Origin of the sequence: Micromonospora sediminicola (assembly GCF_900089585.1) — a bacterium.
GTDB lineage: Bacteria > Actinomycetota > Actinomycetes > Mycobacteriales > Micromonosporaceae > Micromonospora > Micromonospora sediminicola.
Genome location: NZ_FLRH01000003.1, coordinates 3,011,988 through 3,124,392 on the forward strand (window position 1 = coordinate 3,011,988; position 112,405 = coordinate 3,124,392).

Annotated in this window: 109 protein-coding genes (2 of these 109 only partly in view); 68 read left to right on the forward strand and 41 right to left on the reverse strand. The window is 73.1% G+C overall.

Translation table 11 applies throughout. From position 1 onward, the window contains the following. From GA0070622_RS14450 to GA0070622_RS14490, 10 genes are all read left to right on the forward strand, one after another. On the forward strand, positions 1-102 hold the final stretch of the coding sequence (locus tag GA0070622_RS14450; RefSeq protein ID WP_091573765.1) for a CGNR zinc finger domain-containing protein. 519 nt of this gene lie to the left of the window's left edge; 102 of the gene's 621 nt are visible here — the last part of the coding sequence; its start codon lies off the left edge, out of view; it ends in the stop codon at positions 100-102. A 185-nt stretch (positions 103-287) separates the two neighbouring features. Then, entirely contained in the window at positions 288-2,297 is a 2,010-nt protein-coding gene (locus GA0070622_RS14455; protein WP_091573766.1) for a hypothetical protein, read from the forward strand. Positions 2,298-2,327: 30 nt separating this feature from the next. Next, positions 2,328-2,723, forward strand: coding sequence for a hypothetical protein (locus tag GA0070622_RS14460; protein ID WP_091573767.1), 396 nt, complete (start codon positions 2,328-2,330; stop codon positions 2,721-2,723). Between the two features lie 261 nt (positions 2,724-2,984). Further along, positions 2,985-3,149 carry a hypothetical protein gene (locus GA0070622_RS32575; RefSeq protein ID WP_176710486.1) on the forward strand — a complete coding sequence of 55 codons (165 nt, stop codon included), beginning with the start codon at positions 2,985-2,987 and terminating at the stop codon, positions 3,147-3,149. A gap of 91 nt (positions 3,150-3,240) precedes the next feature. Next, positions 3,241-3,543 (forward strand): urease subunit gamma, encoded by a 303-nt coding sequence (locus GA0070622_RS14465; RefSeq protein WP_091573768.1) that lies wholly within the window; start codon positions 3,241-3,243, stop codon positions 3,541-3,543. Then, complete coding sequence (locus GA0070622_RS14470; RefSeq protein WP_091573769.1) at positions 3,540-3,905, forward strand: urease subunit beta; 366 nt, start codon at positions 3,540-3,542, stop codon at positions 3,903-3,905. Before GA0070622_RS14465 ends, GA0070622_RS14470 begins: the two co-directional genes overlap by 4 nt. Further along, positions 3,902-5,605, forward strand: a complete 1,704-nt coding sequence (locus GA0070622_RS14475; RefSeq protein ID WP_091573770.1) for an urease subunit alpha — start codon at positions 3,902-3,904, stop codon at positions 5,603-5,605. The genes GA0070622_RS14470 and GA0070622_RS14475 overlap by 4 nt, the downstream gene beginning before the upstream one ends. After that, positions 5,605-6,297, forward strand: coding sequence for an urease accessory protein UreF (locus tag GA0070622_RS14480; protein ID WP_091573771.1), 693 nt, complete (start codon positions 5,605-5,607; stop codon positions 6,295-6,297). The genes GA0070622_RS14475 and GA0070622_RS14480 overlap by 1 nt, the downstream gene beginning before the upstream one ends. Then, complete coding sequence (ureG, locus tag GA0070622_RS14485) at positions 6,287-7,033, forward strand: urease accessory protein UreG (RefSeq protein ID WP_091573772.1); 747 nt, start codon at positions 6,287-6,289, stop codon at positions 7,031-7,033. Before GA0070622_RS14480 ends, ureG begins: the two co-directional genes overlap by 11 nt. Further along, on the forward strand, positions 7,033-7,773 hold the full coding sequence (locus GA0070622_RS14490) for an urease accessory protein UreD (RefSeq protein ID WP_091573773.1): 741 nt from the start codon (positions 7,033-7,035) through the stop codon (positions 7,771-7,773). Before ureG ends, GA0070622_RS14490 begins: the two co-directional genes overlap by 1 nt. Before the next feature lie 8 nt (positions 7,774-7,781). Here GA0070622_RS14490 and GA0070622_RS14495 read toward each other — a convergent pair whose 3' ends face one another. Next, entirely contained in the window at positions 7,782-8,246 is a 465-nt protein-coding gene (locus tag GA0070622_RS14495; protein WP_091573774.1) for a MarR family winged helix-turn-helix transcriptional regulator, read from the reverse strand. A 96-nt stretch (positions 8,247-8,342) separates the two neighbouring features. On the opposite strand from GA0070622_RS14495, the gene GA0070622_RS14500 reads away from it, so the two are divergent. From GA0070622_RS14500 to GA0070622_RS14545, 11 genes are all read left to right on the forward strand, one after another. Next, positions 8,343-9,425 carry a substrate-binding domain-containing protein gene (locus GA0070622_RS14500; RefSeq protein WP_091573775.1) on the forward strand — a complete coding sequence of 361 codons (1,083 nt, stop codon included), beginning with the start codon at positions 8,343-8,345 and terminating at the stop codon, positions 9,423-9,425. A 404-nt stretch (positions 9,426-9,829) separates the two neighbouring features. Next, positions 9,830-11,074 (forward strand): urea ABC transporter substrate-binding protein, encoded by a 1,245-nt coding sequence (gene urtA, locus GA0070622_RS14505; RefSeq protein WP_091573776.1) that lies wholly within the window; start codon positions 9,830-9,832, stop codon positions 11,072-11,074. A gap of 76 nt (positions 11,075-11,150) precedes the next feature. Beyond that, the gene (gene urtB / locus GA0070622_RS14510) at positions 11,151-12,038 is read left to right on the forward strand and encodes an urea ABC transporter permease subunit UrtB (RefSeq protein ID WP_091573777.1); all 888 of its coding nucleotides are present in this window, start codon (positions 11,151-11,153) and stop codon (positions 12,036-12,038) included. Further along, the gene (urtC, locus tag GA0070622_RS14515) at positions 12,035-13,165 is read left to right on the forward strand and encodes an urea ABC transporter permease subunit UrtC (RefSeq protein ID WP_091573778.1); all 1,131 of its coding nucleotides are present in this window, start codon (positions 12,035-12,037) and stop codon (positions 13,163-13,165) included. The genes urtB and urtC overlap by 4 nt, the downstream gene beginning before the upstream one ends. Beyond that, positions 13,162-13,938, forward strand: coding sequence for an urea ABC transporter ATP-binding protein UrtD (urtD, locus tag GA0070622_RS14520; RefSeq protein WP_091573779.1), 777 nt, complete (start codon positions 13,162-13,164; stop codon positions 13,936-13,938). Before urtC ends, urtD begins: the two co-directional genes overlap by 4 nt. After that, positions 13,938-14,630, forward strand: coding sequence for an urea ABC transporter ATP-binding subunit UrtE (urtE, locus tag GA0070622_RS14525; RefSeq protein ID WP_091573780.1), 693 nt, complete (start codon positions 13,938-13,940; stop codon positions 14,628-14,630). Before urtD ends, urtE begins: the two co-directional genes overlap by 1 nt. 325 nt (positions 14,631-14,955) lie before the next feature. After that, positions 14,956-15,126 (forward strand): hypothetical protein, encoded by a 171-nt coding sequence (locus GA0070622_RS32580; RefSeq protein ID WP_176710487.1) that lies wholly within the window; start codon positions 14,956-14,958, stop codon positions 15,124-15,126. Between the two features lie 256 nt (positions 15,127-15,382). Then, positions 15,383-16,339 carry an acyl-CoA dehydrogenase family protein gene (locus GA0070622_RS14530; protein WP_245666285.1) on the forward strand — a complete coding sequence of 319 codons (957 nt, stop codon included), beginning with the start codon at positions 15,383-15,385 and terminating at the stop codon, positions 16,337-16,339. Positions 16,340-16,428: 89 nt separating this feature from the next. Then, positions 16,429-17,076: a PIG-L deacetylase family protein gene (locus tag GA0070622_RS14535; protein WP_091577401.1), complete on the forward strand. Its 648-nt coding sequence runs from the start codon at positions 16,429-16,431 to the stop codon at positions 17,074-17,076. Then, positions 17,073-17,699 carry a class I SAM-dependent DNA methyltransferase gene (locus tag GA0070622_RS14540; protein WP_091573781.1) on the forward strand — a complete coding sequence of 209 codons (627 nt, stop codon included), beginning with the start codon at positions 17,073-17,075 and terminating at the stop codon, positions 17,697-17,699. Before GA0070622_RS14535 ends, GA0070622_RS14540 begins: the two co-directional genes overlap by 4 nt. Before the next feature lie 5 nt (positions 17,700-17,704). After that, positions 17,705-18,379, forward strand: coding sequence for a glycosyltransferase (locus GA0070622_RS14545; protein ID WP_218012402.1), 675 nt, complete (start codon positions 17,705-17,707; stop codon positions 18,377-18,379). A 298-nt stretch (positions 18,380-18,677) separates the two neighbouring features. Here GA0070622_RS14545 and GA0070622_RS14550 read toward each other — a convergent pair whose 3' ends face one another. The 4 genes from GA0070622_RS14550 to GA0070622_RS14565 all read right to left on the reverse strand — a co-directional run bounded on the left by GA0070622_RS14550 (position 18,678) and on the right by GA0070622_RS14565 (position 22,140). After that, positions 18,678-19,520 (reverse strand): alpha/beta fold hydrolase, encoded by an 843-nt coding sequence (locus GA0070622_RS14550; RefSeq protein ID WP_091573783.1) that lies wholly within the window; start codon positions 19,518-19,520, stop codon positions 18,678-18,680. Between the two features lie 246 nt (positions 19,521-19,766). Further along, positions 19,767-21,065: an ArsB/NhaD family transporter gene (locus GA0070622_RS14555; RefSeq protein ID WP_091573784.1), complete on the reverse strand. Its 1,299-nt coding sequence runs from the start codon at positions 21,063-21,065 to the stop codon at positions 19,767-19,769. Continuing rightward, complete coding sequence (locus GA0070622_RS14560) at positions 21,062-21,508, reverse strand: CBS domain-containing protein (protein WP_091573785.1); 447 nt, start codon at positions 21,506-21,508, stop codon at positions 21,062-21,064. Before GA0070622_RS14560 ends, GA0070622_RS14555 begins: the two co-directional genes overlap by 4 nt. Positions 21,509-21,630: 122 nt before the next feature. Then, entirely contained in the window at positions 21,631-22,140 is a 510-nt protein-coding gene (locus GA0070622_RS14565; protein ID WP_091573786.1) for a MarR family winged helix-turn-helix transcriptional regulator, read from the reverse strand. A 26-nt stretch (positions 22,141-22,166) separates the two neighbouring features. Here GA0070622_RS14565 and GA0070622_RS14570 point away from each other — a divergent pair, with 26 nt between their 5' ends. From GA0070622_RS14570 to GA0070622_RS14590, 5 genes are all read left to right on the forward strand, one after another. After that, positions 22,167-22,871 carry a potassium channel family protein gene (locus tag GA0070622_RS14570; protein ID WP_245666289.1) on the forward strand — a complete coding sequence of 235 codons (705 nt, stop codon included), beginning with the start codon at positions 22,167-22,169 and terminating at the stop codon, positions 22,869-22,871. Next, positions 22,864-23,955 (forward strand): PP2C family protein-serine/threonine phosphatase, encoded by a 1,092-nt coding sequence (locus GA0070622_RS14575; RefSeq protein ID WP_091573788.1) that lies wholly within the window; start codon positions 22,864-22,866, stop codon positions 23,953-23,955. The genes GA0070622_RS14570 and GA0070622_RS14575 overlap by 8 nt, the downstream gene beginning before the upstream one ends. A 246-nt stretch (positions 23,956-24,201) precedes the next feature. Beyond that, positions 24,202-24,471 (forward strand): BON domain-containing protein, encoded by a 270-nt coding sequence (locus tag GA0070622_RS14580; RefSeq protein WP_091573789.1) that lies wholly within the window; start codon positions 24,202-24,204, stop codon positions 24,469-24,471. Positions 24,472-24,505: 34 nt separating this feature from the next. Further along, positions 24,506-24,877, forward strand: a complete 372-nt coding sequence (locus GA0070622_RS14585) for a DUF1330 domain-containing protein (protein WP_091573790.1) — start codon at positions 24,506-24,508, stop codon at positions 24,875-24,877. Further along, on the forward strand, positions 24,874-25,305 hold the full coding sequence (locus GA0070622_RS14590) for a hypothetical protein (RefSeq protein ID WP_091573791.1): 432 nt from the start codon (positions 24,874-24,876) through the stop codon (positions 25,303-25,305). Before GA0070622_RS14585 ends, GA0070622_RS14590 begins: the two co-directional genes overlap by 4 nt. Positions 25,306-25,308: 3 nt before the next feature. Here the strand turns inward: GA0070622_RS14590 and GA0070622_RS14595 are convergent, their stop codons facing one another. Continuing rightward, on the reverse strand, positions 25,309-25,704 hold the full coding sequence (locus tag GA0070622_RS14595) for a DUF4190 domain-containing protein (RefSeq protein WP_091573792.1): 396 nt from the start codon (positions 25,702-25,704) through the stop codon (positions 25,309-25,311). 65 nt (positions 25,705-25,769) lie between these two features. Continuing rightward, entirely contained in the window at positions 25,770-26,978 is a 1,209-nt protein-coding gene (locus GA0070622_RS14600) for a DUF2254 domain-containing protein (protein ID WP_176710488.1), read from the reverse strand. A gap of 493 nt (positions 26,979-27,471) precedes the next feature. Here GA0070622_RS14600 and GA0070622_RS14610 point away from each other — a divergent pair, with 493 nt between their 5' ends. From GA0070622_RS14610 to GA0070622_RS14625, 4 genes are all read left to right on the forward strand, one after another. Next, on the forward strand, positions 27,472-28,539 hold the full coding sequence (locus GA0070622_RS14610) for a lytic polysaccharide monooxygenase auxiliary activity family 9 protein (protein WP_091573794.1): 1,068 nt from the start codon (positions 27,472-27,474) through the stop codon (positions 28,537-28,539). Between the two features lie 159 nt (positions 28,540-28,698). Beyond that, entirely contained in the window at positions 28,699-29,283 is a 585-nt protein-coding gene (locus GA0070622_RS14615; protein ID WP_091573795.1) for a hypothetical protein, read from the forward strand. A gap of 163 nt (positions 29,284-29,446) precedes the next feature. Further along, the gene (locus GA0070622_RS14620; protein ID WP_091573796.1) at positions 29,447-30,730 is read left to right on the forward strand and encodes a chitinase; all 1,284 of its coding nucleotides are present in this window, start codon (positions 29,447-29,449) and stop codon (positions 30,728-30,730) included. A 19-nt stretch (positions 30,731-30,749) separates the two neighbouring features. Next, complete coding sequence (locus GA0070622_RS14625; protein WP_091573797.1) at positions 30,750-31,928, forward strand: carbohydrate-binding protein; 1,179 nt, start codon at positions 30,750-30,752, stop codon at positions 31,926-31,928. Positions 31,929-32,308: 380 nt separating this feature from the next. On the opposite strand, the gene GA0070622_RS14630 is transcribed toward GA0070622_RS14625, so the two are convergent. Continuing rightward, on the reverse strand, positions 32,309-32,737 hold the full coding sequence (locus GA0070622_RS14630) for a DUF1801 domain-containing protein (protein WP_245666291.1): 429 nt from the start codon (positions 32,735-32,737) through the stop codon (positions 32,309-32,311). 498 nt (positions 32,738-33,235) lie between these two features. On the opposite strand from GA0070622_RS14630, the gene bla reads away from it, so the two are divergent. Together bla and GA0070622_RS14640 are read left to right on the forward strand one after the other, a co-directional pair. After that, on the forward strand, positions 33,236-34,150 hold the full coding sequence (bla, locus tag GA0070622_RS14635; protein WP_091577403.1) for a class A beta-lactamase: 915 nt from the start codon (positions 33,236-33,238) through the stop codon (positions 34,148-34,150). Between the two features lie 198 nt (positions 34,151-34,348). Next, positions 34,349-35,263 (forward strand): CPBP family intramembrane glutamic endopeptidase, encoded by a 915-nt coding sequence (locus GA0070622_RS14640; RefSeq protein WP_091573799.1) that lies wholly within the window; start codon positions 34,349-34,351, stop codon positions 35,261-35,263. Here GA0070622_RS14640 and GA0070622_RS14645 read toward each other — a convergent pair. The 4 genes from GA0070622_RS14645 to GA0070622_RS14660 form a co-directional block, all read right to left on the reverse strand. Then, positions 35,260-36,180, reverse strand: coding sequence for a serine hydrolase (locus tag GA0070622_RS14645; protein WP_091573800.1), 921 nt, complete (start codon positions 36,178-36,180; stop codon positions 35,260-35,262). The genes GA0070622_RS14640 and GA0070622_RS14645 overlap by 4 nt on opposite strands. Further along, positions 36,177-37,049 (reverse strand): LysR family transcriptional regulator, encoded by an 873-nt coding sequence (locus GA0070622_RS14650; protein ID WP_091573801.1) that lies wholly within the window; start codon positions 37,047-37,049, stop codon positions 36,177-36,179. The genes GA0070622_RS14645 and GA0070622_RS14650 overlap by 4 nt, the downstream gene beginning before the upstream one ends. A gap of 62 nt (positions 37,050-37,111) precedes the next feature. Beyond that, positions 37,112-37,714, reverse strand: coding sequence for a response regulator transcription factor (locus tag GA0070622_RS14655; RefSeq protein WP_091573802.1), 603 nt, complete (start codon positions 37,712-37,714; stop codon positions 37,112-37,114). Next, a complete protein-coding gene (locus GA0070622_RS14660) occupies positions 37,711-38,865 on the reverse strand; it encodes a sensor histidine kinase (RefSeq protein WP_091577406.1) in 1,155 nt (384 codons plus the stop codon). Before GA0070622_RS14660 ends, GA0070622_RS14655 begins: the two co-directional genes overlap by 4 nt. 107 nt (positions 38,866-38,972) lie before the next feature. Here GA0070622_RS14660 and GA0070622_RS14665 point away from each other — a divergent pair, with 107 nt between their 5' ends. From GA0070622_RS14665 to GA0070622_RS14675, 3 genes are read left to right on the forward strand one after another with little or no spacing between them, the layout of a single operon-like run. Then, positions 38,973-39,854 (forward strand): ABC transporter ATP-binding protein, encoded by an 882-nt coding sequence (locus tag GA0070622_RS14665; protein ID WP_091573803.1) that lies wholly within the window; start codon positions 38,973-38,975, stop codon positions 39,852-39,854. 29 nt (positions 39,855-39,883) lie between these two features. Further along, positions 39,884-40,600, forward strand: a complete 717-nt coding sequence (locus GA0070622_RS14670; RefSeq protein WP_218060591.1) for an ABC transporter permease — start codon at positions 39,884-39,886, stop codon at positions 40,598-40,600. Beyond that, on the forward strand, positions 40,597-41,277 hold the full coding sequence (locus GA0070622_RS14675; protein WP_091573805.1) for a GOLPH3/VPS74 family protein: 681 nt from the start codon (positions 40,597-40,599) through the stop codon (positions 41,275-41,277). The genes GA0070622_RS14670 and GA0070622_RS14675 overlap by 4 nt, the downstream gene beginning before the upstream one ends. A 92-nt stretch (positions 41,278-41,369) precedes the next feature. On the opposite strand, the gene GA0070622_RS14680 is transcribed toward GA0070622_RS14675, so the two are convergent. After that, positions 41,370-42,827 carry an SDR family oxidoreductase gene (locus GA0070622_RS14680; RefSeq protein WP_091573806.1) on the reverse strand — a complete coding sequence of 486 codons (1,458 nt, stop codon included), beginning with the start codon at positions 42,825-42,827 and terminating at the stop codon, positions 41,370-41,372. 255 nt (positions 42,828-43,082) lie between these two features. Between GA0070622_RS14680 and GA0070622_RS14685 the strand changes: the two genes are divergently transcribed. Both GA0070622_RS14685 and GA0070622_RS32585 read left to right on the forward strand, forming a co-directional pair. Beyond that, positions 43,083-43,943 (forward strand): glycosyltransferase family 8 protein, encoded by an 861-nt coding sequence (locus GA0070622_RS14685; protein ID WP_176558900.1) that lies wholly within the window; start codon positions 43,083-43,085, stop codon positions 43,941-43,943. A gap of 68 nt (positions 43,944-44,011) precedes the next feature. Then, entirely contained in the window at positions 44,012-44,149 is a 138-nt protein-coding gene (locus GA0070622_RS32585; protein WP_176710489.1) for a hypothetical protein, read from the forward strand. 52 nt (positions 44,150-44,201) lie between these two features. Here GA0070622_RS32585 and ppk2 read toward each other — a convergent pair whose 3' ends face one another. Continuing rightward, entirely contained in the window at positions 44,202-45,113 is a 912-nt protein-coding gene (ppk2, locus tag GA0070622_RS14690) for a polyphosphate kinase 2 (protein ID WP_218012400.1), read from the reverse strand. 180 nt (positions 45,114-45,293) lie between these two features. On the opposite strand from ppk2, the gene GA0070622_RS14695 reads away from it, so the two are divergent. Then, on the forward strand, positions 45,294-46,757 hold the full coding sequence (locus tag GA0070622_RS14695) for a multicopper oxidase family protein (protein WP_091573809.1): 1,464 nt from the start codon (positions 45,294-45,296) through the stop codon (positions 46,755-46,757). An 82-nt stretch (positions 46,758-46,839) separates the two neighbouring features. Here GA0070622_RS14695 and GA0070622_RS14700 read toward each other — a convergent pair whose 3' ends face one another. After that, the gene (locus GA0070622_RS14700; RefSeq protein WP_176710490.1) at positions 46,840-48,645 is read right to left on the reverse strand and encodes a VWD domain-containing protein; all 1,806 of its coding nucleotides are present in this window, start codon (positions 48,643-48,645) and stop codon (positions 46,840-46,842) included. Positions 48,646-48,996: 351 nt separating this feature from the next. Between GA0070622_RS14700 and GA0070622_RS14705 the strand changes: the two genes are divergently transcribed. Both GA0070622_RS14705 and GA0070622_RS14710 read left to right on the forward strand, forming a co-directional pair. Continuing rightward, positions 48,997-50,220: a multidrug effflux MFS transporter gene (locus GA0070622_RS14705; RefSeq protein WP_091573811.1), complete on the forward strand. Its 1,224-nt coding sequence runs from the start codon at positions 48,997-48,999 to the stop codon at positions 50,218-50,220. A gap of 105 nt (positions 50,221-50,325) precedes the next feature. Next, positions 50,326-50,700, forward strand: a complete 375-nt coding sequence (locus tag GA0070622_RS14710) for a cupin domain-containing protein (RefSeq protein ID WP_091573812.1) — start codon at positions 50,326-50,328, stop codon at positions 50,698-50,700. Here the strand turns inward: GA0070622_RS14710 and GA0070622_RS14715 are convergent. The 3 genes from GA0070622_RS14715 to GA0070622_RS14725 all read right to left on the reverse strand — a co-directional run bounded on the left by GA0070622_RS14715 (position 50,684) and on the right by GA0070622_RS14725 (position 54,555). After that, entirely contained in the window at positions 50,684-51,529 is an 846-nt protein-coding gene (locus tag GA0070622_RS14715) for a hypothetical protein (RefSeq protein WP_091573813.1), read from the reverse strand. The genes GA0070622_RS14710 and GA0070622_RS14715 overlap by 17 nt on opposite strands. A 115-nt stretch (positions 51,530-51,644) precedes the next feature. Next, a complete protein-coding gene (locus tag GA0070622_RS14720; protein ID WP_091573814.1) occupies positions 51,645-53,234 on the reverse strand; it encodes a glycoside hydrolase family 64 protein in 1,590 nt (529 codons plus the stop codon). Between the two features lie 106 nt (positions 53,235-53,340). Next, positions 53,341-54,555: a low temperature requirement protein A gene (locus GA0070622_RS14725; RefSeq protein ID WP_091573815.1), complete on the reverse strand. Its 1,215-nt coding sequence runs from the start codon at positions 54,553-54,555 to the stop codon at positions 53,341-53,343. A gap of 144 nt (positions 54,556-54,699) precedes the next feature. On the opposite strand from GA0070622_RS14725, the gene GA0070622_RS14730 reads away from it, so the two are divergent. Together GA0070622_RS14730 and GA0070622_RS14735 are read left to right on the forward strand one after the other, a co-directional pair. Continuing rightward, entirely contained in the window at positions 54,700-55,842 is a 1,143-nt protein-coding gene (locus GA0070622_RS14730; protein WP_091573816.1) for a glutathione-independent formaldehyde dehydrogenase, read from the forward strand. A 141-nt stretch (positions 55,843-55,983) separates the two neighbouring features. Beyond that, a complete protein-coding gene (locus GA0070622_RS14735) occupies positions 55,984-56,808 on the forward strand; it encodes an endonuclease/exonuclease/phosphatase family protein (protein ID WP_091573817.1) in 825 nt (274 codons plus the stop codon). Here the strand turns inward: GA0070622_RS14735 and GA0070622_RS14740 are convergent. The 3 genes from GA0070622_RS14740 to GA0070622_RS14750 form a co-directional block, all read right to left on the reverse strand. Beyond that, complete coding sequence (locus GA0070622_RS14740; protein ID WP_091573818.1) at positions 56,805-57,848, reverse strand: polyprenyl synthetase family protein; 1,044 nt, start codon at positions 57,846-57,848, stop codon at positions 56,805-56,807. The genes GA0070622_RS14735 and GA0070622_RS14740 overlap by 4 nt on opposite strands. A gap of 7 nt (positions 57,849-57,855) precedes the next feature. After that, the gene (locus tag GA0070622_RS14745) at positions 57,856-58,272 is read right to left on the reverse strand and encodes a hypothetical protein (RefSeq protein WP_091573819.1); all 417 of its coding nucleotides are present in this window, start codon (positions 58,270-58,272) and stop codon (positions 57,856-57,858) included. A 75-nt stretch (positions 58,273-58,347) separates the two neighbouring features. Further along, entirely contained in the window at positions 58,348-58,713 is a 366-nt protein-coding gene (locus GA0070622_RS14750; protein ID WP_091573820.1) for an MmcQ/YjbR family DNA-binding protein, read from the reverse strand. A gap of 81 nt (positions 58,714-58,794) precedes the next feature. Between GA0070622_RS14750 and GA0070622_RS14755 the strand changes: the two genes are divergently transcribed. After that, complete coding sequence (locus tag GA0070622_RS14755) at positions 58,795-59,469, forward strand: DUF6891 domain-containing protein (protein ID WP_141684577.1); 675 nt, start codon at positions 58,795-58,797, stop codon at positions 59,467-59,469. A gap of 12 nt (positions 59,470-59,481) precedes the next feature. On the opposite strand, the gene GA0070622_RS14760 is transcribed toward GA0070622_RS14755, so the two are convergent. Next, the gene (locus tag GA0070622_RS14760) at positions 59,482-61,716 is read right to left on the reverse strand and encodes a hypothetical protein (RefSeq protein ID WP_091573822.1); all 2,235 of its coding nucleotides are present in this window, start codon (positions 61,714-61,716) and stop codon (positions 59,482-59,484) included. 150 nt (positions 61,717-61,866) lie between these two features. Here GA0070622_RS14760 and GA0070622_RS14765 point away from each other — a divergent pair, with 150 nt between their 5' ends. Then, entirely contained in the window at positions 61,867-62,814 is a 948-nt protein-coding gene (locus tag GA0070622_RS14765) for an aldo/keto reductase (protein WP_216642318.1), read from the forward strand. A gap of 51 nt (positions 62,815-62,865) precedes the next feature. Here the strand turns inward: GA0070622_RS14765 and GA0070622_RS14770 are convergent, their stop codons facing one another. Continuing rightward, a complete protein-coding gene (locus GA0070622_RS14770; protein WP_091573823.1) occupies positions 62,866-64,218 on the reverse strand; it encodes an extracellular catalytic domain type 1 short-chain-length polyhydroxyalkanoate depolymerase in 1,353 nt (450 codons plus the stop codon). A gap of 251 nt (positions 64,219-64,469) precedes the next feature. Here GA0070622_RS14770 and GA0070622_RS14775 point away from each other — a divergent pair, with 251 nt between their 5' ends. Beyond that, the gene (locus GA0070622_RS14775; protein ID WP_091573824.1) at positions 64,470-65,435 is read left to right on the forward strand and encodes a PaaX family transcriptional regulator; all 966 of its coding nucleotides are present in this window, start codon (positions 64,470-64,472) and stop codon (positions 65,433-65,435) included. A gap of 28 nt (positions 65,436-65,463) precedes the next feature. Here the strand turns inward: GA0070622_RS14775 and GA0070622_RS14780 are convergent, their stop codons facing one another. The 3 genes from GA0070622_RS14780 to GA0070622_RS14790 are packed head-to-tail and all read right to left on the reverse strand — an operon-like array spanning position 65,464 to position 66,675. Next, positions 65,464-65,886: a DUF6069 family protein gene (locus tag GA0070622_RS14780; protein WP_091573825.1), complete on the reverse strand. Its 423-nt coding sequence runs from the start codon at positions 65,884-65,886 to the stop codon at positions 65,464-65,466. After that, entirely contained in the window at positions 65,879-66,334 is a 456-nt protein-coding gene (locus GA0070622_RS14785; protein WP_091573826.1) for an SRPBCC family protein, read from the reverse strand. Before GA0070622_RS14785 ends, GA0070622_RS14780 begins: the two co-directional genes overlap by 8 nt. Continuing rightward, positions 66,331-66,675, reverse strand: a complete 345-nt coding sequence (locus GA0070622_RS14790; protein WP_091577411.1) for an ArsR/SmtB family transcription factor — start codon at positions 66,673-66,675, stop codon at positions 66,331-66,333. The genes GA0070622_RS14785 and GA0070622_RS14790 overlap by 4 nt, the downstream gene beginning before the upstream one ends. A 90-nt stretch (positions 66,676-66,765) precedes the next feature. On the opposite strand from GA0070622_RS14790, the gene GA0070622_RS14795 reads away from it, so the two are divergent. The 3 genes from GA0070622_RS14795 to GA0070622_RS14805 all read left to right on the forward strand — a co-directional run bounded on the left by GA0070622_RS14795 (position 66,766) and on the right by GA0070622_RS14805 (position 72,039). Continuing rightward, positions 66,766-67,251 (forward strand): hypothetical protein, encoded by a 486-nt coding sequence (locus tag GA0070622_RS14795; protein WP_091573827.1) that lies wholly within the window; start codon positions 66,766-66,768, stop codon positions 67,249-67,251. A gap of 37 nt (positions 67,252-67,288) precedes the next feature. Beyond that, complete coding sequence (locus tag GA0070622_RS14800; protein WP_091573828.1) at positions 67,289-68,080, forward strand: aminoglycoside adenylyltransferase domain-containing protein; 792 nt, start codon at positions 67,289-67,291, stop codon at positions 68,078-68,080. Positions 68,081-68,154: 74 nt separating this feature from the next. Beyond that, positions 68,155-72,039, forward strand: a complete 3,885-nt coding sequence (locus GA0070622_RS14805; protein ID WP_091573829.1) for a CHAT domain-containing protein — start codon at positions 68,155-68,157, stop codon at positions 72,037-72,039. 5 nt (positions 72,040-72,044) lie between these two features. Here the strand turns inward: GA0070622_RS14805 and GA0070622_RS14810 are convergent, their stop codons facing one another. Further along, the gene (locus tag GA0070622_RS14810) at positions 72,045-72,530 is read right to left on the reverse strand and encodes a hypothetical protein (RefSeq protein ID WP_091573830.1); all 486 of its coding nucleotides are present in this window, start codon (positions 72,528-72,530) and stop codon (positions 72,045-72,047) included. Further along, a complete protein-coding gene (locus tag GA0070622_RS14815) occupies positions 72,527-72,832 on the reverse strand; it encodes a hypothetical protein (RefSeq protein WP_091573831.1) in 306 nt (101 codons plus the stop codon). The genes GA0070622_RS14810 and GA0070622_RS14815 overlap by 4 nt, the downstream gene beginning before the upstream one ends. 322 nt (positions 72,833-73,154) lie before the next feature. On the opposite strand from GA0070622_RS14815, the gene GA0070622_RS14820 reads away from it, so the two are divergent. The 3 genes from GA0070622_RS14820 to katG all read left to right on the forward strand — a co-directional run bounded on the left by GA0070622_RS14820 (position 73,155) and on the right by katG (position 77,008). Further along, on the forward strand, positions 73,155-74,156 hold the full coding sequence (locus GA0070622_RS14820; RefSeq protein ID WP_091573832.1) for a glycoside hydrolase family 11 protein: 1,002 nt from the start codon (positions 73,155-73,157) through the stop codon (positions 74,154-74,156). Positions 74,157-74,276: 120 nt separating this feature from the next. After that, positions 74,277-74,705, forward strand: a complete 429-nt coding sequence (locus GA0070622_RS14825) for a Fur family transcriptional regulator (RefSeq protein ID WP_091573833.1) — start codon at positions 74,277-74,279, stop codon at positions 74,703-74,705. A gap of 26 nt (positions 74,706-74,731) precedes the next feature. Next, the gene (katG, locus tag GA0070622_RS14830; RefSeq protein WP_091573834.1) at positions 74,732-77,008 is read left to right on the forward strand and encodes a catalase/peroxidase HPI; all 2,277 of its coding nucleotides are present in this window, start codon (positions 74,732-74,734) and stop codon (positions 77,006-77,008) included. Positions 77,009-77,087: 79 nt separating this feature from the next. Here katG and GA0070622_RS14835 read toward each other — a convergent pair whose 3' ends face one another. After that, the gene (locus tag GA0070622_RS14835; protein ID WP_091573835.1) at positions 77,088-77,717 is read right to left on the reverse strand and encodes a TetR family transcriptional regulator; all 630 of its coding nucleotides are present in this window, start codon (positions 77,715-77,717) and stop codon (positions 77,088-77,090) included. A gap of 96 nt (positions 77,718-77,813) precedes the next feature. Between GA0070622_RS14835 and GA0070622_RS32590 the strand changes: the two genes are divergently transcribed. Continuing rightward, positions 77,814-77,984, forward strand: a complete 171-nt coding sequence (locus tag GA0070622_RS32590; protein ID WP_218060593.1) for a hypothetical protein — start codon at positions 77,814-77,816, stop codon at positions 77,982-77,984. A gap of 47 nt (positions 77,985-78,031) precedes the next feature. Continuing rightward, positions 78,032-78,346 carry a hypothetical protein gene (locus tag GA0070622_RS14845; RefSeq protein ID WP_091573837.1) on the forward strand — a complete coding sequence of 105 codons (315 nt, stop codon included), beginning with the start codon at positions 78,032-78,034 and terminating at the stop codon, positions 78,344-78,346. A 3-nt stretch (positions 78,347-78,349) separates the two neighbouring features. Here the strand turns inward: GA0070622_RS14845 and GA0070622_RS14850 are convergent, their stop codons facing one another. Then, positions 78,350-79,318 carry an AraC family transcriptional regulator gene (locus GA0070622_RS14850; protein ID WP_091573838.1) on the reverse strand — a complete coding sequence of 323 codons (969 nt, stop codon included), beginning with the start codon at positions 79,316-79,318 and terminating at the stop codon, positions 78,350-78,352. Positions 79,319-79,626: 308 nt separating this feature from the next. On the opposite strand from GA0070622_RS14850, the gene GA0070622_RS33100 reads away from it, so the two are divergent. Next, positions 79,627-80,274: a hypothetical protein gene (locus tag GA0070622_RS33100; RefSeq protein WP_245666293.1), complete on the forward strand. Its 648-nt coding sequence runs from the start codon at positions 79,627-79,629 to the stop codon at positions 80,272-80,274. A 53-nt stretch (positions 80,275-80,327) separates the two neighbouring features. Here the strand turns inward: GA0070622_RS33100 and GA0070622_RS14860 are convergent, their stop codons facing one another. Continuing rightward, positions 80,328-81,029 carry a response regulator gene (locus GA0070622_RS14860; protein ID WP_425412765.1) on the reverse strand — a complete coding sequence of 234 codons (702 nt, stop codon included), beginning with the start codon at positions 81,027-81,029 and terminating at the stop codon, positions 80,328-80,330. Then, positions 81,017-82,180: a sensor histidine kinase gene (locus GA0070622_RS14865; protein WP_091573839.1), complete on the reverse strand. Its 1,164-nt coding sequence runs from the start codon at positions 82,178-82,180 to the stop codon at positions 81,017-81,019. Before GA0070622_RS14865 ends, GA0070622_RS14860 begins: the two co-directional genes overlap by 13 nt. Before the next feature lie 132 nt (positions 82,181-82,312). Here GA0070622_RS14865 and GA0070622_RS14870 point away from each other — a divergent pair, with 132 nt between their 5' ends. Together GA0070622_RS14870 and GA0070622_RS14875 are read left to right on the forward strand one after the other, a co-directional pair. Next, a complete protein-coding gene (locus GA0070622_RS14870) occupies positions 82,313-83,008 on the forward strand; it encodes a hypothetical protein (protein WP_141684578.1) in 696 nt (231 codons plus the stop codon). 307 nt (positions 83,009-83,315) lie between these two features. Next, positions 83,316-85,529 (forward strand): carbohydrate-binding module family 20 domain-containing protein, encoded by a 2,214-nt coding sequence (locus tag GA0070622_RS14875; RefSeq protein WP_091573841.1) that lies wholly within the window; start codon positions 83,316-83,318, stop codon positions 85,527-85,529. A gap of 51 nt (positions 85,530-85,580) precedes the next feature. Here the strand turns inward: GA0070622_RS14875 and GA0070622_RS14880 are convergent, their stop codons facing one another. Then, positions 85,581-86,105, reverse strand: coding sequence for an RICIN domain-containing protein (locus tag GA0070622_RS14880; RefSeq protein ID WP_091573842.1), 525 nt, complete (start codon positions 86,103-86,105; stop codon positions 85,581-85,583). Between the two features lie 221 nt (positions 86,106-86,326). On the opposite strand from GA0070622_RS14880, the gene GA0070622_RS14885 reads away from it, so the two are divergent. Beyond that, on the forward strand, positions 86,327-89,083 hold the full coding sequence (locus GA0070622_RS14885; protein ID WP_091573843.1) for an ATP-binding protein: 2,757 nt from the start codon (positions 86,327-86,329) through the stop codon (positions 89,081-89,083). On the opposite strand, the gene GA0070622_RS14890 is transcribed toward GA0070622_RS14885, so the two are convergent. From GA0070622_RS14890 to GA0070622_RS14900, 3 genes are all read right to left on the reverse strand, one after another. Next, complete coding sequence (locus GA0070622_RS14890) at positions 89,005-90,228, reverse strand: MFS transporter (RefSeq protein ID WP_091573844.1); 1,224 nt, start codon at positions 90,226-90,228, stop codon at positions 89,005-89,007. The two genes, GA0070622_RS14885 and GA0070622_RS14890, sit on opposite strands and share 79 nt — an antisense overlap. Before the next feature lie 77 nt (positions 90,229-90,305). Continuing rightward, positions 90,306-90,788 (reverse strand): hypothetical protein, encoded by a 483-nt coding sequence (locus GA0070622_RS14895; RefSeq protein WP_245666295.1) that lies wholly within the window; start codon positions 90,786-90,788, stop codon positions 90,306-90,308. A gap of 34 nt (positions 90,789-90,822) precedes the next feature. Next, the gene (locus GA0070622_RS14900; RefSeq protein WP_091573845.1) at positions 90,823-91,011 is read right to left on the reverse strand and encodes a ribonuclease; all 189 of its coding nucleotides are present in this window, start codon (positions 91,009-91,011) and stop codon (positions 90,823-90,825) included. 179 nt (positions 91,012-91,190) lie between these two features. Here GA0070622_RS14900 and GA0070622_RS14905 point away from each other — a divergent pair, with 179 nt between their 5' ends. Continuing rightward, positions 91,191-93,755 carry a cation-translocating P-type ATPase gene (locus tag GA0070622_RS14905; protein WP_245666298.1) on the forward strand — a complete coding sequence of 855 codons (2,565 nt, stop codon included), beginning with the start codon at positions 91,191-91,193 and terminating at the stop codon, positions 93,753-93,755. 21 nt (positions 93,756-93,776) lie between these two features. After that, positions 93,777-94,658 (forward strand): universal stress protein, encoded by an 882-nt coding sequence (locus GA0070622_RS14910; protein ID WP_091573847.1) that lies wholly within the window; start codon positions 93,777-93,779, stop codon positions 94,656-94,658. Positions 94,659-94,730: 72 nt separating this feature from the next. Here the strand turns inward: GA0070622_RS14910 and GA0070622_RS14915 are convergent, their stop codons facing one another. Then, entirely contained in the window at positions 94,731-95,225 is a 495-nt protein-coding gene (locus GA0070622_RS14915) for an RrF2 family transcriptional regulator (RefSeq protein ID WP_091573848.1), read from the reverse strand. 125 nt (positions 95,226-95,350) lie between these two features. On the opposite strand from GA0070622_RS14915, the gene GA0070622_RS14920 reads away from it, so the two are divergent. Both GA0070622_RS14920 and GA0070622_RS14925 read left to right on the forward strand, forming a co-directional pair. Beyond that, positions 95,351-96,091, forward strand: coding sequence for an SDR family oxidoreductase (locus GA0070622_RS14920; protein ID WP_091573849.1), 741 nt, complete (start codon positions 95,351-95,353; stop codon positions 96,089-96,091). Positions 96,092-96,222: 131 nt separating this feature from the next. Beyond that, positions 96,223-96,966 (forward strand): GAF and ANTAR domain-containing protein, encoded by a 744-nt coding sequence (locus GA0070622_RS14925; protein WP_218060594.1) that lies wholly within the window; start codon positions 96,223-96,225, stop codon positions 96,964-96,966. On the opposite strand, the gene GA0070622_RS14930 is transcribed toward GA0070622_RS14925, so the two are convergent. The 3 genes from GA0070622_RS14930 to GA0070622_RS14940 form a co-directional block, all read right to left on the reverse strand. Continuing rightward, complete coding sequence (locus GA0070622_RS14930; protein WP_141684579.1) at positions 96,927-97,328, reverse strand: STAS domain-containing protein; 402 nt, start codon at positions 97,326-97,328, stop codon at positions 96,927-96,929. The genes GA0070622_RS14925 and GA0070622_RS14930 overlap by 40 nt on opposite strands. 83 nt (positions 97,329-97,411) lie before the next feature. Continuing rightward, a complete protein-coding gene (locus GA0070622_RS14935; RefSeq protein WP_091573851.1) occupies positions 97,412-97,711 on the reverse strand; it encodes an STAS domain-containing protein in 300 nt (99 codons plus the stop codon). Beyond that, positions 97,708-101,859, reverse strand: a complete 4,152-nt coding sequence (locus tag GA0070622_RS14940) for a SpoIIE family protein phosphatase (protein WP_091573852.1) — start codon at positions 101,857-101,859, stop codon at positions 97,708-97,710. The genes GA0070622_RS14935 and GA0070622_RS14940 overlap by 4 nt, the downstream gene beginning before the upstream one ends. A 458-nt stretch (positions 101,860-102,317) precedes the next feature. On the opposite strand from GA0070622_RS14940, the gene rph reads away from it, so the two are divergent. From rph to mmsB, 7 genes are all read left to right on the forward strand, one after another. Next, positions 102,318-104,918: a rifamycin-inactivating phosphotransferase gene (rph, locus tag GA0070622_RS14945; protein ID WP_091573853.1), complete on the forward strand. Its 2,601-nt coding sequence runs from the start codon at positions 102,318-102,320 to the stop codon at positions 104,916-104,918. Between the two features lie 176 nt (positions 104,919-105,094). Continuing rightward, positions 105,095-105,463, forward strand: a complete 369-nt coding sequence (locus tag GA0070622_RS14950) for a MerR family transcriptional regulator (protein WP_091573854.1) — start codon at positions 105,095-105,097, stop codon at positions 105,461-105,463. 44 nt (positions 105,464-105,507) lie between these two features. Then, on the forward strand, positions 105,508-106,602 hold the full coding sequence (locus GA0070622_RS14955) for an oxidoreductase (protein WP_091573855.1): 1,095 nt from the start codon (positions 105,508-105,510) through the stop codon (positions 106,600-106,602). 165 nt (positions 106,603-106,767) lie between these two features. Next, positions 106,768-108,123: a glycoside hydrolase family 10 protein gene (locus tag GA0070622_RS14960; protein ID WP_091573856.1), complete on the forward strand. Its 1,356-nt coding sequence runs from the start codon at positions 106,768-106,770 to the stop codon at positions 108,121-108,123. A 196-nt stretch (positions 108,124-108,319) separates the two neighbouring features. Beyond that, positions 108,320-109,459, forward strand: coding sequence for a multiple monosaccharide ABC transporter substrate-binding protein (gene chvE, locus GA0070622_RS14965; RefSeq protein ID WP_091577424.1), 1,140 nt, complete (start codon positions 108,320-108,322; stop codon positions 109,457-109,459). A 79-nt stretch (positions 109,460-109,538) separates the two neighbouring features. Then, complete coding sequence (gene mmsA, locus GA0070622_RS14970) at positions 109,539-111,077, forward strand: multiple monosaccharide ABC transporter ATP-binding protein (RefSeq protein ID WP_091573857.1); 1,539 nt, start codon at positions 109,539-109,541, stop codon at positions 111,075-111,077. Beyond that, positions 111,074-112,324: a multiple monosaccharide ABC transporter permease gene (gene mmsB / locus GA0070622_RS14975; RefSeq protein WP_091573858.1), complete on the forward strand. Its 1,251-nt coding sequence runs from the start codon at positions 111,074-111,076 to the stop codon at positions 112,322-112,324. The genes mmsA and mmsB overlap by 4 nt, the downstream gene beginning before the upstream one ends. A 59-nt stretch (positions 112,325-112,383) precedes the next feature. Here the strand turns inward: mmsB and GA0070622_RS14980 are convergent, their stop codons facing one another. After that, positions 112,384-112,405 carry the 3' end of a glycoside hydrolase family 27 protein gene (locus GA0070622_RS14980; protein ID WP_091573859.1) on the reverse strand. It continues 1,631 nt past the right edge of the window, so the window shows 22 of its 1,653 coding nt (coding positions 1,632-1,653); its start codon lies off the right edge, out of view — the gene reads right to left on this strand; its stop codon occupies positions 112,384-112,386.

Consider the following 112,405-nt stretch of genomic DNA (forward strand, 5'->3'; position numbering starts at 1 on the left):
AGCAAGAACCGCAGTCGCCGCTGGTGCAGCATGGACGACTGCGGAACCTCCGAGAAGATGCGCCGCTACGTCGCGGCGCGACGCACTCGCGCGACGAGCTGAGCCCGGCCTGCCGCGATCCGGCGGGTCGCGGCGGGTTGCCGACCTCGACCGGGTGCACGCGCGTGAACCAGTGACACCCGACGGCGTTCGGCAGGACGTCTACGACCGTGCGGAGAGCCGGAAACGCGTTTCCTCCGATCGGCGTCCGCTCCGTAGGATCTCCGGCGATCAAGGGGGATGAAACGGTGGGCGATTTCCAGCAGTTCGTGACGGATGTGACTTCGCGTCTGTCCACCATGTCCAGGGGCGAGTTGTACGTCGTCGGCGACGGTCTCGACCGGGACTCACTCTGGCTCACGTTTCTCGACTCCTTCCCCGCCGGCACCAATCCGCGGTTCCGTGAGCGGTCCGAGTACGACTGCTCGACGTGCCGCGGTTTCATCAAGCACTTCGGCAACGTCGTCGAGATCCACGACGGGCTGGTCCGTACCGTCTGGTCCGGGGTGTCGGCCTCCGACCCGGTCTTCTCCGTCGTCGCCGCCGCTCTGGACGAGTTCGTCCTGTCGCTGCCGTTGTCCACCGTCTTCCGGTCCGGCCAGGCCCAGTACGGGACGAAGACCACCCGGACGCTGCGCGACGGCCAGGTCGAGGTGTGGCACCACCTGCACGGCCGGGTGGAGGAGCGGCACCGCACCGACGATGTCGGCGCGGCACAGGGCAACTTCGACGCCGCGGTGCAGGTCTTCCAGCGTGGCCTGGCCGAGCTGACCCCGCACGCTCTGGGCACCGTCGCCGACCTGATCGACGGCAACGCCCTCTACCGCGGTGCGGAGCACCGTCGGGCGGTGACCGAGTTCCGGTCGCTGCAGAGCCGGTGGACGATGGCGACCGACGGACGGGCCTTCGTCTTCGCCAACGCCATGAACCCGGCGGCACGCATCCGCAACACGGTGATCGGCACCCTCGTTCAGGATCTCTCCGCGGGCGTCGACCTGGAGCAGGCCGTCCGGTCGTTCGAGACGAAGGTGGCGCCGCAGAACTACCAGCGCCCCACGGCGTTGATCACCCCGGCCATGGTCAAGGCGGCCATGAAGACCATTGACGAGTTGGGCATCGAGGAGTCGTTGCAGCGGCGGTTCGCCCGGTTGTCCGATGTGTCGGTCACCAACGTGCTGTGGGTCGACAACGACACGCAGCCGCGGATGAAGGACGGCATCGAAGGGCTGCTCATGCAGGCGACCACCGTGAGGTCGGCAGGTGCGCGCCTTCGGGACGCGGAGCCGGAGAAGGTTCCGGTGGTCTCCTTCATGAAGGACATCCTGCCCGGCGCCACCAGCATCGACCTGTGGGTCGGCAACACCCACGAGCCGCACTTCGTCAGTCTCACGACCGGCCGGCACCCGGCCGCTCCGCGATTGTTCAAGTGGGACAACGATTTCGCCTGGTCGTACGGCGGCAACGTCACCGACTCGATCCGGGAGAAGGTCAAGCGAGCGGGCGGCAACGTCACCGGCAAGCTGCGGGTGAGCCTGTCCTGGTTCAACCACGACGACCTCGACCTGCACGTGTTCGAGCCCAACGGCGACCACATCTGGTACCAGGAGAAGCGCAACAAGCTGGACGTCGACATGAACGCCGGCGGGGCGCTCTCCCGCGAGCCGGTGGAGAACGTCACCTGGACCGACCGGGTCCCCGACGGTGAGTACCGGATCGAGGTGAACCAGTACCGCAGGCGGGACAGTGCCCAGGGCGGCTTCGTGATCGAGACCGAGAGCAACGGGAGGATCGAGCACTACCGCCACGAGCGCGCGGTCGGCCACAAGGAGACCGTCGAGGTGGGCCGGATGACGGTTGCCGGCGGGGTCATCACCGCTTTCCGACCGGGCAGAGACGTGCAGCCGGGCAGTGCGAGCAAGGAGGTGTGGGGTATCACCACCGAACAGTTCGTACCGGTGTCCACCATCATGTACTCGCCGAACCACTTCGACGACAACGAGGTCGGCAACCGGCACTACTTCTTCATCCTGAAGGGGTGCGTGAACGACCAGCCGGCGCGCGGGATCTACAACGAGTTCCTCCGCGGCGACCTGCAACCGCACCGCAAGGTGTTCGAGGTTCTCGGCGACCGCACCAAGTGCGAGCCGTCTCCGGATCAGCTGTCCGGCCTCGGCTTCAGCTCCACGGTCCGCAGCTCGGTGGTCGCCAAGGTGACCATGACCAGCGGTCGGCGCCGCCTCATCAGCATCCAGTTCTGATTCCCTACCAGATATCGGAGAGAGACCATCGTGACCGTTTTCGAGAAGGCCACCCGGGAGAAGTTCCGCTATCCGTCGGCCAAGGGACAGCTGACCACCGAACAGTTGTGGGAGCTTCCGCTGACCGCCAAGTCCGGCTTCAGCCTCGATGACGTGGCCAAGGCGGTCAACGCCGAACTCAAGGCCGTCGACACCGAGTCGTTCGTGGCCACCGAGGCCAATCCGGCCAAGGCGATCTGGGAGGCCAAGCTGGAGGTCGTCAAGCACGTCATCGCCGTCCGCCTCGCGGAGGAGCAGGCGGCGAAGGCAGCGGCGGCCAAGAAGCTGGAGAAGGAGAAGCTGCTGGCGGTCCTGGGCCGCAAGCAGGACGCGGTCCTGGAGAACCTGACCGAGGCAGAGCTGATGGCCCGGATCAACAACCTGTAGCCCGCCGACAACCGGCACTCGCCAGCAGGTCCGTACATCGCCGGGAAGTACGGTCGCCATGCTGGGCATCGGCTCGTGTCGATCACGGACACGACCCGACAGGTTCACGGTGCGCGCTGAGATCAGCTTCAGCGCGCACCGTTTGCGGGTGGGCGGTCTCCGCCTGGGTCCGCCGGTGTGGTGCGGCGACGTTCTCGTCCGGTGGTTACCGCAGGCACAGTTCCCCCTGGTCGAGCACCCGCCGGCAACGCCCGATCCCTCATGCCGAGCACCCTGTTGCCCGCGCCGGTGGCGATCCTCTACGGTCTGCTGAAGCGGTGGGCGGTGCGGTCCGCATCCGACCGACACCGCCGGGTGCCCGTCGCGCGGGCCGGGATGGTGGAGTCCCGGGCCACCCCGTCGGCGGTCGTCGCGGCGGTCGTGTGACTCCAGCTCGTCCTCCGGGTGGTGCTGCCCGGCGCGGCTCCGCGCGGTGCCGACGGCGAGCGGGCCACGCCGATCCCCACCGGAGAATCCCGTGTTCCTCAGCCCGCACGAGCAGGATCGCCTGCTCGTCCACGTCGCGGCCGACGTCGCTCGCCGCCGCCGCGAGCGCGGCCTGCGACTCAACTATCCCGAAGCCGTCGCGATCATCACGGCCTTCCTGCTCGAAGGGGCCCGCGACGGGCGGTCGGTGGTCGACCTCATGTCCGCCGGCCGGACGGTGCTCGGCCGCGAGGACGTCCAGGACGGCATCCCCGAGCTGCTGAGGGAGGTGCAGGTGGAGGCGACGTTCCCGGACGGTACCAAGCTGGTGACGGTGCACCACCCGATCCCGTGATCCCCGGGGAGATCCTGCCGGCGGCCGGCCCGGTCGAGATCAACGTGGGTCGGCCGGTGACCACTCTGGTCGTGGTCAACACCGCCGACCGTCCGGTGCAGGTCGGCTCGCACTACCACTTCGCCGAGGCCAACCCGGCCCTGATGTTCGACCGGGCCGTGGCCTGGGGCCAGCGTCTCGCCGTTCCGGCGGGTACCTCGGTCCGGTTCGAGCCGGGCGTGAGCCGCACCGTCGAGCTGGTCCCGCTCGGCGGCGCACGCGTCGTGCCCGGCCTGCGCGGCGAGTGCGCCGGGCCGCTGGACGAAGCGTCACCACCCGCGCCGGGAACAGCCGCACCGACGACCGACGGGCCGGCGCGGTGAGCGCCGTGCGGCGGGACCGCTACATCGACCTGTACGGGCCGACCACCGGTGACCGCATCCGGCTGGCCGACACGAGCCTGCTGATCGAGGTGGAGACCGACCACTGCGTGGGCGGCGACGAGGCGGTCTTCGGCGGCGGGAAGGTGATCCGCGAGTCGATGGGCCAGTCGCGGGCGACCCGCGCCGAGGGCGCCCTCGACACCGTCGTCACCGGCGCGGTGGTGCTCGACCACTGGGGCGTGGTCAAGGCCGACGTGGGTCTGCGCGACGGGCGGATCGTCGCCCTCGGCCGGGCCGGCAACCCGGACACCATGCCCGGCGTCGACCCCGAGCTGGTCATCGGCCCGGCCACCGAGGTCATCGCCGGCAACGGCCGGATCCTCACGGCCGGCGCCGTCGACACCCACGTGCACTTCATCTGCCCGGAGATCGTCACCGAGGCGCTCGCAAGCGGCATCACCACACTCGTCGGCGGCGGCACCGGCCCCGCCGAGGGCACCCGGGCCACCACGGTCACCCCGAACGCCTGGCACCTGGCCCGCATGCACGAGGCGCTGGACACGCTGCCGGTCAACGTGCTGCTGCTGGGCAAGGGCAACACCGTCTCGCCGGAGGCGCTGTGGGAGCAGCTGCGCGCCGGCGCGGGCGGCTTCAAGCTGCACGAGGACTGGGGCACCACACCGGCGGCGATCGACGCCTGCCTGCGGGTGGCGGACGCCTCCGGGGTGCAGGTGTCCATCCACACCGACACCCTCAACGAGGCCGGTTTCGTGGCCGACACGCTGCGGGCGATCGCCGGCCGGGCCATCCACTCGTACCACACCGAGGGCGCGGGAGGCGGGCACGCGCCGGACATCATCACGGTGGCCGGTGAGCCCAACGTGCTGCCGTCGTCGACCAACCCGACCCGGCCGTACACCGCCAACACCCTCGCCGAACACCTGGACATGCTGATGGTCTGTCACCATCTCAACCCGTCCGTGCCGGAGGACCTGGCCTTCGCCGAGAGCCGCATCCGACCGTCCACCATGGCCGCCGAGGACCTGCTGCACGACCTCGGCGCGATCTCCATCATCGGCTCCGACGCCCAGGCGATGGGCCGGGTGGGCGAGGTGATCCTGCGAACCTGGCAGAGCGCGCACGTCATGAAGGAGCGGGTCGGCGCGCTGCCCGGCGACGGCGCGGCCGACAACCACCGGGCCCGCCGGTACGTGGCGAAGTACACCATCTGCGCGGCGATGGCGAACGGGCTGGACCGGGAGATCGGCTCCGTCGAGCCGGGCAAGCTGGCCGACCTGGTGCTGTGGGATCCGGCGTTCTTCGGCGTACGACCGCACATGGTGCTCAAGGGCGGCATGATCGCGTACGCCCAGATGGGTGACGCCAACGCGTCCATCCCGACACCGCAGCCGATGCTGCCTCGCCCGATGTTCGGGGCGTACGGCGCCGCGGCTTCGGCCACGAGCCTGGCGTTCGTCGCGCCCGCCGCTCTCGACGCCGGGCTGCACCTCGACGTGCGGCGACGGGTGGTACCCGTCGCGGACGTGCGCTCGCGGGGCAAGGCCGACCTGCCGGAGAACGACGCGATGCCCCGGATCGAGGTGGACCCGGACACCTTCACCGTGCGGATCGACGGTCAGGTGGTGGAGCCGGACCCGGTGACACGCCTGCCGATGGCCCAGCGGTACTTCCTGTTCTGATGGCGACGTCGAGCCTGCTCCTGCTGCTGGCCGACGGTCGCTTCCCGGCCGGCGCGCACGCCCACTCCGGCGGCCTGGAGGCCGCCGTCGCCGCCGGCCGGGTCACCGACCTGGCCACGTTGGAGGCGTTCCTGGCCGGCCGGCTGGCCACCGCCGGGCTGGTCGGCGCGGCGTTCGCGGCGGCGGCGCACCGGGCCGTGACCTCGGCCGGTTCCGCCGTACGCGGGTCCACGCTGGCGTTGCTCGACGCGGAGCTGGACGCCCGGACGGCGGCACCGGCGCTGCGCACGGTGTCCCGTCGCCAGGGGCGGGCTCTGCTGCGCGCGGGCCGGGCCATCTGGCCGGAGGCGTCCTTCGCCGACCTGCCCTGCACCCCCGGCGGAGCGCACCAGCCGTTGGTGCTCGGGCTGCTCTGCGCCGCCGCCGGCCTGAGCCGCGCCGAGACCGCCACGGTGGCCGTCCACGGGACGGTGACCGGCGCGGCCAGTGCGGGCGTACGCCTGCTCGGCCTCGACCCGTACCGGGTCCAGGCCCTGCTGGTCGGTCTCGCCGACCGGTGCGACGGCGTCGCCGCCGCGGCGGCGCGGGCCGCCGACGACCCACCCGAGCGGCTGCCCGCGGCGGCCGCCCCCCTTGCCGACATCCATGCCGAAGCTCATGCCACCTGGGAGGTGCGTCTCTTTGCGTCCTGACACCGTTGCGCCCACTGCCGACCGGAGTCCCGCCCCGCACGACGAGACCGTTCCGCACACCCACCCCGATCCGGGGGTGGACCCGCATCCGCCGCTGGCCCGAGCCGGCCGGGCGCTGCGCGTCGGCATCGGCGGGCCGGTCGGGTCCGGCAAGACCGCCCTGGTGGCGGCCCTGTGCCGGGCGTTCGCCGGTGAGCTGCGACTCGGCGTGGTCACCAACGACATCTACACGACCGAGGACGCCGACTTCCTCAAGCGGGCCGGCGTGCTGGACCCGACCCGGATCCGCGCCGTGGAGACCGGTTGCTGTCCGCACACCGCCATCCGGGACGACATCGGGGCCAACCTCGACGCCGTGGACGAGCTGGCCGAGGCGGTCGGCCCGCTGGACCTGGTGCTGGTCGAGAGCGGCGGCGACAACCTGACCGCCACGTTCAGCCGGGGCCTGGTGGACCGGCAGATATTCGTGGTCGACGTGGCCGGCGGGGACAAGGTGCCGCGCAAGGGCGGGCCCGGGGTGACGTCCGCCGACCTGCTGGTGATCAACAAGACCGACCTGGCCCCGATGGTGGGCGCGGACCTGGCCGTCATGGACCGGGACGCGCGGGCCCGGCGCGGCGACCTGCCGACCGTGTTCCTGTCGATCGTCGGCGACCCGACGGCGGGGCGGGTCGCCGACTGGATCCGCCACGAACTGGCCCACCACGCGGCCCGGCACCCGATCGCCCCGGCCTGATGCGCGCGGACGCCCGGCTGGTGGCTCGGGCCGACGGCCGGGGCGGCACGGTCCTCGCCGAGCTGCGCGGTGAGACGCCGCTGCTGTTGCGACAGACGCCCGGCAGCGGTCGTGTCGCGACCGTGTACGTCGTCGGCGGGGCGGCCGGCCCGCTCGCCGGCGACGACCTGCGGCTGGAGATCGACGTGGGACCGGGGGCGGCGGTGCGGGTACACACCGTCGCCGCCTCGGTCGCCCTGCCCGGCCGGCCCGACGCCGTGTCGCGAATGGCGGTCCGCGCCGTGGTGCACGACGGCGGTGCCCTGCACTGGCTGCCCGAGCAACTGGTCGCCGCGGCCGGCTGCGCCCACCTCGCCGAGTCCCGGGTCGAGCTGGCCGCCGGGGCGAGGCTGACCTGGCGCGACGAGGTGATCTGCGGCCGGTACGGCGAGGCGCCGGGCGGTGCGGTCGTCCACACGCGGGTCGACTACGACGGCCGACCGCTGCTGCGCCAGTCGCTGGCCGTGGGACCGGACGCGCCCGGCTGGGCCGGCCCCGCGGTGCTCGGCGGCGCGCCGGCCACCGGGTCGCTGCTGGTGGTGGACCCGTCGCGGCCCCACGAGCCCGCGACGGTCGAGGGCACCCTCGCCCGGCTGCCCCTGGCAGGTGGTCCGGCGACACTGTGGACCGCCACCGCCCCCGACGCGCACACGCTGCGCGCCCACCTCGAAGGCGAGCCGCTGCTCACCGAGGTGCGGTGAGGCGAGGGTCAGCGGCGAGGGCCGGCCGCCGCGGCCTGGTCGCGGCGACCCGCCGGGTCGAGTCGGGCGATCAGGTCGGCGATGTGGTCGAGCAGGGCGGTGTCGGCCGGTACGCCCGCCTCGGCGAGGCTGGTCCGGACCCGCTCGTCGAGGCGGGCGTGCTCGCGGCGGCCCCGGGTGGTCAGGTAGGCCCGGATACGCCGGCGGTCCAGCGGGTCGATCCGCCGGAACACCAGGTTACGGTCGACGAGTTGGTCGACCAGCTTGGTGAGGGTCCCCGGCGGCAACGACGCCTCGGCGGACACCTCGCTCATCGGATGGCCCTGACCGTCGGCGAGCAGGCAGAGCACCCGCCACGCCTCGGTGGTCAGGTCGTCGTCGGCCAGCACGGCGGCCAACCGGCGGGAGAGCAGCCGTTCGGCGCGGGTGAGCGAGCGCAGCAGATCGGCTGGCGCCCCGGGCACGTCTGACATGGAGCTCCCTGGGCCGGTGGCCCTGTCATCGTAGCGACTCGTCCCGGTCCGTGGAGAGCTGTGGTTTTCCCACGTCGGCCGGACAATCATGGGCTCATGTCCGCGCCGGCACCGCCGTGGCTCACGGTCGATCGGACCGTGGTCAGCATCGCGCTGGTGTACCCGATGCGCGGGCCGGCGGGAATGTTCGGCCCGACCTGCGAACTCTGCGCCCAGCTCGCGGTCGAGGAGATCAACGCCGGTGGTGGGGTGCTGGGCCGCGAGGTGCGGCTGGTGCCGGTCGACGGTGGCGCCCCGCCGACCGAGGTGGCCGCCCAGGTGGAGGCGCTGGTGTCGGTGGGCGCCGTGCAGGGCGTGACCGGTTGGCACATCTCCTCGGTGCGGCAGGCGCTCGCGCCCCGGGTCGCGGGCCGCGTGCCGTACGTCTACACCGCCCTGTACGAGGGCGGTGAGCGTACCGAGGGGGTCTATCTGACCAGCGAGACGCCGGACGCCCAGCTGTGGCCCGCGATGCGGCTGCTCGCGGGGGAGCAGGGCGTGCGCCGCTGGTTCGTGGTCGGCAACGACTACGTGTGGCCCCGGCGCACCGCGCGGGCGGCCCAGCGGTACGCGTTGCGCGGCGGTGGCCGCGTGGTGGGCCAGGCGTTCCTGCCGTTGGAGACGCACGACTTCGACGGCGTGTTGCGCCGGATCGAGCGTAGCGAGGCCGACGCGGTGGTGATGCTGCTCGTCGGCGCGGACGCGGTGCGGTTCAACCGGGCGTTCGCGCGTGCCGCGATGGACCAGCGCTGCCTGCGGCTGAGCACTCTGATGGACGAGAACATGCTGCTGGCCAGCGGGGCGGGCGCGACTCGGCGGCTCTACAGCACGGCGGGCTTCTTCGCCGGTCTCGTGACGCAGGAGAACCTCGACTTCCACGGCGAGTTCGCCCGCCGGTTCGGGGTGGAGGCGCCGCCGTTGGGCAGCCTGGGGGAGTCCTGCTACGAGGGCGTGATGCTGCTCGCCGCCCTGATCGGGCAGGCCCGCACCCTCGACGTACGGGCGATCGAGACGGCTGCCGACACGGTGGCGTACCACGGGCCGCGCGGTCGGCTCCAGCTGCGTCGGCGGCACGTGCGCCAGCGGATCTACCTCGCCGAGGCCGACGGTCTCGACTTCACCGTGCTCGCCCAGATCTGACCGTCCGATGCGGACCCTTGACACGTCCACCCGGCCCGACCCTAAGATACTTCCTGCGTGAAGTATCTACCCGCGGGGTGGATACCACGAATGTCTGTCCACCGTCGGCGGAATCTGCCCGTCGACCATTGTGGTGACAATTCCTCCCCGTGTTCGTCACGGCCGGCACCGTCTCGCTTCAGACGGTGTCGGCCATTGTGGCATGCGTTCTCTCCAGGTGCGCGAGAAACAGTCAATTAAGGGCTGGGAAACGTCCGCGCAATCATGTCGGTCGACGCTTTGCGTGCCCGTGTTCGATGCGATGACGACAGGCGACGTCCACCCGTCGACCTCGGCATCGCCAACTCCACCGGACCGCACCGACCGTCCTTTCGCTACTTCACTGCACACCGCAGGGAGATTAGATGTCACTTCCTTTCCGCCGCCGGATCCTGGCGGGTGCCATGACCCTCGTCGCCGCGGTCGCCATGACCGCGTGCGGCAGCAGGACCAGCGACGAGGGCGGCGCGGCCGGCGTCACCGCCGACGTCTCCGGCGACACCGTCAAGGTGGGCCTGCTCAACTCGCTCTCCGGCACCATGGCGATCAGCGAGGTCACCGTCCGCGACTCGATCATGCTCGCCGTCGATGAGATCAACGCGGCCGGCGGCGTCCTCGGCAAGAAGATCCAGCCGGTCGGGGAGGACGGTGCCTCGGACTGGCCCACCTTCGCGGAGAAGGCCGAGAAGCTCATCTCCGAGGACCGGGTGGCAGCCGTTTTCGGCTGCTGGACGTCGGCCAGCCGCAAGGCGGTCAAGCCGGTGTTCGAGAAGAACAAGGCGCTGCTGTTCTACCCGGTGCAGTACGAGGGTCTGGAACAGTCGCCCTACATCTTCTACACGGGCGCGACGACCAACCAGCAGATCGTCCCCGGGCTCGACTACCTCAAGGCGCAGGGAACGAAGTCGGTCTACCTGGTCGGCAGCGACTACGTCTTCCCGCGCACGGCCAACAAAATCATCAAGGCGTACGCGGCGGCGAACGGCATGACAGTGGTCGGCGAGGATTACGCGCCGCTCGGGTCCACCGAATTCGGCACGATCGTCAACAAGGTCAAGTCGTCCGGCGCGAAGGCGGTCTTCAACACGCTCAACGGCGACAGCAACGTGGCGTTCTTCAAGGAGTACAAGTCGGCCGGGCTGACCGCCGCCGCGATGCCGGTGGTGTCGGTGTCCATCGCCGAGGAGGAGGTCAAGGGCATCGGAACCCAGTACCTGGAGGGCCAGCTGACCGCGTGGAACTACTACCAGACCACGCCCGGCGCGGCGAACAACAAGTTCGTGGCCGCGTACAAGGCGAAGTACGGCGCGGACAAGCCGACGAGCGACCCGATGGAGGCCGCCTACGTCAGCGTCCACCTGTGGAAGGCGATGGTCGAGAAGGCCGGCACGTTCGACGTCGAGAAGGTCCGCGGCGCCTCCGACGGAATCACCTTCGACGCGCCGGAGGGCCTGGTCACCGTCGACGGCAAGACCCAGCACATCGCCAAGACCGCCCGCATCGGCAAGGTCGGCGCGGACGGCCTGATCACCGAGGTGTGGAACTCCGGCAAGCCGATCGCGCCGGACCCGTACCTGAAGACCTATCCGTGGGCGAGCGGCCTGAGCTGACGACGCCGGCCCCGGGCGGGAACCGCGACGACGCGCCCCGCCCGGGTCCCCGACCAGCAGTACGGGAGTACCCACCGTGACAGTCCTCTTCGGTCAACTCTTCACCGGCATCAGCATCGGCGCGGTGCTGCTGCTCATCGCGCTCGGGCTGGCGCTGACCTTCGGCCAGATGAACGTCATCAACATGGCGCACGGCGAGTTCATCATGGCCGGCGCCTACACCACGTACGTGCTGCAACAGAGCATCACCGGCGCCGGCTTGTCGCTGCTGGTCGCGCTGCCTGTCGCGTTCGTGGTCGCCGGCACGATGGGGGTGCTGCTGGAGGTCCTGCTGATCCGCCGGCTCTACGCCCGGCCCCTGGACACCCTGCTGGTCACCTGGGGCGTGTCCCTGATGCTGCAACAGCTCGCCCGGGACGTCTTCGGCAGTCCGAACGTGCAGACCCGCGCGCCGGAGCTGCTCACCGGAAACGTGGCCCTGCCCGGCGGGCTGACGGTCGCCAACAACCGGCTGTTCATCCTGGCCCTGGCCCTGGCCGCCGTCGCCGCCCTCACCCTGGCGCTGCGGCTCACCCCGTTGGGGCGCCGGATCCGCGCGGTCGTGCAGAACCGCGACCTCGCCGCGGTGTCCGGCGTACCCACCGCCCGGGTCGACCGGACGACCTTCTTTCTCGGTTCGGGCCTGGCCGGGCTCGCCGGGGTGGCGCTCACCCTGCTCGGCCCGATCGGCCCGACCATGGGCACCAACCTGATCATCGACGCCTTCCTGGTCGTCGTGGTCGGCGGGATCGGCCAGCTCAAGGGCAGCGTGATCGTCGCCTTCGCCCTCGGGGTCCTCCAGGCCACCGGGGAGTACCTCACCACCCTCAGCGTCGCCAAGGTGATCGTCTTCGTGGCGATCGTCGCGTTCCTCCAGTGGCGGCCACAGGGCCTGTTCACCCTGCGGACCAGGAGCCTCGCATGACCGCCGTGACACCCGCGCCGCCGAGCACCGCCGACCCGTCGGCCCCGGCCGGCACCGCACCGGGAAGCCGACCGGGTGGCCGGTCCCGGCTGCGCGCGGCGGCGGGGTTCGCGTTCGGCGCGGCGCTGCTGTTCGCCGTCGCGCCGCTGGCGCTGTCGGACTTCCGGCTGGCCCTGCTCGCCAAGTACCTCTGCGTCGCCATGGTGGCCGTCGGCATCGGCATCGCCTGGGGACGCGGCGGCATGCTCACCCTCGGCCAGGGCGTCTTCTTCGGCCTGGGCGGCTACGCGATGGCCATGCACCTCAAGCTCGCCGACGCGGGTCCCGGTGGGATGCCCGACTTCATGCAACTGTACGGGCAACTCGACGAACTACCGGTCTGGTGGCGGCCGTTCGCCAGCCCGTGGTTCGCGCTGCCGGCCACGGTGCTGCTGCCGATGGCCGTCGCCCTCGGGCTCGGCTCACTGGTGTTCCGCCGCCGCGTGCGGGGCGCGTACTTCGCCATCCTCAGCCAGGCGCTCGCCGCCGCCATGGTGATCCTGTTGATCGGCCAGCAGGGGACCACGGGCGGCACCAACGGGCTCACCGACATCCAGGGCTTCTTCGGTTACGACCTGGACGACCCGGTCAACCAGCGGATGGTCTACTTCATCATCGCCGGCGTCCTGCTCGCGCTGCTCGCGCTGGCCCGCCAGATCGTCCACAGCCGCTACGGGGAACTGCTGGTGGCGGTGCGGGACAGCGAGGAGCGGGTCCGTTTCCTCGGCTACGACCCGGCGTCGGTCAAGCTCGTCGCCTACGTGGTGGCGGCGGGTATGGCGGGCCTCGCCGGCGCGTTGTTCGTGCCGGCGGTGGGCATCATCTCGCCCGCCCTCATCGGCATCGTCCCGTCGATCGAGTTCGTCATCGGTGTGGCGGTGGGCGGCCGGGCCACGCTGCTCGGGCCGGTGCTCGGCGCGGTGGCGGTCGCCTGGGCGCGTACCGCCCTCTCCGAACGTTTCCCGGGCACCTGGACGTACCTGCAGGGTCTGCTCTTCGTGGTGGTGGTGGCGTTCCTTCCCGGCGGCCTGGCGTCGCTGTGGGCGCTGACCCGCCGCCGCGCCGAGCGGGCGGAGGCGCACCGATGAGCGACGACCGGCTGGACGGGCTGTCCGTCCGTGACGTGCGGGTCAGCTTCGACGGCTTCACCGCCGTCGACGGCGTCTCGCTGGAGGTGCCCGCCGGTGACATCCGGTTCCTGATCGGGCCGAACGGCGCCGGGAAGACCACGGTGGTCGACGCGATCACCGGTCTGGTGCGGGCCACCGGCTCGGTGCGCTTCGGCGACCAGGAGCTGCTGGGCCGCCCGGTGCACCGGATCAGCCGGCTCGGCGTCGGCCGGACGTTCCAGACGTCGACCGTCTTCGAGGAGCTGTCGGTCGTGCAGAACCTCGACATCGCCGCGGGCGCCCGCCGGAGCTGGGCCACCCTGGCCCGGCGCCGGCGGGGGATCCCCGACGAGGTGGCCGCCGCGCTGGAGACCATCGGACTGACCGGCTGCGCCGACCAGCTCGCCGGCACGCTCGCGCACGGCCAGAAGCAGTGGTTGGAGATCGGCATGCTGCTGGTGCAGGACGCGCGGCTGCTGCTGCTCGACGAGCCGGTCGCCGGGATGAGCCACGAGGAGCGCGACGCCACGGGCGCCCTGCTGGAGACGGTGAGCCGGGACCGCACGGTGGTGGTGATCGAGCACGACATGGACTTCCTGCGTCGCTTCGCGCGCAGCGTCACCGTGCTGCACGCGGGGAAGGTGCTCAGCGAGGGCACGGTGGCGCAGGTCCAGGCGGACCCGCGCGTGCAGGAGGTCTACCTCGGCCACCCGGTCGACGCCGGGTCGGTCGCCAGCGGTCTGGAGGCATGATGCTGACCCTGCGTGGGGTGCACGCCGGATACGGGCGTTCCCGGGTGCTGCACGGCGTGGACCTCGCCGTCCCGCCCGACGGGGTGGCCGCGGTGCTCGGGCACAACGGCGCCGGCAAGAGCACCCTGCTGCGGGTCGCGGCAGGCCTGCTGCGCCCGAGTGCCGGCACCGTCGAGCTGGACGGCGAGGACGTCACCCGTGTCGCGCCGCACGAGCGGGTGGCGCGCGGCATGGCGTACGTCCCGCAGGGCCAGCAGTGCTTCCCGCACCTGACGGCGGCGGAGAACCTGCGCCTCGTCGCCGACGGCCGGCGTGACGGCGCGGTGGCGACGGCGGAGGCGCTGGACCTGTTCCCGGCGCTGCGTCCGCTGCTGCGGCGGCGGGCCGGGCTGCTCTCCGGTGGTCAGCGTCAGCAGCTCGCCATCGCCCGCGCGCTGATCACCCGGCCGCGGCTGCTCATGCTCGACGAGCCGACCGAGGGCATCCAGCCGTCGGTGGTCGCCGAGATCCAGGAGCGGATCGTCGAGCTGACCCGGCAGCCCGGCTTCAGCGTGCTGCTCGTCGAGCAGCACCTCGGGTTCGCGCTGCGGGTGGCGAACCGCTACCACGTCCTCGAATCCGGCCGGGTCACCTCGCACGGCGACGGGGGAGTCACGGCGGAGCGGGAGGTGCGCGCCGCCCTGGCGGTCTGACCCGGGTCGGCTCGCGCCCGTCGCTCCCGCTGACGCACGGCCCGTTCCCGACGCGGGTGCGCCGGGCCGGCGGGACACCGGCCCGGCGTACGTGTTCCGCGTCCTCCCGGATCGCTCGGCAGCGGTCAGGAACGCCGACCCCGGTGCGGGCGGCGAGTTCACCGATCCGGACGGTGGCGGTCACCGCTACCTCCCCGTTCTTGCCTCACGTCCGTGTGAGGTTCGGTCTCACCGGCCCGACCTCGACCGAGGGCCGCCCTCACCGCTCGCGGACCGTGGCCGGCTCGCGGTCGCCGACAGGGAGACTCTGACCGATGATTGCCCAATGACGAATCCCGACCTCGACCCTGACGTCTACCCGCCCCTCGATCCGCGCGAGCCGATACCGGACGACGCCGACGAGCTTCTCGCCGACACGCCCGGGACGCTGCCGGAGGCCCCGGTCGAGCCGATGCCCGACGACGGCGAGGCGGGCGGGGTGCCCGAACCGGCATGACGCGCAGTGGCACGCCACGACACGGTGTTGTCGCCCCGCCGGCGTCGCCGGGGAATCGGGCGACGTTTCGTCACCCGCGGTGGGGGCATTTCCTGGGCCGCGGCCCATCCGAGCCGCTCCTTGACCGCCCGGATCGGAGTTCGCGATGATCGTCGATCCCGTTGGAGACGATGCTCATGATCGTCACTGAGTGGCGCCGGGTGGGGTTCTGCCCGGTCCGGACCGCGACGCCGTTCCGCACGGCGGAGATCCGAGGGTGACCGGGCAGAGCGACCGCACGGCGGAGGCGTTCCGTTCCGCGGTGCTCGACGGACGTCTCGATCTACCGTTGCCCGGTGGCGGCCGGACGCCCGAGCGGTGGCTGCGCCTCATCGAACTCGGCCGTGTGGACGTGGCGCTGGCTCGGCTGGGGGAGGGGCACGCTGACGCCCTCGCGATCCTGGCCGAACTCGGCGCGTCGACCGATCCGGCGTGGCGACGGCAGCCGTGGGGCGTGTGGGCCGCTGTGCCGGCTTCGGTCACCGCGAACCGGGACGGCGCTCGCTGGCGGCTGACCGGCGAGCGGCCCTGGTGCTCGGGGGCCGGTCTGCTGTCCCGGGCACTGGTGACCGCCGTCGCCGTCGACGGCGTACGGCTGTTCTCGGTCGACGTCGGCGCGGCCGGGGTCACTCCGTTGTCCGACACCTGGCCCGCCGTCGGGATGGCCGCCAGCGACAGCCGGACCGTGCGTTTCGACGACGTGTACGCCGAACCGGTGGGCGAACCCGGCAGCTACACCTCGCGGCCGGGCTTCTGGCACGGAGGGCTGGGCGTCGCCGCCTGCTGGTACGGCGGAGCGGTCGGAGTCGCCGACGCGCTGCTCGACGCGGCGCGCCGTCGCTCCGACCCGCATCTCATGGCCCACCTCGGCGCGGTCGACACGGCCCTGGTCGGCGCTCGCGCCCTCCTGTTCACGGCAGCCGGCGAGATCGACGCGGATCCCACTGCCGATGCGGACCGGTTGGCCCACCAGGTTCGCGCCGCCGTCGAGGCGGCCGCCACCGAGGTCCTCGAGCGGGTCGGCCGGGCGCTGGGGGCCGGGCCGCTGTGCCAGGACGCCCGGCACGCCCAGCGGGTCGCCGACCTGACGGTGTACCTGCGGCAGAGCCACGCGGAGGCGGATCTGGCTCACCTCGGTGAGCTGGTGACGGCGATCGGAGATCCCCGGTGGTGAGGCCGATCGTCGATGCGGGCACCGACGAGGGACGGTGGCGAGCGTGGTCGGCGCCGGCGGTGTGGCCCGCACTGCTGGAGGACGGTCGGATGCCGACCGTGCCGCCGTTGGTGGTCGCTCCTCATCCGGACGACGAGGTGCTCGGGGTCGGTGGCCTCGTCGCCATGCTCGCCGAGGGTGCCGGAGCGGAGGTCACGGTCGTCACGGACGGCGAAGCCTCCCATCCGGGGTCGACGGTCCACCGGCCGACGGAGCTGGCGGCGATCCGGCGGGCCGAGACGGCCGCCGCTGGCAAGCTGCTCGGGGTCGCTTCCTCGGCCATCGATCACCTCGGACATCCGGACGGCGACGTGGACGAGGTGGCGCTCACCGAGGCACTGACCGCGCGACTCACCCCCGGCAGGTGGTGTGTCACGACGTGGCGCGGAGACGGCCACCCGGACCACGAGGCGGTCGGCCGAGCGGCCGCGCTCGCCTGTCGGCGCACCGGCGCGACGCTCCTGGAGTTTCCCGTCTGGACCTGGCACTGGGCCGAGCCGGGCGACCCGGACGTGCCGTGGCATCGCGCCCGCCGGGTGGATCTGACCGCGTCGGCCCGAACGGCCAAGGCGAGAGCGATCGACGCCTTCCGCAGTCAGATCCTGCCGCTCGGGCCGGCGCCCGCCGACGCCGCGATCCTTCCCCCGAACGTGCTCGCACGCTTCGCGCGTCCCTACGAAACGGTGTTCGTGCCATGACCGCTCGCCGCACTCCCGCCGAGTACTTCGACCACATGTACGCCGATGCCGAGGACCCGTGGAGCTTCGAGACCCGCTGGTACGAGCAGCGCAAGCACGACCTGACCGTCTCCTGCCTGCCGCGACCGCGCTACCGGTCCGCCTTCGAGCCGGGATGTTCGACGGGGGCGCTCACCAGCCGCCTCGCGCAACGGTGTGACCGACTCCTCGCCGTCGACATCGCCGCCGCCCCGGTCGCGACCGCGCGGAAGCGGCTCTCGGACCAGGCGCACGTCCGGGTGGAACAGATGCGCGTTCCCGAGGAGTGGCCGGCCGCGGTGGACGGACCCTTCGACCTGGTCGTGCTCTCCGAACTCGGCTACTACTTCGACGACGCGGGGCTCGAGCTGCTGATCACGAGGGCCGTGGAGTCCCTCGAGCCGGGTGGTGCACTCGTCGCCGTCCACTGGCGGCCGGCGGTGGCCGAGCACGTACGCGGCGGGGACGACGTGCACCGGCGGCTCGGTGCCCGGGACGGTCTGGCGCGGACGGCGCACCACCAGGAGGAGGACTTCCTCCTGGACGTCTTTCTCCGGGTGCCGCCGCCGGCCCGGTCCGTCGCCCAGGTCGAGGGCCTGTGGTGAACCGGGTGGCGGTCGTGGTGCCCGCCCACGACGAGCAGGCGTTGTTACCCGGTTGCCTGACCTCTGTCCGCAGCGCGCTCCGTGGCCTGCCGGTGCCCTCCGAGGTGATCGTCGTCGCCGACGACTGCCGGGACGAGACGGCCGCCGTCGCCGCGGGTCTCGGCGCGGTGGTGGTGACGGTGCGGGCGCGAAGCGTCGGCCGTGCGCGTGCCGCCGGCATGGCACACGCGCTGCGTCACGGCCCGGACGGACTGTGGCTGCTCAGCACCGATGCGGACAGCCGCGTCCCCCGGCGGTGGGGCGACTGGCACCTGCGTCATGCCCGTGCCGGCGTCGACCTCCTGGTCGGTACGGTGCGGGTGGCCGACTGGGGTCCCCGCTCGGAGCTTGTCCGGACGCGCTTCGAGACGCGGTATCGACACGGTCTGAGCGGCACGGCCCACCGGCACGTGCACGGGGCGAACCTGGGGTGCGCCGCCACCGTCTACGAGCGTCTGGGCGGGTTCTCCGACCTGTTGCACGGCGAGGACCACGACCTCGTCGAGCGCGGCCGTCGGCGCGCCATGCGCGTCGTCGCCGACGCCGGCTGCCCGGTCCGGACCAGCGCCCGGCGTCGCAGTCGGGCCCCGCACGGCTTCGCCCGCTACCTCGACACCCTCGACGACCGGCTGCCGACCTGAGGCGTCACCAGGACGAGCGCGGGAACGACGAGGCCGAGCGGTGGTGGGCTGCTCGCGCGCCGGTCTCGTCCCGGCGGAGCCGATCTGCGCCGGGTTCAGGCGCTCGCCGCGCCGACCTCCTCGTAGCGAACCGCGGACCGGGCAGCCCTGCGCCGGCAGGCTGGAACGGTCGGGCCGGCCACCGGTGCCACCGGGCCTCGCCGGCGCGGCCGTGCAGGTGGTCCGCCTCGACGATGGTGTCAGCCGGTCATCGCGTCCGCCGACCCCGTGATCATGACGGTACGGGCGGCGGCGTCCCCTACCCGAGGGCGAGCATCGCTTCGGCGACCTCGCCGACGGCGGCATCGGGGATCGCCGAAGCGGCCTCGTCGAGGATGAGCAGCCGTGCACCGGGAATCTCCTGTGCGATCGCCTCGCCGTTCCCGACGGGGAAGAACGCGTCCCGGCGGCCGTGCACGACAAGGGTCGGGACCTCGATCTCGGCCAGCCGCTCACGCCATCGGGGTGTGCAGTCGAGTCTGGAGAACACCATGCCCATCTGGTTGGCCATCTGGACCGGTGGTGCGGTGCTGGGCGTGCGGTCCCAGATGCGCGCGGCGACTGTTCGCGCGGCGGCGGGGTCGTCGCCGAGGATCTCCGCGCCGGCGGCGGCGAACGCCGCCACCGCTTCGCGGTCCGCCCAGTCGGGCAGGGGACGGGCGAACAGTCGGCTCGTCGTCGCCTGGTCGTGGTCGGGGAGGTCGTCGTCGGGCGGGCCGGGGGCGACAGCGCGGGTGCCGACCAGAGTGAGCGCCGAGAACGCGCCGGGATGGTCGAGCACGGCCACCTGGGCGACCATCCCGCCGACGCCGATCCCGGCGAGGTGCGCGGGTCCCGCGCCGAGCGCGTCAGCAAGGGCCGCCGCGTCGGCCGCGAGGTCGCGCAGGGTGTAGGCGGGCGCCTCCGGATCCCTGGTCGTCGAACGGCCGCTGTCGCGCAGGTCGTAACGCACCACCCGACGCCCACCGGCGGCGAGGCGCGCGCACAGCGCGTCGGGCCAGGAGAGCATCGTTGTTCCGCCGGCGAGCAGGACGAGTGGCGCGTCGTCGTCACCGAACGATTCGATGCCCAGGGTGATGTCGTCGACGTGGACGGTGGTCATCGGATCATCCGGAGGGATCATGCCGAGGTAGACCAGGCTCGCCGCCGGAACTCATCGTTCGGATGTGCGTCCCGCCGCTCATCTTCCGGCACGCCGCGCCTGCCGACCCCGGCCTCCGCCGCCCACTGGACCTGGCACGGCGTGCCGCGCCGGACGCGTCGCGCCGGCCGCGGCGGCGCCGCTCCCCAGACAGCGGCCCGCGGCCGAGGACATCAGCGGCCGGGAGGACAGCACGACGACGTTTCCTCAGGCGAGGGCGAAGTAGCGCAACCATAGGTACGGCATCGCGAGCCCGACGGTGACCAGGGTGACGACCAGGCCGTAGCGGGTGAACTGCCAGAAGGTGATCCGCTGCCCGGCCCGTTCGGCGAGCCCGAGGACCACCACGTTGGCGGAGGCGCCGACGGCGGTGGCGTTGCCGCCCAGGTCGGCGCCCAGGGCGAGGGCCCACCACAGGACTCGGGACTGCCCCGCGTCGCCCTGGGCGTTGACCAGGTCGGCGACCACCGGACTCATGGTGGCGACGTACGGGATGTTGTCGACGAGCGCCGACAGCGCCGCGGAGCCCCACAGCAGGACCATCGAGGCGGGTAGCAGCCGGCCGTCGGTGACGTCGATCGCGGCGCGGGAGATCTGTTCGACCACGCCGGTGTTGACCAGCGCTCCCACCATGACGAACAGGCCGGCGAAGAAGACCAGCGTGGGCCACTCGACGTCGCGGCTGATCTCACCGGCGTCCAGGCGGGAGAGTGCGAGCAGCAGCAGGCCGCCGAGCAGCGCCACCACCGCCGGCTCCAGGTGCAGCGTGGTGTGCAGCACGAACGCGGCGGTGACCGCGCCGAGCACGGCCAGGCCGAGGACCAGCAGCCGCCGGTCCCGGATGGCGTCGCCCTCGTGCAGGGCGGCGATCTGGGCGGCCCGCTCCGGGTCGTAGCGGAACGCGTCGCGGAACAGCACCCGGCACAGGCCCAGGAACACCACCAGCAGCACGGCGACGAACGGGGCCAGGTGGATGAGGAAGTCGTTGTAGCTCAGGCCGCCCCGGCTGCCGATGATGATGTTCGGCGGGTCGCCCACCAGCGTCGAGGTGCCGCCGATGTTCGAGGCCATCGCCTCGGCGATGAGGAACGGCACGGCCGGCACGCCGAGGCGCTCGCAGACCAGGAAGGTCACCGGCGCGATCAGCAGGACGGTGGTGACGTTGTCCAGCGCCGCCGATGCCACCGCGGTGATCACCACCAGGATCACCAGCACGCGGTACGGGCGGCCTCGGGCCCGCTTCGACGCCCAGACCGCCACGTACTCGAACCCGCCGGTGCGTTTGAGGACGGCGACGATGAGCATCATGCCGATCAGGAGGAAGATCACGTTCCAGTCGACGCCGGCGTCCTCGGAGAAGAACGCGTGCGCGGTGTCGGTCGCGCCGATCAGGAACATCACCGCCGCCCCGCCCAGCGCCGCGGCCACCCGGTGGACCTTCTCGGTGGCGATCAGCACGTAGGCGGCGGTGAAGACGGCCACGGCCGCCCAGGCAGTCGCGGTCATGCGGCGAGCATCCGGTCCAGCAGTGCGTCGAGCGTGATGCCGCCGATCATCGGCTCGCGGGGCGGCGCCACCGCGACCAGAGGGCTGCGCTTCTGGGCCATCACGGCGGCCACCTCCAGGACCGTGGCCTCGGGGCCGACCACAGGAGGCGCCAGCCGTTCCGGTGGTAGCAGGTCCGCGACCGACCGGCCCTCGGCTCCCCGCAGGAACATGTCGGCGGCCGGCTCGTCGATCATGCGGGCCAGGGTGGGGTCCTCCCGGCAGTAGCCCGGGATCACCAGTCGCAGCACCTGCGTGCCGGGCAGGACGGTCACCGGACGCCCGGCGGCGTCGACCACGATCAGGCCGGGCAGGTTGTGTCCGGCCAGGAGGCGGGCGGCCTCCAGGACCGACGTGGCGACGGTGATGGTCGGGAAGGGAACGGCCAGGTCTCGGGCTCGCACGACAACTCCTGGGATTCGGTGGACGTGACGGTGGGTGGGCCGACCGGACTCGTCGGTGCTCCGATGATCATCCAGCCCGGGGGTGCGGGAGCCTGGAGACGCTCCGTGACCGGGTGGACGGCTCAGACACCGGGCTCGCGACCGACACTGCCGGCCCACTCCCGCCACCACTGGTCCTCGGTGGGCTCGCCGGCAGCCGCCACCAGGGCGGTGACGAGGCCCGCCGCGTCCGCGGAGGGGGCCACGCCCGCGGCGCGGACGAGGTCGCGGATCCGCTCGGTCCGTCCACGGACCACCTCCCCGACCAGGTCGCGTCCGGCCTCGGTGAGGGTCAGCCAGGCCACCCGCCGGTCGGTGGTGCCCTGCCGCCGGGCCACCAGGTCGCGCCGGACCAGCCGGTCGCAGGCGCGGGTGGCGGTCGAGGGGTGGACCCCGAGCACGGTGGCGAGGTCGACCGTCCGCAGCGGTCCGCGTGCGGCCAGCAGCACCATCGTGCGGTACTGGGAGAGGGTCAACTCCGTGTCGAGGCCGGCGAGCGTCCGCGCGGTGAAGCCCACCATCACCCGGCTCAGCGCGGCGAGTTGGTCGACGAGGGCCGACTCGGGGTCGGCCACCGGCGCCTCCGGCGGCATGTGGAGTTCCACCGCACAATGGTTGCATGGATACAGGAATGGTGGCGGGGGTGGTCCTCGACCAGCGGGACGGATTCCGACGGCGCACGGTCGGGCGCCGGGAGCAGCTCAGCGCCGCCCCGCCGACCCTGCTGTCCGTGGTGTTCCTGGCCGCGTACGCGTGGCCCATCCTCGTGCCGCAGCTCTCCCGCCGGTGGGTGGCCGCCTGCGAGCCCATGACCGTCCTGGTGCTGCCGTTCCTGCGTCCGCTGCGCGCCCTCCGACTGGTCACCGTCGTCCTGAACCTGACCCGACGCACGACCGACCGGGCCCGTGGTCGCCTCGCCCTCTACGTCACCGCCACGACCGTGCTGCTGGTGGTCGTGTCGGCGCTGGCGGTGCTCGACGCGCAACGGGCGGCGCCGGATGCCTCGATCACCTCGTTCACCGACGCGCTCTGGTGGGCCGCGGTGACGATCACGACCGTCGGGTACGGCGACCTCTTCCCGGTCACCACTGCGGGACGACTCGTCGCGCTCGGCCTCATGGTCGGCGGGATCGGCCTGATCGGCTTCGTGACCGGGTCGCTCGCGACCTGGATCGTCGAGCGGGTCGCCGACCGGAACCGACCGGAGCCGGCCACGGCCGCCGACGTCGCCGCGCTGCGGGACGAGATCGCCGCGCTGCGGGCCAGGCTGGAATCGAGATCCCCCGCCGCCGGGATGCCTGATCGGCTCGCCGTCGATGACTGAGCCGGGGCGCGCCGACGTATCCGGTCACCGGCCGTGGCTCGGACTGCCCGCGGCGCTGGCGTTCATCGCCGTCGTGCTGCTGGTCGACGTGGCGGCCGCCGCGCACGCCGTACTCATCGGTTTCCTGGCCCTGGCCCCGCTGCTGGCCGCCGCCGTGGACACGCCGAGACGGACCGCCGTCGCGTCCGCCGCGGCGACGGCCGCCGCCGTCCTGGCCGGCCTGCCGAGCCAGACCCTCGGCAGCCTCGACCACGTCCTGCGGGTGGCGGTGGTCATCGCGGTCAGCGTCGCGGCACTCTACGTGGCCCGGGCCCGCACATCGCGCGAGGAGCGGATCCGGCGGATGAGCGAGATCGTGCGAGTCACCCAGAAGGCCATCCTGCGGGAGGTCCCACCCAGGATCGGCGACGTCGCGCTGGGCGCACGGTACGTCTCCGCGCAGCGGGGTGCGGGGGTGGGCGGGGACCTCTACGAGGTCGTACCGGGACCGGACCGGGTGCGCGTCATCATCGGTGACGTGTGCGGCAAGGGACTACCGGCGGTGCAGCTCGCCTCGGCGGTCATCGGCGCCTTCCGGCAGTCCGCGATCGTGCGTGACCGGCTGGAGGAGGTCGCCACGGATCTCGACGCCCTGGTCGCCCGGGAACCGAGGCCCGCCTACGGGGTCACCTTCGTCACGGCCGTGCTGCTGGAGGTCCGTGGGCCGGACCTGTGGGTGATGAGCTGCGGGCATCCCGTGCCGCTGCGACACCGTCCCGGGCGCACGTCCGTCCCGCTCGGCGAGCAGGAGCCGGACCGGCCGCTCGGGCTGGGCGGCCGGCGTACCCCGCCGGCACGCCACACCTGGTCGACCGGTGACCGGTTGCTGCTCTACACCGACGGGCTGATCGAGGCGCGCGACCACGCCGGCAGGTTCTTTCCGCTTCGGCTGCTGGACCGCCCGCTGTCCGCCCCCTCCCTGCCGAGGGCGCTCGACGCGGTCTGGCGCGCGGTGCGCACGCACGTCGGTGGCGAACCTCGCGACGATCTCGCGCTGTTGCTGATCGAGCGGCTGCCGGACGCGGGCGGCGACGCCGGTCGGTAGCGGGCCGTCCCGTGTGACGTCAGGCCGGCACGTCGGCGTCGACCGACGTGGTGGCCCCGCTCGACGTGGCAACGGGGCCCGGTGTCGGTGGGGCGGTGACGGCGGGCGTGGACCGCGCGTCAGGGGTCGGCGGGACCGGCGGGGAGACGGACGGGGGCGGGTGCGGATCGTCATGAACCTGTCGTATTGCCTGCCGAACACTGGGGGTAGGTCGTGAGGAACGCCGATCGAGTGAGGAGACCAGTCATGACCTACCCGTGGTTCTTTCCGGAGGGAACACCCGCGCTGTTCCACGACGGCCCGGCCGCGAACGACACCCGGTTGGCCTGCCGGGTGGTCGAGCAGCTGAGTGGTGACCCGCTGCTGCGCCACGAGCGCATCTGTGTGGAGGCGCAGAACGGGGTGGTCATCCTGGAGGGACGGGTGGGCTCGGCCGACGCGGCGGCCCGTGCCCGGGCTCTCGCCTGGGCCGTGCCCGGGGTGCACGATGTCAACGTCAGGGTGCACGTGGTGTGACGCCGCCAGGCGGGGACGACAGGAGAAACAGATCATGGCAGTTGATCCCGTCGGTCGGGACCTGAAGGCGTTTCTCGCCGCCGACTCCGACGCTCCGGTGGTGATGCTCAACCTGCTGCGCTTCGCCGAGGGCGGGCGGGAGTCCTACGAGCGGTACGGCGCCGCCCTGCGGGAGACGTTCCTGCCCCGCTACGGCGGCGAGGTGCTCTACGCCGGCGACGGTGCGCCGGCGCTGGTGGCGGAGGAGGGCCAGGCGTGGGACGCGGTGCTGCTGGTGCGTTATCCGAGCCGGGCGGCGTTCAGCCGGATGGTCGCCGACCCGGAGTACCAGGAGGTGACCCGGTGGCGTACAGCGGCGCTGGAGGAGGCCGTGCTGCAGCCCACGGTGCCCTGGACCAAGGAGTGAGCCCGGCCCGGCCGCGACGGCGGACGCACCTGGCAGCCCTGTCGACGGCGGTCCTGCTCGCCACCGGCTGCGCCGGCGAACCGGAGCCCCCGCGGCCGTCACCGGAGCCGACCTCCACCGTCCGGCTGGGCACGGTCGCCCGGGCCGAGGTGGGCGCCCGTCTCACCGTGACGGCCACCGTCGATCGCGTCATCACCGGCACCGCCTTCGTGGTGCGCGACGTCGACTTCACCGACGGGACCCTGCTCGTGCTGTCCGTCGATCCGGCCAGCGCGGAACCGCCGCAACTGGTGACCGTGAGCGGCACCGTCGTCGACTTCTCGTACCGCGACCTGTCCGACCGCTACCGGCTCGGGCCCGCCGGCGCGTACCGGGAGTTCGAGGGTGGTCGGGCGCTCGCCGCCGAGCAGGTGAACGGCTGGAACTGACGGTCAGTTGTCGAGTCGGTCACGCAGGTCGTCGACCTGCTGCTGGAGCCGGTCCACCGCGCCCTCGTTGTTGAGGAACGTGCTGATGCCCGCGCCGAGCGCCAGCCCGAGCAGCAGGGCGATCACACTGAGCACGAGGCCGCCGATCGCCACGCCGCGGCCGGTGACTCCCGGCCGGGCGGCCATCTTGAGGCCGACGATGCCCAGGACGACGCCGACGATGGCGAGGACCACGCCGATCCAGGCGAGGATGGCGGTGAGCACGCTGAACAGCGCGGCCACGCCGAACACGAGGGCGAGCGCGGCGGCCGTGCTGGTCTTGGCCGCCGTACCGGATCGGGTCCGGCCGGCGCGGGTCGAGGCGTCGGCCCCGGGGGCCGGTTCGCTGGACGCGGTCATGGTGCTCCCTCCACCACGCCGTGTGGCGCGGGCCTGTGCCGGCCGCTTCCCCCGTCACCGTCGACTCATGCCTGCCGACTCTCGGTCCGACGGGCGATGTCGGGCAGGTGTTCCGGCAGCGCCACGGAACGCAGGTCGGCCAGCACGTCGTCCAGGAGGCGGGTGATCCGCGGCTGGTCGCGTCCCGCCCGCCGGACGTCGTCGACCGCGACCGCGAGGAAACCGTCGAAGTCCTGCGCCCTGGCCCGTACCCGTGGCGTGCCGTCGGGGTCGTCGACGAGCAGGCGGTGACCGGGCCGGCCGGCGAGGCGGCGCAGCAGATCGTGCATCTCCTGGACGCTGCGCACCGCGGTGGTGGTGTCGTTGATCCCGGGTGACAGGGCCCGCTCGGCGATGTCGGTCAACTGCCGGAACCCGAACCCGACGTCCTGACCCAGGGTCCGTTCCACGCCGAGGCTCACCGCGACGCACGCCCGCGTCTCCGGCACGCTCGCCGGGAGCTGGCCGCCGGGCAGCGGATGGACCGCGATCAGCGGTTGCCCGGCCACCACGAAGTCGCCCGGCGCGGGCAGGACCGACAGGGCGCAGTCGTGTTCGCGGGCCAGCGCGGCGAGCCGGCCGAGGTCGACGTGTTCGACCATGCCGGGCTGCGCCGCGGTGATCACCTGCACTGGCGGGGTCAGCGGTGCGACGGGCGCGCCGGCCGGGCCGACCGGATACTGCTCCTCGATCACCCGGCGGGTCTGGGCGCCGACCGCCGCGATGATGTGTGAGACCCGCATGACCGTGGTGACGTGGTGCAGGTAGTAGACGAACAGCCCGCTGCTGGCGAGCACGAAGGTCATCGTCACGGCGAGCGAGAGTTCCGGCAGCCGGGCGTCGGGGCCGGCCGGCAGTGCCGCCAGCACCACCATAGCGAACAGCGCGGTCGCCAGGAAGGTGCCCAGAGCCGCCTGCGTGATCCGGTCCCGCAGGAAGGTCCGCAGCACCCGGGGGGAGTACTGGCTGCTGGCGAGCTGGACGGCCACCACGGTGATGGAGAAGACCAGCGCGGTGAACGAGATCATCGCGGTGATGATGGAGGACAGCAGCGACCGGGCGCCGGCCACGCTGCTGGGCAGGAACCCGGCGGTGGGCAGGCCCAGGCGCAGCTCGGCCACCGACAGGCCGACGGCCAGCAGCACGGCCCCGGCGGCGAACGCCGCCGGCACCAGCCAGAATCCCGACCACGCGGCCGCCAGGCGGGACCGGACGGTACGCGGAGTGCCGCTCATCCCGCCGTAGTCCCCGGTACGCGCCCTTTGCATACCTGGCGAAGTGTCTGTTTTACCTTGAGGCGGACCCCGACTGGGCACAACGGCGCCGGCAAGAGCACTCTGCTGCGGGAGCCGACCGAGGGCATCCAGCCGTCGGTGGTCGCCGAGATCCAGGAGCGGATCGTCGGGCTGACCCGGCAGTCCGGCTTCAGCGTGCTGCTCGTCGAGCAGCACCTCGGGTTCGCGCTGCGGGTGGCGAACCGCTACCACGTCCTCGAATCCGGCCGGGTCACCTCGCACGGCGACGGGGGAGTCACGGCGGAGCGGCCGGTGCGTCGGTATCGATTTACATTGACGTTGGTCTCTACTAACATCGTGGCTGGGAGTCGCCAAGCGCTGCTGGGCAGCAGTGCCGTCCACCTCTGGGACGGCTTGAATCGATCGGCGTCACCTTCTCCGGGGTGGGCACCCAGCGAAGACCACTGGGCGCCGGCGCATCCACTGGAGCATCATGAAAATCTCACGGACAGCACGCCGTCTGGGACTGGGCGCGGTAGCGGTTCTCGTCGCCTCGTTCACGATGGTCGCCGTCAACCAGGCCGGTCCGGCCTCGGCGCACGGATCGGTCACCAACCCGCCGTCACGCAACTACGGATGTTACGAGCGCTGGGGTTCCGACCACCTCAACCCCACGATGGCCCAGACCGACCCGATGTGCTGGCAGGCGTGGCAGGCCAACCCGAACACCATGTGGAACTGGAACGGCCTGTACCGCGAGAACGTCGGCGGCAACCACCAGGCCGCCGTGCCGGACGGGCAACTGTGCAGCGGCGGTCGCACCCAGAATGGCCTGTACGCCTCGCTCGACGCGGTCGGCGCGTGGACCGCGAAGCCGATGCCGAACAACTTCACCCTGACGCTGACCGACGGCGCTCGGCACGGCGCCGACTACATGTTGATCTACATCACCAAGCAGGGTTTCGACCCGACCACCCAGCCCCTCACCTGGAACAGCCTCGAGCTGGTACTCCGCACCGGCAGCTACCCGACCACCGGGCTCTACGAGGCGCAGGTGAACGCGGGCAACCGTACCGGGCGGCACGTCGTCTACACCATCTGGCAGGCGTCCCACCTCGACCAGCCGTACTACCTCTGCAGTGACGTGATCTTCGGCGGTGGCGGCACCCCGCCGCCGACGACCCCGCCGCCCACCACGCCGCCGCCCACCACCCCGCCGCCGACGACTCCGCCGCCCACCACGCCGCCGCCGGCCGGAAACGGTGCCTGCACCGCCACCTTCCGCAAGACGAACGAGTGGTCCGGTGGATTCGGCGCCGAGGTCACCGTCCGGGCCGGCAACGCCGCCATCTCCGGATGGACGGTGGCATGGACCTGGCCCAACGGCCAGAGCATCACCAACTCCTGGAACGCGACGGTCACCTCGAGCGGTTCGTCGGTCACCGCGTCGAACGTCGCCTACAACGGCTCCCTGAGCGCCAACGCCACCACCAGCTTCGGCTTCAACGCCTCCTGGAACGGCACCAACTCCGCACCCACCCTCACCTGCACCGCCCGGTAACAGCATCCGCGGTGGGGTGGCGCGGCACGCGCCACCCCACCGCGCCGCCGGCAGGGCCGTGCGCCGGGGGTGGCAGTGCGGACGGACCCGACCTTCGGGCAGAGGTCCATGCGCTGCTCTCCGCCACCATCAGGAACCGCGACGAGGTGAGGAACGACCATGATCTCCCGGGTACGCGTCAGCGGCTGGTGCCGAAGCGGCGTCGTGTGGATCGAGGTGTGCCTGCTGGCCGCGTCGATCGGTGTCGCCGCCCTGGTCACCTCGACCACCCCGAGGACGGACCCGGAGGTTCTCCGCCAAGAGATCCTGGCCCGGATGCGCACGACCCTCGAGCAGGTGGACCCGACACATCACGGCCACGCCGGGCACACCGCCCCGCAGGGGTCGGCCGGAGAGCAGGCCGCGCCGGCGGTCGTCTGCGGAGTCCATGTCTACGGCTACGAGCCCACCGGGGCCACCACGCTGGCCGACGTCCGGACGGTCTACGGCTTCCACCTCTGTGGCGTCGCCGAACAGAAGCGCCATTGGGACGGAGCGGTCAAACTCGTCGGCCCACTGATCATGGACATGACCACCCGACCTCCCGGCGTCGAGGTGGTCGAGGCGACAGCCGACGTCAGGTTCGTCGACCGGCTACGGGAGATGTTCCCCGACAAGTACGAGGACCTGGCACTCAGGGAAGCGTTGCCCGCATCGGAGATGGCCGACCTGCGGCGCCGGTACGACGCCGCCGCCGGCCTCTGACCACGCCGAGCGGCCGCCTCCGGTCACCTCGTGTTGGTGAGAGTGCCGCAGGCCTCTCTCATTCGTCGTATCAAATTCAAGGTGGTCTAACTCTGGACGTTTACTGTTAACAGTCCTAATAATAAGGCCCTCGGTTCCGCCCCGATCCGGAAGGGCCACCCCCATGCGCCGCCCCGCCATCCTCGCCCTGGCCGCCGTCCTGGCCGCCGGTGCTGCCACCGTCCACCTGGCGTCGTCCGCCTCCGCGGCCGCCGCCTGCTATCCCGCCTGGTCGTCGTCCGCCGTGTACGTCGGCGGCGGTCAGGCGTCGTACCAGGGCGTCAACTACCAGGCCAAGTGGTGGACCCAGAACGAGAACCCGGCCACGCACAGCGGCCAGTGGGACGTCTGGGCCAACCAGGGCGCCTGCGGCGGCTCCACCCCGCCGACCACGCCACCCCCGACCACGCCACCCCCGACCACGCCACCCCCGACCACGACGCCACCGTCCACCCCGCCCCCGACGACCACCCCGCCGCCGACCACGCCCCCGCCGACCGGCAACGGTCAGCTGCCGAAGCACTTCCTCACCGGTTACTGGCAGAACTTCGACAACCCGGCCCGGGAGATCCGGCTCCGTGACGTACCGGCCACCTACGACCTGATCGCGGTCGCGTTCGCCGACGCGACGAACACGCCCGGCACGGTGTCCTTCAGCATCGACCCGGGCCTGAGCGCCTCACTCGGCGGCTACACCGACGCCGACTTCAGGAACGACGTCGCCACCCTGCACTCGCGGGGCAAGAAGGTGATCATCTCGGTCGGTGGCGAGCGCGGCACGATCTCGGTCGCCAGTTCCAGCGCCGCAACGAACTTCGCCAACTCGATCGTCGGCCTCATCGCCAGCTACGGGTTCGACGGCGTCGACATCGACCTGGAGAACGGCGTCAACGCGACGTACATGGGTCAGGCCCTGCGGGACATCCGCAACCGGACGAACCCGAACCTGATCATCACGATGGCGCCGCAGACCATCGACATGCAGAGCACCGGCAGTCAGTACTTCCAGTTGGCGCTGAGCATCAAGGACATCCTGACCGTCGTCCACACCCAGTACTACAACTCCGGTGCGATGCTCGGCTGCGACAACAACGCCGCGTACGCCCAGGGAACGGTCAACTTCCTCGTGGCGCTCGCCTGCATCCAGCTGGAGAACGGGCTCCGGCCGGACCAGGTGTCCCTCGGGCTGCCCGCCGCGCCGAGCGCCGCCGGTGGCGGCTACGTCAACCCCTCGGTGGTCAACCAGGCCCTCGACTGCCTCGCCAAGGGCATCAACTGCGGCTCCGTGAAGCCGCCGCGCACCTACCCGGGGATCCGTGGCGCCATGACGTGGTCGGTCAACTGGGACGTCACCAACGGCAACGGATTCGCCAACACCGTCCGTCCCCACCTCAACACCCTTCCCTGAACCCCCGCAGGAGAGTGTCATGAAACTCAGGCAGAAGATCCTGGCCCTGGCCGCCGTCACGGTCACCGCCACCGCCCTCGCCGTCGCCCCGATGACCACGTCGAGCGCGGCCGCGGCCTGCTACCCGGCCTGGTCGTCGTCCGCCGTGTACGTCGGCGGCGGCCAGGCGTCGTACCAGGGCGTCAACTACCAGGCCAAGTGGTGGACCCAGAACGAGAACCCGGCCACCCACAGCGGCCAGTGGGACGTCTGGGCCAACCAGGGCACCTGCGGCGGCACCACCCCGACCACCCCGCCCCCCACCGGCCCGACCAACCCGCCCCCGGCCGGCAGGATGGCGGCGGCGCCGTACGTCTATCCCGGCTGGGGCAACCCGCCGGCGCCCTCGACGATCACCGGTCAGGGCGTCCGCGCGTTCACCGTCGCGTTCGTGCTGGCGAACGGCTGCAACCCGGTCTGGGACGGTGAGGGCGGCCTGACCGGCGGCGTCCACGAGTCCTGGATCAACCAGGCCAAGGCCGCCGGCGCCACCATCGTCCCGTCGATCGGCGGGTGGCAGGGCAACAAGCTCGGCCCGAACTGCGCCACCCCGGAGGCCCTCGCCGGCGCGTACCAGAAGGTCATCAACACCTTCGGCCTCAAGGCCATCGAGATCGACATCGAGAACTACGACGAGTTCGAGAACTACACGGTCGCCGACCGCATCGTGAGTGCCCTGGGCATCATCAAGCGCAACAACCCGGGCGTCACCACGATCCTGACCTTCGGTACGACCACGACCGGACCCAACGTGCACGGCGTCCGGCTGATCAACCAGGCCCGGGCGCTGAACGCCAACGTGGACGTCTTCACCATCATGCCGTTCGACTTCGGCGGCGGCGCGGACATGTACACCAGCACCCGCAACGCCGCGGAAGGTCTGAAGAATCAGCTGAAGTCCACGTTCGGCTGGAACGACCAGACCGCGTACGCCCACATGGGCATCTCCGGTATGAACGGGCTGTCCGACCAGCAGGAGGTCACCACGCCGGAGACCTGGACGCGGATCCGTGACTACGCCAGGAGCAACGGGCTCGCTCGATTCACGTTCTGGGCGGTGAACCGGGATCGCGGCTGCGCCGGCGGCGGCGTGGTGTCCAACTGCAGCGGCATCGCCCAGAGCGACTGGGAGTTCAGCCGGATCTCCGCCGGCTTCTGAGAGCTGTTCCACCAGGGCGGCGAAGCCGGGGAGGAGTCCGGGCGGCGGCCCGGACTCCTCCCCGCCCCGCACGGCATCCACCCTTCAGAAGCTGACCCCGAACGGCACCGGCGTCTTCGACGTCCTGACCGTGAGCGGCCGCACGGCTCGGCCGCGGTGTACGTCAGCTCGCCCCGCCCGTTCACCTCCGACAGCGCCCAGTCGCTGTGGAGCACCGAGGCGTGGTGCATCCGCAGCTCGGATCGCGGTGGTGCCGATGGCGGAGCACCCGGCTGCGCCGGGAGTCACGACACCGCGGGACCTGTCGGCGCCGTGGCGCCGTCGTTCGGCTCAGCGACCGACCTGGCGGGTGCGCTGCGGCGTGCGTCGACCGCCCCGGGTCACTCGGGTCGGTGGGATCGGTCCACGCCCTTGTGCACGCGGACCGTGCGCTCCACGAGCTCACGCAGCGTGCCCTCGTCGACGTCGTCGAGCCGCTTGAGGTAGAGGCAGCCCTTGCCGGTCCTGTGCGGGCCGAGCCGGGCGAGCAACGTCGGGTAGCGCTCCTCGTAACCGCCGACCAGATAGAGGACGAGCTGCTGCTTGCGGGGCGAGAAACCGGCCAGGGGCCAGTCGCCGGTGGGGCCGTGGTAGCTGCCGAAGCCCACGATGCTCGGGCCCCACATCACCGGCGGCTCACCCGTCACGTCGCGCAGGATCGCGCACAGGCGCAGGGCGTCGGCACGCCGGCGCTCGTCCGCGACCGCGGCCAGGAAATCGTCGACGCTCGCGTCGGTGGGAACCGTCACCGGCTGCCTTGATGTCGCCACGGCCGTGATGCTGTCACGTCCGTACGACAGGCGCCCCTGCGCGAGGACCGTTGCGCCGCCGACGTCGACGGCATCCGCACGTTCGGTCGAGGGGCCGGACCTCCGGACGCCCCGGTGGTGCCGCTGCCGCACGCCACCCGTCCTCGTCCTCCCAGTTCCGCGACCTGGTGCCGGGGCTCGGCAACCGTCGGCGGCTGGTCGCGCCCGATCTGCGCGGCAGGCGCTCCAGTCGCGAGCGGGATCGGCATGGACCGCGCCGCGCGCCCCGATGCCGTCGGGGAGACGTCGCGACGCTTCGTCCGTCCTCCCGTCGAGTAGGGATCACGCTCACCTGGCGGGGAGCGGCCGGCCGGAACCGCCCCGCAACCCCGGCGATGCCGGATCGGCATGAACACCGCCGATTCCGTCTTCGACCGCATGCCCGATCGCTGCCAGGGTCGAGTCCTGCCCAACCGGCGCTGTCCGGTGCCGGACGCACGACATCGACAAGGAGTGATCATGGTGCTCGCCCCACACCGTCTGGTGGCCGTGGTGTCAGCGGTGGCCCTCGCCGCCTGCGGTCCCGCCGATTCCGGCGATGCCGCCGAACGGCCGACGCCGGACCGTCCGATGACGGCCACCGCGTCCGCCGCGGCCGACCGGGACCGCGCGTTCCGGCACCTGGAGGAGACGTTCGACGCGCGGCTGGGGGTGTACGCGATCGACACCGGAACCGGCGCGACGGTGGGCTACCGGGCCGACGAGCGGTTCGCGTACGCCTCGACGTTCAAGGCGTTGGCCGCCGCGGAGGTTCTCGACGAGACCACGGATGCCGAGCTGGACCGGGTGGTGCGGTACTCGGCGGACGACCTGGTCACCTACTCGCCGATCACCGAGAAGCACGTCGCCGACGGCATGACGCTGCGCGCGCTCGCCGACGCGGCCGTGCGCTACAGCGACAACACCGCCGGTAACCTGCTGCTGCGCCGGCTCGGCGGACCGCAGAGGTTCGAGAAGGAACTGCGCGGGGTCGGCGACAAGGTCACCGCCCCCGCACGGTACGAGACCGCGCTCAACGAGGCGCTCCCGGGGGACCGTAGGGACACCAGCACCGCTCGGGCCCTGGCTCAGGACCTGCGGGCGTACGCCGTCGGCGACTCCCTCGACCCCGCGGACCGCGACATCCTCAACGGCTGGCTGCGGGGCAATACCACGGGCGGCGAGTTGATCCGCGCCGGTGTGCCCGACGGCTGGGTCGTCGGGGACAAGACCGGTTCCGGCGGCTACGGGACCCGCAACGACATCGCGGTGGTCTGGCCACCGGACCGGGCGCCGATCGTGCTCGCGGTGCTGTCCAGCCGCGACCAGAAGGACGCCGACTACGACAACGCCCTGATCGCCCGGGCGGCCGAGGTCGCGATCGCCGTGTTGTGACGGCTCCACCAGCCGGTGCGGCGCCAGCCGTCCGGTAGCGCGGATGGAGGCCGCGGTGAACGCGCCGGTCGCCGGCAGGACCGACACCACCGACGCCGAGAACCACGAATGTCACGGTGCGACGGTGACGCGGTGACACTGCCCGCGCCGTCCGGCGAGCGCTGCAATGGGAATGCCACGCCGCTTGGAAGGAACCCCATGGACGCCACACGAACCGACGAACCGACGCAGCGTCACCGGCCGGCCGTCGACAGCTCCCGGCCCTTCGGGGCCCACCTGCGGATGAGCTGGTGGAAGCCGCTCGTGGTCATCGGTGTCCCACCGGTGGTGATGCTGGTCCTCCAGGTCCTGCTCTATCAGGTCGTGGGCGCCATCGAGGGCAGCGACGACCCGATGTCCCCCGTCATGACGCCGCTGAAGTCCCTGGCCGTCAACATCAGCATCGGCACGTCGGGCGTGGTGGCGGTCCTGCTCCTGGCGCGGATCGCCAAGGTGCCGTGGCGCAGGCTGATCAGCTCACCCCGGGCCGTCGACACCCGCCGCCTGACGTACTACCTCGTGATAGCCGCGGTGCTCGTGGGCGCGGGGATCGGCGTCGTGGCGCTGGTGGCGCCGGACTCGCCGGGCTGGACCACCTTCGGTGTCAGCGGCACGACGATCGGCCTGCTGGCGGTCACCGTGCTCAGTACGCCGCTGCAGTCCACCGGCGAGGAGTTGTTGTGGCGCAGCGCCGTGCTGCCCGCCGCCGCGTCCTGGGTGCGTGCGGTCCGGCCGGCGCTGGCCGTCGGGCTCGTCGTGTCGAGTCTGGGCTTCGCCGTGCTCCACGGGTCGAGCGACCCCTGGCTGTTCGGTTACTTCACCTTCATCGGCCTCTGCACCGGCCTGATGGCGATCATCAGCGGCGGCGTCGAGGCGCCGGTCGCCTTCCACGTCGCCAACAACGTCCTGTTCGGGGTCGTCAGCACGGTGATGGCCGACGGCGAGCCCTACGCGATCGACCGCGCCACCGACTCCGGCGACGCGTCCCTGCTGATCCTGGCGGCCGTCAACGTCGCCATGGTGGTGCTGGTCTGGTCGCGTGAGCGGCGGACCTGGCCCAGAACCGCCGGCTAACCCCACCAGGGCAGCGTGCCCGTGCGCAGGTGGTCGTGCAGGGAACGGGCGACCTGGGCCATCGTCGCCTCGCTGCCGGGCTGGGCGACGGCGGGCACCCGGGAGGCGGTGAGTGCGGCGACCGCGTACGACTGCCCGTCGCCGTGGTCCACCACCCCGACCTCGTGGCGCAGGTGCAGCAGGGTGCCGGTCTTGGACGACCAGCGGGAGGCGTCGGAGGTGAAGTCGGGGGCGAGCCGCTGCCGGTGCAGGTTGTCGCCCATCAGGGCGCGCACCCGCGCGGCGGTGGTCTGGTGGATCACCGACGGTCGCCAGAGGGCCTGCAGCAGGTCGACGTAGGCCCGCGCCGATCCGGTGTTGGCACGGGTGACGTCGAGCTGGGCGACCGGATGGCCCTGCCCGGGAGTCGCCGCGCCGATGGCGAGGGAGTGGGCCAGATGCGCGTCGTCGGGTCCGAGCCGTTCCGCCGGCGTGTCGGCGAGGTCGCCCGCCCGGTGCCGGACGGCGATGCCGTCGACGCGCAGTCGCCGCAGTTCGGCGGCGACCGCGGCCGGCGGGACGAGGTCGAACAGCGCGTCGGCGGCGACCGAGTCGCTGACGGACGTGCTCAGGTACAGCAGGTCGTCCACGGCGATCCGTGCCGGATGCCGGAATCGGCTCAGACCGGTCGGGCCGGGGGTGGTGATCCGACCGGGCGCGACGTCGACCGGCAGCGCCGGGTCTATTTCGCCACGGGCGATCCGTTCCAGCACGGCGACCGCCAACGGCACCTTCACCAGCGACGCCGACGGGTAGCGGGCGTCCGCGTCGAAGCCGATCTCCGCGCCGCTGTCGAGGTTGCGGACCAGGAAGGCGCCGCGCAGCCCGGCCTCGTCGAGGAGCCCGCGCGCGTCGCGCACGACGGTGGTGGCACTCACGTCGTCGCGCCCAGGCATCGCGCTATGTCCGAATGCAGAACCGTTCGCAGCTGTTCGAGGTCCTCGCGGAGGCCGGCGGCGATGTCGTAGCCGCGTACGAGTCGGGGCTCGGCGAGGGGACACCAGTGCAGCCCGAAGTCCTCGGCCTGCTGGCGGGAGCAGAGCAGCAGGTCGGGTGAGCTGAGCGCCTTCGCCGCGGCGTCGACGAGCGACGGCGCGACGGTGACCTGGGCCGGCGCCAGTCCGGCCGACTGGCCGGCGCGGGTCAGCGGATCCCGCAGGTGGGCGAGGTCGTCCTCGGGCTGGATGAGGATCCGCCGTCGTGCCTGGGTGCGGGCTCGGCCGCGGCGCAGCGTCTCCAGGAACACCGTCGCCGCCGGAAACGGGGTCCGGGCGGCCAGCCCGAGCGGAACCCGCCAGGAAGCCGCCGCCTCGGGGACCGCCAGGATCCCCGCGCCGACCTCCAGTGCCTGACAGAGCCGGTCGCGTTCCTGCGGGCCGGCCGGCCGTACCTCCAACTTGAGGCGGTGACGCCGGCTCGCGACCACCAGGGCGGCGAGGCGGGGTGCGGGACAGGTCTCGGGTACGGCGACCTGTAGCGGGCGCAGCCGGGCGCGCTCGACGTCGTCGGTCATCGCGTCGGCGAGATCGACCAGGCGACGGGCCGTCGGCAGCATGTCCTGCCCGAACGACGTCAACCGAACCGCCCGGGAGGACCGGTCGAACAACCGCGCCCCGAAGTGCCCCTCCAGGGCGGCGATGCGGCGACTGGCGACCGACTGGGGGATGCCCGCCGCGGCGGCGCCGGAGGTGAAACTGCCGTGCCCGCTGACGGCGACGAAAGCCCGGCAGGCGGCGACCACATCCACCTGCCGAACCTATACCTGGAACGCATGGAACCGACGACCGGAGGCCGGACGAGGATCGTCCGCTACAACCAGTCGTGTTCGCGGGCGTACCGGGCGGCCTCGTGGCGGGTCCGGGTCTGGGTCTTGCGCATGGCGTTGGAGAGGTAGTTGCGGACGGTTCCCGGCGCGAGGTGCAGTCGGGCGGCGATGTCGGTGACCGAGTAGCCCTCGCCGGTGACCCTCAGGACGTCGGCTTCGCGGTCGGTGAGGGGGGAGTCGTCGGTGACGGCGAGTGCCGACACGTCCGGATCGATCCAGCGCTTACCGGCATCCAGGGTGGCGATGACGGAGGTGATGTGGGCCGGCTCGGCGGACTTGCTGATGAAGCCTTGGACGCCGAGTTTCAGGGCCTTGCGGAGCACGCCGGGGCGGGCGTGCCGGGTCAGCATGAGGATCACCTGCTCGGGTCGCGTTCGACGGATCTCGGCGACCGCGCCGAGGCCGTCCACGCCGGGCATCTCCAGGTCGATGACCAGGACGTCGGGCCGGTGCCGCAGGGTGGCCTCGATGGCAGTCTCACCGTCCTGCGCCTCGGCGAGAACGGTGATGTCACCCTCCAGGGGCAGCAGCGCGGCGAGGGCCGTCCGGAGCAGCACCTCGTCGTCGGCGAGCACGATTGTCGTCATCGACCGTCCTCCTTCAGGGCCGGTGGCTGCACCGCGCCACGGGCGGGCGGGAACGTCGCGGCCGTCCGGAAGCGCCCCTCGTGCTGTTCCACGATCAGCTGACCGCCGTCATCCGCCAGCCGTTGCCGCAGCGCGGACAGTCCCCTGAGCTCCGGTGGGGTGTCGGCGGTCACGCCGTCGTTGACGATGGTGATGCCCGACCCGGCGAGCGTGATCCGCACCTGGGTGGCCTGCGCGTGGCGCAGGATGTTGGTGGTGGTCTCGCGCAGCACCTGCCCGAGCAGTTCGCTGACGTGGGCGTCGACCTCGGCCTCCCGGGTCACCCGCACCCGGATGCCGGCGGCCTCGAACAGGTTCTTCGCGTTCTCGATCTCCGCGGTCAGGTTGAGCCGCCGTTGGGCGTACGCGAGTTCCTTGGTCTGCGTGATGGTGTCGCTGACCAACGCGTACGTCTCGCGCAGTTCCTCCTCGGCCCGCGCGGTGTCGCGGAGCAGCAGTCGCTGGGCCAGGGCGATCTTCAACTTGACCACGTGCAGGGTGTGGCCCTGGATGTCGTGCAGGTCGCTGGCGAATCGCACGCGCTCCCGGACGACGGCCAGCTCCGCCTCGCGTTCCCGGGTCTGTTCGAGTTCCCGGATGAGGTCGTAGAACCGCTCGCCCACGATCGTGAAGACCGTCACGACGACGGTGAGGGCGGTGGGGACGAGGACGTAGGTGACCAGGACGTGAGCGACGTCGTCCCGCTGCACCAGCAGCCGCGCCGCGCCGACGACGGCGACGTAGGAGAACAGCCCGGCCACCGCCGGCCCGCGGTGCCGCCGGACCTCCCGCAGGGCGAGGGAACCCACGGCGCAGAACCCCCAGTAGGCGTTGGGACTGCCGGTCACCAGGACCCCCAGCGGCCACACCGCTGCCCCGACGACCAGGCAGGGCACCGCCACCCGGGCCAGGTCGTTGGCCGTCCATCGTTCGAAGGCCACCACGGCCGCCACCGCACCCGGCGCCAGGACGACGATGTGCCACCAGGTACGCACGTCGATGTAGAGGAGGACCGCGGCGGCGAACACCACGGGCGGTAGTGACGTGACGAGATTGAGTCGGCGCAGCCTTCCCTGCGTCGACTCGGTGAAGCGCGGTGATCTCGCGGTCACCACACCAGTATCCGGCAGCCACGGGTCGCGACCAGTGACACCACGTCACATGCGGTGATGACACCGCGCCACTGACGGGTCGGCGGCGCCCGCGCTGTCATGGGTGCATGTCCACCTCACCCGTCATCGAAGTCGACCGGCTGAACCTCACGTACGGTGACTTCCACGCCGTCAAAGACCTCTCCTTCGAGGTACGGCCCGGAGAGCTGTACGCGCTGTTGGGCACCAACGGTGCCGGGAAGACCTCGACGCTGGAAGTCGTCGAGGGACACCGGAGGCCGACCTCCGGGAGCGTCCGCGTCCTCGGGCACAGCCCGCAGGACCGCCGTCTGGTCCGTCCCCGGATGGGCGTCATGCTCCAGGAAAGTGGTTTCTCCCCGGACCTTACGGTTCGCGAGTCCGTCCGGCTCGTCGGCCGGCTCACCCGGCGCGGCGACGACGTCGACCGGGTGCTCGACCTGGTCGACCTCACCGGGCGGGCCGGCCGCAGGGTGTCGCAGCTCTCCGGCGGCGAGAAGCGGCGGCTGGACTTCGCCACCGCCGTCTACGGCACCCCAGAGTTGATCTTCCTGGACGAGCCGACCACGGGGCTGGACATCCAGTCCCGCGACGCCGTCTGGGCGACTGTGGACCGGCTCCGCGAGAACGGCGCCACCATCGTGCTCACCACCCACTACCTGGAGGAGGCGCAGCAGCGCGCCGACCGGATCGGACTGATGCACCAGGGCGCCCTGCACCGCGAGGGCACGGTGGCGGAACTGACCCGCACCCTGCCGGCGGTCATCCGCTTCTCCCTCCCGGCCGGAGCGCCGGCGCTGCCGCTGCCGGCTGCGGTCGACGCCGAGGGGAAGGTCGTCGTCGAGACCTTCGGACTGCAGAAGGACCTGCACGTCCTGCTCGGGTGGGCCCAGGACCACGCCGTCGAGCTGCAGGGTCTGGAGGCCGGGCCGACCCGCCTCGACGACGTCTTCCGCGCCATCAGCAACTGAACCGCGACCTCGACAGGAGTTCCCCCGTGTTGTCCATCGCCGCAAGCGAGCTGATCCAGATCTTCCGCAACCGGCTGGTACTGATCACCAGCCTCATCATCCCGGTGGTCGTCAGCGCGTTCTTCGTCCGCCAGCACGAGACCTACGCCGCCCTCGGCAGTCTCGGCTACATCGCCGCGATCGTGATGTTCACGATCACCGCGTTCGGGCTCTATGCCACCGCGGTCACCACGCTGGCCTCCCGGCGGCAGAACCTCTTCCTCAAGAGACTGCGCTCCACCGCCGAGGGGGACGCCGGCATCCTCGCCGGCCTGCTGCTGCCCGTCCTCGTCCTCGCCGTGGTGCAGGTGACCGCCATCCTGACCGTCCTGGCCGTGGTCGCCGGCGGACCGGCCGACGTCGCTCTGCTGGTCGTGGCGTTCCTCGCGACCCTGGCCATGATGGTCGGCCTGGCCCTGGCCACGGCCGGGCTGACGAACTCCCCGGAACACGCTCAGGTCACCACCCTGCCCGTCACCCTCGGTGTGATCGCCGCGGCCACCTGGGTCGGCATCTCCGGCACGGAGAACCTCGCCTGGCTCAAGCGGCTGCTGCCCGGCGGCGCGGCCGCGGAACTGACCATGAACGCCTGGAACGGCGGGGTCGCCGTGACCGACTCCCTGGTCCTGCTCGCGCCCACGCTCGGCTGGGTCGTCATCTCCGTCGCCCTCGCCATCCGCCTCTTCCGCTGGGAGCCCCGCCGATGACCACCGCACCCCGCTCGGACGCCCCGACCCTCGTCGAAGACCTCCTCCTGCTGCTGTTCCAGCCCACATCCGGGACCATCGCGGGTGAGAACACCCTCTTCTACGTCCTCGGTGGCGCGGTCCTCGCGGACCTGGCGCTCGGCGACCACCTGATCACGGCGGACCGTGGGCGGGTCAGTGGCGTGGCGGGTCACCCACCGTCGGACGACCTCCTCCGCCCGGCGTGGAACTACCTCGCCGAGAAACCGAGGGGAGTGCAGACCGCACTCGCGGCCATCGGTCCCGCCCTGCGCAAGCCGGTGTTGGAGCGGCTCGTCGCCCGTGGCGACATCGACGAGGCGCCGCGCAAGGTGCTCGGCCTGTTCCGGACGACGGCCCTGCGCGACGGCAGGACCGAACGACGGGCCCGCCTGCTCGCCGACGTTCGGCAGGTTCTCGTGGCGGGTGCGGAGCCGCGAGCCCGTGTCGCCGCGCTCGCGGCGCTGCTCTCGGCCAGCGGGACACTGCCGCAGTTCCACCGCGAGATCCCGTGGACGTCAGAGGTGATCACGCGGGCCAAGGCGCTCGAGCGCGGCGACTGGGGTGCCGGCGCCGCGGCCGAGGCGGTGACCCGTACCGTCACGGCCACGGTCGTCAACAGCGTCATCGTGGCCGTCACCGTGCTGCCGCGCAGCTAGTGGCGGGCACGCTGCGGAGCTTTCCCGCCGACAGCGAGCCGGCACTGCGGTCCGGGAGGCGCGGTGGCCGACGGTGAGTTCCCGCGCGCCGATCACCAGGCGCAGGGCGCGTAGTCCTTCAGGAAGCAGCCGTAGAGGTCCTCGCCCTGTTCGCCGCGGACGATCGGGTCGTAGACCCGGGCCGCGCCGTCGACCAGGTCCAGTGGGGCGTGGAAGCCGGCGTCCGCCAGCCGCATCTTCGTCGGGTGGGGCCGCTCGTCGGTGATCCAGCCGGTGTCGACGCTGGTCATGAGGATGCCGTCGGCCAGCATCTCCTGGGCGCTGGTTCGGGTGAGCATGTTCAGCGCGGCCTTGGCCATGTTGGTGTGCGGGTGCTCCGGCCCCTTGTAGCCGCGGGCGAACTGGCCCTCCATCGCCGACACGTTCACCACGTACTTCCGGCGGGCGGTCGCCGCGGCCATCGCCGGTCGCAGTCGGCTGACCAGCACGAACGGCGCGGTCACGTTGCACAGCTGCACTTCGAGCAGTTCGATCGGGTCCACCTCGTGCACCCGCTGCACCCAGCTGTTGACCGGTTCGAGGTCCGGCACCAGACCGCCGGCGTCGATGGCGCTCGCTGCCGCGATGCGCTCCGGCGACGCGGAGCCGCCGGTCAGCGCCAGCGCGGTGAGCGCGTGCGGGGTGAGCGCCGGACGCGCCGGGGCGGTCAGACTGCCGGCCGGGTCGTTCCGGCCGGCCGTCGGGGCGAACGTGATGATCTCCGGCAGCGGACCGTCCGGCAGGGCCGCCGCCTCCGCGGCGACGAGCGGCGCGTATGCCCCGGGGGTGCGGCGGACGGTCTGCGCCGCGTTGTTGATCAGGATGTCGAGTGGTCCCTGGGCGCTGACCGAGTCGGCGAGGGCGATCACCTGGGCGGGGTCGCGCAGGTCGATCCCGACGATCCGCAGGCGGTGCAGCCAGTCCGCGCTGTCCGGCATCGCGGCGAACCGGCGGACCGCGTCGTGCGGGAACCGGGTGGTCACCGTGGTGTGCGCGCCGTCGCGCAGCAGCCGCAGCGCGATGTACATGCCGATCTTCGCCCGGCCGCCGGTGAGCAGCGCGCGCCGGCCGGTCAGGTCGGTGCGGGCGTCGCGGCGCTCCCGGTTGAGCGCGGCGCAGGGCGGGCAGAGCTGGTGGTAGAACGCGTCCACCTCGCGGTAACGCTGCTTGCAGACGTAACAGCCGCGCGGGTTGTGCAGGAAGCCGGCAGTGGCGCCGACGGTGGGGGAGGCCAGCGGGATGCCCTGGGTCTCGTCGTCGATCCGGCCCGGGGCGCCGGTGGCGGTGGCCGCCGTCACCGCCCGGTCGGCCGCCAGGACGGCGTTCCGGCGGTCCTCGCGTCGCCGCTGCTTGATCACCTTGTAGAGCTTCGCGGTGGCCCGCTGCACCCGCACCACGTCGGGGTGGTCGGGTGGCAGGTTCTCCAGCGCCTCGAAGACGGCGAGGCAGGTCTCCAGCCGATCGCGGTCAATGCCGTGCTGGCCGTTTTCGGTACTCTTGTCCGCCGTCATACCGCCGCTGTCTCATTCCGTTCCCGCACCGGATCCACCCGGCCCGCCCCACGTCCGACCGGAACTGTACGCACCGCGGGGCCGCCGACGCATCCCGCGTCGACCCGCCGGCCCGGGAGGTCGGGGCGAACCTCGCCCGGCGGGGCGAACGGTGCATCTCCCTCCCGGACGGGCGGGGCGGAAGCGGCCACGCCGAGGTGTGCGGGCCCGTGACCGGGTTGGTTGTCATCCTCTTCTGCATCGTTGTAAATTGGCGTGCGTCCATGTTCGACGAAGGAGGTAGTTCTGGACTGCGCACTGGCCTTCGATGCCACCTACGCCCCCCACGCCGCCGTCGTTGTGTCCACCGTGGTCGCCCACATGCCGGCGGAACCGTTGCGGTTCTGGTTCGCCGCGGGCGACGACGTCACCGAGCGCAGCCGGGCCGCTCTGACCCGGGCGGCCGGGCGCGCCACCGTCTCCTTCCTGACGGTGGACCCACCCCCGATCCGCCTGCCCGGCTCCCGCGAACCCCACCTGAGCTACCTCTCGGCCGCCATGTACCTGCGGCTGCTGATCCCGCACGCCCTGCCGCCGGACGTCCACCGCCTGGTCTATCTCGACTCGGACGTGCTCTGCACCGGCTCGTTGGCGGAACTGCGTGACCTCGACCTGGCCGGCGCGCCCCTCGGCGCGGTCCGGGACGCGTTCACCCGCCGGCTGATCGACACCGGCGGCCTGCCGGGCATCTACGGCCGGTACCACGACCTCGACGCCCAGGCCCCGTACCTCAACTCCGGGGTGCTGCTCATCGACGTGCCGCGGTGGAAGGAGCTCGACGTCACCGCCAAGGCGCTCGACTACGTCGCCCGCCACGCGGACGAGTCGCGCTTCCCGGACCAGGACGCCCTCAACCATGCCGTCTACGGGCGGTGGACACGGATGCCCAAGCGCTGGAACCACATGATGGCGTGGCGACTCGATCCGCGCGTCGGCGGGAACGTCACCGACGCGTCCGTCATCCACTTCGCCGGCCCGGTGAAGCCGTGGCATCCGGAGTTCCCCGACGGCGTGTACCGGCAGATGTACTGGCGACACCGCCGCCGTACCGAGGTGGTCACCGCCCGGAACAGATGACCTGGAGCGACCCGCGCCGGCCGGTTCACTTGTGCTGTCGATCGCCGGACCCGGCGGCGGTCCGGGCGGTGATCTCCGCACACCGTGACCTGATCGCGCACGAGACCCTCGCGATCTCCGCGACGCTCGTGGACCCGCTGTCGGAGGGCTTGCCGGGCACGGTCGGCGGCGGCGAGGAGATCCTGGTGCACGCCCTCCGGGCCTGAGGCGGAGGCGGTGCCGCGGCGGAACAGGGCCGCGGCACCGCCCGCACGGCGGTCAGGGGCGGGGGAAGACCGGCACCGGCTGGTCCTCCGGGTCGAGGTCGAGCCCGGCGGGCCCGATGATCCGCGGATCGGGTACGCCGACGACCGAGGCGTCCTTGCCGGCGTAGTCGAACCGATGCAGCACGTGCCGCATCGCCTCCAGCCGGGCCCGCTTCTTGTCGTTGCTCTTCACCACGGTCCACGGGGCGTCGGCGGTGTCGGTCCAGAAGAACATCGCCTCCTTGGCCTCGGTGTAGTCGTCCCAGCGGTCGAGGGAGGCGAGGTCCATCGGGGAGAGCTTCCACTGGCGTACCGGGTCGACCTTGCGGATGACGAAGCGGGTGCGTTGCTCGTTGCGGGAGACCGAGAACCAGAACTTGACCAGCCGGATGCCGGAGCGGACCAGCATCCGCTCCAGGTCCGGGGCCTGCCGCAGGAACTCCAGATACTCCTTGCGGGAGCAGAAGCCCATCACCCTCTCCACGCCGGCCCGGTTGTACCAGGACCGGTCGAACAGCACGATCTCCCCGGCCGCCGGCAGGTGCGCCAGCCAGCGCTGGAAGTACCACTGGCCGGCCTCCCGCTCGTCCGGCTTCTCCAGGGCGACGACGCCGGCGCCCCGCGGGTTGAGGTGCTCCATGAAGCGTTTGATCGTGCCGCCCTTGCCGGCGGCGTCGCGGCCCTCGAAGAGGATCACCAGCCGCTCGCCGGTGTCCTTCACCCAGTCCTGGAGCTTCAGCAGCTCGATCTGCAGCAGGCGCTTCTCCCGGTCGTACGCCTCCCGGTCGAGACGCTCGTCGTAGGGGTAGCCGTCGCGCCAGGTCTCCACCGGGCGGCCGTCGGGCAGCAGCAGCACCGGATCGTCGTCGTATCCGTCACGTACCTGGTAGTCGGCGTCGAGGTCCAGCAGCGCAGCGTCGGCCATACCGACCGTACCTACCCCGCCACACCTGCCGCGACGCCTCCGGACAGGGGGAATGCCTGGTCGATTGTGCGGTCGATAGGGGTCCTCCCGCGTCCGGACGCCCGGCATCATCGGCCTGCGACGACCGCCCGGTGGCGGCTGCCGGATCTCGCACACTCACCGTCGGTGGAAGGAACTGCCGTGTCGACTCGTCGTCAACTGCTGCGCCTCGGCGCGGCGTCGGGCATCGTCGGGGCGACCGGCGGCCTGGCCGGCCTCGCCGGACAGCTGGCCGCGACCCCCGCCACGGCGGAGGTCGCCGCGCCGAGCGCCACGCCCGTCACCCCGTTTACCGTCCCGTTGACCGTGCCGCAGACGCTGCGCCCGGTGCTGCGGACCGCCACCACGGACTACTACTCGGTCACCATGCACCGGAGGCGACTGGAGATCGTGCCGGGCACCCGTACCGAGGTGTTCACCTACAACGGCGACCTGCCCGGCCCGACCATCCGCGCCCGGTCCGGCCGCCGGGTGGTGGTACGCCAGCGCAACCGGCTCGCCATGCCCACGGCGGTGCACCTGCACGGCGGCGCCACCGCCCCCGGCGACGATGGCTCGGGCGACGCCACGATCCCGCCCGGCGGCGAGCGCGTCTACACCTATCCGAACCGGCAGCCGCACGCCACGCTCTGGATGCACGACCACACCCACCACATGGAGGCCGAGCACCTCTACCGGGGCCTGTCCAGCCTCTATCTGCTCACCGACCGCACCGAGGCGGCGCTTCCGCTGCCCGCCGGCCAGTTCGACGTGCCGCTGGTGCTGCGCGACGCCCATCTGGACGCGAACGCCCAGCTGGTCTGGACCATGGACGACGCCGACAACCGGACCACCCTGTTGGTCAACGGGCGGCCGTGGCCGCGCTTCGAGGTGCAGGCCCGGCGATACCGCTTCCGCCTGGTCAACGCCAGCAACCTACGGTTCTTTCTGCTCCGCCTGGCCGACGGCGGGGACATCACGGTGATCGGCTCCGACGGCGGGCTGCTGGAGGCGCCGGTGACCATGCAGTACCTGCTGTTCTCGCCCGGCGAGCGGCTCGACGTGGTGGTCGACTTCGCCCGCTACCAGCCGGGCACCTCCGTGGTCCTGCAGAACATGCTGGGGCCGGGCCCGGCCGAGCAGGTGGGCCAGGTGATGCGCTTCGACGTCGTAGCGGCGCGGGGGCGGGACCGCACCTCGGTGCCGCAGCGGCTGCGCACCCTGCCGGCGCCGCCGACGCCGACCGTGCGCCGCAGCATCGAGCTGCGGATGGACGAGGCGGGCTCCGGCGGGCACCGGGCGTACATCGACGGGAAGGTCTTCGACCCGGCCCGGATCGACACGACCGTCGCCTGGGGCAGCACCGAGGAGTGGACGGTGACGAACGCCAACACCCTCATGCCGCACAACTTCCACCTGCACCTGGTGCAGTTCCGGGTGCTCGACCGCAACGGCGCGCCGGCCGATCCCACCGAGTCCGGCCTGAAGGACACCGTGATCGTCTGGCCGGGGCAGAGCGTCCGGCTCCAGGCCACCTTCGACACCTGGCGCGGCGTCTACCCCTACCACTGCCACATGGTCGACCACAGCGCGATGGGCATGATGGCCAACCTCCGGATCGTCTGAGTCGGCGGGACGAGACGATCATCGACCTTCTGGAGGGCGCCGGGAGCGGACCGCCGCGTGCGGACCGCTCCCGGCGTCACTGTCACCGGTTGCCGTTGACGACCGGCGGCACCAGACCGACGTACGTGAGGGCGGCCCGGCCGCCGACCACCGCGACGTCCAGGGTGCAGGCGTCGAGCCACTCCTGCCGCACCTTGTACTGGAGGCAGGTCGCCTCGGCCCGCTTGCGGAGTTCCTCGTCGAGGTCCCGGGCGAAGAACGGCGCGGACGGGTTGCCGGAGGCGACCGCGCCGCAGGGCGCCAGCAGGGTCCGGATCGGGGCGACCCGCCAACTGGCGCCGAAGCGCTGGTAGAGGTCGTCGAAGGAGAGCGGGACGGCGAACTGGGTGCCGTCCTTGGCAGCGAGGCGCTTCGGATCGCCGTCGGGGTTGCCGAGCAGGCCGACCACCGGGGTCGGGTACGTGCCGAGACCGACCGCCACGTCGATGTAGCCGCTGTTGACCGTCACCCGGATGCTGTTGCCGCTGGAGTCGGTCACCACGTACACGTTGCCGATCCGGTGGATGTCCACGCCCGAGGGCAGATGCAGCGCGCCGTCGGACGGGAGGTCCCTGGTCCGGCCGTCCACGACGAGGCTCTTGCCGTCGCAGAGCGCCACCTTGGTGCTGCCCATCCGCGTGGCGACCGAGCGGTCGACCGAGGCGTTGGGCCAGGTGGGCGCGCCGGACGCCTTGCGGGTCTGCACCTCGAAGCCGCTGCCGGCCTGCGCCTCGACGAAGTCGCCGGAGGCCTGGAAGTCGTAGAGCAGGCCGGCGAACGTGTGCTGGTGGGTGTCGCCGATGACGGAGGCCGCGGCGCAGTTGGTCGCCGCGCCGCCCGCGGTGTTCTCCACGAAGACCACGGCGGGGCCGGGCGCGGTGGCGGCCGGCGCGGGCGAGCCGAAGTTGAGGTTGTTGGTCTCGCCGGTGAAGCCCTGGGCCACGCAGATCGGGGCGGCGGTGCCCCCGTAGGTGATCCTCGTCCGGACGTTCAGCGACGCGCCGGCGTTGAAGGTGGCCGCGCCTCCGCCGTCGCTGTTGCCGCCGTAGCCGAACACGTTGAACTCGGACGTGGTCCAGCCGGCCGCCGCGTTGACGGAGTTGGAACCCGCCGCGGTGTAGGCGGTGGCGCCCACGAACAGGGTGGCGCTGTCACTCGTCGCGTTCACCGTGCCGGTCAGCCGCAGCGCCCCGAGGTTGGTGATCGGCTGGTTGGGCACGGCTGCCGCGCCCGGGCTGTTGCGGTAGCAGTAGATGTCGGGGTCGCCGGTGAACGAGAACTGGGTCCAGCCGCCGGCCGGGCAGGCCGCGTTGTACTGGAGGAGCCAGTACTGGATGAACACCTGGCCGCTGGAGCCGTTGTTGGCGTAGACGAACTGCTGCCAGCCCCGGCACCCGGCGTTGGGCGACCCGGCGCAGGCCGTGCTGGCGAAGAAGTCGGTGTTGATCTGGAGGGTGTAGGCGTTCGCCACGGGCGGCCCGGCGTTGGCGATGGGCGAACTCTCGCTCGTCACGTTGACGATGTTCTCGAACGTGCCGGACGACTCGGAGATGAACCCGCTCGGCGCCTGGGCGGAGATGTCGTTGCCGTTGCCCACCACCAGTGGGCGGATGCTGCGCTTGGGCGTCATCGGGATCGCCGGCGCGGAGGCGCAGGTGGCCCGCTGCCACGCCAGTCGGGGATAGTCGGCGGTGAAGCATCCCTTCGCCGACGGGTGCGGGACCGCGGTGATCTCCGTCTGCCACGCCTTCAGGCTCGTGGCCGAGGGTGCCGCGTTCGCCGTCGCGGCGGATCCGCCCACCGCGATCAGCACCGCCAGCGCCGTGACGCCGGTCAGTCTGCGGGTCACCCCGCGTGTTCGAGCAAAGAGCCCCATCGCCGCTCCATCCACTAGCCGGCAGTCATGTCGCCGGACAGGGAAAGGCAACCATCGATACGGGAGGCGATCACTCGTTGTGACGGCGTTGTGACACGTCGGAAGTGCGCGTTCTCGGAAGCCGCGCGGGCGCTGTCAGCTCCGCCGGGTGTGACGCCCGTTACCTCTGCGCGGAGGGGGAATCAGCCCGGGTGACGAGGATTTGAACCCAGGTGTGACTGTCGCACCGTCCTCCGCCTCGTCGTGTCCTGACCGGGTGGAGGTCCTCCGATGACCGATGTCCTCCCGGCCGGGACGACTCCCGCCCCCACGCCCGGTGACCTGATGAGCCGGGGGCAACGGCTGCGGCTCGTGCTGGTCCTCGGCTCGCTGATCGCGATCGGTCCGCTGACGATCGACATGTACCTGCCCGCGCTGCCCGCGATCGTCGCCGACTTCGCGACCTCCTCGGCGGCGGTCCAGCTGACACTGACCGGCACGCTCGCCGGCCTCGCCCTGGGCCAGCTGCTGATCGGGCCGCTCTCGGACGCCGTCGGCCGGCGTGGCCCGCTGGTCGCCGGCCTGGCGCTGCACGTCGTGGCGTCGGCGCTCTGCGTCGTGGCGCCCGACATCGCCGTCCTCGGCGTCCTGCGGGTGGTGCAGGGCCTCGGCGTCGCCGCCACCACGGTGGTGGCGATGGCGGTGGTCCGGGACCTGTTCAGCGGCCGGGCCTTCGCCACCCTGCTCTCCCGGCTGCTGCTGGTGATGGGCGCGGCGCCGGTTCTCGCCCCGACCCTCGGCGGTGGCGTGCTGCGGTGGACGGACTGGCGTGGCGTCTTCGTGACCCTGGCCGTCTTCGGCGTGCTGCTCGTCGCGGTGGCCGCGCTCGGCCTGCCGGAGACGCTGCCACCCGCGCGCCGTCGTCGCGGCGGCGTCGTCGCCACCGTGGGCCTGTACGGCTCGTTGCTGCGCGACCGTGTCTTCGTGGGCCTGGTCCTGGTCGCCGGCCTGGCCATGGCGGCGCTGTTCGCGTACGTGGCCGGCTCGTCGTTCGTCCTGCAACAGGGGTACGGGCTCGACGAGCAGCAGTTCGGGCTGGCGTTCGGGGCGGGCGCGGTGGGCCTGATCGGCGCGACCCAGTACAACGTGCGGCTGCTGCGCCGCTACCCGCCGCAGCGGATCCTCGTCGCCTCGCTGGGTGTGGGGACCCTGGCGGGGCTGGCGCTGGTGGCCTTCGCGGCGACCGGCCTCGGTGGGCTGCCCGCGCTGCTGGTGTCGTTGTGGGTGGTGCTGGCGGCGGCGGGTCTGGCGATGCCGAACGCCCCGGCGTTGGCGCTGTCCCGGCACGGCGAGGCGGCCGGCACCGCCTCCGCCCTGCTCGGCGCCGTGCAGTTCGGCGTGGGTGCGGTGGCCGCGCCGCTGGTGGGCGTGCTGGGCACCGGCGCGCTGGCGATGGCCCTGGTGGTGGCCGGTGGCATGGTGGCGGCGCTGGCGGTGCTGCTGCTGGTCGTCCGACCGGCCCGGCTGGCCGACCTGGAGCCGGCGCCGGCGGTCGTGGTCGTGCACTGACGGACCGTCCGGTTGTTCCGTCGTTCCCGTCCCGGGCCGCCCCGGGCCGCCTATCGTTCGACCAGGACGACGGTCGGCGCGGCGGGGCACGGTCGGGAGGGCACGATGGGTGGGACGGTTCGACCGGACGGCATCAGTCCGGCCGCGGTCGAGGCGGCGCCGGGGCTGTGGCGCGTCGACCTGCAACGCCACGACCTGAGCGTGCCGGGGCGTGAGGTCGTGCAGACCCGGGTGGAGTTCACGCCGGACTCGCCGCCGTTCACGCACTTCCACCCCGGTGAAGAGATCATCTACGTGCTCCAGGGGTCGCTGGAGTATCGGCTCGACGGCCACCCACCGGTGGTGTGCCACGCGGGCGACGCCCTCACCGTCGGGTACGGCGTGCACCACCAGGCCCGCAACGTCGGGCGCGGCATCGCGGTCGAGCTCGCCACCTACGTGGTGGAGAAGGGCAAGCCGCTGCTCACCAGGGTGGACTGAACCGCCGGCGGCCGCCGCGGGACGACGCCTGCCGTCGGGCGAGCATCTCGGCCGCGGCGCGCAGCTTGGCTGCCGGTTGCTCACCCGCCGGCCCGAGCACCGCCACGAACCGGTTGCCCAGGCCGAGCACCATCCGGGCGCGGTCGACGTCGCCGATGGCGACCAGGCACTGGGCGTAGATGCCGTAGGTGTTGGCCATCTCCCACAGGCTGAGCGGGCGGCTCGGGTCGAGCAGGCGCTGCCGCAGCTCGCAGGCCCGCGACGCGGCGAGCGCCGCCGCCCGGGCGTCGGCCTCGGACGACCGGCCGGTCCGGGCCCGCTCCAGCAACGCGGTCGCCTGGTTGTGGTACGCCGTCCCCATCGCCTCGCGCGTGCGGGGTCCGGCGGCCGGGGGCGGGCCGGCGGTGTGCAACCCCACCTGCACCGCCCGGTCGAGCAGCTCCATCCGCAGGGTGGGCTGACCGGCGGCGTAGGCGGTCTCGGCGAGATCCAGCACCGCCGTGATCAGCTCGGCCAGCGCCTCGTCCCGCTGCGGGCCGGTCGCGGCGCGCGCGGCGTCGTTCAGCTCCTCGAAGAGGGCGACGGCCTCGCGGCCCGGCGTCAGCCCCTCGGCCGCTCGGCCGCGCGCGGCCAGGAGCATGCCGTGTCGCCAGAGCGCCCGGGCCAGTTGCCGCCGGTCGTGGGGATCCACCCGACCGGGACCGCGTACCGCCTCCTGGTAGGCGGCGACGACGTCGGTCCACAACCGGTCCGCCTCCGGCCAGGACGCGCGCGCGGTGGAGCGCTCGCGCGCCCGGTCGAAGAGTCGTTCCCGCTCGTCCGGCCCCATCCCGGAAACCGCCCTTCGCCGCCGCCGACACGTCGAACCTCATCGATCGTACGTGCCAGCGGCTCGGCGTGTCCGGCCCGAAGGGGTCAGGTCCGGTAGCGCGGGCGGCCGGCGCTCACCCCCGGCGCCACTTCTGGTTGGGGGTGCCCGAGCAGTCCCACAATTGCAGCCGCGCGCCGTCGCCCGTGTTGCGGTCCTTGATGTCGACGCACTTGTTCGCCTGGAGGTTGACCAGGTCGCCGGCCGCGGTGAGGGTGAACTGCTGGGCGCCGGTGCCGTTGCAGGTGTAGAGCTGCACCGTGGCGCCGTTGGCGGTCGAGCCACCGTCGACGTCCATGCACTTGCCGTTCTGGCTGCGCAGGGCGGCGCCGCTGAACGTCCACCGCTGCGCGTTGGTGTTGTTGCAGGTCCACATCTGCAGCGGGGCGCGGTCGACGAAGTTCGAGCCGGGCACGTCGACGCACTTGTCGTTCAGGCTGCTGACGAGTGCGCTGGTCGAGGTGCCGGTCCCGCCCGCGCCGAACGGGCTGAGGATCAGTCCGGCGGAGCGGGGATCGCCGTCGTGCACCAGCGACTCGAAGCCGCCGACGTCGTCGAAGGCGAACGCGTACGCCCTGCCGTCGGCCATGTTGGCGTGGATCAGGCGGGCGTACTGGTTGGTGGGGCTGTTGCGGTAGAAGGCGGCCGCGTCGGTGCTGGGTTGGGTGTCGACGGTGCCGAGGGTGCCGCGGTTGAGCGCGGCGCAGAGCGTCCGCGAGATCGGGCCGACGACCTGGTCGTTGGGTGCGGGCAGGTCGCCGTCGCAGCCCCAGACGCTGGCCGAGGAGGGCCGGCGGAACGAGGCGACCACCTGGCCGCTGCCGTTGGTGAAGGTCATGGTGGTGCCGGAGGTCCGGCCGTAGTAGCGGACCGCCGGCTGGTCGGTGAAGGGCGCCACGGTCAGCGTCCTCGTGGTGTACGCGTTCCACGCGGCGGCGATGTACGAGTCCAGATAGGTGGCGCTGAGCAGCCCGGCGCCGGCCGCCTTGCCCGGGGCCAGCACGCGCAGCACGGTGCCGTCCGAGCGGGTCTGGACGGTGTTGGCCCAGCCCGGCTGCGCCCGGATCCCGTCGATGACCGCGTCGCGTCCGTTGGCCACCACGTCGCCGGTGCGTCGGGTGACGCCGCCGGCGCCGGTCACGGTGACCGCGTGCGGCACGGCGAACATGTCGACCTGCGAGCTGTTCAGCCACAGGCCGGCGTCGTTGTAGGTGAACTCGCTCCAGTCGAAGAGGACGTCGCGGTTGGCGTCGCCGGCTGCCCAGGGGGCGGGTTGGACGAGCCCGTCGGGGGTGAGGAGGAACGTCAGCTTCCGCCCGAGGGCGAAGTAGACCCGACCGGAGAATCCGCGCGGGAACCGGATGGTGGTGCTGCCGCCGTTGGCGGGGCCGGGGATGGAGACGTCGGGCGCGGGCGCGGGCGGAATCTGGCCGCCGGTCCAGGGCACGAACGTGCCGGCCGAGGTCACGTACCCGAGCCGGCCGGTGGTCAGGTTGGTGCCGATGACGTAGAGGTGCACCGCGTCGGCGCGCCCGGTGGTGTTGGTGACCGTGACCGGTAGCAGGGACGGGCCGACCGCGTGCGCGGGCAGGGCGAGGGGCAGGCCACCGGCCACGCCGACGAGCAGGGCGGACGCGGCAGCGAGCAGTCTTCTTCGGAGACGCATGGAACACCTCGGGTGGTGGCGGGATGGGAGAGAGCGCTCTCTGAGCGTGAATTCGGAAACAACCTTTGTCAATAGGTGCGTCTCGATGCCTTGCGCTGCTCCGCCCTCAGCGGGCGGGGGTCGGGTGCTCCTCCGGCACGCGCACCGCCGCGCGCGCGTCGAGCACCGCGACGAGCAGGAGGACCAGGGCCGCGCCGATCGAGGCGGCCAGCAGGCCGGCCGCGTGACCCGGCACCGCCAGCAGGGCGAGGCAGGCCACGCCGAGGAGCCGACGCGGGGACACGCGGTCGAACACGAGGCGTTCCAGGCGGGCCCGGCCCAGCAGGTAGATCATCGGTCCGCCGAGCACCACCGCCAGCCAGACCGGATAGGGCCGCGCGAACGGGTGGTCCAGCACCAGCCCGTAACCGACCGCGACCACCACGATGCCGAAGATCATGACGGTGTGGGCGAAGGCCACCGAGCGACCGAACGCGGCGCGGTCGTCGGCCGCGTCCACCGCCTCGCCGAGCAGCTCGCCGGAGCGGAAGAAGTAGATCCGCCACAGCAGCACCGTGGTCACGAACGACACGACCACCCCGCACGTGTGCGCCGCCTCCGGCGTCCCCTCGTTCGTGTAGGCGATGCCGACGGAGATCACACCCTCCCCGAGCGCGATCATCAGGAACTGCCGGTACCGGTCGCTCAGATGCGCGCCCCCGGTCTCCCAGGCCGCCGCCCGCCCGCGGCCGAGTCGGGGAAGTGGCCAACCGAGCCGGGCCGCGCCGAGGTCGATGGCGATGGCGATGGTCCACAGCACGGTGCGAGCGGTCTCCGACACCGTGGCGCCCCACAACCAGGGAATCGCGCTCAGGCAGTACCAGGCGCCGGACCGGAAGTAGAGGCGTTGCAGCGGAAGGCCGCCCAGCAGGAGGCCGAAGCCCACGGTGCGGCCGACCTGGAGCAGGACGTACGACAGGGCGAAGGTCATGCCCCGGGCGTCGAACGCGGCGGGGACGGCCGACGCCATCATGAACAGCCCGAACGCGCTGACCACGACCGCGAGGCGGACCCCGACGAGGCGGGGTTCGAACCGGGCCGTCACGTACGACGTGATGGTCCACGCCCAGGTCAGGGGCAGGAACAGCAGCAGCGTCCGAGCCGCCGCCATCCACCGGTCCGCGGGCGCCGGCGCCGACAGCCCGGGGACCGCCTGTGCCGCGAGCCGGGTCAGCGCGAACACCACGACCAGGTCGAAGAACAGTTCGGCGAACGTCGCGTGCGGGCCGCTGCCCGGGCCCCGCAACATCCCGACCCCGACCCCGGGACGGCGTGCACCCATCACCCGATCCAACCCGACCGCCCGATCGGGTCGAGGTCGAACGCGCTATTCGGCAGCTTTTTCGCGACCCACGGTTTCCGGGGCGAGACGGTGGAAAGGTGACAGAAGACGCCCGCGAACCCACCGATCCTCCAGGAGCACGCCATGAAGGCTCTCGTGTACCGGGGCCCGCACGAGGTCACCGTCGAGGACCGGCCCGACCCCACGGTCCAGGCCCCGACCGACGCGGTCATCCGCATCACCACCACCAACATCTGCGGCTCCGACCTGCACATGTACGAGGGACGCACCTCGGTCGAGGAGGGCAAGATCCTCGGCCACGAGAACATGGGCGTCGTCGAGGCCGTCGGCGACGCCGTCACCCGGATCCGGGTCGGCGACCGCGTCTCGGTGCCGTTCAACATCGCCTGCGGCACCTGCCGCAACTGCGCGCACGGTTGGACCAGCTTCTGCCTGCGCACCAACCCGACCGAGGGAATGGACGGCGCCGCCTACGGCTACGCCAACATGGGCCCGTACGACGGCGGCCAGGCCGAGTACCTGCGGGTGCCGTACGCCGACTTCAACCTGCTGCACCTGCCGCCCGGCACGGAGCACGAGAACGACTTCACCATGCTGTCGGACATCTTCCCGACCGGCTGGCACGGCACCGAACTCGCCGGGCAGGCCCCCGGCGACACGGTCGCGGTCTTCGGCGCCGGCCCGGTCGGCCTGATGGCCGCGCACAGCGCGCTGATCAAGGGCGCCGACCGCGTCTTCGTGGTGGACAAGGAGCCGGACCGCCTCGCCATGGCCGAGAAGATCGGCGGCCTCCCGATCAACTTCGCCGACGGCGACCCGGTGCAGCAGATCATGGACGCCACCGACGGCGTCGGCGCCGACTGCGGCGTGGAGGCCGTCGGCTTCCAGGCCCACGACCCGTCCGGCGACGAGCACCCCGAACTGGTGCTGGACAACCTCGTCGACGTGGTCCGCTCCACCGGCGGGATCGGCGTGGTCGGCGTCTACGTCCCGCAGGACCCCGGCGCGCCCGACAAGAAGGCCCAGCAGGGCCGCATCGGCTGGCAGTACGGCACCTTCTTCAGCAAGGGCCAGCGGATGGGCACCGGGCAGTGCCCGGTGATGCGCTACAACCGGCAACTGCGCGACCTCATCATCGCCGGCCGGGCGCGACCGTCGTTCCTGGTCTCCCACGAACTGCCGCTGGCCCAGGCGCCCGAGGCGTACGGGCACTTCGACCGACGCGACCAGGGCTGGACCAAGGTGCTGCTGCATCCCGGCGGCTGACCGGGGCCCGGGGCGCGGCGGCGACGGTGCGCCCCGGACCGGCGGTAGGATCACGGCTCGTCCCGCCCGAGTCCGCCACCCCCGTCGGAGTCCCGCGTTTCCGAGCCGTCACCCACCCGCGTCACCCGGCGGGCCCGCCGGGTGCTGGCCGTCGTGGGCCTGCTCGTGGTGGCCGCCCTGCCCGCCGGCTCGTCCACGGCCGGGGCGACCGGTCCGACGACGCTGCGGATGCTCCAGATGAACCTGTGCAACAGCGGACGCGCCGGCTGCTACACCGGCCGAGCCGTGCCCGAGGCCGTCGAGGTGATCGCCGCCGAGACGCCGGACGTGGTCACCGTCAACGAGATCTGCCGGGACGACCTGCCCGTGCTGGAGCGTGCGCTCGCCGCCGTCCATCCCCGTGGGACGGTCCGGTCGGCGTTCCAGGCCGCCGGGGACCGGCCCAGCCGCTCCGTCACCCGCTGCCGCAACGGGCAGCCGTTCGGCATCGGGCTGGTCGCCCGGCTCGACACCCGCGACGCCCGCCCCGACGTCCGCGGTGGGATCCACCCGACGCAGGATCTCGCCGATCCCGAGGAGCGGGCCTGGCTCTGCCTGCGGGTCGGGGACGCGTTGCACGCCTGCACGACCCACCTGGCGAACACCAGCGGCGCCGTCGCGCTGGCCCAGTGCGCCCACCTGCTCGACACGGTGCTGCCGGAGCTCCGCCGGGGCGCCGGGTACGCGTCGGCGGTGCTCGGCGGCGACCTCAACCTGAGCCGGGGCGGCGCCCCGGACGTGCGGTCGTGCGTGCCACCGGACCACGTGCGCGTCGACGACGGCGCCCGGCAGCAGATCGTGACCACCCGTGGCGTCACGATCTGCTGCCACCGCGCGGTGGGCATGCGGGGGACCACCGACCATCCGGCGCTGCTCGCGGTGCTGACGGTCGGTGGCACGCCGGACGGCGGGCCGGTCGCGCCCTAACGGTGGCGCTCGACCACGTAGTCCGTCAGGTCGAGCAGGAACCGGCCGTCCTCGGTGTCGGCCGCCGCTCCCAACGCCCGCTGCCCCTCGCGCCGGGCGGCCTCCGCGAGGTCCCGGGCGCTGCGCCGCGCCGACTCCACGCAGTCGTAGGCGAGCAGCCGCCCGTGCAGCCAGCGCACCTCGGACGCGGTGCGCTGCCCGCGCCGCCGGCTCAGGAAGTCGAGCGTCCGCTCGCGTTCGTCGGCGGTGCACCGTCGCATGAAGTCGATCAGGATGAGCGTCCGCTTGCCCTCCCAGAGATCGCCGGCGATCTCCTTGCCGTAGCGGGCGTAGTCGCCGACGAGGTTGAGCGCGTCGTCCTGGATCTGGAACGCCGCGCCCAGGTACCACCCGTAGCGGTCCAGCACGTCGACCGCGTTCTGCCGGCCGGTGGCGACGAGGATCCCGGCCCGGCACGGGTAGATGCACGTGTACCAGGAGGTCTTCTTCAGGCACATCCGGTAGTAGTCGTCCGCGTCCAGCTCGGACACGTTGTCGCGGATCCAGCCGATCTCGATCGCCTGCCCCTCCAGGGAGTGGCGCAGCATGAGCTCGGTCTCCTCGAACAGCCGCCAGGCGATCCCGGAACCGAGCGCCGCCCGGTTCGCGGCGAGCCGCTGCAACGCCAGCAGGTTGGTCATGTTGCCCACGTTCAGGGCCACGCCGACGCCGTACTCGGCGTGCAGGGTCGCCGCCCCGCGCCGCTGCTCGCTCTCGTCCTGGATGTCGTCGTGGATGAGGAAGGCATTGTGGAACAGCTCCACGGTGACGGCGGCGTTGAGCCCCACCGCCTCCGCGCCGCCGAACGCCCGGCACGTGGCGAGGCAGAGCGCGGCCCGCAGCCCCTTGCCCCACCGGCGCGGATACTCCGCGACCAGGTCGTAGAGGTATCGCGGACCGCCCGACGGCAGGTCGTCGAGCAGCGCGCCGAGGGCGAGCCCGCGATAGCGCTCCAGCACCCGTTCCACGTGCCCGCCGGCCACTCCGGTGGTCGGCGCCATCGCCCGGCTACTTCTCCGACCGCGGCCGGCTGCGCGGGGCCGGCGTCGCCAGCCGGTCCGCGAGCCCGTTGGCCACGTCCGGGGCCAGCCGCGCGAGATTGAGGACGGTGTCCAGCGCGTCGTGCGCGTCCGAGGTGTAGCGGCGGACGACCTCACCGCGCTGGTCGTCGGCCATCTTCAGTTGCGCGACCACGGTGTCGATGAGGGCGTGCCCGTCGGTGCGGACCCGCGCGACGAGTTCGTCGAACGCCTCCGGGTCCACCCTGCGGTCCGCGCTCAGCTTCTCCTCGAGCCGCCGGGCGCCGGCCAGCCCCGCCGCGAGTTCCTCCTCCAGCACCGAGGCCGCGTGGGTGACGGTCTCGGAGGTCTCGCCGGCCACCTTCTCGAAACGTTCGTTGGTGCGCTCACGCTCGCCGTTCTCCATGGGCGCAGTGTTCACCCGGGTGCCGACGGCGGGCCAGAGGTGTGTCGCGATGGTGACTCAGCGTATCGACGCAGGTCAGGGTTGATCGAGCCGGGCCCGCAGGGCGGGCGGCGCCACCGACCGGTAGCCGTCCCGGATGACCTCGGCCAGCTCGGCCTCGCCGATGCCGGTGTCGAGGCGTACGCCGATCCAGCCCCGGTGCCCGACGTAGGGCGGACGGAAGAAGGTGCGCGGGTCGACCGCGACCAGCTCGACGGCCGCGCCGGCCGGCGCGGCGCACCACAGGTGCGGGAACTCGTCCCGGTGGTGCCCGTCGGGCCAGACCGAGGCGAACGACGTCCGGCCGCGGACGAACCAGGTCGGGGTGCCGTGGCTCAGCCGCTCCGTCACCTCGGGCAGCGCCAGGCAGGTCCGCCGGATGGCCGCCACGATGTCCGTCATCGATCCACGGTACGACAGCGTCGGGGGACGGTGACCTCCGGTGGGGTCGATCTGTCGGAGGGGCGTGGGAGGGTGGCGGCCGTGACCGGATGGATCTACAACGAACGCCCGGCGGGCATCACCTTCCTGACCGAGCGGATCGGCGAGCCCGGCCGCGGCGAGATCGAGGCCGAGATCTGGGGCCGGGTGGTCCGCGGCGAGGTCGACCCGAACGACTTCGTGGACTTCTTCGACGACGACGACGAGCGGCACGGCGCCACCGACGACGAGCTGCGGGCCGCCTTCGAGCGGGCGGTGACCGCGCGGCGGGAGCAGCAGCGCGGTTGGGGCGAGGTGCGGGGCAACCTGACCCGCGCCTTCGCCGAGCTGAACGGGATCGGCGTGCTGGCCCGAGAGAACTTCAGCTGCTGCGGCACCTGCGCGGCGGCCGAGATCCACGACGAGCGGGACGACTCGCGCCACTGGCGGGGCTACCTCTGGTTCCACCAGCAGGACACGGAGGCGTTGCTCGCGAGCGAGGACGGCGGGGTCTACCTCGGCTACGGCGTCTACCCGCCGGCCGACTTCGACGAGGCCGCCTACGACGCTCTCAGCGAGGCCGACCAGCGGGCCCGCTACCAGGCGGACCTGGAACGGCTGCTCGACGGGGAGGTGTTCCCGGTGCTCCACCGGCACGGCATGCGGGTGGAGTGGAACCGGCGGCAGTCCACCCGGATCCGGGTCAGCGGCGCCCGGTGGTACGCGCCGCTGACGTGACGGGTCGCGACGTCAGGTCCGGCGCAGCCGCTCCGCGAGGTCCCGGACCGCGTCGTCGAATCGGGGATCGTTCTCGCCGGGCCAGTGTCCGACGATGGGCGGCGAGACGGTGTCGGTCGTGGGCACCACGACGCCGCACGGGTCGCGCAGCCGCCGGTCCACCGTGCCGACCGGTCCGGCGACGGTCGGCGGCTCGCCGTCGCGGTGCGGCGAGAAGATCCAGCTGCCCACCGGGTCGGTGTCGCGCCAGAGGTTGAGCCACCGCCAGCCGACCCGGTCGCCCACCTCGCACAGCGCGGCGTCGTCGACGTAGGCGGGGAAGAGTTCGGCGTAGAGGCGGCGCAGCGGTGAGCCGTACGTCAGCAGCGCCACCCGGTCACCGACGCCCGGCGGCAGTTGGAGCACGGTCGCGGCGAGCAGCACCGAGCCGTGGCTGTGCCCGGCGAGCAGCACCCGGTCGCCGCACGAGGTCAGATGGCAGATGCGTCGGGTCAGCTCCGGCACGGCCCGCTCGGCATAGCAGCGGGGCGCGAAGGGGTGCGCGATCCGGGGCCAGAACGTGCCCAGGTCCCACAGCACCCCGACGTAGCGGCGGAACTCCGCCGTCCGGTACGCGAACAGGCCGCCGACCACGAGCCCGAGCACGAGCGCCGCGATCGCGTAGCTGCCCATCGCGATGCCGAAGTTGACCAGTCCCTCGGGTATCCCGGTCCACCGTTCGAGCACGGTCCCCGGGTAGAGCCCCAGCAGGCCGAGCGTGCTGGTGGCCATGCCGAACCCGGCGAGCCCGGCGTAGACCACGGCGAGCGGCGCCAGCCGGTCGGTGAACCGGGCCCGGGCGACGACCTTGCGGACCTGGTCGAGCCGCGGCGCGGCCTCGGGCGGGGCGTCCGGGAAGTCGCGGGCGACCGCGGCGCGGGCGGCGCGGCGTCGCCCCGGCCGGGAGGCCAGCAGCACCACGACGCCGACCGCCACCGCGGCCAGCACGGCGAGGAAGAACGCGAAGAGCGCCCACTTGTACGCGAGCGGCGGACCGGTGGGTGAGTACAGCCCGGTCGACGCGCCCCGGTCGAGCAGGTCGCCGACCCGGTAGGCCAGTTCGGCGGAGAACGCCACCGCCACCCCGGTGGCCACGGCGGCGAGGACCGGCGCGCCCAGCCCCCGCAGCGGCGCGTCCTCCCGGGCGCGGCCGCGTCCGCGTACCACCACCACCCAGAGCGCGGTCAACAGCAGGGTCTGCGCGAAGAACAGCCAGGACACCGTCGCGGCGTAGCCGGGCAGCGCGTCCGCCGACGGCCACGGCGCCGGGTCCACGGCCACCGCGACGAGGACGACCGCGGTGAGCCCGCCGGACGTGACGCGCAGGACACGGGTGACCCGGTCGAGCCCCGGCACCCGCTCGGGCCGGTCGACGAGCGGATGGGCGCAGACCAGCCCGAAGCAGGCGACGAGCACGGCGCCGGCGGTCACCATCAGGGCGACGGTGCCGGGGGAGGCTCCGCCGCCGGCCCGGGCGAGCAGCAGGACGAGGTCCAGGACGGCGAACGCGGCGGCGACGTGGATCGCGCGCAGCCGCTCGACCACCGGCATGGCGTCCCACTGCCCCACGTCGCTGAGTCGGTGCGTACCCGAGGGTCGGGGTACGCCCTGGAACGCCTGTCGGCTCCAGCTCGCGCCCGCGCCGAGTCGCCAGACCAGGACGACGGCGCCGGCCGGCACCAGCGCGAGCACGGCCAGCCGCACGCCGAGCGGCCGGCCGCCGAGCCAGGACAACCAGGCCCGCCCGGACAGGCAGCTCGGCATCGCCATGCACTTCCAGCCGACCTGGTCCAGCGCCACCCCGGCGACGGTGAGCACGTACAGCGCGGTCAGGGTGAGCGCCAGCACCCGGCACAGCGCCTTCGTCACCGTCGTGGCGGCCGGGCCCTGACCGTCCGGCCGCATCCAGAGCGCCACGTTGCCGAGCATGAAGGGCAGCAGGAAGACCAGGGACACGGTCCGGACCGCGGTGCCCGAGGGCAGCTCGCTCCACCGGTACGCCTCCAGGAGCACCCCACCCGGCCCGCGGGTGTCGGGGTAACCGGGCGGGGGACGGTGGAAGCCGCCGCTGCGGTCGCCGGTGACCTGGCGCGTGTTCGGCCGGTCCAGGATCCGCCGCGCGTCGGCGCCCGAGACGCCGTGCACCCGCAGCTCGACCACGTCGCCGGAGCCGGAGGGCGGGCGCGGCGGTCTCGGCGTGTCCGCCATGGCCCCTCCCAGGTCGACGCCGGCGCCGGCCGGCCGGCGTCCGGTCGTCCGCGTGGCGGGGCGCGCCTACCCGTTCCACCGGCGATCACGCCTGCCCCGCCGGTCCCGGTGCGACGGCGGCCGCCTCCGGCCCTGTGCTATCCAGGTCTCATGGCCGACATCCGCGATCACCGACTGCTCTACGGCTGCATGGGCCTGGGCGGCGACTGGAACACCGAACCGTACGGCGCGCGGGAGATCGCGGCGGCGGAGGCGGCGGTCGAGGCCGCCCTGGAGATCGGCGTCACCGCGTTCGACCACGCGGACATCTACCGCCACGGCAAGTCCGAGGCCGTCTTCGGTGAGGTGCTCGCCCGCGCGCCGGACCTGCGGGCGCGCATCCTGCTGCAGACCAAGTGCGGCATCCGGCTGGACGGCGACGCCGGGCCGGGCCGGTACGACCTGCGCGGGACGCACATCGTGCGCAGCGTCGAGGAGAGCCTGGCCCGGCTGCGCACCGACGTGATCGACGTGCTGCTGCTGCACCGCCCGGATCCGCTGGCCGACCCGGAGGACGTGGCGGCGGCGCTGACCTCGCTGCACCGGCAGGGGCTGGTGCGGCAGTTCGGCGTGTCGAACATGGCGGCGGCGCAGATCGCCCACCTCCAGGAGCCGCTGGAGGTTCCCCTCGTCGTGAACCAGTTGGAGATGAGCCTGGCCCGCCGGGACTGGGTGGAGGCGGGGGTCCTGGTGAACACGCCGGCGTCCACCGCGACCGGATTCCCGCTGGGCACCGTCGAGTACTGCCGGGCGAACCGGATCGGTCTGCAGGCGTGGGGCCCGCTCGCCGGGGGACGATTCACCGGCGCTCCCCGGACGCCGGGCGACCGGGCCACGGCGGATGTGGTCGCCGCGCTCGCCGAGCGCAGGGGGACCACACCGGAGGCCGTCGTCCTGTGGTGGGTGCAGCGGCATCCGGCCGGTGTGGCGCCGGTGATCGGCACGGCGCGTCCCGACCGCATCCGGGCGTGCCGGGACGCCGTCGCGCGCGAGCCGGAGCTGACCCGCGAGGAGTGGTACGAGCTGTGGCTCGCCGCCCGGGGCGAGCCGCTGCCCTGACCGGGCCGACGCCGCGGGGACGGCGACGCGGCCGTCCCCGCAGCGTGGCGCTCAGGCGGCGGCGCAGGCCGCGCCGTTGAGTGTGAAGGCGGTCGGTCGGGCGGTGTTGCCGGTGTGCGTGGCCTGGAAGCCGATGCTGGTCGACCCGTTCGGCGGGATGACCGCGTTGTAGGCGACGTTGCGGGCGGTCACCTGGCCGGAGGTGGGGGAGTAGGTCGCGTTCCACCCCGAGGTGACGGTCTGGCCGGCGGGCAGCGTGAACGCCAGGGACCAACCGTTCACCGCGACCGCGGAGGTGTTGCGGACGGTGACGTTCGCGGTCAGCCCGGAGTTCCACGCGTTGACCTCCACGGCCACCGTGCAGGCGCCGGCACCCGGTGACGTGGTGGGGGTCGGTGACGTGGTGGGGGTCGGCGACGCGGTGGGCGTCGGTGAGCCGGTCGGGCTGGGCGAGGTGGTCGGGCTCGGCGGCGTGGTCAGGCCGAAGAACTGGACGGCCGCCGCGGCCATGCCGCTCGCGGGCAGGCTGTGCCCGGCTCCCTGGATGCTGTAGGCCTCGACCTGCACGGTGCCGGCGCCGTCGGCGTACCGGCGCCGGTTCCAGTTCGCCTGCGGCGTGTCGGTGGAGGTCGGCGTCTGACCGAGCCCGAACACGTTCGTCCACTGCTCGATCGTCTCCTGGAGCAGCTGGTAGGGCACGAGCGTGTCGCTGGTGCCGTGCCACAGCTGCACCCGGGGGCGGGGGCCGGACCAGCCGGGGTAGGCCTGGCGGACCGCGTCACCCCACTGTTGCGGGGTGCGGTCCATCGCGCCACCGGTGCACCGGCTGGTCCCGGGCGGGTAGTCCGCCGCGTTGGCGAAGCAGGTGAACGGCACGCCCATGAACGCGGCCCCGGCCTTGAACACGTCGGGGTAGAGGGCCAGCATGTGGTTGGTCATCATGCCGCCGGAGGAGCTGCCGGTGGCGTAGACCCGGTCCGGGTCCGCGCCGTACTGCTGCTGGACGTGCCGGATCATCGAGATGATCGACACCGGGTCGCTGCCGCCGCCGCGGCGCTTGGCGGCGTCGGACCAGGTGTCGAAGCAGTTGCCGAACCCGGCCTGCTGGGTGGCGGTGGGATAGATCACGATGAACCCGTACCGGTCGGCCAGGGCGGCGAACTCGCTGCCCGAGTAGAAGCCGGGGCCGGAGCCGCCGCAGCCGTGCATGGCCACCACGGTCGCCGGCCGGGCCGGACGGGAGTCGGGCACGTAGACGTGCATGCGCATCCGGCCGGGGTTGTCACCGAAGCTGGTCACCTCGGTCAGCGTGGCCGCGTACGCGGGTCGGACGGTGGGGACGACCAGGCCGGCGGCCGTCAGGGCCGCGGCCAGGGCGAGCAGCGCAATGTTTCTGATTCGCACGGAGACTCCTTCGCGCGCCTGTCTGAGGCGCGGATCGGGCGGACGCCCTCGGCTCGCGGTCGGCCCGGTCGACCACGAGGGCGTGTCGCCCACGACGAATGGCCTCGCTCGGCCCGGCTCCCTGTCGCGTGTCAGTTAGTGTTCCCGTCGAGCGTCGAAGTGTCAATCGACGAAACCCGATGGATTACGAGGGTGCGCGCCGCGCCCGTCTACAGTCGACCCACCGTCCCCGAGCCGAGCCCGGAGCGTCTGTGGCAAGCCCCTTCGACATCGAGGAGATCTACCCCGACGACGGGGAGGTCCCGCCGCGGCTGCCCCGGCGGCAGGCCGGCGCGTCGCCGCAGGGGCTCGCGGTCACCCTCCTGGCGGACTACACCGTGCACAGCCGGGCGGCCCTGCCGTCCGCCGCCGTCGTCGCGCTGCTCGGCGAGTCCGGGGTGACCAGCGCGGGCGCCCGGACCGCGATCAGCCGGCTCGCCCGTCGCGGCGTGCTGGAGGGCAGCCGGCGGGGGCGGACCAGCGCCTACCGGCTCAGCCCCGCCGCCGCCGCCAACCTCTGCGCGGGAGGCCGGTGGATCCTCACCGCCACCACCGCCACCCCGTGGGACGGGTGCTGGACCGTCGTCGCCTTCTCGCTGCCGCAGGACCGCGCCGCGCAGCGCCGAGCCCTGCGCGGCCAGCTCCGCTGGCTGGGCTGCGCGCCGCTGTACGACGGGCTGTGGATCTCACCGTACGAGCTGGGGCCGGCGGCCCGCTCGCGTCTCGCTCCGCTCGCCGACGGCGCCGTGACCGTGTTCCGGGGCCGTCAGGCCGCCTCGGACCTGCTCGGCCAGCGGGCGCCCATCGAGGCCTGGGACCTCGCCACGATCCGCCGGCAGTACGAGACGTTCCTGCGCCGGTGGACCCCGCTGGCGGGCCGGTCGACGTCCCCGGGTGGCGCGGAGGCGGTGCGGGCGCGCACCGAGGTGATGGACACGTTCCGGCGCTTTCCCACGCTCGATCCGCGGCTGCCGCTGGAACTCCTGCCGGCGGACTGGCCCCGGCAGGCCGCGCGGGAGTTGTTCACGGCGGTCTACGACGGGCTGGCCGGACCGGCCGAGCGGCACGTCCGGGACGTCGTGGCGCGGTTCACCGACGACGTCCCGGACGGCATCCGGGCGCACACCACAGCGGACCTGCTCGCGGGCACGGACGGGGTCGCCTGCGCCGCCGAGTGAGGCGACGGGCGCCCCGGGGGCCGGTCGCTCAGGTCGCGAGCCGGTCCGCGACGACCCGGGTACGCCGGCCGAGGGCGGCTACCGCGACGACGACGATCGGGACGAGGGTCAGGTGGCACAGCGCCAGCGTGGTCTTGCTGGTGGCGTCCAGGTCCGTGGGCAGGGTCATCAGGGCGATCGTCAGGACGGCGAGCGCCGGGCCGACGACCGACGCGGCCCGGACGACCCAGCCGGCGCGCGGCGCGAGCAGGGCCACGGCGGTGAGCCCGACCAGCAGTGGCAGCGCGCTGAAGGCCGCCACGGTCAGCGCGTCGACCTCGGCCGGTCCGCCGGCGGCGGTGAACCGGAACGTGCCGCCGGCCGCCCGGCCCACGGCGTACACGACGAGGTTGACGACCACCGCGCCCACGACGGCGAGCGCGACGATCGCGGCGCGGGACAGGTCAGCCATGCGACCGCTCGCGAATCAGGTACGCCTCGATCCGGTCGAACGCCCCGGGCATGACCTCGCCGACGAAGAAGTCGCGCAGCTCGGGCGTCGGGAAGCCGCTCTGCACGACGGTCATCAGCGTGCCGCCGTCGTGCTCCTCGAAGGTGACCTCGATGCGGGTGGTCATGGTGGTGCCGTCGGGGCTGCTGCCGGTGGACTCGGTGACCAGCCGGTGCGGCCGGTCGATCTCCAGGAACGTCTGCGTCTCCCGGAACAGCATCTCGGGGGAGGGGCCCCACACGGCCGTCTGCCGCCCGCCGACCCGCAGGTCCACCTCGATCTCGACCACGCCGGGCTCCTCGTCGAGGATGCTGAACCAGATCTTCTGCTTCTCGGCGTCGGTGTAGGCGTCGAAGGCGTCCTCCGGGGTGCCGGGAAGCTGCCGGGTCATTCGCATGTCGAGCGTCATCGGTCACGTTCCTTCGGGCCGGTGTGGAGAGTGAGATAGGCGTCGAGGCCGTCCAGGCGGCGTGCCCAGAGCCGTTGGTAGAAGCTGATCCAGGCCATCGCGGCGTCCAGCGGGGCGTCGCCGAGCCGGCACTGTCGCGACCGGCCGACCTTCTCGGTGACCACGAGGCCGGCGTTCTCCAGCGCCTGGACGTGTTTCTTCATGCCGGTGAGGCTCATCCCGGTCGGCGCGGTGAGCTCGCTGATGGTGGCCGGGCCGGCGCCGAGCCGGATCAGGATGTCGCGTCGGGTGGGGTCGGCCAGGCTGGCGAACACCCGATTCAGGACCTCTTGCTGAACCATGTGGTTCACCGTATAACACTGAACTCACTGGTTCAACGATTTCGCCGACCCGCCGCGATGGGGGTGTGCCGCCGTGCCAGAATCCGGGCCGTGTCCTATCACCCCTCCCAGCCGTACCCGCCGATGCCCGGCGCGGTCACGCCGCTGATCGCCTACCCGCATCCGATCGCGCCGCCGCCCGGCTGCGCGGTGCTCGTCGTCTCGGTCAACCGGGGCCCCTACCTGGTGCCCGCGCCGGCGACCAGCCGCTTCAAGGTCGACGGTCGGGTGGTCGCCATCCCGGGCGAGGGGACCTGGCACGTCGCGGTCCCGGCCGGGCCGCGCGACGTCCGGTACACCGACTTCATGGGCATCCCGGTCATCACCACCTCGCTGGTCGCCCAGCCCGGGGCCGCGCACCACCTGTCGTTCCGCTTCGGCGGCTGGCGCAACCGCGTCCACGACGGGTACGGCACCGACGTGACCCGCTTCGGCATGTGGTCGAACTACAGCATCCTGCTCGTCGTCCTGGCCGTCGGCGGGCTGCTCTGCTGCGGGCTGTTCGGGTTGACCGCCGCTTTCTCCGCCTCGCCCTGACCGGTTGCCGCGCCGCGTGCGTACCGGAAGGAATCCGATGTCGTCACCCGAAGCCGTCCTGTCCGACCTGCGCGCCGCGTGGGGCGCGGGTCTCGGCGGCCACCTGCTGGGCCTCTACCTGCACGGCTCGCTGGTGGCCGGCGACTTCGCCCCGGACCGCAGCGACCTGGACCTGCTCGCGGTGCTCGACCACGACCCGGACGACGACCTGCTCGCCGTGCTCGCCGGGCTGCATCGCGACCTCGACCGGCGGCACCCGGACTGGGCGGGGCGGATCGAGGTCGAGTACGTGTCCCGCGACGCCGTCCACGACGCGGCGCGCGGGCGGGTCGACCGCGACCACCTGATCGCCCGGGTCAGCCCCGGCGAACTGCTGCACCTGTTGCCCGCCACCACCCACCGGATCGTCACCTGGGCCGCCGTCCACGACCACGGCCGCAACCTGCTCGGACCGCCGGCAGCCGAGCTGCTGCCCGCCGTCGACAGTGACCGCGTCCGGGCGGCCCTGCTGGACCACGTCCGGGACTGGCCGGACTGGGTGACCGGGATGACGACCCCCGGCGCCCAGTCCTACGCCGTGCTCACCCTCTGCCGGGCGTTCCAGCGGCTGCGGCACGGTCGGCAGCTGTCCAAGCGGCGGGCCGCCGAGCGGAGCGCCCTCGACCTGCCCCGGTGGGCGGACCTCGTCACCTGGGCGCACGACTGGTGGTACGACCACGGCGCGGACACCGACCCGGGCCGGGCCGGCGAGGTCGTCGCGTTCGTGGGCGAGGTCAGCGCCGCCGTCCTCGCCGCGGAGTCCCGCGCTCCGGGGGATGCCGGCGGCTGAACAGAAGCGGACAACCCGCTGGCACGGTCCGCGTCGCTCCTGCTACGCATTGTGGACCGACCCCGGGAGGTCTTATGTGGCAGCGGTTCCGGTCCGACCCGGTACGCCGGCTCCGCGAGCGCCTGGATCGCTTCGGCGCCGGCCACGACCCGCGTCACCTCCTCGACGCCGGCGCGGCCCGGGACGCCGAGGCGGTGGTCGACCTGGTCAGCGCCACCGAACCGACCGCGCCGCTGCCGGAACGGACCGCCGAGGCGCTGTTCCTGCTGGCCTGCCTGCACTGGTACCGCTACCAGGTGCTGCCGGCCGGCCGGGACACCGACGACCTCGCCCAGGCCGTGACGCTGACCCGGCTGCTGCTGCACGCCGCCCCGGACCGGGTGCCGCCGTCGCTGCTCGCCCTCTACCGCGCGCACGCCCCCGCCGACCCGGCCCGGGTGCCCGGCAGCCGGGCCCCGGAGGCCGGTCGCGCGACGTCGACCGACGCGCCGGCCGCGCTCGCCATGCAGGCGGTGCTGCTGATGGGCGACGCGGAACGCACCGGGCGGTACGCGGCCGCCGACCGGGCCGAGGCGCTGCTGCGGCGGGCCATCGACGTCACCCCGCCCGGCCCCGAGCGGGCGACCTACCTGTCCATGCTCGGTCGCGTGCACCGGGACCAGTTCCGGCACCTGGGCCGGTCGCGTGCCCTCCCGGCCGCGATCGACGCGCACCGGGAGAGCCTGGAGTCCACCCGGGCCGATGACGCGCAGCGCCCCACCCGCCTGTTCAACCTGGGCAACGTGTTGTCCGACCGCTTCGAGGTCGACGGCGATCCGGCCACGCTGGACGAGTCGAGGGGCCTGCTGCGCGAGGCGGCGGCCTCGGCGACCGACCCGACGGTCCGCGCCCTCGCCTCGGGCGTCCTGGGCCAGGTGCTCCGGCACCGGTGGCGGATCCACGCCCGCCCGGCCGACCTGGACGAGGCCGTCGACGCCTTCGGTCGGGCCCGGCCGGCCGGTGACCCCCGCCTCGCCGCGCTGCACGGCATCGTGCTGTCCGAACGGTTCCTGCGCGACGGCTCCCCGGCCGACCGGGACGCCGGCATCGACGCGCTCCGGGCGGCCGTGGGCGCCGACACCCCCCTCGACGCGGAGTTGGCCGGACCCACGTGGGGCGGCCTCGCCGCGTTGCTGGAGGACCGCTACCGCGCCGACGAGCGCGCCCCGGCCGCCGGGGCCGACCTCGACGCGGCCCTCGCCGCCTACCGGGCGGCCGCCGGGGCCACCGGGGACGACGCGTTGCGCCACCAGGTCGGCGTCCTGCTCACCCACCGCTACGAGCGCGGCGGTGACGCCGGGGACCTGGCCGAGGCGGTGCGGCTGTTGCGCGCCGGGGCGGCCGCCGCCGACGATCCGGTCGTGCGCGGGCGTCGCCTGGCCGACCTCGGGTACGCCCTGGCCCGGGGCCGTCCCGAGCGCGGCGCCGTCGACGCGTGGCGGGCCGCCTGCGACGCGCTGAGCGAGGCCGTCGCGCTGCTGCCCCCCGGTGACCCGGCCCGCCACCGGTCGCTGAACAACCTCGGGAACTCCCTGCGTGAGCGGGCCGACCAGGGTGACGATCCGGACCTGCTGGAGTCGGCCGCGGAGGCGCTGCGCGCCGCGGTGGCGGAGACGGATCCCCGGACGCCGGCCGACTACCTGTCGAACCTGGGCCTGGTGCTCCAGGCCCGGTTCGCCGTCACCCAGGATCTCGCCACGCTCGCCGAGGCGGTCGCCGTGCTCGCCGACGCCGTCGAGGCGGCCCCGCCCGGCCACCCCGCCCGGGCGGCGGCGCTGACGAACTACGGCGCGGCGCTCAACCGCCGCGCCGAACTCGCCGTCGACGACACCCGCCCCGCGGCGACCGGGGCCGCCCGGCGCGACACCGACGCCGCCGTCGCCGCGCTGCGCGAGGCGGTCGCCCTCGCCGACCCGACCGACCCGCAGGAGTACGCCCAGAGCGGCGGCAGCCTCGCGACCGCCCTGTTCCTGCGGCACCGGACGACCGGCGACACCGCCGCCCTGGACGAGACGATCGACCTGCTGGACGGGCTGACCCGGGCCGGCCCGCTGCGCCCGGCCGACCGGCACCGGGCGCTGACCAACCTCGGCAACGCGCTGCTGGTGCGTCACCGCGCCACCGCCACCGCCACCGCCGACGACGCCGAGGCGATGCTGGCCGCGTACCGGGGCGCGGTCGACGCGCTGCCGCCGGAGCACCCGGACCGGACCATGTGCCTGAGCAACCTGGCCACCGCGCTGGAGGCGACCACCGCGCCCGGCGACGCCCCGGACGAGCGGGCCCGGGCGGCGCTGCGGGAGGCCGCGTCGGTGCCGGCCGCGCCGTCGTCGCTGCGCGCGGTCGCCGCCCACCGCGCCGCGCGCCTGGCCGACCTGGCCGACGACCTGCCGGCGGCCCTCGACGGCTACGCCACCGCGATCGAGCTGCTCGACCTGGTCGCCTGGCACGGCATGGACCCTGACGACCAGGCCCGGCTGCTCGCCCGCTTCCGGGGGCTGGCCACCGACGCCGCGGCGGTCGCCGTCGCGCTCGGCGATCCGCGCCGCGCGGTGGAGGTGCTCGAGTACGGGCGCGGCGTCCTGCTGACCCGGGCACACGACGCGACCGCCGACCCCACCGCCTTGCGGGCCGGCGCACCCGACCTCGCCGCCGCGTTCACCGCCGTACAGACCGAACTGGACGGCTTCCGCCCGGCCGGGGCCGACACCACCCCGCGCCCGGCCGGCGGGCCGCCCCCGGAGCGCCGCCACGCGTTGGCCGAACGCCGACGGCGGCTACTGGCCGAGATCCGCGCCCTGCCGGGGCTCGACCGCTTCCTGCGCCCGCCGGAGTTCGCCCACCTGGCCGCCGGCTGCGGACCGGTGGCGCTGGTCAACGTGGGGGAGCGCCGCAGCGACGCGCTGGTCGTCGCCGCCGGTGACGTCACCGTCGTGCCGCTGCCCGAGGTGACCCCGGCCGAGGTGGCGGCCCGGACCGCCCAGTTCGTGGTGGCGGTCGCGGTGCTCACTGGGCAGGCGCCGCCGGTGACGGAGCCGGCGGCGAGCCGCCGCGTGGTGGCCGCCCGCGCCGCGGTGGGTCGCACGCTGGACTGGCTCTGGCGGGCGGTGGCCGCGCCGGTCCTCGACGTCGCCGCGCCGCCCGGGGAGCCGGGGGAGTGGCAGCGGTTCTGGTGGTGCCCGACCGGCCTGCTGACGCTGCTGCCGCTGCACGCCGCCGCGCCGCTCGACGGCGGGCCCGGCGTCCTGGACCGGGTGGTCCCCTCCTACACCGCGTCCCTGCGCGCGCTCGACCGCGCCCGGCGGGCCGTGCCGGACGTGCCGACGCCCGTCGACCGGGCGCTGGTGGTCAGCCTGCCGCACACGCCGGGCCTGCCCGACCTGCCCGGCGCCGCACACGAGGCGCGGATCGTCCGGGGTCACCTGCCCTACGGCGGCACGCTCAGCGGCGCGAGCGCCACTGCGGACGCGGTCGTCGCGGCGTTGCCCGGGCAGCCACTGGTGCACCTGTCCTGCCACGGCCGGCAGGACCTGGGCGACCCGCTGGCCGGCCACCTCGCGCTCAGCGGTGGGCCGCTCCGGGTGCGCGACCTGTGGCGTCCGTCGGGCGGGGCCGCCGCGCTGGCCGTGCTGTCGGCCTGCGAGACGGCGCAGGGCGGGGCGGCCCTGCCCGACGAGGTGCTGACGCTCGGCACCGCGTTCCAGCTCGCCGGGTTCCGGCAGGTGGTCGGCGCGCTCTGGTCCATCTCGGACCCGGTGACCGTCCAGCTCTGCGCCGACCTCTACGACGCGCTGGCCGTGCCCGGCGGGGTCGATCCGGACCGGGCGGCGGTCGCGTTGCACCACGCCGTGCGCGGGCTGCGTGCCGCGCTGCCCGGCCGGGCCGATCTGTGGGCCGCGTACGCGCACCTGGGCCCGTGACCGGCTCAGCGGGTGGTGACGGCGGCGGGGGCGGGACGGGCCGGGGCGTACCAGGTCACGCCGACCGCGGCGACCAGCAGGCCGGCGCAGACCAGCACCAGCACCACGCCGGCGCGCAGCGCGCGGGCGGCGGCCACCGCCTCCTGGTGGTCGGCCAGCGGTGACGGCGCGAGCGCGGACACCGGCGTGACGGTGAGCCGGCCGTGCGCGGCGCGCAGCAGCGCGAGGGCGCCGACCGCGCCGACGACGACGGCGCCGAGCAGCAGCAGCCCGACCGCCGCCGCCCAGCCCGGCCGCAGCGTGGTGACGTCGGTGCGGCCCCGGACGAGACCGAAGCCGAGCAGCGCGACCAGCAGCCCGCCGAGGCCGTTGCGCCAGGCCAGCGCCGCCCCGCGCACCCGGTCCAGCTCGCCGCGCAGCAGGCCGGACAGCTGTTGGGCGCGGCGCAGGTCGGTCGCGGTCGGCGGCGGGCCGGGGCGTAGCCGGATCACGCCTCGTCCTCCAGCACCAGCGTCCAGTAGGCGCCGCACCCCACCATCGCGGCGGGCCGCTGCGGATGCTCGGCGGCGCACTCGCACAGCACCGTCCGGTAGCCGGGGTCCGGCCCGACCGTCGCGGGTTCCCGCCGGTACAGCTCGTCGACCAGCGCGCTGGTGGTCGCGTGGCCGCAGCGGGGACACGGGCCGTGGAGCAGCACCGCCGGGCCGTGCGGACGCGCGGTGAACGTGCCCGCCGCCCGCTGCGCGTACCCGGGGTCGGTGACCTCGACGTAGGGCAGCAGCTCGTCCGGCATCCCGACCTCCAACCGTCTGGCCTCGGACCGCTCACGGTACCGGGCGCGCGCATCCCGGTCCGACACCGGAACGGGGTCGAAAGTTTCGGTTTCCGATGGGTGGCCGGCCGCGGGTCGGCGACCGCGCTGCCGGGGCGGGATCCCTCATGGACGCCGGTTCGTGTTTCCAGAACGTTTCCGGAAGTCGTTGACACGGCGAATGGACGACTTCAATACTGGCGCCATCGACGCACCTCTATAGCCGTCGATGTCCGCCCACACCGCGCGGTCCGTGTCATCCCGCTGGCCTTCGCGCCAGCCGTCCCAGGGAGGAAACACGCCCATGAACGACGCCCCCGTCCGCTCGGGCAGCCGCCGACGCGGACGCCTCAGGACAGTCCTCGGCGGGGCCTGCGCCGTGGCGCTGGTCGCCGCCGGCGCGACCGCGGTCCTGTCCGGCCCGGCCTACGCCGACCAGACCGTGACCTCGAACTCGACCGGCACGCACAACGGCTTCTTCTATTCCTTTTGGAAGGACAGTGGCAACGTCTCCATGACCATGGGCAACGGCGGTCAGTACAGCACCCAGTGGAGCGGCATCAACAACTTCGTCGCCGGCAAGGGCTGGAACCCGGGGGCCCGTCGCACGGTCACCTACTCCGGCAGCTTCAACCCCTCCGGCAACGCCTACCTGACGCTCTACGGGTGGACCCGCAACCCGCTGGTCGAGTACTACATCGTCGACAGCTGGGGCAGCTGGCGGCCCCCGGGCAGCGGCTACATGGGTTCGGTCTCCACCGACGGCGGCACCTACGACATCTACCGGACCCAGCGGGTCAACGCGCCCTCCATCGAGGGCACGCGCACGTTCTACCAGTACTGGAGCGTCCGGCAGTCGAAGCGGGTCGGCGGCACGATCACCGCGGGCAACCACTTCGACGCGTGGTCCCGTTACGGCATGAACCTGGGCAGCCACGACTACCAGATCATGGCCACGGAGGGCTACCAGAGCAGCGGCAACTCCAACATCACCGTGGGTGGCTCGGGCGGGTCCAACCCGACCACCCCACCGCCGAACGGCGGCGGGTGCACGGTCAGCGTCAGCCGGGCCGAGGAGTGGGGCGACCGGTTCAACGTGACCTTCTCGGTCAGCGGGTCCAGCAACTGGGTGGTCAGCATCCAGACCCAGGGCGGCCAGAGCCTGCAGAACAGCTGGAACGCCTCGGTGAGCGGCACCAGTGGCACGCTCACCGCCCGTCCCAACGGCAACGGCAACTCCTTCGGCATCACGCTCTACAAGAACGGCAACAGCAACACGCCGACGGCGAGCTGCTCGGCCGGCTGAGCCGGTCTCCAGGGGTGGGGGCGCCGCGGTCACGCGGCGTCCCCACCTTTCGTGTGTGCCGGCGGACACACCCGGGCAAAAACTTGATTCATTCCAAAAGACTGGACTAGTGTTCGTCGGGTGACGGCCGACTTCGAGACCCAGCTCCGAGCGGTCTCGTTGCGCGTGACCCGCCCCCGGCTGGCGGTGCTCGCCGCGCTGCGGGACCACCCGCACGTCGACACCGACACCGTGATCGCGCTGGTCCGGGCGGACCAGCCCACGGTCTCCCACCAGGCGGTCTACGACGTGCTGCGGGCACTCACCGACGCCGGGCTGGTGCGCCGCATCCAGCCGGCCGGCGCCACCGCCCGCTACGAGATGCGGGTGGGGGACAACCACCACCACGTCGTGTGCCGCTCGTGCGGCGCGATCGCCGACGTCGACTGCGCCGTCGGCGACGCCCCCTGCCTCACCGCCTCGGACGACCACGGCTTCGTGGTCGACGAGGCGGAGGTCGTCTACTGGGGCACCTGCCCCGGCTGCGCGACCGCCCGTACCGCCCAGTGATCCGCCAGTTGTTCGGAAGGAAGCAGATGAGCGACACCCAGGACAACGCGCCCGTCAGCGCTCAGGGCGTGGACGCCAAGGAGGCGGCCGGCTGCCCGGTCGCGCACGACTCCGTGACCGCGCACGGCAGCGAGAGCGAGAACCCCGCGATCGACTCGCCGACCCCGAAGACCGGCGGTCGTCCGCGCACCAACCGGGACTGGTGGCCCAACCAGCTCGACCTGTCGGTGCTGCACGCCCACTCCGACAAGGGCAACCCGCTGGGCGCGGACTTCAGCTACGCCAAGGAGTTCGCCAAGCTCGACGTCGAGGCGCTCAAGCGCGACATCACCCAGGTGCTGACCACCTCGCAGGACTGGTGGCCGGCCGACTTCGGGCACTACGGCGGCCTGATGATCCGGATGAGCTGGCACGCGGCGGGCACCTACCGCATCGAGGACGGTCGCGGCGGCGCCGGTGACGGCGGGCAGCGCTTCGCCCCGCTCAACAGCTGGCCGGACAACGCCAACCTGGACAAGGCCCGCCGGCTGCTCTGGCCGGTCAAGCAGAAGTACGGCCAGAAGATCTCCTGGGCCGACCTGCTGGTGCTCGCCGGCAACGTGGCCCTGGAGTCGATGGGCTTCAAGACCTTCGGGTTCGGCTTCGGCCGGGAGGACGTCTGGGAGCCCGAGGAGATCTTCTGGGGCCCGGAGGACACCTGGCTCGGCGACGAGCGCTACGCCTCCGAGAAGGAGATGGCGGCCGGTGTCGGCGCGACCGAGATGGGCCTGATCTACGTCAACCCGGAGGGTCCGCGCGGCAACGCCGACCCGCTGGCGGCGGCGCACTTCATCCGGGAGACCTTCCGCCGGATGGCGATGAACGACGAGGAGACCGTCGCGCTGATCGCCGGCGGCCACACGTTCGGCAAGACCCACGGCGCGGGCGTCGCCGACGACCACGTGGGTCCGGAGCCCGAGGGCGCGCCGCTGGAGGCGCAGGGCCTGGGCTGGCTGAGCACCCACGGTAGCGGCAAGGGCGGCGACACGATCACCAGCGGCCTCGAGGTGACGTGGACCGACCGGCCGACGCAGTGGAGCAACCGCTTCTTCGAGATCCTCTTCGGCTACGAGTGGGAGCTGACCACCAGCCCGGGCGGGGCGAAGCAGTGGGTCGCCAAGGACGCCGAGGCGATCATCCCGGACGCCCACGACCCGTCGAAGAAGCACAAGCCGACGATGCTCACGACCGACCTGTCGCTGCGCGTCGACCCGGCGTACGAGAAGATCTCGCGGCGCTTCCTGGAGAACCCGGACGAGTTCGCGCTGGCCTTCGCCAAGGCCTGGTACAAGCTGCTGCACCGCGACATGGGTCCGGTCAGCCGCTTCCTCGGGCCGTGGGTCCCGGAGGCCCAGCTCTGGCAGGACCCGGTGCCGGCCGCCGACCACCAGCTGGTGGGTGACGCCGACGTCGCCGCGCTCAAGGCGAAGGTGCTCGACTCCGGGCTCACCACCGCCCAGCTGGTCTCCACCGCCTGGGCGTCGGCCGCGAGCTACCGCTCCACCGACAAGCGCGGTGGCGCCAACGGCGCCCGGATCCGGCTGGAGCCGCAGCGCAACTGGGAGGTCAACCAGCCGGAGCAGCTCGCCTCGGTGCTGGCGACCCTGGAGGGCGTCCAGCGGGAGTTCAACGCCGCCGGCGGCGCCCAGATCTCGCTCGCCGACCTGATCGTGCTCGCCGGCTCGGCCGCGGTCGAGAAGGCGGCGCGGGACGCCGGCGTCGAGGTGACCGTGCCGTTCCGGCCGGGCCGCACCGACGCCACCCAGGAGCAGACCGACGTCGAGTCGTTCCGGGTCATGGAGCCGCGCGCCGACGGGTTCCGCAACTACCTGCGGCCGGGGGAGAAGACCCAGCCGGAGGTGCTGCTCGTCGACCGTGCCTACATGCTCGACCTGACCGCGCCGGAGATGACCGTCCTCGTCGGCGGTCTGCGGGCGCTCGGGAACAACGTCGGCGGCACGTCGCACGGCGTGCTCACCGACCGGCCGGGCGTGCTGACCAACGACTTCTTCGCCAACCTTCTCTCCCCGGGCACCCGGTGGAAGGCGTCGGAGTCCGACGAGCACGTGTACGAGATCCGGGACCTGGCCACCGACCAGGTGAAGTGGACCGCCACCGCGGTCGACCTCGTTTTCGGATCCAACTCTCAGCTGCGCGCCCTCGCCGAGGTCTACGCCAGCGAGGACGCGCGGGAGAAGTTCGTGACCGACTTCGTCGCCGCCTGGACGAAGGTCATGGAGCTGGACCGCTTCGACCTGGCCTGATCCGCGGTCAGCCCGACGAGCCCCGGTCGATCCGTCCCCGGATCGACCGGGGCTCGCCCGTGCCCGTGGTCGGGCGCGGTCAGCCGCGCCAGTGCTCGCACCCGGCCACGACGAGACGGAGTTGCCGGGTCGCGCGGTCGCGCAGGTCCGCCATGGCGCGCGGGTCGTCCACCACGTCGAGCAGGGCGGCGGCGGTCTGCCACATGTGGTCGACGAAGAGCGTGGTGGCCATCCGGACGTCCTCGGCCGGCCAGTCGCGCAGGTAGGCGGCGGCGTCCAGGTCGCCGGAGACGAGGTCGGCGGCGAGTTCGTCGGCGCCGCGCCGAAGCTGTTCCTCGATGGCGCGGCGCACCACGGCGACGCCGCCGTATCGCTCCCGGGCGATGAACCGGTGCCGCTCCGGGTGGCGCCGGACCTCCTCGAACAGGACGGCCATCGACTGCTCGATCAGCTCGTCGCTGCCGGTCAGTCCGATGCGGACCATCCGCTCGGCGTCGCGTGTGCCGCCCAGGGACTGCTCCACCAGGGCGACCCCGAGCTGCCCGATGTCGGCGAAGTGACGGTAGAACGCGGCCGGCACGATGCCCGCCACGCGGGTCACCTCGCGCAGGCTGAGACTGCTCAGGCCCTGGTCGGCGAGGAGGTGCACGGCGGCGTCCAGGAGCGCCTGTCGGGTGAGTTCCTTGCGCGCGGATCGACTATGGGACACGTCACTCAGTAAACACCTGTGCACCGACGTTTTCGTTCCCCTAGCCTGGGCGCTGAGTGAACAAGTGTTCACCTGTCTGATGTGGAGGTCGATCCGATGCTCGCCCTGATGGCCGCGCTCTGGCTGGCCGCCCTGACGCTCGGCACCGCCGCCTTCTCCGACCGGCCGCTGCTCTGCCTGGTCGCGGCGGCGCTGGTGGCGGGCGGCGTCGCGGTCCTGACCCGCGGTAGCGGCCTGCTGGCCCGCCGCCGCGCCCGCGAGGGCTGATCGGGCCGCACCGGGCGAACCCCGCTCCTCCGCGAAGGGAGACACCCATGTCCGTCGCCAGCCGGGAACGGCCGATCCACACCGCGCCCCGCCGCTCCGCCGGGAACACGCCGCGTCTCGACGGCCGTGCCTCGGCCGCCCTCATGCTGGGCGGCGCCGGCCTGTTCGTGTTCAACGTGCTCTTCGGCCCGATCGCCATCGTGCTGGGCCTGCGGGCGGCACGGAACCCCGCCGGCGGACGCTTCGGCCGGATCGGTGGGCGCCTCGGCGTCACCCTGGGCGTGCTCGACCTGCTGGTCTGGGCCGTTCTGCTGCTCGTCCGGCTCCGCGGTGACGGGCTGAGCTGGCAGTTCGGGGGCTGACCCTCAGCTGTGCAGCGTCCGGCTCGGCGGGATGCCGAAGACGGACCGGTAGTGGGCGGTGAACCGGCTGTGGCTGAGGAAGCCCCACCGGGTGGCGATCCGGTTCACCGTGTCGTGCTGCGGGTCGCCGAGCCGCAGGTCCTGATGGGCACGTTCCAGCCGGATCTGCCGCAGGTAGGCCATCGGTGTGCTGTCCAGGTGCCGCCGGAAGGCCAGTTGCAGCGACCGGACGGACACCGCCGCGGCCGCCGCCACGTCGGCGGGACCGATGTCCCGGTGGGCGTGTTCCTCCATGAAGGAGATCGCGCGGCGCAGGACCGGCGCGACGGCGTCCCGCCGGTCCGGGCCCGTCGGCTCGGTCAGCGCGGTGTTGGGAAAGACGGCGAGGGCGGCCGCGGCGAGGGTCCGTGCCGCCGCCCCGAGGACCAGCGGCTGGCGACTGGCCTCGGGATTGCTCAACACCGCGAGCCGAACGTAGTGGGCGGTGGCCCGCCAGTGGTCGGCGAGGACGGCCGAGCCCGGCTCCAGCCCGGTGAACCGGACCGGCGACGGCCGCCGTCCCGGGGCGGGGGACGCGATCTGGTCGAACAGTTGCCGGTCGAGCTGGCACAGCACCACCTCGCCGGGCTGCCACCGGACGCGGTACGGGCGACCGGGCCGGGCGTTCAGGAACACGTCACCGGGCCGGTAACGGCTCTCCTCCCCGTCGCAGCTACGGGTGACCGTGCTCGTCGTGCTCTCGCAGACGACCAGGGACTCGATCTCCGCGACCTCCACCCGGAGGTCGGTGGACTGCACGACCCGGTCGACGCGGATCGGCCCGGCGTGCAGCCGACGGTGGCTCAGCCGGTAGCGGCGCTCGTCGCTGTCGATGCGCATGCCCCGGGTGCCGTACGCCTCGGTGAGATAGCGGTGGATGTGCTCCGGGTCCCGGCTGTCGAAGTGGTGGCTGACGGTCGATTCGAGCCTCACAGCGTCCCCCTGGCGAACTCGGTGCCGTAAGTGGGAGTCCTTCGCCCGCGATGGAGGGAATGCGGGATTGCGACCGAACTGCGCCGCCGCCGAATGTCCTTTGTGAGTCCTGGATGGTACTGCGCTTCGCGTTCTTCCGATGCCATTTCCCCAACGGGAATTGCGCCTAACGCAGATCCCATTGATAGGACTTTCGTTCAGCGATCAGTTGTCGTCTCGTCCTTTCGCTGTCGGACGTAGTCCCGGCCCGCGTGATCGGGAAGGGTCGGTGCCTGGGGCGTGCCGATGCGGTCGACAGGGGGGCGCGGGTGGACGGGACTGAGGCACGACGTGTGGCGTGGGTGGTGGCCGCGGAGTCGATGCGGCGTCTCGACGGCGCCGCCGGCGGTGGCGGTCGGTTCGACGGCCACGAGGTGGCCCTCGGGGTGGCGCTGCGCGAGACGCTGCACGAGGCCCTGCGCGGGACTGCCGCCGCGGACGGCCGACCGCTGGCCGAACTGTGCCGGCGGCTGGGGTGGACGCCGGAGGAGTTCGACGCGCTCGGGCACCACCTGCTGACCGCGGTGCTCGCGCAGCGGCTGGGACCGGACGTGCTGGTCCGTGTCGGCGCGATGCTCACCCGGGCGCGTCACCGGCTGTCGTACGCCCCTCCCGCCGGTCCGCACACGCCGCACCGGGAACCGCGCAGTCGCAACGACGCGTCCCGCCGCTACGTGGTCGCCGCGCCGCCCGCGCACCTGCCGCTGCCACCGGACTGGCGGTGCACCGGCTGCGCGGCGGAGTGGCCCTGTCCGACCAAGCAGAGCCAGTTGCTGGTCGAGTTCGGCGGGACCACCGCGGGTCTGGCCGTCTACCTCGGCACGTGTCTGGTCGCCGCCGCCGAGGACCTGCCCACCATGCCGGTCGCCGAGGCCCGGGCGCGCTTCCTGGGCTGGCTGCCCCGCAGCCGCTACTGACCGCCGGCCGCGTGGTCGCCCGGCGACCGTCGACCCGTGCGGCCGGACGACGCTCAGAGCAGCTCGGCGTCGTGCACGAGCAGGGCGATCTGCACCCGGTTGTTCAGGCCCAGCTTGGCCAGCAGCCGCGACACGTGCCCCTTCACCGTCGGCACGCCCATGCCCAGCCCGGCGGCGATCTCGGCGTTCGACCCGCCCTGGCCCACGAGCACCGCCACGTCCCGTTCCCGGTCGGTGAGGGCGGCCAGCCGCTCCCGCGCGCGTGCCCGGCGGCTTCCCGCGACCGGGTCCGCGACGTGGTCGATCAGCCGACGGACGACCGCGGGCGACAGGATCGCCGCACCCGCGGCGACGGTACGGACGGCGGCGAGGATCTCCCGTGGCGGGGTGTCCTTGAGCAGGAAGCCGCACGCGCCGCCGCGGAGCGCGTCGAGCACGTACTCGTCGGCGTTGAACGTGGTCAGCACGATGATCTCCGGTGCGCCCGGCCGGGAGCGGATCCGGCGGGTGGCGACCAGCCCGTCGACGCGGGGCATCCGGACGTCCATGAGGATCACGTCCGGCCAGTGCGCGTGGACCATCGACACGGCCTGCGCGCCGTCGGCCGCTTCCGCGACCACCTCGATGTCGGGCGACCCGCCTACCAGGATGCGCAATCCGGCCCGGACCAGCGGGTCGTCGTCGACGACGGCCAGCCGGATCGGCCGCCGGCCGCGATCCGGCCCGGCGGCGGGTGGTCCGTTCACGTCGGCCACGGCAGCCACGCCTCCAGCCGGTACTGCCCGTCCTCCGCGCCGTGGCTCACCCGCCCGCCGGCCAGCGCCACCCGCTCGCCGATGCCAACCAGTCCCATCCCACCCGGCCGGCCGGCGCGTCCGCCCGTCGGCGACGACGGATTGACCACCACGAGGCGCAGTCCGTCGCCCGGTCGGCCGGCCAGCCGGACCGCCGCGCTGGCGTCGCTGCCGTGCCGGCGGGCGTTGGTCAGCGCCTCCTGCGTGATCCGGTAGACCGTCCGTCCCAGCGCCGTGGGCGGCTCGTCGCCTGTCACCTCGTCGGCGTAGTCGACCCGCATCCCCGCCGCGCGGGCGCCGGCCACCAGGTCCGGCACGTCGGCGAAGCCGGGCTGCGGCGGCTCCGGCCGGTCCGCGACGCCGACCACGGCGCGCAGTTCCTCGAGGGCCTCGTGGGCGCTGGACCGGATCGCGCCGGCCGCGATCGCGATCTCGTCGGGCCGGGCGTCGGTGCGTACCTCCAGCGCGCCGGCGTGCAGGCTGATCAACGACATCCGGTGCGCCAGCACGTCGTGCATCTCCCGGGCGATCCGGGCCCGTTCGGTCAGCCGCGCCTGGTCGACGCGCAGGTGCTGCTCGGCCTGCAACCGCGCGGCGTGCGCGCGCAGCGACTCGGTCAGCCGCCGATAGGCCTGCACGAACTGACCCCAGCCGATCGCCGCGACGCCGGTCACCGCGCGCATCACCACGTCCACCCAGACCGGGTACGGCGGGTCGTGCTGGAGCAGGAAATAGACCACACCGGTGCCGACGTGCGCCGCGCCCAGGGTGAACAGCAGCCGGGCCCGGTGGCGGACCGCCGCGGTGAACAGCGCGACCAGGATCGGCCCGGTCGCGGTCACCGAGATCGCGCCGAACGGCAGCAGCGCGAGCAGCACGGGCACCGGCCGGCGTCGCCGGAGCAGCAACGGAACGGCGCAGAGCACGCCGACCAGCACGTCGACCGGCCACGGGATCGCCGCGCCGGGCGCGGTCGCGTCACCGATCCGCAGCATGGTCAGGCCGTAGCCCAGCGCCACGGTGACCGCCACGGTGTCGGCGAGGCGGTGACGCGCGGTCACCCGGTCGCCGGTCGGGTCCGGCACGAGCAGGGCGAACAGCGCGGCGGCCATGCCGGCAGCCTAGGCGGTACGGGTGGCGACGCCAGCTACCAAAGTAGGGGTGCCGGTCGATCCTTCGGCTCGTGCCCGGGCGCCCGTGTGACGGCGATCCTCGGTCGGGTCGACCGGACGAGGGAGGCCCACGTGGACCCGCACGAGACGATCACCGGCGCGCTGCGGCGTGCGGCCGGCAGCCGGGGACGCCGGCTCCTTCTGCTGGTGACGGTCGGCGCCGGGATTCTCGCCATCGCGGCGCTCCTGGCCGGGCTCCCACCCGCCGAGCGCACCGCCGCGACGTTCGCCGAGACGGTGCACGCGTTCGTCTCCGTCCCGCTGCCGTTCGTCGGTGTCCTGCTCGTCCACGACCTCCGCCGGGCGCCCGGCGCCCCGGTGCTGCCCACGCTGGCCGCGGCGACGCTGATCGCGGTGGCCGCGGGGCTGGCCGGCGACGCGCTCTTCGTCGTCGCACTGGCCGCGTCCGGGTCCACCGCGTCCGACCCGTGGGCGCACGTCGGCGGGCTCGCCGTGGCGGGCGTGCTGGCGCAGGTGCTCGCGCAGCTCGTCGGCACCGGGCTGGGGCTGCTGATCGCCCGGCCGGGGTGGGCCTGCCCGGCCACGATCGTGCTGCCGCTCGGGGCGTACGCGGTGCTCACGCCGCTGGGCACGGCCCGCGACCGGCTCACGCCGTACGGGGCTTTGCAGGGGCTGCTCGGCGCGGCGCCGGGTGGCCCGCGATGGGCGTGGTGGGTGACCGCGGCGCTGCTGTGGGGCGCGGCCCTCAACGCGGTCGGCGCCGTCGCGCTGCGGCGTCGCGCCGTCCGGACCGGAGGGGGCGCGTGACGGCTCCCCGGGTACGAGGTCGGCTCAGCGGAACGTGGTCTGGAATTTCTTGCTCGACCCGACCGGTCTTCCCAGGACGCGTGCCCGGTCGTCCCGCGCCGTGGGAGCGCTGCCTGTGTCGTCGACGTCCGTCCGGAAGGGATCTCCGCTGGTCGAGGGCGATTTTGCGGCACAGGTGTTGCCAGCCGGTTTCGAAAACTTTGCCGCAAGGTATTGCAAAGACTTTCATGGATCCCGCATGGTGTTCGCTACCCGGACGGCCGTCCACCTCCGCGCACCCCGTCGAGCACGGAAGAGGTCCCCTGCCATGGAATCCGCCAGGCCACACCCCCGTGGCCGTGCCGGCCGCCTGATGCTCGCCGCCGCGCTGGTCGCGGCCGGCGGCACGGCGGTCGTCACGGCTGCCACCACCGCCGCCCCCGCCCGCGCCGCCACCGTCCTCAACGACAGCGAGGTGACCGCCAACCTCTGGGAATGGAACTGGGCCTCGGTCTCCGCCGCCTGCACCGACCACCTCGGCCCCGCCGGTTACGGCGCGGTCCAGGTGGCACCGCCGCAGGAGTCGGTCAGCCTGCCGAGCAGCCCCGACGGCGTGCACCCCTGGTTCGAGGTCTACCAGCCGGTGTCGTACAGGTTGGACAGCCGGTTCGGCAACCGGCAGCAGTTCGCCGCCATGGTCAGCGCCTGCCACGCCGCCGGCGTGCGGGTCTACGTCGATGCCGTGGTCAACCACATGGCCGGCACCAACAACCCGGCCGGCACGCGCGGGTACGCCGGGACCGAGTTCTCCGGCTACAGCTACCCGGCCGTGCCCTACGGCAGCGGCGACTTCCACCGCCCCGGGGACAACTGCCCGACCGGCGGGGGCATCAGCGACTGGAACAACGAGGCCCAGGTGACCAGCTGCGAGCTGCTGTCCCTGTCCGACCTCTACACCGAGAAGGAAGCGGTCCGGAACACGATCGCCGGCTACCTGAACGACCTGATCGGGCTCGGCGTCGACGGCTTCCGGGTGGACGCGGTCAAGCACGTCCGCAAGGACGACTTCGCCGCGATCCTCGGCAAGCTGAACAACACCGTCGCCGAGGGCAGACGCCCGTACGTGGCTCAGGAGATCTTCGACGGCGCCAGCAACCCGGCCCTGCAGGCCCGGGCGTTCACCGGCAACGGCGACGTGCTGGACTTCGCGTACGCCAAGGGTATCCGCTCGGCCTTCCAGGGCTCCATCGCCGCGCTGGCCAACGTGGCCAACTGGAACCTCGACGCGCCGAGCGCCAACGTCTTCGCCATGGTCACCAACCACGACCTGGAGCGCGACGGGGTGGTGCTGTCCTACAAGAACGGCACCGACTACGTGCTCGCCACCTACTTCGGGCTGGCCCACCCGCACGGCAAGCCCTCGGTCTACGACAGCTTCACCTGGACCGACCGCAACCAGTCACCGCCGCACGACGGCACCGGCCGGGTCACCGACACGGTCTGCGGCGCCGCCTGGACCTGCCTGAGCCGCACCACCGGCATCAAGGGCATGGTCGGCTGGGCGAACGCCGCCCGCCCGGTGAAGACCGTCTCCGACTTCACCACGGTGACCAGCAACGTGATCGGCTTCCACCGGGGCGACCGGGCCTGGATCGGCATCAACGACTCCGGTTCCGCCACCACCGCCACCTTCACCACCGGCCTGGCCGACGGCCGGTACTGCGACGTCATCTCGGGCGTCGCCACCGCCACCGGCTGCACCGGCGGCACGGTGACCGTCTCCGGCGGCCGGGCCACCGTGACCGTCCCGGCCAACGACGCCGTCGCGATCCACGTGGGGGCCCGGCCGGGCACGAACCCGTCGCCGACCGCGTCCCCGACGGCATCCCCGACCGCGTCCCCGACGGCCTCGCCGACCGCGTCGCCGACCGGGAACCCCACCGACCGGGTCGCCACCACGTTCACGGTCGCCGCGACCCCGGCGGCCGGCCAGGACGTGTACGTCGTGGGCAACGTCCCCGAGCTGGGCTCGTGGTCGCCGGCGAACGCCGTGAAGCTTGCCGCGCAGGGCGGCGGCAGCTACCGCGCCACCGTCGACCTGCCCCGGTCGGCCACCGTGGAGTACAAGTTCGTCAAGGTGACCACCGGTGGGGCGGTCACCTGGGAGTCCGGCTCCAACCGGACCCTCACCACTCCGGCCGCCGGCACCTACGCGGTGACCGAGACGTTCCGGGGTGACACCGTCACCTCGACGGTGGCCGCCACGTTCGCCGTCACCGCCACCACCGCGTACGGCCAGAACGTCTTCGTCGTCGGCAACGTCCCGGCGCTGGGCGGCTGGAACCCGGCCGCGGCGGTCCCGCTCTCCCCGGCCGCCTACCCGGTGTGGCGGGCGACGGTCGAGCTGCCGCCGAACACGGCGGTCGAGTACAAGTACGTGAAGCGGAACCCGGACGGCTCGGTGACCTGGGAGTCCGGCGCGAACCGGACCTTCACCACGCCCGGCGGCGGCACGCGTACCGCCACCGACACCTGGCGCTGAGCGCCGACGGCGGCCCGTCCCCGACTGCCGGGGACGGGCCGCGCCCGCCGGTCACGCCGGCACGAACGACCAGACCTGGGCCGGGTTGCCGAACCCGGTGCAGTGGTAGATCTGGACGGTCGCGCCGTCGGCGGAGGAGCCGCCGCGCACGTCCAGGCACCGGCCGCCGATCTGCGACCTGACCTGGTGCACCCCGCTGAACGAGTTCGGGTTGACCGTCCACTTCATGCTGGTCGTCCCGGTGCAGGCCCACTGCTGCAACGGCGTGCCGTCGGCGTTCACGCCGTTGCGGACGTCGAGGCACATGCCGCTGGACTGGTTGACGAACGTGTAGGTGCTCTGGCCCACCGGGGACCAGCGCTGCACGGTCTGCCCGTCGCAGGTCCGCTGCACGACGAGCCCACCCAGCGACGACGGGGCGCCGTACCGGTCCACCTCCAGGCACTTCCCGCTGCCGTAGTTGACGATCTGGTAGTGGCCGCCCGCCGCCTGCGCCGGCTGCCCGGGCATCGCGGCCCCCAGCCCGGCGGCCAGCAGGCTCGCCGCCACCGCCCCGCCGACTCTGTTTCTGATCATCGTTGCGTCTCCCATCGGATCGGACCTTCCTTCCCTCGCCGGGACCCGGGCCGCTCCGGGACGATCCCCGGCGGTGCTCGTCTCCGGCTGGTGCAGACGCTAGGGAGCGCGGGCCGCGCCCGGATCCGGCAACCTCCTAGTCGACGCGGGTCCCGGCACGGGGATGTCGGGTTCGCGTCGGCCCCGCCGGTCCGGAACGGATCAGCGGTTAGCGTGCGTCCATGGGTGGTGCGACGGTTCCGACCCTCGCCGACGGCACGGCCCGGGACGGGCGGGAGGGCCTTCTCGGGCGGACCGACGAGTGCCGCCGCTTGGCCGCGTTGCTGGCCGACGCGAGCGACGGTCGTGGGGGAGCGCTGGTCGTCCGGGGCGTGGCGGGCGTCGGCAAGACGGCCCTGCTGGACCACTGCGCCGAGCGGGCCGTCGGGATGCGGGTGCTGCGCGCCACCGGGGTGCCGTTCGAGGCCGACCTGCCGTTCTCCGCGCTGCACGAACTCGCCCGCCCGCTGCTCGACCGGCTGGACGGCCTGCCGGCCCAGCAGGCCGACGCGCTGCGTACCGTGTTCGCCGTCGACGGCGGGTCCCGCGCGGTCAACCGGCTGGCCGCGTACGTGGCGACGCTGACCCTGCTCACCGCGGCCGCCGAGACGACGCCCGTGCTCTGCCTGGTGGACGACGCGCACTGGATCGACCCGGCCTCGGCCGAGGCGCTGCTGTTCACCGCGCGGCGGCTGCTCGCGGACCGCGTCGCGATCGTCTTCGCCACCCGCGACGTGCCCGGGTTCGACGGGCGTGGCGTGCCGGAGCTGCCGCTGACCGGTCTGGCGCCGGAGGCCGCCGTGCGGCTCGCCATGCGCGCGGGGCTGGACCGGCGGGTCGCCACCGAACTCGCGGTCGCCACCGCCGGCAACCCGCTCGCCCTGGTCGAGCTGCCGGTGACGCTGGCCGAGGAACGCCGGCACGGCTGGCTGCCGCTGGAGCAACCGCTGGTGCTGGCCGACCGGATCCGGACGAGCGTCCTGGCGCACGCCCGCGACCTGCCCGAGGCGACGTGGCGGGCCCTGGTCGTCTGCGCCGTGGCCGAGACCCCCGGGCTGGCGCTGCTGGACCAGGTGCTGACGGTGGACGGGCTGGGCCTGGACGCGCTCGACCGCGCCGTGGACGCCGGCCTGATCCGGGTCACGGCCCGGGAGGTGACGTTCCGCCACCCCCTGATGCGGGCGGCGGTGCACTCGGCGGCCGGACCCGGGCGACGCCGGTCGGCGCACCTGGCGATCGCCTCGGTGCTGACCGGACCGGAGACGGCCGACCGCCGGGCCTGGCACCTCGCCGCCGCGACGACCGGCCCGGACGAGCGGGTCGCCGCGCTGCTGGCCGGGTCGGCCGAGCGGGCACAGCGTCGCGGTGGTGTGGTGGCCGAGGCGCGGGCGTACGAGCGCTCGGCCCGCCTCACCCCGGACCCGGACGTCCGGGCGGGGCGCCTGATCGGAGCCGCCCGGGCCTGGACGAACGCGGGCGCGAGCCGGCACGCCGTGGCGCTCGGGGAGGAGGCGCTCGGACTCACCCGGCGGGTCGACCTGCGGTGCCGGATGACGCCGTTGCTCGCCCATCTCGCCCAGCAGCACGGCGACCTGACCGTGGTGGACGACGCGTACCTGGCCGAGGCGGAGGAGTGCGCGCGCACCGACCCGCTCGGCGCGGCCAAGATGATGAGCGCCGGGGTCAACCAGTTCTGGGCGCGACTCGACGTCACCGGCATGCTGCCGTTCTGCGAGCGCGTCGTGGAACTGGCCGGAACCGCGCCGGGCACGCCCTGGCCGAAGGGGGCGATCCGGCTGGCCGCCGCGCAGGTGCTGGCCGGCCGGCCGGAGGGGGCCGGGTCGGCCCGCGACTGCGTCGCGGCGTGCGCGGGCCACGCCGACGGCTCGGCCGCGGAACTCGCGCAGGTGTTCTGCTGGCTCGGTGACCTGGACGCCGCGCGGGCGCTGCTGGAGCCGGAGATCGACCGGGCGCGCGCGGCCGACGACGTGTTCCTGCTGGCCTACGCCCTGCCGCGGCTCGCCGAACTCCGCTGGCGCGCCGGCGCGTTGCACGACGCGTACCGGGCCGCGACCGAGGCGGTCGGCATCGCCGAGCAGGTGGCCCTGCCGCTGCTGCGGGCGGAGGCGCTGGCCACCCTCGCCCTGGTGGAGGCGCTGCTCGGGGACGAGTCGGAGGCGCGGACGCACATCGACGACGCGCGGCGGTTCCTGCCGGCGGAGTTCGGGGAGGTCGAGGCCCGGCTCCGGTACGCCGCCGCGATGATGTCGGTCGTCGCGGCACGGTGGGAGGAGGCCGTGACCGACCTGGAGTGGATCCGGTCCGCCCAGGCGCGGGGCGGGATCACCGCGCCTGGCTGGCTGCCGGTCGCCGGTGAGCTGGCCGAGGCGTACGCCTGGTTGTCCCGCCCGGAACGGCTTCGGGACCTGCCGGACGGCGGCCCGGCCGCCACGGCCCGGGTCGCCGGCCTGCTCGCCGCCGAGCCGGACCTGGACGTCGTCTTCCCGGCGGCGCTGGCGCGGTGCGACCCGACGGTCGTCCCGCTGGAGCGGGCCCGCACCCTGCTCTGCTACGGCCAGCGGCTGCGCCGGGCGAAGCGGCGACGGGACGCCCGGGTCCAGCTGCACGCCGCGCTGCGGCTGTTCGAGGCGGCCGGCGCGCAGGGGTGGGCCCGGCGGTGCCGCGTGGAGATCGACGCGACCGGTCGGGGCGCGCCGGCCCGCGACGACCGGACCGTCGACCGGTTGACCAGCCAGGAGCGGCAGATCGCCCTGCACGTCGCGGAGGGGCTGACCAACCGGGAGATCGCGACCCGGATCTTCCTGTCTCCCAAGACCGTCGAGTACCACCTCGGCAACGTCTACCGGAAGCTGCGGCTGCGCTCGCGTCCGGAGCTGATCCGCCACCTGTCCCGCCGGTCGACGTCCGAACCGGACTGACGACGGACCGTCGCCGCCGCCGCGGCGGCCAGGCAGGTCGCCGCGGCGGCGAGCAGCGGGGGACGACCGCCGACGTGGACGGCCGCCGAGCCGAGCGGGATGGCCAGCGTGATCGGTCCGAACATCGCCGTGTTCGCGGTGCCGGCCACCCGCCCCAGCACCGTCGCCGGCGTGCGCGTCTGCACGGCGGTGACGGCGGCGACCAGCGTCCAGGGCAGACCCACGCCGATCACCACCGAGGCGGCGACCGTGGCCGGCCACCAGGGCAGGCACCGACCCAGGCAGCCGGCGGCGAACAGCGCCGTGCCGGCGATCCCCACCCCGACCTCGCCCCAGCGGCCGACGAGCCGGCCGACGGCCAGCCCGGCGAGCACGGAACCGGCGCCCTGGGCGCCGGCCAGCACGCCGAGGAACGTCGACGGCAGGGCCAGTTCGGTGACGACCACGGCGTAGAGCGGCGCGGTGGTGAAGCCGGACATCGCGATCGACACCGCGGCGAGCGCGACCGGTACGCGTACCGCCCGCCGCCGGAGGAGGACGGCGAGCCCGGCCCGCAGGCCGGGCCGGGGCTCGCCCGTCCGTGCGGGCGCCGGCGTCCGGCGCAACCGCAGGGCCGCGTAGAGCGCGGCGACGAGCACCGGCGTCGCGGCGCTGAACACGGCGACCGGGTGCCCGCCCCGCCAGGCGTAGAGCCCGGCCCCGAGCAGCGGCGCGACCAGCTTCATGCCCTCCTGGGCGCTGGAGCGCCAGCCGTTGACGTCGGCCAGGCGCGCGGGGTCCAGCGCCGCCGGCAGCAGCGCGGTCTCGCCGGCGTCGATCAGCACGTACCCGACGCCGTACGCGAGCGAGACGACGAAGATCAGCCAGGCCTGGTCCGGGCCCTGGACGGTGAGCAGGCTGAGCAGGACGGCGGCCAGCGCGAGGTTGACGCCGATGACCAGCGGTCGCCGAGGCGCCCGGTCGAGCAGCCCGCCGAGCCACGGCCCGGCCAGCACCGGGGTGTAGACGCAGAGCCCGGCGAGCGCGGCCAGGCCGGTGGAGCCGGTGAGGTCGAGGATCCAGATGCCGGCGACCAGGGCCATGGCGCTGCTGCCGAGGCCGGACAGCAGGGAGATGGCCACGAACAGGACGGCGTTGCGACGCACGAGCCCTCCAGGGTTGAGCGGGGAAGGCTCATATCGTCCGGCGTTGAGTCACCCGGCGGCAATGCTGTAGAGCGACGTCAACGATGCATTGACAGTGCCGCCGCGATGCGGCGGGTCGCCTCGCGGGCGGGGGCCGGCAGGCGCGGCCCGACGTCGGTCAGGTCGCCGACGAGGTACGCGGCGAGCGCGTACAGCGAGCCCGGGGCGGCGGCGTCGAGGGCCGTCGCGGTGGTGCGCCGGACCAGCGGCGCTCGGCGGAAACGGCCGTCCCACCCCCGGTCCGCCTCGATCCACCGGTGCAGGTCGGACACGGCGGCCCGCACCGCCGCGACGTCGGGGGCGCAGGCCCGGTCCCGCCGTGCCTGCCGCGACCGCCGGGCCGCCACCAGACGCTGCCGGCGCTGCTCGGCGGCCTGCCGGCTGCTCAGGCCCAACGCGCCGGCGATCTCGGCCCAGGTGGCCCCGTCGTGCCGGGCCCGGTCGATCAGCTCCAGTTCCCGCTCGTCGAGCCGGGCCCGGGCCGCGGCGACCTCGGACAGGCAGGTCGGCTCCGGAGTCACCTGTCAACACTACATTGACAGGCGACCGCCGCCGCTACTCCTCCGGTACGCCCGGGCCGACCTCGCCGTGGGCCAGGTGCGCGGCGTTGCGGTCGGCGTCGCGGGTGGCGTTCGCCTCCCCCTCGGCCGGGTCGGTGGTGCGCCGTCCCTCGGCGTCCTGGAACACCCGCCCGGTCTCCAGCGGGTCCTCCTGCTGCCGTCCGAACTGCTCGGGTTCCGTCATGACCGCCCAGTGCCCCCGGTGCGCCGGGACAAACCGGCCCGGGCCGGCCGGGGTTCATCGTTCGGGGGGCCGTTGGTCCCGGGTCCCGGGGCGGTCGGCCCCTGACGGTCCGACGCCGCGAGGGCCAGGCTGGGAGGGCGCCGACGGGCGGGGCACGGAACGACGTGAGGGTGATGCGGGTGAGCAACGGCGGGCCGGGCACAGTGACGACCACCGCGACCCCCTCGATCCCGCCGCCGGCGGCCGGGCTCACCTCCACCCGGGCCGCGGCCCGGCTGCGCGCCGAGGGGCCGAACACGGTCGCCCCGCCGCGTCGTCGTGGACCGGCCGGCCGCGTGCTGCGCCAGCTCACCGACCCGCTGGTGGCGCTCCTGCTGGCCGCCGCCGTGGTGACCACCCTGCTTCGCGACTACCCCGACACCGCGGTGATCGTGCTGGTCGTCCTGATCAACACCGCGATCGGCGTGGTGCAGGAGATCCGCGCCGACCGGGCGGTGGCGGCCCTGGACCGGCTCGCCGCACCGACCGCGCGGGTGGTCCGCGACGGCCGTGACCTCGTGCTGGCCGCCGCGGAGCTGGTCCGCGACGATCTCGTCCGGCTGGAGGCCGGTGACGTCGTGCCCGCCGACCTGCGCCTCACCGACGCGGCCCGGCTCAGCCTGGACGAGTCGGCGCTGACCGGCGAGTCGGTGCCGGTCGGGCGGTCGGCCGGCGAGGAAGCGAGCGCGGGCACCGTGGTGACCACCGGCCGGGCCACCGGCACCGTGCTGCGGACGGGCGCGTCCAGCGCGCTGGGCCGGATCAGCGCACTGGTCGCCGCCACCCGGCCGGCGCCCACCCCGCTGCAACGCCGGCTGGCCTCGCTCGGACGGGTCCTCGGCCTGACCGCGGTGGTCCTCTCCGCGTTGGTCTTCGCCCTGGGCGTGCTCGACGGGCGACCGGTCGCGCAGATGGCGGTCACCGCGGTGAGTCTCGTGGTGGCGGCCGTCCCGGAGTCGCTGCCCGCCGTGGTCACGCTCGCGCTCGCCCTGGGCGCCCGCCGGATGGCCGGCAGCCGGGCCATCCCGCGACGCCTGCACGCGGTGGAGACGCTCGGCTCGGTCACCGTGATCGCCTCGGACAAGACCGGCACCCTCACCGAGGGCCGGATGGCGGTGCAGCAGGCGGTCACCGCCGGTCGCGCCCGGTACGCCGTCACCGGCACCGGCTACGCCCCCCACGGCGAGGTGCGCCACCGGGACGAGCCGGTGGGCGCGCCGGACGAGCTGCGCCGGCTGGCCCGGGCCGGGCTGCTCTGCAACGACGCCACGCTGACACCGCCGACCGACGACCGGCCGGAGTGGTCCGCGATCGGCGACCCGCTGGAGGCGGCGCTGGTCGCGTTCGCGGCCCGGTGCGGGGTCGACCCGGAGACCACCCGGGACGCGTGGCCCCGGGTGGCGGAGCACCCCTTCGACCAGGAGCTGCGCCGGATGACCACGGTGCACCGCCGCGGCGACGGGCGGTACCTGGTGGTGTGCAAGGGCGCGCCCGAGAACGTGCTGACCACGCCGCTGACGGACGCCGACGCCGAGGAGTTGGCCGAGCTGACGGAGTCCGCGCGTCGGCTCGCCGCCGAGGGGTTGCGGGTGCTGGCGGTGGCCTCCGCCGTGGTCGACACCCCTCCCGACCCGGCCCGCCCGACCGACCTGCGACCGCTGGGCCTGGTCGGGGTGGGCGACCCACTGCGTGTCCAGGCGCCGGGCATCGCCGCGGGCTTCGAGGAGGCCGGAATCCGGCTGGTGCTGATCACCGGAGACCACCCGGCGACGGCCGCGGCGATCGGCGGCCGGCTAGGGCTCTGGACCGACGGCGACCCGCTGGCCAACGGCGACGACGGCGACCCGGGCCGGGCCCATCCCGACACCCGGGTGTACGCGCGGACCCAGCCGGAGCAGAAGCTCGACATCATCGCCGGCCTCCAGTCGCGCGGACACGTCGTGGCGATGACCGGTGACGGCGTCAACGACGCCCCGGCGCTGCGGCGCGCGGACATCGGCGTGGCGATGGGGGGTGGCACCGAGGTGGCCCGACAGGCCGCCGACCTGGTGCTGGTCGACGACGACCTGACCACGGTGGCGACGGCGATCGGCGAGGGCCGCCGGATCTACGACAACATCCGTCGGTTCCTGCGCTACGCCCTCGCCGGCGGAGTGGCCGAGATCGCGGTGATGCTTCTCGGCCCGCTTCTGGGACTGCCCGTGCCGTTGCTGCCGGCGCAGATTCTCTGGATCAACCTGCTCACCCACGGTGTGCCCGGGGTGGCGCTGGGTGCCGAGCCGGCGGAGCCGGGCACGTTGCGACGCCACCCGCGCTCGCCCCAGGAGTCGGTGCTCGGCGGCGGGCTGGGCCGTGACGTGCTCGTCACCGGCGCGCTGATCGCCGCGGCGGCGCTCGGCGCCGGGGTGGCGGCCGCGTACGCGGACCGGCCGTGGCAGTCGGTGGTCTTCATGGTGCTCGGCCTGTCCCAGCTCGGCGTGGCGCTGGCCGTCCGCGCGACCCGCTCGCCGGGTTCGTCGGACCGCAACCGCGCGCTGCCGCTCGCGGTCGCCGTCTCCGCGGCGCTCCAGGTGGCCGGCGTGCTGCTGCCGCCGCTGCGCGATCTGCTCGGCACGGCGCCGCTGGCCCTCCCCGACCTGCTCGGCTGCGCCGCGGTGGGTGTCCTGCCCGGGATGCTGCTGCGGCTGACCCGCCGGTCCGGTTGACGATCGGTGAAGGAGGTTGTCATGACGATCCATTCCGCGGACCCCGTCGTGGTGGGGGTGGACGGCTCCGCCACCGCCCTGGACGCGGTGCGGGTGGCCGCCCGCGAGGCGGCCTTCCGGCACCGGCCGCTGCGGGTGGTGCACGCGTTCATCTGGCCGCTGACCCGGGCGCCGCTCACCCCGGCGCCCGGCGCGCCCGCCGGCGCCGGGCTGCGCAACCAGGCCGAGCGGTGCGTCGCCGAGGCGGTCGCCGAGGCCGGCAAGGTCGCGCCGGACGTGCCGGTCACCGGCGTGGTGGTCGACGGCGCGCCGGCGGCGGTGCTGGTGGAGGAGTCACGGCGCGCGACGCTGATGGTGCTCGGCCATCGTGGCCTGGGCGGTTTCGCCGGCCTGCTGATCGGGTCGGTCACCCTCCAGGTGTCCGCCCGCGCCCACTGTCCGGTGCTGGTGACGCGCGGTGAGGCGCGGGCGGACGGCCCGGTCGTGGTGGGCGTGGACGGTTCGGCGCACTCCGGCGTCGCGGTCGGGTTCGCGTACGAGGAGGCCGCCCGCCGGGGCGCGCCGCTGGTCGTGGTGCACGCCTGGCTGTACCCGACCCCGATCGGGCCGGGCGACATCGTGCCCCTGGTCTACGACCCCGAGGCGCTGGCCGAGGAGTCGCGGCGGATCCTCGCCGAGGCCGTGGCCGGCTGGTCGGAGCGTTACCCGGACGTCGAGGTGCGGCAGCGGTCGGTGCGCGGCGCCCCGGCGCGGGTGCTGGTGGAGCAGTCGGCCTCGGCGCAGCTGGTGGTGGTCGGCGCGCACGGCCGGGGCGCGTTGGCCGGGCTGCTGCTCGGTTCGGTCAGCCACGCGGTGCTGCACCACGCGCACGCCCCGTTGGTGATCGCGCGGCACGCCGGGTAGCCGCCTCGACGGCGACTCTGAGCGCTGCGCCTGCCCGCCGTCGTCGCCGGCCAGGCGATCCGAGGTACGCGGTCAGCCCCGGCCGGCGTCGTCCGGCCCGCCCAGCCAGGCGCGTACCCCGGCGAGCGTGGCCGGCCCGTAGTCCTCGTCCACGCTGCGGGCCAGGTCGGCCACGGACATCGCGCGCAGCGCGTCGCGCCAGGCGGCGTCGGCGTCGGCCATGGCCCGGGCGATGGCGCACGGCCGGGTGCAGGCCTCGGGTGGGCTCGCCAGCGGCCCGCGCTGGCGGATCTCGGTGCAGACGAACGCGGGCTGGGCGCCGTCGACGGCGGTCACCACGTCGAGCACGGTGATCTGCTCCGCCGCCCGGGTGAGCACGTATCCGCCGGCCTTGCCCTGCACGGAGGTCACCAGGCCGGCGCGGGAGAGCGCCTGCAACTGCTTGGCCAGGTAGCTGCCGGAGACGTCGTGCAGCTCCGCCAGCCGCGCGGCCGGCACCGGCTGCGCGGCCGTGGTCAGCACCACGCAACAGTGCAGGGCCCACTCGACCCCACCGGACAGCTTCACCCGCCCACCCCCTTGACTCGGACAAACTCTATCCGACTAATATCTCGGATATAACGTGTCCGAGTTTGAGGTGTCCTCGAACGGGAATCCGGCGTGCCTGAACCACGTCGGGAAAGGCGGAAACCATGAAGATCGTCGTCATCGGTGGCACCGGTCTGATCGGGTCGCAGGTGGTCCGCGAGCTGTCCGAGGCCGGGCACGACGCCGTGCCCGCGGCGCTCTCGACCGGCGTCGACCTGATCAGCGGCAAGGGGCTGGACGAGGTGCTGTCCGGGGCGGAGGTCGTGGTCAACGTGGCGAACTCGCCGACCTTCGACGAGGCGTCGCTGGAGTTCTTCCGCACCTCGATGGGCAACCTGCTCGCCGCCGGGCAGCGCGCCGGCGTCGGTCACCAGATGGTGCTGTCGATCGTCGGCGTCGACCAGGTGCCGCAGCTGGACTACTACCGGGCGAAGACGCTGCAGGAGGAACTGCTCCGGGACAGCGGAACCCCCTGGTCGGTCGTGCGCGCCACCCAGTTCTTCGAGTTCGTCGACGCGATCCTGTCCTGGACCTCCGACGACAGCACGGTGCGGCTGCCGGCCACCCCGGTGCAGCCGATGGCCGCCGCCGACGTGGTCGCCGCGGTCGTCGACGTCGCCACCGGCGCGCCGCTCAACGCCGTCCGCAACGTCGGCGGACCGGACGCCTTCACCCTCGACGAGCTGGGCCGGGTCACCCTGGCCGCGCGGCACGACGACCGGAATGTGGTGGTCGACGACTCGGCCGGCATGTTCGCCGCCGTCGACGGCGACGTCCTCGTCCCGGGACCGGACGCCCGACTCGCGCCCACCCACTACGCGGACTGGCTGCGCTCGTCCCGCTGAGGGTTGACACGCGTCGCCGCCGGGCCGGTCGGGTCCCGGACAGGATTCGGCCGGCCCGCCGCTGGGTACGAACCAGCGCTTCCGATGGTTTCGACAGGTGAAGCCGCCCGAGCGGAAGCGATGGCAGCGCCATGGGCGAGGACGACCCGAAGGACCGTGGCAGACCATCCATGGAGTACGGCGGCGCGGAGCTGGACCGCCTGGGATTCGTGCTCGTCGACCTGGCCCGCCGACTTCAGAGCGAGAAGAGCGAACAGGGAACACTCGACGCCATCGTGGGCGCCGCCGTCGACACCATCCCCGGCGCGGGCTACGCCGCCATCTCGGAGATCCGCGGCCGCCGCGGGATCCGTACCACGGCCACGACCGACGAACTGCCGTGTCGGGTCGACCAGGTGCAGTACGACACCGATCAGGGACCGTGCCTGTCGTCGCTGTACGAGGAGACGACGGTGCGCGCGTCGGATCTGGTGAGCGACCCGCGCTGGCCTCGGTTCGTCAAGGGCACGACCGAACTCGGCATCCGCAGCATGCTGTCGTTCCAGCTCTACGTCACCGGCGACAACCTCGGGGCGCTGAACCTCTACGCGCGCCGGGCCGGCGCCTTCACCGACGAGTCGGAGCAGGTGGGTCTGTTGTTCGCCGCCCACGCCGCGGTCGCCATGTCCGACGCCCGGCAGATCACGCAGCTGACCCAGGCCCTCGGCACCCGGGACACCATCGGTCAGGCCAAGGGCATCCTGATGGAGCGGCACCGGCTCACCGGCGAACAGGCGTTCCATCTGCTCGTCCTGAGCAGCCAGCACACGAACACCAAGCTGCTCGACGTGGCCCGTCACCTCGTCGAGTCCGGGGAACTCACCGCCTCGGTCTGATCATCCCGGTCCACGTCCAGGCCGAGCAGGGACGCGACGCCGGCGATCTCCAGGACCCGACGGACGGCGGGCGGGGTGTTGACCAGCGACAGGTGACAGTCCTGCTGCTGTGCCCGCCGGCCGCTGTGGAGCAGGACCCGGATCCCCGAGGAGTCCAGGAACCGCACCCCCGCGAGGTCCAGCAGCAGCCGGCGCGGACGACGCCGGAGCAGGTGGGCCACGGTCTGGTCGAGTTGGTCACAGGTCGCCATGTCGACTTCGCCGGTCACCATCAGCACCACCTGACCGTCGCCGATGTCGGTCGCGGCAAGGCGCAGGGGGGCGGTGGGCGGGACGTCTCCGAACGGCACGGGGGAAGCCACGAGATACTCCCACGGAAACGCCGGCGGGGGCGCTCGTGTCAGAACGGTCCGCCGGGCTCGGCAATGGTAACCGACGCCCGTGCTCAACCGCTCTTGACGGTGGTGAGGTCGGCCAGCCCGGAGATGGTCAGCAGGGGCTCCAGCAGCGGGCCGGCGATCAGCGCGATCCGCTCCGCGTGCGGGAACAACGCGGCCAGCCCCGCGCTGTCGAGATACTCCACGCCGGTGAGGTCCACGACGAGGGGATCCCCGTCGGGCCGAACCGCGTCGCCGAGCGCGTCGGCGAACGAGGCCGCGTTGCTCATGTCGATCTCGCCCACGGCGGTCAGCACGCGGGTGCCGTCGGGCCGGCTGCCGGTGGTCAGGGTCAGGGCCGTGCTCATCGGATGATCCTTGCCTGCATGTGGACGGTGGTGCCGCCGGCTCCGGGGGTGACCGTGATGGTGTCCATCAACGCGCGCATGAGCACGAGACCCCGCCCGCGGTGCGGGTCGGCCGGCCGGTTCTGGTCGCGCCAGTGGCCGCTGTCGGTGACGCTCAGGCGCAGGGCGTCCGCGGTGGCGGCGGCGCGCAACCGGATCCGACCGCCGGGGCTGTCCCGGTGGCCGTGTTCGATGGCGTTGGCGCACGCCTCGCCGGCGGCCACCAGCACGTTGTAGGCGCTGGCGGGGGCCAGCCCGCACCGGTCCAGCCACCCGCGCAAGGCGGTGCGCACCTCGGCCAGCCGGGACGACTCGGCCGGGAAATCCAGCTCCAGTGGGCCGGGGTGACGGTAGAGCAGCAGAGCCACGTCGTCGTCGTACCCGCCTTCCGGGGTGAGCTGGTCCATCACCTCGGTGGCGAGGTCCTCGACCGGGGTGCCGCGGCCCTGCTGGATCGCGGCGGTGGCGTGGGCGATGCCGACGGTCAGCGGCTGGCGCCGGCGCTCCACCAAACCGTCGGTGTAGAGCATGAGGGTGGCCCGGGCCGGCACGGTGGCCTCGGCCTCGGGGCGTTCGAGTCCCGGGCGGACGGCCAGCGGCCGGGACCGGCCCTGTTCGAGGAGCTGTGGGGTGCCGTCGGGGTGCACCACGATGGCCGGCGGGTGCCCCGCGCTGGAGTAGCGCAACCGCCCGGTGGCCGGGTCGAGCACGCCGCAGAAGACCGTGGCGCAGGACGCCCCGGGCAGCAGCGCGGCGAACCGGTCCAGGGCCGCCAGCGTCTGGGCGGGGCTGGCGTCCTGCAGCAGCAGGGCCCGGCAGGCGCTGCGCAACTGCCCCATCACCGTGGCGGCCCGCAGGCCGTGGCCGACGCAGTCGCCGACCACGATCCCGATCCGGCCGTCCGGCAGTTCGACGGTGTCGTACCAGTCACCGCCGACCTTGAGCGGGAGCGTGGCGGGGGAGTAGCGCACGGCGAAGCCGGCCGGCAGTTGCGCCGGGCCGAGGATCGCCCGTTGCAGAGCCAGTGCGGTCTCACGCTGCTGGTCGATCTGGTGTACCCGGTGCAGGCCCTGCCCGATGTGGCCGGCGAGCAGCGCCAGCAGCGTCTGGTCCTGTTCGGTGAAGGGCCGCTTCTCGCCCAGGTCGATCCAGAGCGCCATGGTGCCGTCCGGGTGTTCGACCGAGATGCCGGCGCCGTGCGTCCGCGTCGCCACCGGCGTCAGCAGCGGGGTGTCCCGCAGCGCGAGCAGGGCCTGTCGGCGCGCGTCGGGCAGCGACTCCCAGCGCAGCGCGGCGTCGGTGGCGGTGACGATCGGGGTCGGGTCCTCGCCGAACACGGCCGTGACCACTCCGGTGGCGCGCCACAGTCGGCGCAGCTCGTCCAGGACGCCGTGGAGGGCGTCCGGCAGGTCCTCGGCCTGGGACAGCCGCATGCCCAGCCCGGCGAGGGCGGTCTCCCGCTGCACCGCGTAGTGCTCGGCGGTGACGTCGCGGAACGTGCCCACGATCATCCGCCGGCCGGTGTCGGGGTCGTCGACCTGGTTGAACGATGCGGCGATCCAGAGCCGGTGCCCGTTGCGGTGGGTCACCGGCACGGTGTAGGTGCCCTGGTTCTGCCCGATCAGCACCGAGAACGCCGCCGCCACCTGACGGTGCGCCTCCGACTCGGCCTCCGGGTCCGGCCACCACGGCTGCACCGGGGGGTAGGGGAGCCCCTCGGGTCCGTAGCCGAGGATGTCGGTGAACGCGGAGTTGATCTCCACCACCGCGCCGTCCTCGTCGCAGACGAAGAACGCCTCCTGCAACGAGTCGACCAGGGCGGTGCGCCAGCGCGCGTGGTGGTTGCGCAGCCGGGCCAGCTCCACGTTGGCCCGGACCCGGGCCAGTAGCTCGGCCGCCGGGAAGGGCTTGACCAGGTAGTCGTCGGCGCCGGCCTCCAGCCCCTCGATCGAGGCCTCCTGCCCGGCGCGGGCGGAGAGCAGCAGCACCGGAGTGCCGGCGGTGCGCGGGTCGGTGCGCAGCGCGGCGACCAGTTGCAGACCGTCGAGGCGGGGCATCATGACGTCACTGACCACCAGGTCCGGCGTCCGGGTACGCGCGGCATCCAGCGCCGCCTGACCGTCGGCGACGGCCTCCACCCGGTGCCCGGCGGAGCGCAGCAGGCGGGTCAGGTACTCACGCATGTCGGCGTTGTCGTCGGCGACCAGGATCCGGGCCGGCGCGCCGCCGGGCAGCGGCGTGACCGGCCCGTCGACCGGGGCCGCGTCGTCCGGGGTCATGTCGGCGGGGCCGCCGGGCAGCCAGCGCAACGCCTCCTGCACGAACGGCTCGGCCGACGCCGCGACCAGGCCGGTGCCCGCGGGCGCGAGCGCGTCGGCGGGCAGGTGGGTGACCCCGAACGGCAGTCGGACCGTGAAGCAGGTGCCCTGCCGGACGGTGCTGCTGGCGGTGATGGTGCCACCGTGCAGCCCGACCAGCTCCTTGACCAGGGCCAACCCGATCCCGCTGCCCTCGTCGGAGCGGGAGCGGGCGTTCTCGATCCGGTGGAAGCGCTCGAACAGGCGCGGAAGCTCGTCCTCCGCGACGCCGATGCCGGTGTCGGAGACGCGCAGGACGGCCTGCCCGTCCTCCGCCCGCAGCTCCACCCGCACCGTGCCGTCGAAGGTGAACTTCAGGGCGTTGCTGAGCAGGTTGAGCACGACCTTCTCCCACATGCCCGGGTCGATGTGCACCGGGCCGGGCAGGGGCGGGCAGTCGACCTCGAAGGTCAGGCCGGCACGTTCGATCGCCGAGCGGAAGACGCTGGCCAGGTCGGCGGTGACCGCGGCCAGGTCCACCGGTTCGTAGCGGGCCTGCATCCGGCCGGCCTCGATCCGGGAGAAGTCGAGCAGGCTGTTGACCAGCCGGCCCAGGCGCAGCCCGTTGCGGCGGATGACCTCCAGCTCCTCGCGGATCCGCGGGTCGGCGTCCTGCATGAGGCCGCGCAGCTCGTCCACCGGCCCCATGATCAGGGTCAGCGGGGTGCGGAACTCGTGGCTGATGTTGGAGAAGAAGGCGGTCTTGGCCCGGTCCAGCTCGGCCAGCTCCTCGGCCCGACGCTGCTGTGCCTGGTAGCTGCGGGCGCTGGCGATGCCGGTCGCCACGTGGCCGGCGGCCAGCTCCACGAACCCGCGGTAGCCGTCGTCCAGGGCCCGGTAGCGGTTCAGCCCGGCCACGAGGAACCCGTAGGGCGCCGCGCCCTGCTGCCGCAGCGGCATCAGCAGCGCCTCGGTCGGCGGATCGGGCCACGCGCCCGCGGGCAGCTCGGCGAAGGCGGGGCCGTCGAGCGGCACCCGCACCGCCTCACCCTCGGTGGGGGCCCGCACCGGCCAGACCGGCGCCGGGTCGGCGGGCGACAGCGTCACCGGCGCCGCCGGGTGGCCCGCGGCCAGGCCGGTCGCCTCCACCAGTCGCGCGTCACCGTCGGCACCGAAGAGGTACGTCAGCGCGAACGGCAGATCCTGCCGGTTGCGCCCCAGCTGGCGGTTGGCGAAGGCCAGCGTCTCCCGCTCGGTGCGGACCACGCTCGGGTCGGAGCCGAGGTCGCGCAGAGTGGCCATCCGGCGTTCGCCGATCACCCGCTCGGTGTCCTCGCTGACCACGCAGAGCATGCCGACCAGGGTGCCGTCGTCGTTGCGCAGAGGGCTGTAGGAGAACGTGTGGTAGGTCTCCTCGCGGTAGCCGGCGCGCTCCAGGAACAGCAGGAGCCCCTCGTCCCAGGTCGCCTCGCCGGTGCGCAGCACGGTGTCGATGCGGGGGCCGATGTCGTCCCAGATCTCCGCCCACACCTCGTCGGCCGGCCGGCCCAACGCCCACGGGTACTTGCGGCCCAGCGTGTCCCGGCGGTAGGCGGCGTTGCAGAAGAAGGTCAGCTCGGGGCCCCAGGCCATCCACATCGGGAAGCGGGAGGACAGCAGGATCCGCACCGCGGTGCGCAGGCTCTGCGGCCACTCCTCCGGTGGCCCGAGCGGGTGCGCCGACCAGTCGACCCGGGCCAGGTCGGGACCGATCTCGCCGTCGACGGCGAACACGTCGGCACGCGTACGCGGGTCGGTGTCAGCGCCGGTCATCGCCCGAGTCTCCCTCACTACGCGTGATCCTGCTCGTCCGGGTCGCCTCGCCGCGGCCCCCGTGATCCGCTCTTGCCCCGGCACGGTCCCCGCCATTCCGCCCACGCGGAAACGAGAGCGAGTTCACGCATCGTCGCTTTACCGGCAAATAGGGGTATCGGGCGTGTTCGCGCCGACGGAGTTGCCCACGAAGGGCGCGGACGTGGCGGCCTCGGCCGAGATCAGGGTGGAGGCGCGCGTGCGGCTCCCGACCGGCAGCCGAGCCGCGTGTGGCACCTGACCGGCCGGGCGCGACCCGAGCCGGACACGACCGGAGGCAGCCGGACATGGCAAAGGCAGGGAGACGACTCCCTGCCACTTCTAACGTATATCGCACCCGGGGGCTTGCCGCAAGACCCCGGTCATGCCGCAGAATCGTCGGCCGGACGCGGCTGAGCTGGGAAAACGGGGGTGCGGCGATGACCGGACAGTATGTGGTGGGCCTCGACGCGGTCGACGGGACGCAGGTCGCCGTCGTCGGCGGAAAGGGCGCGCACCTGGGCGCCCTGTCGCGTATCGACGGCGTGCGGGTGCCCGCCGGTTTCTGCGTGACGACGGACGCCTTCCGGCGGGTGACGGCCGAGACGCCGTCCCTCGCCGACCGGCTCGACCGGCTCACCCGGCTGCGGCCGGAGGACCGGGAGGCGATCCGGTCGCTCAGCGCGGAGGTCCGTCGCGCGATCGGCGACGTCGCCGTGCCCGGCGACGTCGCCGCGGAGATCACCCGGGCGCTGACCGGCCTCGGCTCCGACGCCGCCTACGCCGTGCGGTCCAGCGCCACGGCGGAGGACCGGCCGACGGCCTCGTTCGCGGGCCAGCAGGACACCTACCTGAACGTGCGGGGTCCGGCCGACATCCTCCGGCACGTCAGCCGGTGCTGGGCGTCGCTGTTCAGCGAGCGGGCGGTGACCTACCGCCGGCGCAACGGGGTCGACGACCGGAGCGTGCGGATGGCCGTGGTCGTCCAGCGGATGGTGTTCCCCGACGCCGCCGGCATCATGTTCACGGCCGACCCGGTCACCGGCAACCGCCGGGTCGCCACCGTGGACGCCGGGTTCGGCCTCGGCGAGGCGCTGGTCTCGGGGCTGGTGGACCCGGACGTGTTCACCGTCCGCGACGGCGAGATCGTGGCCCGGAGGATCGCCGCCAAGCGGCGCGCCGTCCACGCCCTGCCCGGCGGCGGGACCCGGGAGGAGGAGGTCGACCCGGCGCGGCAGGAGCAGCCCGCGCTCACCGACGACCAGGTCGTCCGGCTCGTGCGGCTGGGCCGGCGGATCGAGGCCGGCTTCGGGCGCCCCCAGGACATCGAGTGGGGGCTGGTCGACGACGACTTCCACATCCTCCAGAGCCGACCGATCACGACGCTGTTCCCGCTACCGGCCGTCGACGACGGCGAGAGCCACGTCTACCTGTCGGTCGGCCACCAGCAGATGATGACCGACGCGATGAAGCCGCTGGGCCTGTCGATGTGGCGGCGCACCGCCATGGCGCCGATGCACGAGGCCGGCGGCCGGCTGTTCGTCGACGCCACCCGGCACCTGGCCACGCCGGCGGGCCGGGCCGCCTTCCTCGGCCTGATGAGCCGGTCCGACCCGCTGACCCGGGACGCGCTGGAGACGGTTCTGGAGCGCGGGGACATCGGGCCGGCGTCGCCGGAGCACACCCCCGCCGGGCCGCCGTTCGGCGGCCCGGCGGCGGCGGTGGAGACCGACCCGGCCGTCGTCACCGCGCTCGTCGAGCGCAGCCGGGCCAGCATCGCCGCGCTGCGCCGCGACATCCGCGCCCGGTCCGGGCCGGAGCTGTTCGACTTCCTGGAGGAGGCGTTCGTCGAGCACAAGCGGGTCCTCGCCGATCCGGTGAACGTGCAGGCGATCATGGCGGGCATGGAGGCCACCTGGTGGCTCAACGACAAGCTGGGGGAGTGGCTGGGCGAGACGAACGCGGCCGACACGCTGACCCTCTCCGCGCCCGGGAACGTCACCTCGGAGATGGGGCTGGCGTTGCTCGACGTCGCCGACGTGATCCGCCCGCATCCCGAGGTGGTGGCGTTCCTGCGCGACGTCGACGGTGACGACGGCTTCCTGGACGAACTGCCGGGACTGCCGGGCGGCACGGAGGCGCGCGAGGCGATCGGGGCGTACCTCGACCGGTACGGCATGCGGTGCGTCGGCGAGATCGACATCACCCGCCCACGGTGGAGCGAGCGCCCGGCCACCCTCGTGCCGTTGATCCTCGACCATGTGCGGAACTTCGCCCCGGGTGAGGCCGCGCGTCGCTTCGAGCAGGGGCGGCAGGCGGCGGAACGCCAGGCCCGGGAGGTGCTGACCCGGTTGCGGGCCCGGCCGGACGGGGAGGCCAGGGCCGACGAGACCCGTCGCATGATCGACCGGGTCCGGACCTTCATCGGCTACCGGGAGTACCCGAAGTACGACATCGTCAGCCGCTACTTCCTCTACAAGCAGGCGTTGACGGCGGAGGCCGACCGGCTCGTCCGGGACGGGGTGCTCACCGACCCGGAGGACGTCTTCTTCCTGACGCTCGCCGAGTTCCGCGACGTGGTGCGCACGCACCGGATCGACGGGCGGCTCGTCCGCGAACGCCGGGACGCGTACCGGTGGCACCGGACGTTGACGCCGCCCCGGGTCCTCACCTCCGACGGTGAGGCGCTCACCGGGGCGTACCGGCGCGACGACGTGCCCGCCGGCGCGCTGGTCGGGCTGCCGGTCTCGCACGGGACCGTCGAGGGACGGGCCCGGGTCGTCCTGGACCTGGCCCGCGCCGAGCTCGAACCGGGCGACATCCTGGTCACCGCGCACACGGATCCCAGCTGGACACCCCTGTTCGTCGCCGTCGCCGGCCTGGTGACGGAGGTCGGCGGCCAGATGACCCACGGTGCGGTGATCGCCCGCGAGTACGGCCTGCCGGCCGTGGTGAACGTGCCGGACGCGACCCGCCTGATCCGGGACGGGCAGCGGATCCGGGTGCACGGCTCCGGCGGCTACGTCGAGCTGCTGCCCTGACCGGTCCGGACGGCCAAGGCGCCGGCCACCCGGCGGGGATGCGTTCCCGCGCCCGGCCGGCGAAGACGTCGCGCGATCCGAGCGGTTTCGGGGGGACGTACCCGATTGGCAGTCGCATCTCCCGGCGGCGGCAGCTGGCATGCTCGAGGCACAGGGCTGAACGGACGGGAGGCGTGATGCGCATCGGGGAGCTGTCGGCACGCACCGGGGTCAGTGCCCGGTCGATCCGGTACTACGAGCAGCAGGGCCTGCTCGCGGCCGTACGCAACGCCGGCGGACAGCGGGTGTTCGCGGAATCGGCGGTCGAGCGGGTCGACCTCATCCGGCGGCTCTTCGACGCCGGGTTGAGCAGCCGGCGGATGTCCGAGCTGCTGCCCTGCGTCACCAACCCCGACATCCGCACCGGGTGGCTCACCGACCGGCTGCGCGAGGAGCGGTCCCGGATGGTCGCCGAGATGGCGCGTCTCGCGCACGCCGTGTCGGTGCTCGACGACGTGGTCGCCGACATGACCGTCCCCGGGGAGGCCGCGACACCGGCCGCCTGAACGGGCTTGCCCCTGACACCGGTGTCACCTCCTACGGTCGGGCCATGACCGCAACCGTCGACACCGTTTCACCGGTGGCCTCCCTGCTCGAACCCGTCACCGTCGCCGGGATGCCGCTGAGATCGCGAATCGTCATGGCCCCGATGACCCGCAACCGCGCGCCCGGCGGGGTGCCCGCCCGGGAGGCGGCCGACTACTACCGGCGGCGCGCCGAGCAGGGCATCGGGCTGATCGTCACCGAGGGCGTCCTGGTGGACCACCCCAGCGCCGGCCACGAGGACACGGTGCCGAGGCTGACGCCCGGCCCGGCCGAGGCCGGCTGGCGGCGCGTGGTCGAGGCGGTCCACGCCGCCGGCGGCCGGATCGCCGCCCAGCTGTGGCACCTGGGCAGCCTGCGCGAGCCGGTGGACGGCCGCCCGGCGTGGACCCCGTCCGGCGTGCCGGAACCGGGGCGGCCGGCCGCCCGCGCGATGACGCTCTCCGACGCGGACGAGCTGCTGGCGGCGTACGCGGCCGCGGCGCGGACGGCCGGCCGGGTCGGCTTCGACGCCGTGGAGATCCACGCCGCGCACGGGTACCTGCTGGACGAGTTCCTCTGGCCGTACACGAACCGTCGGACCGACCGGTACGGCGGCTCACCGGCGCGGCGGGCGGCCTTCCCGGCCGAGGTCGTGCGCGCGGTGCGCGCGCAGTTCCCGGCGGACCGTCCGGTGATCGTGCGGTTCTCGCAGTTCAAGGAGCGCGCCTTCGACGCCCGCATCGCCGAGACCCCGGCCGAGCTGGCGGAGATCCTCACCGCGTTCGCGGACGCGGGCGCGGGCGTCCTGCACGCCTCGCAGCGCCGGTTCTGGCAGCCGGCGTTCGCCGGCTCGGCGCTGAACCTGGCCGGTTGGGCGAAACGGCTCACCGGCCTGCCGTCGATCACCGTGGGCTCGGTGGGACTGACCCGCGAGTTCCTGCGTCCGGGTGGCCCGGAATCGGTCTCCGGCCTCGCGAGCCGGCTGGTCGGCGGGGAGTTCGACCTGGTCGCCGTGGGTCGCGCCCTGCTCGGCAACCCGGCCTGGGCGACACTCGCGGCGACCGGTCGCCTGGCGGAGATCGCGGACTACCGCAAGGCGCACGAGGACGTGTATCCCTAGTCCGCCGGGCTTGACGGGGCGGATGTTATCGCTCACAGTCGGTGGCAGGGCAGGAGCACCGCAGGGCTCACCGGGCGAGCCGTGCTGGTCGGACCTCGACACCACCGCCGGAAACGGGTCGAGGCGTCGCATCACCACCGTCGCAATCCCGGAAGAGGAATCCGTATGAGACCAACGAGAGCCCTGCTGTCCACCGGCCTGCTGGCCGGCGCGCTGGCGGCCGGCATGGCGGTGGCGCTGGCCCCCGCCGCCGACGCCGGCACGACGCTGCGCGCGGCGGCGGCCGAGAAGGGCCGCTACTTCGGCGCCGCGGTCGCCACCGGCAAGCTGTCCGACAGCACGTACTCGACCGTCCTGAACCGAGAGTTCAACTCGGTGGTGGCCGAGAACGAGATGAAGTGGGACGCCACCGAGCCCCAGCAGGGGCGGTTCAGCTACACCGGCGGCGACCGGCTGGTCAGCCACGCCCGGGCCAACGGCATGAGCGTGCGCGGTCACACGCTGCTCTGGCACGCGCAGCAGCCGAGCTGGGCGCAGGGGCTGTCCGGCAGCGCGTTGCGCAACGCGGCGATCAACCACGTCACCCAGGTGGCCACCCACTTCCGGGGGCAGATCTACGCCTGGGACGTGGTGAACGAGGCGTTCGCCGACGGCGGCTCCGGCGGGCGCCGCGACTCCAACCTCCAGCGCACCGGCAACGACTGGATCGAGGCGGCCTTCCGGGCCGCGCGGGCCGCCGACCCGGGCGCGAAGCTCTGCTACAACGACTACAACACCGACGGGATCAACGCGAAGTCGACAGGCATCTACAACATGGTGCGCGACTTCAGGTCCCGGGGCGTGCCGATCGACTGCGTCGGCTTCCAGTCGCACCTGGGCACCACGATCCCGGGTGACTACCAGGCCAACCTCCAGCGCTTCGCCGACCTGGGCGTGGACGTGCAGATCACCGAGCTGGACGTGATGACCGGCGGCAACCAGGCGAACATCTACGGCACGGTCACCCGCGCCTGTCTCGCCGTGTCGCGGTGCACCGGCATCACGGTGTGGGGCGTGCGTGACTGCGACTCGTGGCGCGGTTCGGACAACGCGCTGCTGTTCGACTGCGCCGGGAACAAGAAGGCCGCGTACACCTCGGTGCTCAACGCGCTCAACGCCGGCGGCACCACCACCCCGCCGCCGAACACCACGTCGCCGCCGCCCACCACCACCTCGCCGCCGCCGACGCAGGGCGGGTGCTCGGCGTCGGTGTCGCTGAACTCGTGGACCGGCGGGTTCGTGGCCACGGTCCGGGTGACCGCCGGTTCGGGTGGCACCCGGGGCTGGACGGTCACCATGACGCTGCCCGGTGGCGCGAGCGTCACCAACACGTGGAGCGCCACGGCCAGCGGCAGCACGGGGACGGTCCGGTTCGCCAATGTGGACTACAACGGCCAGCTCGGCGCCGGGCAGAGCACGGAGTTCGGGTTCCAGGGCAACGGCAGCGGTTCGGGCATGACGCCCACCTGCGCTGCCGCCTGACCCACCCGTCGAAGGGGCGGCGCGACGACCCTCGCGCCGCCCCTTCGCGCTGCCGCCCGCCGCCGCCCGCGTCGGCTCCTGTTACGAGACCGAGACATATGCGTTTCGTCCGATCGGTTGACGCTGCAACTTGTGAGCGTTAACACTCCGGAGGGGATACCGGTGCGGTTCCGGCAGTGGAGGGGAGATGGGGCTCGTGCGCAGACGTTTTCTGGCCGCTCTGGGCGGCGTCGCGATCGCGGTCAGCCTGGCCGCGTGCAGTGGAGAGGGTGCGGGAGGCGGCGGGGACACCAAGGGGGCCGAGCCCGGCGACCTCACCATCGGCGTGTCGATGCCGACGCAGACCTCCGAACGGTGGATCGCCGACGGCAACTCGGTGAAGGAGAAGCTGCAGGCCAAGGGCTACAAGGTGGACCTGCAGTACGCCGGGGACGAGATCCCCACCCAGTCGCAGCAGATCGATCAGATGATCACCCAGGGCGCGGACGTGCTGGTCATCGCCGCGATCGACGGCACCGCGCTCAGCGGCCAGCTCCAGGCGGCGGCCAACGCGAAGATCCCGGTCATCTCCTACGACCGGCTCATCCGCAACAGCCCGAACGTCGACTTCTACGTCAGCTTCGACAACTACAAGGTCGGCGTGGCGCAGGCCAACGCGCTGCTGGTCGGTCTCGGGCTGCAGAACAAGGACGGCTCCAAGGGCTCCGCCGCCGGCCCCTTCAACATCGAGCTGTTCGCCGGCTCCCTGGACGACAACAACGCCCACTTCTTCTTCACCGGCGCCATGGACACCCTCAAGCCGTACCTGGACGCCGGCACGCTGAAGGTGAAGTCCGGCCAGACGAAGATCGAGCAGGTGGCCATCCTGCGCTGGCAGCAGGAGACCGCGCAGAAACGGATGGAGGACCTGCTCACCTCCAGCTACAACGACGGCGGCAAGGTCGACGGGGTGCTGTCGCCCTTCGACGGCCTGTCCCGGGGCATCATCACCGCCCTGCAGAACGCCGGCTACCGCGGTGGCGCCAGGAAGATGCCGGTCGTCACCGGCCAGGACGCCGAGGTCGCCTCGGTCAAGCTGATCAACGACGGCGTGCAGAGCTCGACCGTCTTCAAGGACACCCGCCTGCTGGCCGACCAGGCCGTGGTCGCCGCCGAGGCGTTCCTCAAGAAGGAGCAGCCCAAGGCGAACGACACCAAGACGTACGACAACGGGGTCAAGGTCGTGCCGTCGTTCCTGCTGCCGGTGCAGACCGTCTACAAGGACGACATCCAGTCGGTGCTGATCGACTCCGGTTACCTGACGGCCCAGGAGGTAGCCGCCGGACGAGCCGGGTGACCGCCCGGCGGGCCCGGGGCGGTCGCCGCCGCCGGGCCCGCCGCCAGCGGACCCGACGGCCACGACCAGGACGGTTGCCATGAGCGATCACATCCTCGACATGCGGAACATCACGAAGACCTTTCCCGGGGTGGCGGCGCTCCAGGACGTCTCACTCGCCGTCCGGCGCGGCGAGATCCACGCGATCTGCGGCGAGAACGGCGCCGGCAAGTCCACCCTGATGAAGGTGCTGTCCGGGGTGTACCCGACCGGCAGCTACGACGGGGAGATCGTCTTCGACGGCGAGCCGGTCGACTTCCGCGGGATCCGGGACAGCGAGTCCCGCGGCATCGTGATCATCCACCAGGAACTGGCGCTGGTGCCGTACCTGTCGATCGCCGAGAACATCTTCCTCGGCAACGAGCGCCGGGGCCGCGGCGGGCTCATCGACTGGCACCGGACCAACGCCGAGGCGGCGGCGCTGCTGCGCGAGGTCGGGTTGCACGAGAACCCGGTGACCCCGGTGGTCCAGCTCGGGGTGGGCAAGCAGCAACTGGTCGAGATCGCCAAGGCGCTGTCCAAGAAGGTGCGGCTGCTCATCCTGGACGAGCCGACCGCGGCACTCAACGACGTCGACTCGGCACATCTGCTGGACCTGATGCGCCGGCTCCGCGACCAGGGCATCACCTGCATCATGATCTCGCACAAACTGGGTGAGATCACAGCGGTCGCCGACTCCACCACGGTGATCCGGGACGGCCGGACGGTCGAGACGCTCGACATGCGCGACGGCGCCGTGACGCAGGAGCGGATCATCCGCGGCATGGTCGGGCGCGACCTGTCCGCGTTCTACCCGCCCCGGTCGGTGACGCCCGGGGCCGAGGTGCTGCGGATCGAGGACTGGACGGTGCGCCATCCGACCCAGGACCGGCTGGTGGTCGACCGGGCCTCGCTCTCCGTGCGGGCCGGCGAGGTGGTCGGCATCGCCGGCCTGATGGGCGCCGGCCGCACCGAACTGGCGATGAGCGTGTTCGGCCGCGCGTACGGGCGGGAGATCAGCGGACGGCTCTACCTCAACGGCCGCCAGGTGCGGGCCCGGACGGTGGCCGAGGCCATCGCGAACGGCATCGCCTACGCCACCGAGGACCGCAAGCACTACGGCCTGAACCTGATCGACGACGTGCGCGGCAACATCTCGGCCGCCGCTCTCGGCAAGCTGGCCCGGCACGGCTGGATCGACGGCAACCGGGAGATCGACGTCGCCGAGCGGGGGCGGCGCGACATGAACATCAAGACGCCGACGGTGATGGCGTCGGTGGGCAAGCTCTCCGGCGGCAACCAGCAGAAGGTCGTGCTGGCGAAGTGGCTGTTCACCGACCCCGACGTGTTGATCCTGGACGAACCGACCCGGGGCATCGACGTGGGAGCGAAGTTCGAGATCTACACGATCGTCAACCGCCTGGTGGCGGACGGGAAGGCGGTCGTCGTCATCTCCTCCGAGCTGCCCGAGCTGCTGGGCATGTGCGACCGCATCTACACCCTGGCGGCCGGTCGGATCACCGGCGAGCTGCCGGTTCGCGAGGCCACCCAGGAGAACCTGATGGAACTCATGACCAAGGACAGGGATCGCGTCGGATGACCAGCACGAAGCCCTCCAGCTCCCCGAAGGTGGCCGCGCCCGATGCCGGGGCGACCGCCACCCTGCACACCGGGACCAGCGACCCCCGCACGCTGATCCTCGGCAACCTGCGCCAGAGCGGCATCTACATCGCCCTGGTGGTGATCGTCGCGCTGTTCGCGGTCCTCACCGACGGCGTCTCGCTCAGCCCGGGCAACATCACCAACATCGTGCTCCAGTACTCCTACATCCTGGTGCTCGCGATCGGCATGGTCATCGTGATCATCGGCGGGCACATCGACCTGTCCGTGGGGTCGGTGGTGGCGCTCACCGGCGCGGTCTCGGCGGTGCTCGTCATCCGGGAGGGCCTGCCCTGGTGGGCGGGCGTCCTCGCCGCGCTCGCCGTGGGCGTCGCGGTGGGCGCGTGGCACGGCCTCTGGGTCGCGTACGCCGGGATCCCGGCCTTCATCGTCACCCTGGCCGGCATGCTGCTGTTCCGCGGGCTGACGCTGCGGGTGCTGGACAACATCTCGCTCTCGCCCTTCCCGGAGGAATACCAGCGGGTGGCCGCCGGGTTCCTCAACGGGCTTCTCGGCGGGCAGGGGTTCGACGCGTTCACGCTGTTCATCGGCGCCTTCGCGGTGGTCGGTTACGCCGCCAGCGTCTTCCGGACCCGGGTGGCCCGGGTCCGGCACGAACAGCCCGTCGAGTCGTTCCCGCTGTTCGTCCTCCGGGTGGCGGTGGTCGGTGCGGTCGTCATGTGGTTCGCCTGGCAGCTCGCCCACGCCCGGGGCCTGCCGATCGTGCTGATCGTCCTGGCCGTGCTGGTGCTGGTCTACGGCCTGCTCACCCGCCGTACGGTGTTCGGCCGGCAGGTGTACGCGATCGGCGGCAACCTGCCGGCGGCGACGCTGTCCGGCGTGCGGGTGAAGCGGGTCAACTTCTGGGTCTTCGTCAACATGGGCTTCCTCTCCGCCGTGGCCGGGGTGATCTACTCCTCCCGCTCCAACGGGGCCCAGCCGGCGGCGGGCAACATGTTCGAGCTGGACGCGATCGCGGCGGCCTTCATCGGCGGCGCGGCGGTCACCGGCGGGGTCGGCACCGTGGTCGGCGCCATGGTCGGTGGCCTGATCATGGCGGTGATGAGCAACGGCATGCAGCTCATGGGCGTCGACCAGTCCGTGCAGTCGGTGGTGAAGGGCCTGGTCCTGCTCGTCGCGGTGGCGTTCGACATCTGGAACAAGCGCCGCGCCGCGGGCGCCCGGTGACGACCGGCCGGACGGTCACGTGCCGTCCGGCCGGCCGTTCGGTCACCGGCCGGCGCCGGTCAGGCCCGGCTCCACCGCTGG

Bases quoted from the DNA above. Each gene is read 5' to 3' on its own strand.
- GA0070622_RS14580 (WP_091573789.1), top strand. From the start codon at position 24,202: ATGACCTACCCGTGGTTCTTTCCGGAGGGAACACCCGCGCTGTTCCAC.
- GA0070622_RS14885 (WP_091573843.1), top strand. From the start codon at position 86,327: ATGGGTGGTGCGACGGTTCCGACCCTCGCCGACGGCACGGCCCGGGAC.
- GA0070622_RS14940 (WP_091573852.1), bottom strand. From the start codon at position 101,859: ATGACCGGCGCTGACACCGACCCGCGTACGCGTGCCGACGTGTTCGCC.
- GA0070622_RS14500 (WP_091573775.1), top strand. From the start codon at position 8,343: ATGTCCGCGCCGGCACCGCCGTGGCTCACGGTCGATCGGACCGTGGTC.
- GA0070622_RS14600 (WP_176710488.1), bottom strand. From the start codon at position 26,978: ATGAGCGGCACTCCGCGTACCGTCCGGTCCCGCCTGGCGGCCGCGTGG.
- GA0070622_RS14535 (WP_091577401.1), top strand. From the start codon at position 16,429: ATGCCGACCGTGCCGCCGTTGGTGGTCGCTCCTCATCCGGACGACGAG.
- GA0070622_RS14615 (WP_091573795.1), top strand. From the start codon at position 28,699: ATGATCTCCCGGGTACGCGTCAGCGGCTGGTGCCGAAGCGGCGTCGTG.
- GA0070622_RS14575 (WP_091573788.1), top strand. From the start codon at position 22,864: ATGACTGAGCCGGGGCGCGCCGACGTATCCGGTCACCGGCCGTGGCTC.
- GA0070622_RS14790 (WP_091577411.1), bottom strand. From the start codon at position 66,675: ATGGTTCAGCAAGAGGTCCTGAATCGGGTGTTCGCCAGCCTGGCCGAC.
- GA0070622_RS14800 (WP_091573828.1), top strand. From the start codon at position 67,289: ATGTCGTCACCCGAAGCCGTCCTGTCCGACCTGCGCGCCGCGTGGGGC.
- mmsB (WP_091573858.1), top strand. From the start codon at position 111,074: ATGACCAGCACGAAGCCCTCCAGCTCCCCGAAGGTGGCCGCGCCCGAT.
- GA0070622_RS32580 (WP_176710487.1), top strand. From the start codon at position 14,956: ATGACGAATCCCGACCTCGACCCTGACGTCTACCCGCCCCTCGATCCG.
- GA0070622_RS14540 (WP_091573781.1), top strand. From the start codon at position 17,073: ATGACCGCTCGCCGCACTCCCGCCGAGTACTTCGACCACATGTACGCC.
- GA0070622_RS14480 (WP_091573771.1), top strand. From the start codon at position 5,605: ATGGCGACGTCGAGCCTGCTCCTGCTGCTGGCCGACGGTCGCTTCCCG.
- ppk2 (WP_218012400.1), bottom strand. From the start codon at position 45,113: ATGGCCGACGCTGCGCTGCTGGACCTCGACGCCGACTACCAGGTACGT.
- GA0070622_RS14625 (WP_091573797.1), top strand. From the start codon at position 30,750: ATGAAACTCAGGCAGAAGATCCTGGCCCTGGCCGCCGTCACGGTCACC.
- GA0070622_RS14710 (WP_091573812.1), top strand. From the start codon at position 50,326: ATGGGTGGGACGGTTCGACCGGACGGCATCAGTCCGGCCGCGGTCGAG.
- GA0070622_RS14955 (WP_091573855.1), top strand. From the start codon at position 105,508: ATGACCGCAACCGTCGACACCGTTTCACCGGTGGCCTCCCTGCTCGAA.
- GA0070622_RS14920 (WP_091573849.1), top strand. From the start codon at position 95,351: ATGAAGATCGTCGTCATCGGTGGCACCGGTCTGATCGGGTCGCAGGTG.
- GA0070622_RS14640 (WP_091573799.1), top strand. From the start codon at position 34,349: ATGGACGCCACACGAACCGACGAACCGACGCAGCGTCACCGGCCGGCC.
- bla (WP_091577403.1), top strand. From the start codon at position 33,236: ATGGTGCTCGCCCCACACCGTCTGGTGGCCGTGGTGTCAGCGGTGGCC.
- GA0070622_RS14900 (WP_091573845.1), bottom strand. From the start codon at position 91,011: ATGACGGAACCCGAGCAGTTCGGACGGCAGCAGGAGGACCCGCTGGAG.
- GA0070622_RS14725 (WP_091573815.1), bottom strand. From the start codon at position 54,555: ATGGGTGCACGCCGTCCCGGGGTCGGGGTCGGGATGTTGCGGGGCCCG.
- GA0070622_RS14720 (WP_091573814.1), bottom strand. From the start codon at position 53,234: ATGCGTCTCCGAAGAAGACTGCTCGCTGCCGCGTCCGCCCTGCTCGTC.
- GA0070622_RS14675 (WP_091573805.1), top strand. From the start codon at position 40,597: ATGACCACCGCACCCCGCTCGGACGCCCCGACCCTCGTCGAAGACCTC.
- urtA (WP_091573776.1), top strand. From the start codon at position 9,830: ATGTCACTTCCTTTCCGCCGCCGGATCCTGGCGGGTGCCATGACCCTC.
- GA0070622_RS14680 (WP_091573806.1), bottom strand. From the start codon at position 42,827: ATGACGGCGGACAAGAGTACCGAAAACGGCCAGCACGGCATTGACCGC.
- GA0070622_RS14750 (WP_091573820.1), bottom strand. From the start codon at position 58,713: ATGACGGACATCGTGGCGGCCATCCGGCGGACCTGCCTGGCGCTGCCC.
- GA0070622_RS14865 (WP_091573839.1), bottom strand. From the start codon at position 82,180: ATGGCCGCCGCGCTGTTCGCCCTGCTCGTGCCGGACCCGACCGGCGAC.
- GA0070622_RS14745 (WP_091573819.1), bottom strand. From the start codon at position 58,272: ATGGAGAACGGCGAGCGTGAGCGCACCAACGAACGTTTCGAGAAGGTG.
- GA0070622_RS14550 (WP_091573783.1), bottom strand. From the start codon at position 19,520: ATGACCACCGTCCACGTCGACGACATCACCCTGGGCATCGAATCGTTC.
- urtE (WP_091573780.1), top strand. From the start codon at position 13,938: ATGCTGACCCTGCGTGGGGTGCACGCCGGATACGGGCGTTCCCGGGTG.
- GA0070622_RS14780 (WP_091573825.1), bottom strand. From the start codon at position 65,886: ATGGCTGACCTGTCCCGCGCCGCGATCGTCGCGCTCGCCGTCGTGGGC.
- GA0070622_RS14935 (WP_091573851.1), bottom strand. From the start codon at position 97,711: ATGAGCACGGCCCTGACCCTGACCACCGGCAGCCGGCCCGACGGCACC.
- GA0070622_RS14910 (WP_091573847.1), top strand. From the start codon at position 93,777: ATGACGATCCATTCCGCGGACCCCGTCGTGGTGGGGGTGGACGGCTCC.
- GA0070622_RS14765 (WP_216642318.1), top strand. From the start codon at position 61,867: ATGGCCGACATCCGCGATCACCGACTGCTCTACGGCTGCATGGGCCTG.
- GA0070622_RS14595 (WP_091573792.1), bottom strand. From the start codon at position 25,704: ATGACCGCGTCCAGCGAACCGGCCCCCGGGGCCGACGCCTCGACCCGC.
- mmsA (WP_091573857.1), top strand. From the start codon at position 109,539: ATGAGCGATCACATCCTCGACATGCGGAACATCACGAAGACCTTTCCC.
- GA0070622_RS14805 (WP_091573829.1), top strand. From the start codon at position 68,155: ATGTGGCAGCGGTTCCGGTCCGACCCGGTACGCCGGCTCCGCGAGCGC.
- GA0070622_RS14620 (WP_091573796.1), top strand. From the start codon at position 29,447: ATGCGCCGCCCCGCCATCCTCGCCCTGGCCGCCGTCCTGGCCGCCGGT.
- urtC (WP_091573778.1), top strand. From the start codon at position 12,035: ATGACCGCCGTGACACCCGCGCCGCCGAGCACCGCCGACCCGTCGGCC.
- urtD (WP_091573779.1), top strand. From the start codon at position 13,162: ATGAGCGACGACCGGCTGGACGGGCTGTCCGTCCGTGACGTGCGGGTC.
- GA0070622_RS14665 (WP_091573803.1), top strand. From the start codon at position 38,973: ATGTCCACCTCACCCGTCATCGAAGTCGACCGGCTGAACCTCACGTAC.
- GA0070622_RS14760 (WP_091573822.1), bottom strand. From the start codon at position 61,716: ATGGCGGACACGCCGAGACCGCCGCGCCCGCCCTCCGGCTCCGGCGAC.
- GA0070622_RS14875 (WP_091573841.1), top strand. From the start codon at position 83,316: ATGGAATCCGCCAGGCCACACCCCCGTGGCCGTGCCGGCCGCCTGATG.
- GA0070622_RS14845 (WP_091573837.1), top strand. From the start codon at position 78,032: ATGTCCGTCGCCAGCCGGGAACGGCCGATCCACACCGCGCCCCGCCGC.
- GA0070622_RS14815 (WP_091573831.1), bottom strand. From the start codon at position 72,832: ATGCCGGACGAGCTGCTGCCCTACGTCGAGGTCACCGACCCCGGGTAC.
- GA0070622_RS14705 (WP_091573811.1), top strand. From the start codon at position 48,997: ATGAGCCGGGGGCAACGGCTGCGGCTCGTGCTGGTCCTCGGCTCGCTG.
- GA0070622_RS14565 (WP_091573786.1), bottom strand. From the start codon at position 22,140: ATGCCGCCGGAGGCGCCGGTGGCCGACCCCGAGTCGGCCCTCGTCGAC.
- GA0070622_RS14950 (WP_091573854.1), top strand. From the start codon at position 105,095: ATGCGCATCGGGGAGCTGTCGGCACGCACCGGGGTCAGTGCCCGGTCG.
- GA0070622_RS14740 (WP_091573818.1), bottom strand. From the start codon at position 57,848: ATGGCGCCGACCACCGGAGTGGCCGGCGGGCACGTGGAACGGGTGCTG.
- GA0070622_RS14490 (WP_091573773.1), top strand. From the start codon at position 7,033: ATGCGCGCGGACGCCCGGCTGGTGGCTCGGGCCGACGGCCGGGGCGGC.
- GA0070622_RS14610 (WP_091573794.1), top strand. From the start codon at position 27,472: ATGAAAATCTCACGGACAGCACGCCGTCTGGGACTGGGCGCGGTAGCG.
- GA0070622_RS14880 (WP_091573842.1), bottom strand. From the start codon at position 86,105: ATGATCAGAAACAGAGTCGGCGGGGCGGTGGCGGCGAGCCTGCTGGCC.
- katG (WP_091573834.1), top strand. From the start codon at position 74,732: ATGAGCGACACCCAGGACAACGCGCCCGTCAGCGCTCAGGGCGTGGAC.
- GA0070622_RS32590 (WP_218060593.1), top strand. From the start codon at position 77,814: ATGCTCGCCCTGATGGCCGCGCTCTGGCTGGCCGCCCTGACGCTCGGC.
- GA0070622_RS14585 (WP_091573790.1), top strand. From the start codon at position 24,506: ATGGCAGTTGATCCCGTCGGTCGGGACCTGAAGGCGTTTCTCGCCGCC.
- GA0070622_RS14555 (WP_091573784.1), bottom strand. From the start codon at position 21,065: ATGACCGCGACTGCCTGGGCGGCCGTGGCCGTCTTCACCGCCGCCTAC.
- GA0070622_RS14715 (WP_091573813.1), bottom strand. From the start codon at position 51,529: ATGGGGCCGGACGAGCGGGAACGACTCTTCGACCGGGCGCGCGAGCGC.
- GA0070622_RS14570 (WP_245666289.1), top strand. From the start codon at position 22,167: ATGGATACAGGAATGGTGGCGGGGGTGGTCCTCGACCAGCGGGACGGA.
- GA0070622_RS14925 (WP_218060594.1), top strand. From the start codon at position 96,223: ATGGGCGAGGACGACCCGAAGGACCGTGGCAGACCATCCATGGAGTAC.
- GA0070622_RS14820 (WP_091573832.1), top strand. From the start codon at position 73,155: ATGAACGACGCCCCCGTCCGCTCGGGCAGCCGCCGACGCGGACGCCTC.
- GA0070622_RS14785 (WP_091573826.1), bottom strand. From the start codon at position 66,334: ATGACGCTCGACATGCGAATGACCCGGCAGCTTCCCGGCACCCCGGAG.
- GA0070622_RS14655 (WP_091573802.1), bottom strand. From the start codon at position 37,714: ATGACGACAATCGTGCTCGCCGACGACGAGGTGCTGCTCCGGACGGCC.
- rph (WP_091573853.1), top strand. From the start codon at position 102,318: ATGACCGGACAGTATGTGGTGGGCCTCGACGCGGTCGACGGGACGCAG.
- GA0070622_RS32575 (WP_176710486.1), top strand. From the start codon at position 2,985: ATGCCGAGCACCCTGTTGCCCGCGCCGGTGGCGATCCTCTACGGTCTG.
- GA0070622_RS14960 (WP_091573856.1), top strand. From the start codon at position 106,768: ATGAGACCAACGAGAGCCCTGCTGTCCACCGGCCTGCTGGCCGGCGCG.
- GA0070622_RS14495 (WP_091573774.1), bottom strand. From the start codon at position 8,246: ATGTCAGACGTGCCCGGGGCGCCAGCCGATCTGCTGCGCTCGCTCACC.
- GA0070622_RS14730 (WP_091573816.1), top strand. From the start codon at position 54,700: ATGAAGGCTCTCGTGTACCGGGGCCCGCACGAGGTCACCGTCGAGGAC.